Origin of the sequence: Streptomyces sp. NPDC006197 (assembly GCF_040613865.1) — a bacterium.
GTDB lineage: Bacteria > Actinomycetota > Actinomycetes > Streptomycetales > Streptomycetaceae > Streptomyces.
This window is the reverse complement of record NZ_JBEXSZ010000005.1, coordinates 1-112,475: the sequence shown is the minus strand read 5'-3', so window position 1 is coordinate 112,475 and position 112,475 is coordinate 1. Positions and strand designations below refer to the sequence as shown.

107 protein-coding genes, 1 tRNA gene and 2 pseudogenes (1 of these 110 running past the window's edge) are annotated in these 112,475 nt (G+C 72.0%); 48 read left to right on the top strand and 62 right to left on the bottom strand.

All coding sequences use genetic code 11. The annotated features are described in order from the left end of the window. Nucleotides 1-319, bottom strand: partial view of a MarR family transcriptional regulator gene (locus ABZ318_RS02850; protein WP_356900704.1) — the 5' portion only. It extends 185 nt beyond the left edge of the window; only the first 319 of its 504 coding nucleotides appear in the window; its start codon is at nt 317-319; its stop codon lies beyond the left edge, outside the window. A gap of 62 nt (nt 320-381) precedes the next feature. On the opposite strand from ABZ318_RS02850, the gene ABZ318_RS02845 reads away from it, so the two are divergent. Beyond that, nucleotides 382-1,281, top strand: a complete 900-nt coding sequence (locus ABZ318_RS02845) for an ABC transporter ATP-binding protein (protein ID WP_356900703.1) — start codon at nt 382-384, stop codon at nt 1,279-1,281. Then, complete coding sequence (locus ABZ318_RS02840; RefSeq protein WP_356900702.1) at nt 1,278-2,843, top strand: ABC transporter permease; 1,566 nt, start codon at nt 1,278-1,280, stop codon at nt 2,841-2,843. Before ABZ318_RS02845 ends, ABZ318_RS02840 begins: the two co-directional genes overlap by 4 nt. Nucleotides 2,844-2,846: 3 nt before the next feature. Here ABZ318_RS02840 and ABZ318_RS02835 read toward each other — a convergent pair whose 3' ends face one another. From ABZ318_RS02835 to ABZ318_RS02795, 9 genes are all read right to left on the bottom strand, one after another. Further along, nucleotides 2,847-4,043, bottom strand: a complete 1,197-nt coding sequence (locus ABZ318_RS02835; RefSeq protein ID WP_356900701.1) for a cytochrome P450 — start codon at nt 4,041-4,043, stop codon at nt 2,847-2,849. 120 nt (nt 4,044-4,163) lie between these two features. Further along, the gene (locus ABZ318_RS02830) at nt 4,164-4,823 is read right to left on the bottom strand and encodes a response regulator transcription factor (RefSeq protein WP_356900700.1); all 660 of its coding nucleotides are present in this window, start codon (nt 4,821-4,823) and stop codon (nt 4,164-4,166) included. Further along, on the bottom strand, nt 4,820-6,181 hold the full coding sequence (locus ABZ318_RS02825) for a histidine kinase (RefSeq protein ID WP_356900699.1): 1,362 nt from the start codon (nt 6,179-6,181) through the stop codon (nt 4,820-4,822). Before ABZ318_RS02825 ends, ABZ318_RS02830 begins: the two co-directional genes overlap by 4 nt. A gap of 85 nt (nt 6,182-6,266) precedes the next feature. Beyond that, nucleotides 6,267-8,507, bottom strand: a complete 2,241-nt coding sequence (locus ABZ318_RS02820; protein WP_356900698.1) for a VCBS repeat-containing protein — start codon at nt 8,505-8,507, stop codon at nt 6,267-6,269. Nucleotides 8,508-8,635: 128 nt separating this feature from the next. Further along, nucleotides 8,636-9,505 (bottom strand): alpha/beta hydrolase fold domain-containing protein, encoded by an 870-nt coding sequence (locus tag ABZ318_RS02815; protein ID WP_356900697.1) that lies wholly within the window; start codon nt 9,503-9,505, stop codon nt 8,636-8,638. Nucleotides 9,506-9,599: 94 nt separating this feature from the next. After that, nucleotides 9,600-10,790: a kynureninase gene (kynU, locus tag ABZ318_RS02810; RefSeq protein ID WP_356900696.1), complete on the bottom strand. Its 1,191-nt coding sequence runs from the start codon at nt 10,788-10,790 to the stop codon at nt 9,600-9,602. Further along, nucleotides 10,783-11,634, bottom strand: coding sequence for a tryptophan 2,3-dioxygenase (locus ABZ318_RS02805; protein WP_030690816.1), 852 nt, complete (start codon nt 11,632-11,634; stop codon nt 10,783-10,785). The genes kynU and ABZ318_RS02805 overlap by 8 nt, the downstream gene beginning before the upstream one ends. 119 nt (nt 11,635-11,753) lie before the next feature. Continuing rightward, a complete protein-coding gene (locus tag ABZ318_RS02800) occupies nt 11,754-12,566 on the bottom strand; it encodes a DUF3152 domain-containing protein (RefSeq protein ID WP_356900695.1) in 813 nt (270 codons plus the stop codon). Between the two features lie 213 nt (nt 12,567-12,779). Beyond that, nucleotides 12,780-12,959 carry a hypothetical protein gene (locus ABZ318_RS02795; RefSeq protein ID WP_356900694.1) on the bottom strand — a complete coding sequence of 60 codons (180 nt, stop codon included), beginning with the start codon at nt 12,957-12,959 and terminating at the stop codon, nt 12,780-12,782. 2 nt (nt 12,960-12,961) lie between these two features. Between ABZ318_RS02795 and ABZ318_RS02790 the strand changes: the two genes are divergently transcribed. Then, on the top strand, nt 12,962-13,381 hold the full coding sequence (locus ABZ318_RS02790) for a DUF3151 domain-containing protein (RefSeq protein WP_356900693.1): 420 nt from the start codon (nt 12,962-12,964) through the stop codon (nt 13,379-13,381). A gap of 78 nt (nt 13,382-13,459) precedes the next feature. Here ABZ318_RS02790 and ABZ318_RS02785 read toward each other — a convergent pair whose 3' ends face one another. The 11 genes from ABZ318_RS02785 to ABZ318_RS02735 all read right to left on the bottom strand — a co-directional run bounded on the left by ABZ318_RS02785 (nt 13,460) and on the right by ABZ318_RS02735 (nt 24,987). Further along, on the bottom strand, nt 13,460-14,917 hold the full coding sequence (locus ABZ318_RS02785) for an MFS transporter (protein ID WP_356900692.1): 1,458 nt from the start codon (nt 14,915-14,917) through the stop codon (nt 13,460-13,462). 84 nt (nt 14,918-15,001) lie between these two features. Continuing rightward, a complete protein-coding gene (locus tag ABZ318_RS02780) occupies nt 15,002-16,963 on the bottom strand; it encodes an Ig-like domain repeat protein (protein ID WP_356900691.1) in 1,962 nt (653 codons plus the stop codon). Nucleotides 16,964-17,093: 130 nt separating this feature from the next. Next, a complete protein-coding gene (locus ABZ318_RS02775) occupies nt 17,094-18,254 on the bottom strand; it encodes a MalY/PatB family protein (protein WP_356900690.1) in 1,161 nt (386 codons plus the stop codon). 72 nt (nt 18,255-18,326) lie between these two features. Continuing rightward, nucleotides 18,327-19,349 (bottom strand): class II fructose-bisphosphate aldolase, encoded by a 1,023-nt coding sequence (gene fbaA, locus ABZ318_RS02770; RefSeq protein WP_356900689.1) that lies wholly within the window; start codon nt 19,347-19,349, stop codon nt 18,327-18,329. A gap of 222 nt (nt 19,350-19,571) precedes the next feature. Further along, nucleotides 19,572-20,111, bottom strand: coding sequence for an orotate phosphoribosyltransferase (gene pyrE / locus ABZ318_RS02765; RefSeq protein ID WP_356900688.1), 540 nt, complete (start codon nt 20,109-20,111; stop codon nt 19,572-19,574). 33 nt (nt 20,112-20,144) lie between these two features. Beyond that, a complete protein-coding gene (locus ABZ318_RS02760; protein ID WP_356900712.1) occupies nt 20,145-20,930 on the bottom strand; it encodes an aldose 1-epimerase in 786 nt (261 codons plus the stop codon). Between the two features lie 61 nt (nt 20,931-20,991). Continuing rightward, the gene (locus tag ABZ318_RS02755) at nt 20,992-21,897 is read right to left on the bottom strand and encodes an SRPBCC family protein (protein WP_356900687.1); all 906 of its coding nucleotides are present in this window, start codon (nt 21,895-21,897) and stop codon (nt 20,992-20,994) included. A gap of 61 nt (nt 21,898-21,958) precedes the next feature. Next, nucleotides 21,959-23,641 (bottom strand): polyamine aminopropyltransferase, encoded by a 1,683-nt coding sequence (locus ABZ318_RS02750; RefSeq protein ID WP_356900686.1) that lies wholly within the window; start codon nt 23,639-23,641, stop codon nt 21,959-21,961. A 75-nt stretch (nt 23,642-23,716) separates the two neighbouring features. Next, nucleotides 23,717-24,235 carry a DUF2617 family protein gene (locus ABZ318_RS02745; RefSeq protein ID WP_356900685.1) on the bottom strand — a complete coding sequence of 173 codons (519 nt, stop codon included), beginning with the start codon at nt 24,233-24,235 and terminating at the stop codon, nt 23,717-23,719. 217 nt (nt 24,236-24,452) lie between these two features. Beyond that, entirely contained in the window at nt 24,453-24,686 is a 234-nt protein-coding gene (locus ABZ318_RS02740) for a hypothetical protein (protein ID WP_356900684.1), read from the bottom strand. A gap of 52 nt (nt 24,687-24,738) precedes the next feature. Then, nucleotides 24,739-24,987 carry a hypothetical protein gene (locus ABZ318_RS02735; RefSeq protein WP_356900683.1) on the bottom strand — a complete coding sequence of 83 codons (249 nt, stop codon included), beginning with the start codon at nt 24,985-24,987 and terminating at the stop codon, nt 24,739-24,741. 121 nt (nt 24,988-25,108) lie between these two features. Here ABZ318_RS02735 and ABZ318_RS02730 point away from each other — a divergent pair, with 121 nt between their 5' ends. Further along, entirely contained in the window at nt 25,109-26,311 is a 1,203-nt protein-coding gene (locus ABZ318_RS02730; protein WP_356900682.1) for a pyridoxal phosphate-dependent aminotransferase, read from the top strand. Nucleotides 26,312-26,383: 72 nt separating this feature from the next. On the opposite strand, the gene ABZ318_RS02725 is transcribed toward ABZ318_RS02730, so the two are convergent. Continuing rightward, nucleotides 26,384-26,920 (bottom strand): YbjN domain-containing protein, encoded by a 537-nt coding sequence (locus tag ABZ318_RS02725; RefSeq protein WP_030690804.1) that lies wholly within the window; start codon nt 26,918-26,920, stop codon nt 26,384-26,386. 117 nt (nt 26,921-27,037) lie between these two features. Here ABZ318_RS02725 and ABZ318_RS02720 point away from each other — a divergent pair, with 117 nt between their 5' ends. After that, nucleotides 27,038-27,466, top strand: coding sequence for a hypothetical protein (locus tag ABZ318_RS02720; protein ID WP_356900681.1), 429 nt, complete (start codon nt 27,038-27,040; stop codon nt 27,464-27,466). A 39-nt stretch (nt 27,467-27,505) separates the two neighbouring features. On the opposite strand, the gene clpB is transcribed toward ABZ318_RS02720, so the two are convergent. After that, a complete protein-coding gene (gene clpB, locus ABZ318_RS02715) occupies nt 27,506-30,097 on the bottom strand; it encodes an ATP-dependent chaperone ClpB (protein WP_356900679.1) in 2,592 nt (863 codons plus the stop codon). Between the two features lie 122 nt (nt 30,098-30,219). Here clpB and ABZ318_RS02710 point away from each other — a divergent pair, with 122 nt between their 5' ends. Then, nucleotides 30,220-30,624 (top strand): TIGR03618 family F420-dependent PPOX class oxidoreductase, encoded by a 405-nt coding sequence (locus ABZ318_RS02710; RefSeq protein ID WP_030690801.1) that lies wholly within the window; start codon nt 30,220-30,222, stop codon nt 30,622-30,624. Between the two features lie 107 nt (nt 30,625-30,731). Here the strand turns inward: ABZ318_RS02710 and ABZ318_RS02705 are convergent, their stop codons facing one another. Continuing rightward, nucleotides 30,732-31,049, bottom strand: coding sequence for a (2Fe-2S)-binding protein (locus ABZ318_RS02705; protein WP_041129982.1), 318 nt, complete (start codon nt 31,047-31,049; stop codon nt 30,732-30,734). An 8-nt stretch (nt 31,050-31,057) separates the two neighbouring features. Then, entirely contained in the window at nt 31,058-31,270 is a 213-nt protein-coding gene (locus ABZ318_RS02700; RefSeq protein ID WP_356900678.1) for a hypothetical protein, read from the bottom strand. Between the two features lie 132 nt (nt 31,271-31,402). Here ABZ318_RS02700 and ABZ318_RS02695 point away from each other — a divergent pair, with 132 nt between their 5' ends. After that, nucleotides 31,403-32,383 (top strand): helix-turn-helix transcriptional regulator, encoded by a 981-nt coding sequence (locus ABZ318_RS02695; protein ID WP_356900677.1) that lies wholly within the window; start codon nt 31,403-31,405, stop codon nt 32,381-32,383. A gap of 77 nt (nt 32,384-32,460) precedes the next feature. On the opposite strand, the gene ABZ318_RS02690 is transcribed toward ABZ318_RS02695, so the two are convergent. The 4 genes from ABZ318_RS02690 to dnaK are packed head-to-tail and all read right to left on the bottom strand — an operon-like array spanning nt 32,461 to nt 36,600. Then, on the bottom strand, nt 32,461-32,907 hold the full coding sequence (locus tag ABZ318_RS02690; protein WP_356900676.1) for a helix-turn-helix domain-containing protein: 447 nt from the start codon (nt 32,905-32,907) through the stop codon (nt 32,461-32,463). A 4-nt stretch (nt 32,908-32,911) separates the two neighbouring features. After that, entirely contained in the window at nt 32,912-34,099 is a 1,188-nt protein-coding gene (dnaJ, locus tag ABZ318_RS02685) for a molecular chaperone DnaJ (RefSeq protein WP_356900675.1), read from the bottom strand. A 33-nt stretch (nt 34,100-34,132) separates the two neighbouring features. After that, on the bottom strand, nt 34,133-34,759 hold the full coding sequence (gene grpE, locus ABZ318_RS02680) for a nucleotide exchange factor GrpE (protein WP_356900674.1): 627 nt from the start codon (nt 34,757-34,759) through the stop codon (nt 34,133-34,135). Next, nucleotides 34,759-36,600, bottom strand: a complete 1,842-nt coding sequence (dnaK, locus tag ABZ318_RS02675) for a molecular chaperone DnaK (protein ID WP_356900673.1) — start codon at nt 36,598-36,600, stop codon at nt 34,759-34,761. The genes grpE and dnaK overlap by 1 nt, the downstream gene beginning before the upstream one ends. Before the next feature lie 203 nt (nt 36,601-36,803). Here dnaK and ABZ318_RS02670 point away from each other — a divergent pair, with 203 nt between their 5' ends. The 3 genes from ABZ318_RS02670 to ABZ318_RS02660 all read left to right on the top strand — a co-directional run bounded on the left by ABZ318_RS02670 (nt 36,804) and on the right by ABZ318_RS02660 (nt 40,715). Continuing rightward, on the top strand, nt 36,804-37,304 hold the full coding sequence (locus ABZ318_RS02670) for a sugar transferase (RefSeq protein ID WP_356900672.1): 501 nt from the start codon (nt 36,804-36,806) through the stop codon (nt 37,302-37,304). 107 nt (nt 37,305-37,411) lie between these two features. Further along, the gene (locus tag ABZ318_RS02665) at nt 37,412-39,670 is read left to right on the top strand and encodes a (Fe-S)-binding protein (RefSeq protein ID WP_356900671.1); all 2,259 of its coding nucleotides are present in this window, start codon (nt 37,412-37,414) and stop codon (nt 39,668-39,670) included. Nucleotides 39,671-39,851: 181 nt separating this feature from the next. Then, entirely contained in the window at nt 39,852-40,715 is an 864-nt protein-coding gene (locus ABZ318_RS02660) for a Yip1 family protein (RefSeq protein ID WP_356900670.1), read from the top strand. A gap of 68 nt (nt 40,716-40,783) precedes the next feature. On the opposite strand, the gene ABZ318_RS02655 is transcribed toward ABZ318_RS02660, so the two are convergent. Beyond that, on the bottom strand, nt 40,784-41,281 hold the full coding sequence (locus tag ABZ318_RS02655; RefSeq protein WP_356900669.1) for a phosphoribosyltransferase: 498 nt from the start codon (nt 41,279-41,281) through the stop codon (nt 40,784-40,786). 13 nt (nt 41,282-41,294) lie between these two features. Further along, on the bottom strand, nt 41,295-41,870 hold the full coding sequence (dcd, locus tag ABZ318_RS02650) for a dCTP deaminase (protein ID WP_030690788.1): 576 nt from the start codon (nt 41,868-41,870) through the stop codon (nt 41,295-41,297). A gap of 406 nt (nt 41,871-42,276) precedes the next feature. Between dcd and ABZ318_RS02645 the strand changes: the two genes are divergently transcribed. Further along, nucleotides 42,277-42,347: transfer RNA gene (locus tag ABZ318_RS02645), tRNA-Gly, on the top strand. Between the two features lie 72 nt (nt 42,348-42,419). Here the strand turns inward: ABZ318_RS02645 and ABZ318_RS02640 are convergent. From ABZ318_RS02640 to ABZ318_RS02630, 3 genes are read right to left on the bottom strand one after another with little or no spacing between them, the layout of a single operon-like run. Next, a complete protein-coding gene (locus ABZ318_RS02640) occupies nt 42,420-42,590 on the bottom strand; it encodes a hypothetical protein (protein WP_356900668.1) in 171 nt (56 codons plus the stop codon). Nucleotides 42,591-42,618: 28 nt separating this feature from the next. After that, nucleotides 42,619-42,975: a PRC-barrel domain-containing protein gene (locus tag ABZ318_RS02635; RefSeq protein ID WP_356900667.1), complete on the bottom strand. Its 357-nt coding sequence runs from the start codon at nt 42,973-42,975 to the stop codon at nt 42,619-42,621. Further along, nucleotides 42,972-43,463, bottom strand: coding sequence for a DUF5994 family protein (locus tag ABZ318_RS02630; protein WP_356900666.1), 492 nt, complete (start codon nt 43,461-43,463; stop codon nt 42,972-42,974). The genes ABZ318_RS02635 and ABZ318_RS02630 overlap by 4 nt, the downstream gene beginning before the upstream one ends. A 306-nt stretch (nt 43,464-43,769) precedes the next feature. Here ABZ318_RS02630 and ABZ318_RS02625 point away from each other — a divergent pair, with 306 nt between their 5' ends. From ABZ318_RS02625 to ABZ318_RS02590, 8 genes and pseudogenes are all read left to right on the top strand, one after another. Continuing rightward, entirely contained in the window at nt 43,770-44,360 is a 591-nt protein-coding gene (locus ABZ318_RS02625) for a DUF5994 family protein (RefSeq protein ID WP_356900665.1), read from the top strand. A gap of 4 nt (nt 44,361-44,364) precedes the next feature. Next, nucleotides 44,365-44,574 carry a hypothetical protein gene (locus ABZ318_RS02620; RefSeq protein ID WP_356900664.1) on the top strand — a complete coding sequence of 70 codons (210 nt, stop codon included), beginning with the start codon at nt 44,365-44,367 and terminating at the stop codon, nt 44,572-44,574. Between the two features lie 114 nt (nt 44,575-44,688). Continuing rightward, nucleotides 44,689-44,955 (top strand): hypothetical protein, encoded by a 267-nt coding sequence (locus ABZ318_RS02615; protein ID WP_356900663.1) that lies wholly within the window; start codon nt 44,689-44,691, stop codon nt 44,953-44,955. A gap of 183 nt (nt 44,956-45,138) precedes the next feature. Then, nucleotides 45,139-46,338 carry a PP2C family protein-serine/threonine phosphatase gene (locus ABZ318_RS02610; protein WP_356900662.1) on the top strand — a complete coding sequence of 400 codons (1,200 nt, stop codon included), beginning with the start codon at nt 45,139-45,141 and terminating at the stop codon, nt 46,336-46,338. A gap of 474 nt (nt 46,339-46,812) precedes the next feature. Continuing rightward, nucleotides 46,813-47,013: a hypothetical protein gene (locus tag ABZ318_RS02605; protein ID WP_356900661.1), complete on the top strand. Its 201-nt coding sequence runs from the start codon at nt 46,813-46,815 to the stop codon at nt 47,011-47,013. 36 nt (nt 47,014-47,049) lie between these two features. Next, nucleotides 47,050-47,229, top strand: a pseudogene (locus tag ABZ318_RS02600) (hypothetical protein); the annotation flags it as partial. 71 nt (nt 47,230-47,300) lie between these two features. Continuing rightward, nucleotides 47,301-48,077: an alpha/beta hydrolase gene (locus ABZ318_RS02595; RefSeq protein ID WP_356900660.1), complete on the top strand. Its 777-nt coding sequence runs from the start codon at nt 47,301-47,303 to the stop codon at nt 48,075-48,077. A 4-nt stretch (nt 48,078-48,081) separates the two neighbouring features. Beyond that, nucleotides 48,082-48,246: pseudogene (locus ABZ318_RS02590) on the top strand (SpoIIE family protein phosphatase); the annotation flags it as partial. Between the two features lie 288 nt (nt 48,247-48,534). Here the strand turns inward: ABZ318_RS02590 and pcaB are convergent. The 6 genes from pcaB to ABZ318_RS02560 form a co-directional block, all read right to left on the bottom strand. Beyond that, complete coding sequence (gene pcaB / locus ABZ318_RS02585) at nt 48,535-49,977, bottom strand: 3-carboxy-cis,cis-muconate cycloisomerase (protein ID WP_356900659.1); 1,443 nt, start codon at nt 49,975-49,977, stop codon at nt 48,535-48,537. Further along, the gene (locus ABZ318_RS02580; RefSeq protein WP_356900658.1) at nt 49,974-51,986 is read right to left on the bottom strand and encodes an FAD/NAD(P)-binding protein; all 2,013 of its coding nucleotides are present in this window, start codon (nt 51,984-51,986) and stop codon (nt 49,974-49,976) included. The genes pcaB and ABZ318_RS02580 overlap by 4 nt, the downstream gene beginning before the upstream one ends. Nucleotides 51,987-52,419: 433 nt before the next feature. Next, nucleotides 52,420-53,229 (bottom strand): 4'-phosphopantetheinyl transferase superfamily protein, encoded by an 810-nt coding sequence (locus ABZ318_RS02575; RefSeq protein ID WP_356900657.1) that lies wholly within the window; start codon nt 53,227-53,229, stop codon nt 52,420-52,422. A gap of 137 nt (nt 53,230-53,366) precedes the next feature. After that, the gene (locus ABZ318_RS02570) at nt 53,367-55,190 is read right to left on the bottom strand and encodes an acyl-CoA dehydrogenase (RefSeq protein WP_356900655.1); all 1,824 of its coding nucleotides are present in this window, start codon (nt 55,188-55,190) and stop codon (nt 53,367-53,369) included. 26 nt (nt 55,191-55,216) lie between these two features. Then, nucleotides 55,217-56,170, bottom strand: a complete 954-nt coding sequence (locus tag ABZ318_RS02565; RefSeq protein ID WP_356900654.1) for an aromatase/cyclase — start codon at nt 56,168-56,170, stop codon at nt 55,217-55,219. A 410-nt stretch (nt 56,171-56,580) separates the two neighbouring features. Beyond that, nucleotides 56,581-57,390 (bottom strand): thioesterase domain-containing protein, encoded by an 810-nt coding sequence (locus ABZ318_RS02560; RefSeq protein WP_356900653.1) that lies wholly within the window; start codon nt 57,388-57,390, stop codon nt 56,581-56,583. Between the two features lie 255 nt (nt 57,391-57,645). On the opposite strand from ABZ318_RS02560, the gene ABZ318_RS02555 reads away from it, so the two are divergent. Then, nucleotides 57,646-57,771 carry a hypothetical protein gene (locus tag ABZ318_RS02555; protein ID WP_356900652.1) on the top strand — a complete coding sequence of 42 codons (126 nt, stop codon included), beginning with the start codon at nt 57,646-57,648 and terminating at the stop codon, nt 57,769-57,771. 6 nt (nt 57,772-57,777) lie between these two features. Here the strand turns inward: ABZ318_RS02555 and ABZ318_RS02550 are convergent, their stop codons facing one another. Next, nucleotides 57,778-58,662 (bottom strand): AfsR/SARP family transcriptional regulator, encoded by an 885-nt coding sequence (locus ABZ318_RS02550; protein ID WP_356900651.1) that lies wholly within the window; start codon nt 58,660-58,662, stop codon nt 57,778-57,780. 214 nt (nt 58,663-58,876) lie between these two features. Between ABZ318_RS02550 and ABZ318_RS02545 the strand changes: the two genes are divergently transcribed. The 16 genes from ABZ318_RS02545 to ABZ318_RS02470 all read left to right on the top strand — a co-directional run bounded on the left by ABZ318_RS02545 (nt 58,877) and on the right by ABZ318_RS02470 (nt 78,085). Beyond that, nucleotides 58,877-58,999 carry a hypothetical protein gene (locus ABZ318_RS02545; protein WP_356900650.1) on the top strand — a complete coding sequence of 41 codons (123 nt, stop codon included), beginning with the start codon at nt 58,877-58,879 and terminating at the stop codon, nt 58,997-58,999. Nucleotides 59,000-59,015: 16 nt separating this feature from the next. Further along, the gene (locus ABZ318_RS02540; protein ID WP_356900649.1) at nt 59,016-61,232 is read left to right on the top strand and encodes a TOMM precursor leader peptide-binding protein; all 2,217 of its coding nucleotides are present in this window, start codon (nt 59,016-59,018) and stop codon (nt 61,230-61,232) included. A 180-nt stretch (nt 61,233-61,412) separates the two neighbouring features. Continuing rightward, nucleotides 61,413-63,479 (top strand): histidine kinase, encoded by a 2,067-nt coding sequence (locus ABZ318_RS02535; RefSeq protein WP_356900648.1) that lies wholly within the window; start codon nt 61,413-61,415, stop codon nt 63,477-63,479. A 75-nt stretch (nt 63,480-63,554) separates the two neighbouring features. Further along, nucleotides 63,555-64,163, top strand: coding sequence for a response regulator transcription factor (locus ABZ318_RS02530; protein WP_356900711.1), 609 nt, complete (start codon nt 63,555-63,557; stop codon nt 64,161-64,163). A gap of 111 nt (nt 64,164-64,274) precedes the next feature. Continuing rightward, entirely contained in the window at nt 64,275-65,051 is a 777-nt protein-coding gene (locus tag ABZ318_RS02525; RefSeq protein WP_356900647.1) for an alpha/beta hydrolase, read from the top strand. A 74-nt stretch (nt 65,052-65,125) separates the two neighbouring features. Next, the gene (gene cysC / locus ABZ318_RS02520) at nt 65,126-65,704 is read left to right on the top strand and encodes an adenylyl-sulfate kinase (protein WP_356900710.1); all 579 of its coding nucleotides are present in this window, start codon (nt 65,126-65,128) and stop codon (nt 65,702-65,704) included. A 2-nt stretch (nt 65,705-65,706) separates the two neighbouring features. Continuing rightward, entirely contained in the window at nt 65,707-66,645 is a 939-nt protein-coding gene (gene cysD, locus ABZ318_RS02515) for a sulfate adenylyltransferase subunit CysD (protein WP_356900709.1), read from the top strand. Nucleotides 66,646-66,647: 2 nt separating this feature from the next. Continuing rightward, nucleotides 66,648-68,039 carry a GTP-binding protein gene (locus ABZ318_RS02510; RefSeq protein ID WP_356900646.1) on the top strand — a complete coding sequence of 464 codons (1,392 nt, stop codon included), beginning with the start codon at nt 66,648-66,650 and terminating at the stop codon, nt 68,037-68,039. After that, nucleotides 68,039-69,193 carry an ABC transporter substrate-binding protein gene (locus ABZ318_RS02505; RefSeq protein ID WP_356900645.1) on the top strand — a complete coding sequence of 385 codons (1,155 nt, stop codon included), beginning with the start codon at nt 68,039-68,041 and terminating at the stop codon, nt 69,191-69,193. The genes ABZ318_RS02510 and ABZ318_RS02505 overlap by 1 nt, the downstream gene beginning before the upstream one ends. Before the next feature lie 103 nt (nt 69,194-69,296). Beyond that, the gene (locus ABZ318_RS02500) at nt 69,297-70,097 is read left to right on the top strand and encodes an ABC transporter ATP-binding protein (protein WP_356900708.1); all 801 of its coding nucleotides are present in this window, start codon (nt 69,297-69,299) and stop codon (nt 70,095-70,097) included. Further along, nucleotides 70,081-70,971, top strand: coding sequence for an ABC transporter permease (locus ABZ318_RS02495; RefSeq protein WP_356900644.1), 891 nt, complete (start codon nt 70,081-70,083; stop codon nt 70,969-70,971). Before ABZ318_RS02500 ends, ABZ318_RS02495 begins: the two co-directional genes overlap by 17 nt. A gap of 423 nt (nt 70,972-71,394) precedes the next feature. Continuing rightward, nucleotides 71,395-71,721, top strand: a complete 327-nt coding sequence (locus ABZ318_RS02490) for a TcmI family type II polyketide cyclase (RefSeq protein WP_356900643.1) — start codon at nt 71,395-71,397, stop codon at nt 71,719-71,721. Then, nucleotides 71,718-72,989 carry a beta-ketoacyl-[acyl-carrier-protein] synthase family protein gene (locus ABZ318_RS02485; protein WP_356900642.1) on the top strand — a complete coding sequence of 424 codons (1,272 nt, stop codon included), beginning with the start codon at nt 71,718-71,720 and terminating at the stop codon, nt 72,987-72,989. Before ABZ318_RS02490 ends, ABZ318_RS02485 begins: the two co-directional genes overlap by 4 nt. Continuing rightward, nucleotides 72,986-74,209, top strand: a complete 1,224-nt coding sequence (locus ABZ318_RS02480) for a ketosynthase chain-length factor (protein WP_356900641.1) — start codon at nt 72,986-72,988, stop codon at nt 74,207-74,209. The genes ABZ318_RS02485 and ABZ318_RS02480 overlap by 4 nt, the downstream gene beginning before the upstream one ends. 20 nt (nt 74,210-74,229) lie before the next feature. Then, complete coding sequence (locus ABZ318_RS02475; protein WP_356900639.1) at nt 74,230-76,017, top strand: ABC transporter ATP-binding protein; 1,788 nt, start codon at nt 74,230-74,232, stop codon at nt 76,015-76,017. Nucleotides 76,018-76,144: 127 nt separating this feature from the next. After that, nucleotides 76,145-78,085 carry a multicopper oxidase domain-containing protein gene (locus ABZ318_RS02470; RefSeq protein WP_356900638.1) on the top strand — a complete coding sequence of 647 codons (1,941 nt, stop codon included), beginning with the start codon at nt 76,145-76,147 and terminating at the stop codon, nt 78,083-78,085. 69 nt (nt 78,086-78,154) lie between these two features. Here the strand turns inward: ABZ318_RS02470 and ABZ318_RS02465 are convergent, their stop codons facing one another. The 3 genes from ABZ318_RS02465 to ABZ318_RS02455 form a co-directional block, all read right to left on the bottom strand. Beyond that, on the bottom strand, nt 78,155-78,556 hold the full coding sequence (locus tag ABZ318_RS02465) for a GNAT family N-acetyltransferase (RefSeq protein ID WP_356900636.1): 402 nt from the start codon (nt 78,554-78,556) through the stop codon (nt 78,155-78,157). Beyond that, entirely contained in the window at nt 78,540-79,811 is a 1,272-nt protein-coding gene (gene purB / locus ABZ318_RS02460) for an adenylosuccinate lyase (protein ID WP_356900635.1), read from the bottom strand. Before purB ends, ABZ318_RS02465 begins: the two co-directional genes overlap by 17 nt. A gap of 67 nt (nt 79,812-79,878) precedes the next feature. Then, nucleotides 79,879-80,142, bottom strand: a complete 264-nt coding sequence (locus ABZ318_RS02455) for a hypothetical protein (protein ID WP_356900634.1) — start codon at nt 80,140-80,142, stop codon at nt 79,879-79,881. Between the two features lie 242 nt (nt 80,143-80,384). On the opposite strand from ABZ318_RS02455, the gene ABZ318_RS02450 reads away from it, so the two are divergent. Next, entirely contained in the window at nt 80,385-81,566 is a 1,182-nt protein-coding gene (locus ABZ318_RS02450) for a nucleotide disphospho-sugar-binding domain-containing protein (RefSeq protein WP_356900633.1), read from the top strand. A 191-nt stretch (nt 81,567-81,757) separates the two neighbouring features. On the opposite strand, the gene ABZ318_RS02445 is transcribed toward ABZ318_RS02450, so the two are convergent. Together ABZ318_RS02445 and rfbA are read right to left on the bottom strand one after the other, a co-directional pair. Beyond that, nucleotides 81,758-82,834 (bottom strand): nucleotide disphospho-sugar-binding domain-containing protein, encoded by a 1,077-nt coding sequence (locus ABZ318_RS02445; RefSeq protein WP_356900632.1) that lies wholly within the window; start codon nt 82,832-82,834, stop codon nt 81,758-81,760. 68 nt (nt 82,835-82,902) lie between these two features. Next, the gene (rfbA, locus tag ABZ318_RS02440; RefSeq protein WP_356900631.1) at nt 82,903-83,772 is read right to left on the bottom strand and encodes a glucose-1-phosphate thymidylyltransferase RfbA; all 870 of its coding nucleotides are present in this window, start codon (nt 83,770-83,772) and stop codon (nt 82,903-82,905) included. Nucleotides 83,773-83,972: 200 nt separating this feature from the next. Between rfbA and ABZ318_RS02435 the strand changes: the two genes are divergently transcribed. Next, the gene (locus tag ABZ318_RS02435; protein ID WP_356900630.1) at nt 83,973-84,971 is read left to right on the top strand and encodes a Gfo/Idh/MocA family oxidoreductase; all 999 of its coding nucleotides are present in this window, start codon (nt 83,973-83,975) and stop codon (nt 84,969-84,971) included. An 86-nt stretch (nt 84,972-85,057) separates the two neighbouring features. Here the strand turns inward: ABZ318_RS02435 and rfbC are convergent, their stop codons facing one another. The 3 genes from rfbC to ABZ318_RS02420 are packed head-to-tail and all read right to left on the bottom strand — an operon-like array spanning nt 85,058 to nt 86,817. After that, on the bottom strand, nt 85,058-85,663 hold the full coding sequence (gene rfbC, locus ABZ318_RS02430; protein ID WP_356900629.1) for a dTDP-4-dehydrorhamnose 3,5-epimerase: 606 nt from the start codon (nt 85,661-85,663) through the stop codon (nt 85,058-85,060). Nucleotides 85,664-85,683: 20 nt separating this feature from the next. After that, entirely contained in the window at nt 85,684-86,352 is a 669-nt protein-coding gene (locus ABZ318_RS02425; protein WP_356900628.1) for a sulfotransferase family protein, read from the bottom strand. An 18-nt stretch (nt 86,353-86,370) separates the two neighbouring features. After that, on the bottom strand, nt 86,371-86,817 hold the full coding sequence (locus ABZ318_RS02420; RefSeq protein ID WP_356900627.1) for a carboxymuconolactone decarboxylase family protein: 447 nt from the start codon (nt 86,815-86,817) through the stop codon (nt 86,371-86,373). Between the two features lie 170 nt (nt 86,818-86,987). Between ABZ318_RS02420 and ABZ318_RS02415 the strand changes: the two genes are divergently transcribed. The 5 genes from ABZ318_RS02415 to ABZ318_RS02395 are packed head-to-tail and all read left to right on the top strand — an operon-like array spanning nt 86,988 to nt 92,384. Next, nucleotides 86,988-88,403 carry an amidase family protein gene (locus ABZ318_RS02415; RefSeq protein WP_356900626.1) on the top strand — a complete coding sequence of 472 codons (1,416 nt, stop codon included), beginning with the start codon at nt 86,988-86,990 and terminating at the stop codon, nt 88,401-88,403. A 2-nt stretch (nt 88,404-88,405) separates the two neighbouring features. After that, a complete protein-coding gene (locus ABZ318_RS02410) occupies nt 88,406-88,588 on the top strand; it encodes a hypothetical protein (protein ID WP_356900624.1) in 183 nt (60 codons plus the stop codon). 2 nt (nt 88,589-88,590) lie between these two features. Beyond that, nucleotides 88,591-90,096 (top strand): glutamine synthetase family protein, encoded by a 1,506-nt coding sequence (locus ABZ318_RS02405; protein WP_356900623.1) that lies wholly within the window; start codon nt 88,591-88,593, stop codon nt 90,094-90,096. Nucleotides 90,097-90,156: 60 nt separating this feature from the next. Then, entirely contained in the window at nt 90,157-90,492 is a 336-nt protein-coding gene (locus tag ABZ318_RS02400) for a 4Fe-4S dicluster-binding protein (RefSeq protein ID WP_356900622.1), read from the top strand. After that, nucleotides 90,489-92,384 (top strand): hypothetical protein, encoded by a 1,896-nt coding sequence (locus ABZ318_RS02395; RefSeq protein WP_356900621.1) that lies wholly within the window; start codon nt 90,489-90,491, stop codon nt 92,382-92,384. Before ABZ318_RS02400 ends, ABZ318_RS02395 begins: the two co-directional genes overlap by 4 nt. Nucleotides 92,385-92,456: 72 nt before the next feature. Here the strand turns inward: ABZ318_RS02395 and ABZ318_RS02390 are convergent, their stop codons facing one another. From ABZ318_RS02390 to ABZ318_RS02365, 6 genes are all read right to left on the bottom strand, one after another. Further along, the gene (locus tag ABZ318_RS02390) at nt 92,457-93,215 is read right to left on the bottom strand and encodes an antibiotic biosynthesis monooxygenase (RefSeq protein ID WP_356900620.1); all 759 of its coding nucleotides are present in this window, start codon (nt 93,213-93,215) and stop codon (nt 92,457-92,459) included. A 74-nt stretch (nt 93,216-93,289) separates the two neighbouring features. After that, entirely contained in the window at nt 93,290-94,771 is a 1,482-nt protein-coding gene (locus ABZ318_RS02385; RefSeq protein ID WP_356900619.1) for an FAD-dependent monooxygenase, read from the bottom strand. After that, nucleotides 94,758-95,948, bottom strand: coding sequence for an FAD-dependent monooxygenase (locus ABZ318_RS02380; RefSeq protein WP_356900618.1), 1,191 nt, complete (start codon nt 95,946-95,948; stop codon nt 94,758-94,760). Before ABZ318_RS02380 ends, ABZ318_RS02385 begins: the two co-directional genes overlap by 14 nt. Beyond that, entirely contained in the window at nt 95,945-96,904 is a 960-nt protein-coding gene (locus ABZ318_RS02375; RefSeq protein ID WP_356900617.1) for an aromatase/cyclase, read from the bottom strand. Before ABZ318_RS02375 ends, ABZ318_RS02380 begins: the two co-directional genes overlap by 4 nt. Before the next feature lie 43 nt (nt 96,905-96,947). Then, nucleotides 96,948-98,429, bottom strand: coding sequence for an FAD-dependent monooxygenase (locus ABZ318_RS02370; RefSeq protein ID WP_356900616.1), 1,482 nt, complete (start codon nt 98,427-98,429; stop codon nt 96,948-96,950). Nucleotides 98,430-98,499: 70 nt separating this feature from the next. Next, on the bottom strand, nt 98,500-99,531 hold the full coding sequence (locus ABZ318_RS02365) for a methyltransferase (RefSeq protein WP_356900615.1): 1,032 nt from the start codon (nt 99,529-99,531) through the stop codon (nt 98,500-98,502). Between the two features lie 218 nt (nt 99,532-99,749). On the opposite strand from ABZ318_RS02365, the gene fabG reads away from it, so the two are divergent. Continuing rightward, entirely contained in the window at nt 99,750-100,535 is a 786-nt protein-coding gene (gene fabG, locus ABZ318_RS02360) for a 3-oxoacyl-ACP reductase FabG (RefSeq protein ID WP_356900614.1), read from the top strand. 40 nt (nt 100,536-100,575) lie between these two features. After that, a complete protein-coding gene (locus ABZ318_RS02355) occupies nt 100,576-101,193 on the top strand; it encodes a disulfide bond formation protein DsbA (RefSeq protein ID WP_356900613.1) in 618 nt (205 codons plus the stop codon). 8 nt (nt 101,194-101,201) lie between these two features. On the opposite strand, the gene ABZ318_RS02350 is transcribed toward ABZ318_RS02355, so the two are convergent. The 3 genes from ABZ318_RS02350 to ABZ318_RS02340 all read right to left on the bottom strand — a co-directional run bounded on the left by ABZ318_RS02350 (nt 101,202) and on the right by ABZ318_RS02340 (nt 103,205). Beyond that, nucleotides 101,202-102,080 carry an NmrA/HSCARG family protein gene (locus ABZ318_RS02350; RefSeq protein ID WP_356900612.1) on the bottom strand — a complete coding sequence of 293 codons (879 nt, stop codon included), beginning with the start codon at nt 102,078-102,080 and terminating at the stop codon, nt 101,202-101,204. Between the two features lie 90 nt (nt 102,081-102,170). Continuing rightward, entirely contained in the window at nt 102,171-102,446 is a 276-nt protein-coding gene (locus tag ABZ318_RS02345; protein ID WP_356900611.1) for a phosphopantetheine-binding protein, read from the bottom strand. A 30-nt stretch (nt 102,447-102,476) separates the two neighbouring features. Next, nucleotides 102,477-103,205 carry an SDR family oxidoreductase gene (locus tag ABZ318_RS02340; RefSeq protein ID WP_356900610.1) on the bottom strand — a complete coding sequence of 243 codons (729 nt, stop codon included), beginning with the start codon at nt 103,203-103,205 and terminating at the stop codon, nt 102,477-102,479. Between the two features lie 221 nt (nt 103,206-103,426). Between ABZ318_RS02340 and ABZ318_RS02335 the strand changes: the two genes are divergently transcribed. From ABZ318_RS02335 to hemG, 3 genes are all read left to right on the top strand, one after another. Then, nucleotides 103,427-104,893, top strand: a complete 1,467-nt coding sequence (locus ABZ318_RS02335) for an FAD-dependent monooxygenase (RefSeq protein ID WP_356900609.1) — start codon at nt 103,427-103,429, stop codon at nt 104,891-104,893. Nucleotides 104,894-104,934: 41 nt separating this feature from the next. After that, nucleotides 104,935-106,395: an FAD-dependent monooxygenase gene (locus tag ABZ318_RS02330; RefSeq protein ID WP_356900608.1), complete on the top strand. Its 1,461-nt coding sequence runs from the start codon at nt 104,935-104,937 to the stop codon at nt 106,393-106,395. 126 nt (nt 106,396-106,521) lie between these two features. Further along, nucleotides 106,522-108,006 carry a protoporphyrinogen oxidase gene (hemG, locus tag ABZ318_RS02325; RefSeq protein ID WP_356900607.1) on the top strand — a complete coding sequence of 495 codons (1,485 nt, stop codon included), beginning with the start codon at nt 106,522-106,524 and terminating at the stop codon, nt 108,004-108,006. A 122-nt stretch (nt 108,007-108,128) separates the two neighbouring features. On the opposite strand, the gene ABZ318_RS02320 is transcribed toward hemG, so the two are convergent. The 4 genes from ABZ318_RS02320 to ABZ318_RS02305 all read right to left on the bottom strand — a co-directional run. Then, nucleotides 108,129-109,880 (bottom strand): FAD-dependent monooxygenase, encoded by a 1,752-nt coding sequence (locus ABZ318_RS02320; protein WP_356900606.1) that lies wholly within the window; start codon nt 109,878-109,880, stop codon nt 108,129-108,131. 173 nt (nt 109,881-110,053) lie between these two features. Beyond that, nucleotides 110,054-110,515, bottom strand: a complete 462-nt coding sequence (locus tag ABZ318_RS02315) for a pyridoxamine 5'-phosphate oxidase family protein (RefSeq protein ID WP_356900605.1) — start codon at nt 110,513-110,515, stop codon at nt 110,054-110,056. Next, complete coding sequence (locus ABZ318_RS02310) at nt 110,512-111,645, bottom strand: GntG family PLP-dependent aldolase (RefSeq protein ID WP_356900604.1); 1,134 nt, start codon at nt 111,643-111,645, stop codon at nt 110,512-110,514. The genes ABZ318_RS02315 and ABZ318_RS02310 overlap by 4 nt, the downstream gene beginning before the upstream one ends. A 20-nt stretch (nt 111,646-111,665) precedes the next feature. Next, the coding region (locus ABZ318_RS02305) for an aldehyde dehydrogenase family protein (protein ID WP_356900603.1) at nt 111,666-112,475 on the bottom strand (810 nt) is incomplete at its 5' end.

Here is a 112,475-nt window from a genome sequence, read left to right as displayed (position 1 = left end):
TGAAGGTCTCGTACCAGAGCTCGTTGTGGAGGACGTACCGCTCGCGGCGGGTGCCGGGGTCGCGCTCCCGGCTGACCATGCTGACCTGGCCGAGGTAGCGGATCGCGCCGGAGACGGCGGCCGGGCTGATCCGCAGCTGTTCGGCCAGCTCCGCCGAGGTCATGGAGGCCGTCTCGGAGGCGAGGAGGGCCGCGAAGACGCGGCTCGCCATGCGCTGCATGCCCGCGGCGGTCATCTCGGCGGCGAAGCGCTCCACGAAGCGGGAGACCGCCTCGTCGTCGGCCCCGTCGGTCTTCGTCGTCATCTCGCTCTCACCCATCCTCTGACTTTATACGGTTCCTTAACTTCACAAATTTGTGAAACTACCGTACGTTCAGAAGCATGACGAAGGCAATCAGCGTCGTCGGACTCCACAAGTCCTTCGGGCGCACCCACGCCCTCGCCGGCCTCGACCTCACCGTCGAGGCCGGCGAGGTCCACGGCTTCCTCGGCCCCAACGGCGCCGGGAAGTCCACCACCATCCGGGTCCTCCTGGGCCTGCTGCGGCCCGACTCCGGCGCCGCCCGGCTCCTCGGCCGCGACCCCTGGCGCGACGCCGTCGAGCTCCACCGCCGGATCGCGTACGTCCCCGGCGACGTGACGCTCTGGCGCAACCTCTCCGGCGGCGAGGTCATCGACCTGTACGGCAGGCTGCGCGGGGGCGGCCGCCTCGACGAGGCCCGGCGGGCCGAGCTGATCGAGCGCTTCGAGCTCGACCCCACCAAGAAGGGCCGCACCTACTCCAAGGGCAACCGGCAGAAGGTCGCCCTGGTCGCCGCCTTCGCCGCCGACGTCGACCTGCTCGTCCTCGACGAGCCGACCAGCGGCCTCGACCCGCTGATGGAGGAGGTCTTCCAGAGCTGTGTCGAGGAGGCCCGCGACCGGGGCCGGACCGTCCTGCTGTCGAGCCACATCCTCAGCGAGGTCGAGGCGCTCTGCGACCGGATCAGCATCGTCCGCAAGGGCCGGACCGTCGAGTCGGGCTCGCTCGCGCAGCTGCGGCACCTGACCCGTACCAGCGTCACCGCCGAACTCGCCGGACCGCCCGACGGCCTCGCCCACCTCCCCGGCGTCCACGGGCTCGACGTGCAGGGAGGCCGCGTGAGGTTCCAGGTCGACACCGACAAGCTCGACGCCGCCCTCCGCTCCCTGACCGCCTCGGGCGTACGGAGCCTGACCTCCACCCCGCCCACCCTGGAGGAGCTCTTCCTCCGGCACTACACGGACGAGGTGGCGTCATGACCCTCGCCGGCACCGGCGTCCTCACCCGGCTCGCGCTCCGCCGCGACCGGCTGGTGCTCCCCGTCTGGGCGCTCGTCACCGGCGGCATGGTCGCGAGCGGCGCCGGCTCCCTCGGCGGGCTGTACTCCACGGCCGCCGAGCGGGCCGAACTCGCCGCCTCCATGACCGCCAACAGCTCGATGCGCGCCCTGTACGGACCGGTCTTCGGCGACTCCCTCGGCGGGCTCGTCGCCTGGCGCTTCGGCACCTTCGGCACGGTCCTCGCCGCCGTCGCGAGCCTGATCGTGGTGGTCCGGCACACCCGCGAGGAGGAGGAGACGGGCCGTCAGGAGATGCTGTCCGCCGGGGCGGTGGGCCGCCGGGCCCCGTTGACGGCGGCGCTCCTCGCCGCCCTCGTCCTCAACACGGCCGTCGCCCTCGTCGTCACCGCCGGCCTCGCCGGACAGGGCGCGGCCGGGGCCCTCGCGCTCGGTCTGGCGATCGGCGGCACCGGCATGGTCTTCGCGACCACGGCCGCGCTCGCCGCCCAGCTCACGGAGAGCGCCCGGCTCGCCAAGGGCCTGTCGGCCGCCGTCCTGGGCCTGGCGTTCGTCCTGCGGGCGGCCGGCGACTCCGGCACGGCGGACGGAGGCTCGGTCCTGACCTGGCTCTCGCCGATCGGCTGGGCCGAGCACGTCCGCGCCTTCGCCGACGAGCGCTGGTGGGTGCTGCTCCTGATCCTCGCCGCCGTCCTGGCGCAGACGGCGGCGGCGTACGCGCTGACCGCCCGCCGGGACGTCGGCGCAAGCTTCCTCCCGACCCGGCCGGGCCCGGCGGAGGGGCGGCTCGCGACGGCCGGGGCGCTCGCCTGGCGGCTCCAGCGCGGCACGCTCCTCGGCTGGTCCCTCGGCTTCCTGCTCGGCGGGCTCGTCTTCGGCGGGATGGTCGAGGGCGCGGCCGACATCGTCGGCGACAACGAACGGGCCCGGGAGATCTTCGAGCGGATGGGCGGCCAGAGCGCGCTGACCGACGCCTTCCTCGCCACCATGGTCTCCCTCCTCGGGATGCTCGCGGCGCTGTACGCGGTGGGGTCCGTGCTGCGGCCGCACGGGGAGGAGACCTCGGGCCGGGCCGAACCGCTCCTCGCGGGCTCCCTCGGCCGGCTCCGCTGGGCCGCCGGGCACCTGGTGATCGCCTTCGGCGGCTCGGCCCTGATCCTGGTCCTCGGCGGGCTCGGTCTGACCCTCGCGTACGGGCACGAGCCCGGCCCGATCCTGGGCGCCGCGCTCGTCCAGCTCCCGGGCGTCTGGACGCTCGCCGGGCTCGCGGTCCTGCTCTGGGGCGCCGCCCCGAAGGCCGCGACCGCCGCGTGGGGCGTGGCCGGCCTCTGCCTGGCCCTCGGCTGGATCGGCCCCGCCCTGGACCTGCCGCAGGCCGTCCTGGACCTCTCCCCCTTCGGGCACCTGCCGAGGCTGCCGGGCCCCGACATGGCCTGGACCCCGGTCCTGGTCCTGACGGCCCTGGCGGCGGCCCTGACGGCGACGGGCCTGGCGGGGCTGCGCCGCCGGGACATCAGCGGTTGAGCGTCACACCTCCACGAGCAGCTCCTCGAAGCCCCGGATGACGTACCCCGGCTTCCACACTGGTTCCGCCGCGAGCCTCAGCCCCGGCGCCTGCCTCAGCAACTCGCCGAAGACGGCGGTCAGTTCGAGGCGGGCGAGCGGGGCTCCGAGGCAGTAGTGGATGCCGGCGCCGAAGGTGATGTGCGGGTTGTCGGCCCGTTCGAGGTCGAGGACGTCGGCGGTGGGGCCGAAGCGGGCGGGGTCGCGGTTGGCGGAGCCGAAGAGGAGGGCGACCTCGGAGCCGCGCGGGAGGGTGACGCCGCCGAGCTCGATGTCGTCGAGGACCCAGCGCTCGAACATCTGGAGCGGGGTGTCGTAGCGCAGAAGTTCTTCCACAGCTGTGGACAACTTTTCGGGATGCGGCCGGACGCCCTCCCTGAGCAGCGTCCACCAGCCGTTGACCGTGGTGTTCACCGTGGCCTCGTGGCCCGCGTTGAGGAGCAGGACACAGGTGGAGATCATCTCCTGTTCCGTCAGCTCCTCCACCGCGATCAGGGACGAGATCAGGTCGTTTCCCGGACTCTTCCGCCGCCGCGCGATCAGCTCCCGCAGATAGTCCGAGAACTCCACCGAGGCCTCGACCGCCCGCCGGGCCGTCTCCTGCGAGGGATTCAGCTCGAACATCCCGCAGATCGCCGCCGACCAGGGCCGCAGCCGCCCCCGCTCCTCGTCCTCCGCGGGGATGCCGAGCATCTCGGCGATCACCGCGACCGGCAGCGGCTCGGCGACGGCGGACAGCAGATCGCCGCCGCCCGCCGCGACCAGGTCACCGACGAGACCGGCGGCGAGGCCCCGTACCGTCGGCGCCAGGTCCTCCACCGTCCTCGGCGTGAACGCCTTCGACACCAGCCGCCGGATCCGGGTGTGGTCGGCCGCCTCCAGGTCGAGCAGCCCGTGGTCGTTGAGCGTGTGGAACGGCTCGTGCGCGGCGTCCGGCGCCTCCCGGCCGAACTCCTCGTGCGTGAAGCGGTGCGTGTACGTCCGGCCCAGGCGCCGGTCCCGGAGAAGGGCCGACACGTCCTCGTGGTGCGGGATCAGCCACTGGCGGGTGGGGGCGTGCCAGTGCGCGCGGCCGGCGGCGCGCAGCTCGGCGTAGGCGGGATACGGGTCGGCGACGAACTCCGCCGACCAGGGGTCGTACACAGCGTCAACAGCGTCCATGTCCGGACGCTACCCCCGGACCGGGCACCGCTCCCCCGGACCGGCGCCTCACCCGGACCGGGCACCGCTCCCCTGGACCGGGCACCGCTCCCGTGCCGACGCCGTCCCCGGACCGGCGCCTCACCCGCCGGCCCGCACCAATCCCGCCTCGTACGCGAAGACCGCCGCCTGCGTGCGGTCGCGCAGGCCCAGCTTCACCAGGATGCGGCTGACGTGCGTCTTGATCGTCGACTCGGCGACGACGAGGTGATCGGCGATCTCGGCGTTCGACAGGCCCTGCGCGATGAGGACGAGGACCTCCGTCTCCCGCTCGGTCAGCTCCCCGATCTGCGCCGTCGCCGGCGGGCGCGGGGAGCCCGGCGCCTTCGCGAACTCGGTGATCAGCCGCTTGGTGACGGTCGGCGCGAGCAGCGCCTCGCCGGCCGCGACCACCCGGACGCCGTCCGCGAGCTGCCGGGCCGAGGCGTCCTTGAGGAGGAAGCCGGAGGCCCCGGCGCGCAGCGCCTGGTACACGTACTCGTCGAGGTCGAAGGTGGTCAGGACCAGCACCTTCGCGTCCGCGTCGGCGGCGACGATCTCCCGGGTGGCCTCGATGCCGTTCAGCTCGGGCATCCGGATGTCCATGAGGACCACGTCGGGCCGGAGGGCGGCGACCTGCGCGATCGCCTCCCGGCCGTTGACCGCCTCGCCGACGACCTCGATGTCCGGCATCGCGCCGAGCAGCACCGAGAAGCCCTCGCGGACCATCATCTGGTCGTCGACGATCAGTACGCGGATCACTGCACGGCCTCCTCGCGGCTCACGGGGACGAAGGCCGTCACCTCGTAGCCACCGTCGTCGGTCGCCTCGGCCGTCATCTCCCCGCCCAGCATCGTCACACGCTCCCGCATGCCGGTGATGCCGTGTCCGGCGCCCATCGAAGGGGGCGGGCGCAGCCCTCCGTCAGGGGTGGTGGCCGGGTGACGGGCGGGCTTGACGAGACCGCGCGCGGGCCCGTTGGCGATCCGCAGCCCCAGACCACCCAGGACGTAACTGACCTCGACCTTCGCCGCCGCGCCCGGTGCGTGCCGCAGCACGTTCGACAGGGCCTCCTGGACGATCCGGTACGCGGAGAGCTCCACGCCCTGCGGCAGCTCGCGCACCGCGCCGGTCACCGTCTTCGTCACGTCGAGCCCGGCCTCGCGGACGTTGCCGACGAGCGCGTCCAGGTCGCCGAGGGTCGGCTGCGGCGCGTCGGGAGCCTCGTAGTCCTCGGCCCGGACGACCCCGAGGATGCGGCGCAGCTCGGTCAGCGCGGCGACGGCGTTCTCCCGGATGGTGAGGAACGCCTGCTCCAGCTCCGGCGGCGGGTTCTCCACCCGGTACGGCGCGGCCTCCGCCTGGATGGCGACCACCGACATGTGGTGGGCGACGACGTCGTGCAGCTCCCGCGCGATGGTCGTCCGCTCCTCCAGGAGGGTCCGCTTCGAACGCTCCTGCGCGGTGACGGTCTGCTGGGCGGTGACCTCGCGGGTCGCCTGGCGGCGGACCTGGAAGACGGTGACGGTGAGCAGGGCGAGGGCCGCGACGAAGAGCAGCGGGACCGAGTCGGAGCTGCGCCCGACCCCGAGGAACATCTCGGCGAAGAGGCAGTAGCCCGCCGTCACCAGCCACATCCACGCGGCCGTACGGGGCCGGGAGCGGGCGGCGACGACGGCGAGGACCGCCAGATGGGCGGCGAGCGAGTTCGCCGCCCAGGGCCAGCCGCCCGCGTAACCGGCGAGGTATCCGACGAACGGGGCCGACGCCAGCGAGGCCCAGAAGGCGAGGACCGGCCGGACCAGGGTGAGCAGCACGATCGCGGCCGGCACGAGGCCGGTCACGAGCCCGATCGGGCCGAGGGCGCCGTGGAAGCGCTCCATCCCGATGATGAAGACGATCAGCGCCGTGAACGCGACGACGGCGTGCGGCAGCAGACCGGCGTACACCCGTATCCGCTGCGGCAGGAAGCGCGTCGGCCCGCTGTTCACGTCCATGCGCGGCAGCGGCCGGTAGGCGAAGGCGTCGTGGAGGAGTTCCTGGCGCAGCCCGCCGAGCGCCACCTGCACCAGGCGGAACTCGGGGCTGCGGCTCGTCTCGGAGGACTGTGTCTGGGTCACACCGAAACCGTACGGGGGGCGGGGAACCCGGTCGTCCCGCTGGATGCGGATCCTTCCGGGTCCCCCTTGAGGACTAGGGCAGGCCTCAGATCACGCTGTTGAACTTGGTGCCCTCGCCGGAGTACAGCGTCGTCCGCTGAAGGCTGAAGGGGGCGGTGACGACACCCGTCGAGCGGTAGAAGGCCGTGCCACCCGATCCGTACGCGATCAGGTCCGGGCGCCCGTCGTTGTCCAGGTCGCCGGCGCCGACGAGCTGGGAGAAGACGCCCCAGCCGCCGCCGATCCTCACGCGGGGGGCGAAGCCGCCGGCGCCGTTGCCCTGGTACAGCCAGAGGACGCCGTAGGTGTCCCGGGCGACCAGGTCGCCGGCGGCCGTGCCCGCGATGTTCCCGACGGCGGTGATGTTGTTGTAGACCTGCCAGCCGCCGCCGATCCGGACCCGCGGCGCGTACGGCTTCGCGTAGTTCCCGGTGCCCTTGTAGAACCACAGGACACCCGCGCTGTCCGTGCCCACCAGGTCGGGGCGGCCGTCGCCGTCGAGGTCCGAGCCGCCGGTGATCTTGTTGTAGGTCTGCCAGCCCGTGCCGACCTGCGTCCGGGGGGCGAACGTGCCGTCGCCCTTGGCGAGGTAGATCCACTGCGCGCCGGAGCCGTCGACCGCGATCAGGTCGCCGGGGGCGGCGCCGCCGATGTTGCCGACGGCCTCGATCTGCTTGTACACGCCCCAGCCCGCGCCGATGCGGGTGCGCCCGGCGACGTTGACCTGGCCGTTCACCGGACGGTCCCGCAGGTCGTCGCGCCACAGCACGCCGGAGGCGTCCCGGGCGAGGACGTCGGTGGAGCCGTTGTTCGTGTAGTCGTGCGGGTTGGGCGTCCGGCTGAGCTCCATACGCCGGGTGTCCCGGACGGTCTCTCCGATGGCATCGACCTGCGTGGCCTGCATCGCGACCGTGTACGCGCCGTTCGGTGCGTCGTCGGTGTCGGGTGCGTTGGGTCCGTAGACCTCGCCGGCCCAGTCGAAGGAGAAGCGGGAGGTGCCGTCCGTGACGGGTTCGAGGTGCTGGCGGAAGACCTTGCCCGTCGCGATGTGAGTGAGCGTCACGTCCATGGTGGCGTCGGGGCGCGACAGCGTCCACCCCAGCGCCACCTTGCCGCCGCTCTTGTCGAGGTTGACCGTCGTGGGGACGTGGGACCGCACGACGGCCAGGGGGGCGCCGAGCTCCATGTCCGCGATCTTGGTGACGGCCAGGTCACCGTTCTCCGCGTTCCCCAGCCGGAACAGGCCGCGGGTGCCGTCGGGGCGCTCGCCGCTGACCACTGACGTGTCGCCGCCCTCGGCCGCCAGACCGGTCGTACCGGAGCCGTTGGTGACGGGGCGGCTGTCGCCGGAGGCCAGGGAGTAGGCCCTGACGCCCGCCGCCGGGTTTCCGAGGATCAGCCAGTCGCCCGCGAGCGCGGTGAGGTCGGTCTCCGCGGAACTGAGGATCTTCGTGGTCCGCTTCGGGTCCTGGCCGCGCGAGACCGTCGTGAGGGTGATCGCGGTGCCCGCACGCTCGTACCAGCCCACGTACGACTCGGAGAACAGCAGGTGGCTGAAGTCGATGCCGCCCTCGGCGGCGCCGTACGTGAGAACGACGGACCCGGAGGCGATGTCGATGACGGACCGACCACCGGCCATCGGGTCGCTCTTGCTGGCCATGTGGCCGACAAGGACCTGCCCGTTCACGATCGGTGCGTCGCTCCAGAAGTGCTGGGCGTGGGCGGGCAGACCGGTCACCGGCTCGGTGTCGAGCGCGGCGCCGTTCCTGGTCACCACGAGCAGCTCCGCCTCGCCGTCGCCCTTCTGTACCTGCGCGAGGACGCTCGTCGGGCCGAGGACGGTCACGTAGGAGGCGTTCAGGGAGGAAAGGTCGATGGTCACGCTCGGGGCGGCCGGGTCGGCCATGTTCCGCAGGGTGACCGCCCGCATGTCGCGGGCGGACGGCGCGTCGCCGACGACGAGCACGTCGCCGCCGGCCGAGGCCCACCCGCCGCCGTCCGGCACCGCGACCGGCGTCGGCGCCCCGCCGTCGTACGGGGTCCAGAGCAGTGCCGAAGTGCTGCTACCGGACGCGAACCGGTCGTGCGTGAGGAAGCCTGAAGGCCCTGTGGCCAGGACCTGAGCGCCCGTCGGAAAGACGGGCAGAGTGCTGGTCTCGGCGGCCGCCTGGGCGGGTGCCGCGAAGACCGCCGGTGCCGTCGCCAGGGTGCCGGCACCGAGGGCCGTGACGGCGAGGACCGCCGTCACGGCCGAGGTGAGACGGGTACGGGTGGTGCGGAGCTGCAAGATGGAACCCCCACGAGGAAGATCGGGCACGGGAGCGTGTGCCCGATCAGACCCGCGAGGGGTTCGAAGGGTTGTACGGAAAATCAGGGGAATCTCAGATTCCAGGCCCGTCGCCCACCGCCCGCCGCTCACCACGCCAGCTGGGCGATCTCCTCCGCCACCACCGCGCACGCGTCCGCCGCCGGGTCGATCAGCGGGAAGTGGCCGATGCCCTCCAGGAGCGTCAGGCCGACCTCCTCGCCCGCCTTCGCCGCCGCCTCCGCGTACGCCTCGGCCACCGCGTACGGCACGACGACGTCCTCGCGGCCCTGGACGACGGTGGTCGCGATGCCGGTCGGGAGGAGGACGGACGGGTCCGCGAAGGCCGCGCGCCCCTCGTACGAGGACTCGCCGCCCAGCAGCTCCGTGACCGCTCCGCCGCACACCCCGAGTTCCACCGCCCGCCCGAAGTGGGAGATCGGGGCGAGGGCGACGACCCCGCGCAGCTCCGGCGGGGCGGGGAGCCGCCACGGGGAGCCGGCGGGCAGGACGTGCCGGGCGGCGGCCCACAGCGCGAGGTGGCCGCCCGCCGAGTGGCCGGTGAGGACGGTCCGCCGCGGGTCGGCCTGCGGGAGGTGCGCGGCGGCCAGGTCCGCCACGGCGTCGAGCGCCGCCGCCACGTCGTCGAAGGTCTCCGGCCAGCGCCCGGCGACCGGGGCCGTACCGCCCTGATGGGGGAGGCCGGGCCCGCGCCGGTACTCGACGCTGGCCACGGCGAAGCCCCGGCGGGCCAGGAAGTCCACGAAGGGGGTCAGGTGCTGCCGGTCGTACGGTGCCCGCCAGGCGCCGCCGTGCAGGGCGACGACGAGCGGGGCCGGGGCGCGCCCGTCGCGCGGGGCGTAGAAGTCGACCACCTGGTCCGGGTGGTCGCCGTACGCGGCGGTGGCGTCCGGGGTGACGGCCGGGTGCGAGAAGGCCGACGCCTCTTCGGCGGCATCGCGCGCGGCGGGGTCCGGCATGCTGTTCCAACCTCTCGTGTGCGGGGCCGAATCGGCCTGACCTGCGGGGACGGTACCAGCACCGGAACCCCCGCAGATCAGGCGATGATCCGACCTATCGAAGAACCTCCGCGAGGATCCTCGCCGCCCGCTCCGCGTCCGCGAAGCCCACGTACAGCGGGGTGAAACCGAACCGCAGGATGTCCGAGCGGCGCAGGTCGCCGACGACCCCCCGCTTGATCAGCTCCGCCATGACGGCGGGCGCGTCCGCGCAGCGCAGTGCCACCTGGCTGCCGCGCTCGGCGCCCGCCCCGGGGGTCACGGAGGTGACGCGGCCCTCGGGGACGTACGCCTCGACGCACTCCAGGAAGAAGTCCGTCAGCGCCAGCGACTTGGCCCGCACGTCCTCGATCGCGACGCCGTCCCAGACGTCGAGCGCCGCTTCGAGGGCCAGCATGGACAGGATGTCGGGCGTGCCGACCCGGCCCCGGAGCACGCCGGACGCCGCCTCGTAGCCGGGGGTCATGCCGAACGGGTCGGCGTGCGAGTTCCAGCCGGGCAGCGGCGAGTCGAAGGCGGCCTGGTGGCGCTCGGCGACGTACAGGTACGCGGGCGAACCGGGGCCGCCGTTCAGGTACTTGTAGGTGCAGCCGACGGCCAGGTCGACCCCGTGGGCGTCCAGGCCGACGGGCAGGGCGCCCGCGCTGTGGCACAGGTCCCAGACCGCGAGCGCGCCCGCCGCGTGGAGCGCGGCGGTGAGCCCGGGCAGGTCCTGGAGCCGGCCCATGCGGTAGTCGACGTGGTTGACGAGCGCGAGGGCCGTGCGGTCGCTCACCGCGGCCGCCATGTCGGCCGGGTCGCATGCCACGATCTCGCGACCCGTCAGCCGCGCCGCGGACTCGGCGATGTACCCGTCCGTGGGAAAGGTCGTCGCGTCGACGAGGATCTCGTCGCGGTCGTCGCCGTTCAGCCGGGTGGCCGCGACGACCGCCTTGAAGACGTTCACGCTCGTCGAGTCGCCGACCACGATCTGCCCCGGGGCGGCGCCGACGATCGGGGCGATCCGGTCGCCGATCCGCTCGGGCGCGGTCCACCAGCCGGACTCGTCCCAGGAGCGGATGCGCAGCTCGCCCCACTCGCGGGTGATGACGTCGGCCATGCGGGCCGGGACGTGCGCGGGCAGGGCGCCCAGCGAGTTGCCGTCCAGGTAGACGGTCTCCTCGTCGAGGGCGAACTTCGCGCGGTGCCCGGCGAGGCCGTCGGCGGCGTCGAGCGCCTTCGCTCGCTGGATGTAGGACTCAGACATGGCTGCGGGCCGTCCAGAGCTCGGGGAACACGTTCTTCTGGGCCCGCTTCTCCAGCCAGGCCACGCCCGCGGAGCCACCGGTGCCGGTCTTCGCGCCCATCGCGCGCCGGGTCGCCACCAGGTGGTCGTTGCGCCAGCGCCAGACCAGTTCGGCGACGTCGCTCAGGGCCTCGCCGAGCCGGACGAGCTCGCCGTTCTGGTCGGCGTCCGCGTAGATCCCGGCCCAGACCGCCTCGACCTCGGGCGAGGGCTCGTACCGCTGCGCCAGGTCACGGCCGAGGACCGACGCCGGCACGGGCAGGCCGCGCCGGGCGAGGAACCCGAGGACCTCGTCGTACAGGCTGGGCTCGTGCAGCGCCTTCTCCAGCTCGGCGTGGACGCGGGGCGCGCCCCGGTGCGGGACGAGCATGGAGGCGGACTTCTCGCCGAGCAGGAACTCCATCCGCCGGTACATGGCCGACTGGAAGCCGGAACCCTCGCCGAGCGCGGACCGGTAGGCGTTGAACTGGCCGGGGGTGAGCTGGGCGAGCGGCCGCCAGGAGTGGTTGAGGGCCTCCAGCTCGCGCACCGAGCGCTTGAGCGCGTCCATCGCGACGGGGACCCGGTCCTCGCGCAGGGCGCGGCTCGCGGTCTCCCACTCGTGGACGATCACCGTGAACCACAGCTCCATGACCTGGGTCGTGACCAGGAAGACCATCTCGCCGGGGTCGTCCGAGCGCAGGTGCTGGAGGTGGGTGAGGACGTCCGCCTGGACGTAGTCCTCGTACGGCGTCGTACCCGCGAAGTCGAGGTTCGGGTCGTCGACGACCGAGCCGGCTCCGGAGGCATCGGGGAAGGTGGACATTTCTGTCTCCTCGATACGGGCTACCGGGTAGCGGTCCGCTCCACCGCGCGCTCTGCTGGGCGCCACGGGAGCTCCGGTCCCCTCGGGAGGCGTGCTTCTTCGCGCGCGTCCCAAGCGCATCATGACACGATCGGGCCCGTGATGTAGATCCCCTCTTCGTCATACGGAAAAGCGTTCGATCGGCAGCCGTTCAGGCCCTTGATCTGCTGCATCATCGCGGGCGCGAGCCTGCCCGGCCCCGGGCAGCCCATGTGCGAGCGGATGCCGATCTCGTGCCCCACCTCGTGGTTGATGATCAGGTGCCGGTACTCCGCCGGCTCCCCCGCGAAGGTCGGCGAGCCGAGCATCCACCGCTTGAGGTTCACCACGACGCCGTCGGTGGTCTCGCAGTTCAGCTCGCCGTGGGTGTGGTAGCCCTGCCGCGCGCAGAGCGCGTCGGCGGTGTCCGGGGTGGCGATCCTGATGACGAAGTCGGCGTCCTCCGAGACCAGCTGGAACCGGCCCCGGCCGTGCGCGGCCCAGCTGCGCGGATGGGCCAGGATCCGCTGGATCTCCGCGGCCGTCTCGCGCGCCGAGAGCGCGATGCCGTCCTCGACCTGGACCCGGTAGCGGCGCAGGGTGCCGCCGTGGCCGACGGGCTCGCCCGAGGCCCGCGCGGCGGTGAAGGTGCCGGAGCCGGACTGCGGGACGGCGGTCCGCTTCGGCTTGGGCTTGGGCTTGGGCTTGGGCCTGGGTTTCTGTGTCTTCCCGGTCTTCCCGGTCTTCCCGGTCTTCCCGGGCGCCGGCTTCGGCGGCGGCTTCGGCTTCGCCGCCGGGGGCCGGGTGCTCGGGGCGGTCACCGGCGGTGCCACCGCCCCGGGGGCCGCCGTGCCGTCCGCCCCCCTGCCCTGGAAGTGCGCGAGCGCTGCCCCGGCACCGAGCGAGACCGCCACCAGGGCCAGGGCCGGAAGGGCGAGGCGGGGCCCCGGCCTGCGCTTCCTCCGCGTTCCCCGCCGTCCTGCGGGTAAGGCACGTTTTCCCACGACAGACTTCCCCCCGGGTCCTGCGGTTTCGGGGATCGTACCCGCCGACTCGAACGCCCTCGAACGGAACGGGCGGATCTGGCCCCCGGACCCGGGGGTTCCCGTCCGGTCGGTCCGCGCCGGTCAGTCCGCGATGCCGAAGCGGGCGTGCAGGCGCTTCAGCGGCGCCGGGGCCCACCAGTTGGCCCGCCCGGCCGGCCGCACCAGGACCCCGGTCTGACGACCCTGCGGACGGTCTCCCCGGTGCGCCCCGCGTCCTGTCCGTGACGCCTCGGGCGCGACCGCCCGGGTGGCAGACTGCACGCATGGACATTCACCAGAACCTGCTGGGCGGACCGAACCCGACCTACCTCCCGGAGAACGAGGAGGCGAACCGCCTGCTCGTCGAGGAGTCGAAGCCGCCGGTCGAGGTCGCCGCCGCTCACCCCACCTTCTCCCTGGCCTGGGCCCTGCTCGCCGACGAGGCGTGGGAGGCGGGCCGCGTGGTCGAGTCGTACGCCTACGCCCGCACCGGCTACCACCGGGGTCTCGACGCGCTGCGCCGCGCGGGCTGGAAGGGCCACGGCCCCATCCCCTGGGAGCACGGCGCCAACCGCGGCTTCCTGCGCTGCCTGGCCGCGCTCGCCCGTGCCGCGGAGGCGATCGGTGAGCAGGACGAGGCGGAGCGCTGCGGGCAGTTCCTGAAGGACAGCAGCGCCGAGGCGTACGCCGAGCTCTCGAAGTAACGGCGGCCGGGGGCGCGGGCCGGGGCCCGCCATCAGGCCGGGAAGCCGAAGGCCGGAACCCTCGCCCTCGCCCTCGGATCAGGGCGTCGTGCCCCGCCGCCCCGGGTCCAGGGGCGGGGCCTGCACCCCGCAGTGGACCCTGCACCCCGGGTGGCAGCCCGCCGACGCGGCCGGGGTCCGCATGGTCGTCCAGGCGAGGACCGCGCCCACCACCAGGACCCCCGCGCACATCGGCATTGCCCGCCGGAACGTCTCCCCGAACTCCTCCGCCGAGCGGTACGCCTCCGGGCCCATCCCGGCGAGCAGCGGCAGCGCGGCCACCGCGATCAGCCCGGCCGCGCGGGCGGCCGCGTTGTTGATGCCGCTCGCGAGGCCCGCCCTGGACACGTCCACCGAGGCGAGGACGGTCGCGGTCAGCGGGGCGACCAGGGCCGTCATGCCGAGCCCGAGGACGAGCAGCGCCGGCAGCACGTCCCGTACGTACGAGGCGTCCTCCCCGGCCCGCAGCATCAGCAGCATCCCGCCGGCGCACAGCAGCGGCCCCACCGTGAGCGGGATCCGGGGCCCGATCCTCTCCCCCAGCTCCCCGGACTTCGCCGACAGCAGCAGCATGAGCACGGTCGTCGGCAGCAGGGCCATACCGGCGCCGAGCGCCGAGTAGCCGGAGACCACCTGGAGCTGGAGGGCCACCAGGAAGAAGAAGCCGCCGAACGCCGCGTACACGCACAGGGTGACCAGATTGACCGCGGTGAACAGCCGCGACCGGAAGATCGACGGCGGCACCATCGCCCGCTCCCCGCGCCGCCGCTCCACCACCGTGAACCCGGCCCCCACCACCGCCCCGGCCGCCCCGGCCCACCAGGCCGCGCCGATCAGCGCGTACGTGACGAGGCCGAGCGCCACCGCGCCCAGGACCGCGCCGAGCACGTCGAAGCGGCCGTGCGCGGTCTCGTCCCGCGACTCCGGCACGTGCCGCAGGGCGACCGGCACGCAGACGGCGGCGAGCGGCACGTTCAGCAGGAACACCCACCGCCAGCCGGGTCCGTCCACCAGCCAGCCGCCCACGAACGGGCCGACCGCCGCGCCCACACCGCCGAAGCCCGACCAGAGCCCGACGGCCCGCGCCCGGTCGTCCTCGTGGAAGCTCGCCTGGATCAGGGCGAGGGAGCCGGGTGTGAGCAGCGCCCCGCCCACCCCCTGGAGGGCGCGGGCCGCGACCAGCACCCCGGCGTTCGGGGCGAGGCCGCAGAGCAGCGAGGCCGCCGCGAACCACACCACCCCGATCACGAAGACCCGGCGCCGCCCGAACCGGTCGCCGAGCGAGCCGCCGAGGAGGATCAGCCCGGCCAGGGTCAGCATGTAGGCGTTGACCGTCCACTGGAGGACGGCGAGGTCGGCGCCCAGGTCCTCGCCGATGTGCGGCAGGGCGACGTTGACGACGGTCGAGTCGAGCAGCGCCATCCCGGACCCGAGCACGGTCGTGAAGACGATCCAGCGTCCCGTCCCCGAGGTCATCCGCACGTCCCGCACGCCCATGCCTGCATGGTCCCGCGAACGCGGGAGCCCCGCCCACCGAAGTCGGCGGACGGGGCTCCTCGGTCACGGGGACCGGCGTGCGGGTCAGCGGGTGAAGTTGAAGTACTTCCACGCGCCGTAGTTCGTGCTGTTCACACGGTCTCCCGACAGCCCGTCCACGTACGCCGTGCGGATCCGGGCGCGGATACCGGCCGCCCCGTCGCCGTCGAAGGCGATGTACGCCATGCCGCCGCTGCTCAGCGGGACGTAGTCCTCGGCGCCGGTGCGCCAGGCGCCGGCGTACCAGACCTGGAGCTCGTACTTGGTCTTGCGGCCGGGGTACGGGTTGTTCCAGGCGGTGACCAGCGGGTCGGCGGTCTGGTGGTACGTCTGGTACCAGGTGGTGCCGATCTTCGTCCACTTGTAGTGCCGGGACAGGGTGGTCGTCAGGCCGGCCTTCGTGTTGACCGCCGAGGTGGCCGTGGACGCGCCCGAGCGGGTGTCACCGGCGAAGACGGCGGACACATAGGTGTCGCGGGTCATCTTGAGCGTCACCGACAGCTTGCCGGCCGAGTTGACCGTGCCGCGCTTGAGCAGCCGCTTCGGCTCGGGGCCGTACGGGTCGGCCCAGATCTCCACGACCCGGTTGCGGTACGTCCAGCCCAGCGCCGCCGTGTACGTCACGTTGGTGTTGTAGGCGACGGTGCGACCGTTCTGGTCGAGCTTCAGGTACGTCGGGAACGGCGTCACCTTGACGACGGCCGCGCCGTTGTTGTTGGCGCGCTTGGCGTCACCCGCGTACGCCACCCGGTACGTGACCTTCCCGGCCGCGGCCGGGGTGTCCGCGAACGAGAACGCGCCGTTCGTCCCGAGCTTCCGTGTCCCGAGCGCCTTGCCCTGCGGGTACTCGGCGTCGTACCGCGTCACCGTGAGGGGCGTGCCCGACGGCAGCGGCAGCGTGGAGGTGACCGTGCCGGAGACCGTGAGCGGCTTGTTGATGGTCGCGGTGGCCGGAGCCTTCACCGTCACGGTGGTGGTGTGGTACTTGGGCGTCGTGTAGATCTTGAGCTCGTACGCCGACCGGCCCGGGATCTGCACGGCGGCGAAGAGCCGGGTGCTGTCGGGCGCCCACGCCAGGTCGCCGTACACCAGCCAGGACTTCGTGTCCCGGACGCTCGCCGGCACCTTGGAACCGCCGGCGAAGACGAAGATGTCACCGGTGTCGTACGTGTCCCACGTGGCACCGGCCACGGTGCCGTCCGGGGCGATGGCGACACCCTCCGCGCTCGACGAGACCGGGAAGCTCTCCAGTTCGGAGAGGTCGGTCAGGCTGAGCCGGCTGAGCGAGGTGGTGCGGTCCGCCACGACGAGGCTCTTGCCGTCCGGGGCGATCTCCGGGTCCTTCACGAAGCCCTGGCGCTCGACGGACGCGCGGACGACCGGCGTGCCCGACGAGGTGTCGTACACGACGATCGGGCCCGAGCTGATGGTGCCGTCGGAGGCGACGAGCGTGTCCGGCGCCGCCGGGTCGGTGCGGAGCGTGGGCGGATTCGACCAGTCGGCCCCCGTCGTGAGGGCGAGGGACACGGTCGGCGTGGCCGTGGTCAGGTCGACGGAGCCGAGCTCCGAGTCCCAGTTCTCGCCGTAGCCGAACCAGAGGCGGCCGGCGGCGGCCTCGACGGTGGACGGCTTGGTGCCGGCGCCCGTCGGGTACTCGGTGGTGACGGCAAGCTGCGCCGTGTCGACGGCGACGATCTTGTCCGCGTTCTCCAGCGCCGCGTAGAGCGTGCCCGAGTCGGCGGAGAGGTCGAGGTCGCGGACGTAGGGCAGGTCGCCGATGCTCTTCACGAACGTGCCGGCGAAGTCGGTGACGACGATGCGGTTGTTGTACGTGTCGCTGAAGAACAGGCGCTGGTGGGCGCCGTCCACGACCATGTCGCTGATCGTGGAGACGTTCAGCGGGACGACCGAGTCCGCGGCGGCCGGAGCCGCCGTGCTCGTGACGATCGCCGCGGAACCAAAGAGGACCGCGAGCGACGTCGCGGTCGAGAGAGCGCGCTTGCGCACGATGAAGAGACCCCCCAGAAACATGGTCTCCGGCCCTCAGAGCGGGGCACGGTGCACGAAGACTAGAACACGTCTCCGACACCGCGCCTCCCGGTATCGGCATCCGGCAAGTGCGGCCCGGTGCCCCCGGTCAGCCGCGGCGCAGCCGCGCCGCCGCCCTGACCAGTGCGCCCACGCCCCGCTCGGCCTTGCTCCGGGGGCAGCCGACGTTCAGCCGGACGAAGCCGGGCGTGCCGTACACCCCGCCCGGCATGATCGCGACCTTCTCCACCGCCACCAGCTCCTCCTGGAGCCGGCTCTCCTCGATGCCGAGCGGCCGCAGGTCGATCCAGGCCAGGTAGCCGGCCTGCGGGGGCGTCCAGTCGACCTCCGGCAGCCCTTCCGCGAGGCGCTCCCGGACCATGTCCATCGTCCCCGCCACGTATCCGCGCAGCTCGTCCAGCCAGGCCGCGCCCCGCCGGTACGCGGCGATGTGCGCGGTCAGGGAGAGCACCGCGGGCGAGGCGAGCCCCTCGCCGGTCTCCATGCGCCGGATGAACGCCTCGCGCTCGTCGGGGTCGCCGACCATGCCGTACGAGCCGGAGAGCGCCGGAAAGTTGAAGGCCTTCGTGCCGGAGGTGATCAGGGCCCAGCGGCGGCCCCGTCCCGGCTCGGCGATCCGGGTCCAGGGGACGTGCCGGTGGCCCTCGGTCGTCAGGTCGGCGTGGATCTCGTCGCTGACGACGGCCGCGCCGTACCGCTCGGCCAGCCCGGCGAAGACGGTGAGCTCCTCCTCCGTCCACACCCGGCCGGTCGGGTTGTGCGGGGAGCAGAGCAGCAGCATCCGGCTGTCCGGCCGGGCGAGCTCCCGCTCCAGGGCCGCCGGGTCGTCGAGCGGGACGCCCCGCAGCTCGCGCCCGAGTCCGGTGACGGCCTTGCGGAAGCCGTCGTACGTGGGGGTGTGGACGACCACGCCGTCGCCGGGTTCCGTCCACATCCGGAGGAGCTGCGAGAGCTGGGAGAGCACGGAGGGCGCGTACACCAGCGTCCCGGGGTCGACCTCGGCGTCGTACCGGCTCGCGTACCAGTGGCGGATCGCCTCCCGGAACTCCCCGAGGCGCCAGTCGGTGTAGCCGAAGACCCCGTGGTCGACGCGCTCGCGCAGGGCCGCGAGGACCTCCGGCGGGGAGGCGAAGTCCATGTCGGAGATGGTGAAGGGCAGCAGATCGGGGACGCCGAAGCGGTCCGCGATCCCGTCCCACTGGACCGAAGCGGTCCCGTGCCGGTCTGTCTGCCGGTCGAAGTCGTACATCGGGCCCTCCCGTCGACGGACAACACGACGGGCCCGGCACCTCAGGAGGTACCGGGCCCGTCGGTCACAGGCTTACTTCAGCTTCGTGCCGGTCGAGCGCAGCGCGGCACACGCCTCGGTCACGCGGACGGCCATGCCGGCCTCGGCCAGCTTGCCCCAGGTGCGCGGGTCGTAGGTGGACTTCTTGCCGACCTCGCCGTCGACCTTCAGGACACCGTCGTAGTTGCGGAACATGTGGTCCACGACCGGGCGGGTGAAGGCGTACTGGGTGTCGGTGTCGAGGTTCATCTTCACGACGCCGTTCTCGAGGGCGGTGGCGATCTCCTCGGCCGTCGAGCCCGAGCCGCCGTGGAAGACGAAGTCGAACGGGTCGGCCTTGCCGAACTTCGCGGCGACGCCCGCCTGGAGGTCCTTGAGGAGCTCGGGGCGGAGGACGACGTTGCCCGGCTTGTAGACGCCGTGGACGTTGCCGAAGGACGCGGCGAGCAGGTAGCGGCCCTTCTCGCCCAGGCCGAGGGCCTCGGCGGTGCGGATGGCGTCGTCGACGGTGGTGTACAGCTCGTCGTTGATCTCGTGGCTGACGCCGTCCTCCTCGCCGCCGGTCGGGGTGATCTCGACCTCAAGGATGATCTTGGCGGCGGCGGCCTTCGCGAGCAGCTCCTGGCCGATGGCCAGGTTGTCGGCGAGGGTCTCGGCGGAGCCGTCCCACATGTGCGACTGGAACAGCGGGTTCAGACCCTTGGCGACGCGCTCGGCGGAGATGTCGAGCAGCGGACGGACGTAGCCGTCCAGCTTGTCCTTCGGGCAGTGGTCGGTGTGGAGGGCGACCGTGATGTCGTACTTCGCGGCGACGATGTGCGCGAACTCGGCCAGGGCGACGGCGCCGGTGACCATGTCCTTGTTGTACTGACCGCCCAGGAACTCGGCACCGCCGGTCGAGATCTGGATGATGCCGTCGCTCTCGGCCTCCGCGAAGCCGCGCAGCGCCGCGTGCAGGGTCTGGGACGAGGTCACGTTGATGGCCGGGTAGGCGAACTTGCCTGCCTTCGCCCGGTCGAGCATCTCGTTGTAGACCTCGGGGGTTGCGATGGGCATTCGTCCGCTCCTTGTGATGTGCGGGGTGTGTGCGTTGCTGTCCCTGACCTAGGGGCGACGTCATCGTCGCGGCCCATCTTTCCAGACTCTTGTGCGGGCTCCCACGGGCATGACATGCCGAGGGGCGGGGTGTTTCACGTGAAACACCCCGCCCCTCGGCAAAACACCAGGTCAGGACCGTTTTGCCAGGGGTCCAGGACCTAAGTCACGACTTCGCGGCGGTTACGCCAGGCCGAGATCCGCCAGCTGGTAGCCGGTGAGGTACGGCAGACCCGCCTCGGCGATGGCGCCGGCGGCTCCCCGGTCCACGATCGTCGCCACGGCGACGACCTCGCCGCCCGCCTCGCGGACGGCCTCGACCGCGGTCAGCGGCGAGCCGCCGGTGGTCGAGGTGTCCTCGACGACGAGGCAGCGACGGCCCTTGACGTCCGTGCCCTCGATACGGCGCTGCATGCCGTGCGCCTTCTGCGCCTTGCGCACGACGAAGGCGTCCAGGCGCCGGCCGCGCGCGGCGGAGGCGTGCAGCATCGAGGTCGCGACCGGGTCGGCGCCCAGGGTGAGCCCGCCGACGCAGTCGAAGTCCAGGTCGGCCGTGAGGTCGAGCATGACCTGGCCCACCATCGGCGCGGCCTCGCCGTCCAGCGTGATGCGACGCAGGTCGATGTAGTAGTCGGCTTCCAGACCCGAGGAGAGGGTCACCTTGCCGTGCACCACGGCCTTGTCCTTGATCTGCTGGAGCAGCTCAGCGCGTACGTCAGTCATGCTCAGCAGCTTAAGGGGCGTCTTTCGCGGCTTTCACAGCCGACGCCAGCTCCAGGTGCTCTCGACCTCCAGGGGGTCGATCGGGGTGACCAGGCGCGGATGGGTGTTGAGGCCGTTCGGCGGGCCGGACTGCGGCTCGACGCAGACCGCCTCCTCGGGCTCGTCGTAGATCACGACCCATTCGGCGCGGCTCGCGACCTTCAGCTCCAGCTCCTCCGGCCAGGTGAGGGTGACGTCGACGCCGTCGGGCATGCCGAAGCAGTCGTCCCAGGGACCGGGGAGGGGGTCGATGCGGCGGCCGGTCGGGAGGTGGTTCTCCCCGCGCTCCTCCTGCCAGGCGGGCGTGAAGTCGATCCGTACGTCCTGACCGCCCCGGCCCAGGTTGCGCAGGAACCAGGGGTGCCAGCCGGCCTGCGCCGGGAAGGAGGCGTCGTAGGTCTCGACGCCGAAGCGGAGGGTGAGGGAGTCCTCGGCCAGCTCGAAGACCTGGGTGACCCTGCCCTGGTACGGCCAGGGGTCGCCGAGCTCGCAGGTGAAGACGGCCTCGGTCGCGGAGGTCCGGGCGGTCTTCCAGGCGAGGTCGCGGACGGTGCCGTGGATGGCGTGCGGGGCGGCGTTGATCGGCAGCCGGTGCGTGGTGGCGCCGTCGCGGAAGCGGCCGTTCTCGGTCCGCCCGCACCAGGGCACCATCGGGAAGCTTCCGTACCGCTCGCCCTGGCGCAGCAGTTCGGTGCCGCCGATGCGCAGGCTCCCGATCCGGCAGCCGTGTTCGGGGTCGATGGTCAACTCGGCGTCGCCCGCCGTCAGTCGCGTCTGCATGCTCACCCTCCGAGCCTAGGGGGTGGCCGGGGGATCGGAGCCCAGCCCCGGTGGGCCCGTTTCAGCGGCGGCGGCGCAGCGCCCGGCCGACGACGACGGCCGAGGCGAGCGCGAGGGCCGCGGCCGGCGCGATCCAGCGCAGGGTGGCGCCGGCGCTCGTCGCCTCGGGGGCGGGGACGGGGGCGTACCGGCCGCGCGGCGGCGCGTGGTCGACCTCCTCGGCGGACCGCCCGATCATGGTCCGGCGGGCGTGGGCGGCCTCGGCGGCGGGCTGCGGGGAGGGGAACTCGATCGGGGTGTCGCCGAAGTCCTCGTCGAGGAGCGGGTCGAGGGAGGGGGGCGGCACCGGCGCGTCGAAGACGGGGCCCCGCCCGGGCGGCTCCTCCACCCCGTCGTCGACCCCGTCGTCGTCACTGGCCTCCTCCGAGGCCTCCTCCGGAGCCGCGTCCTGCTCCTCCGAAGCCCTTTCCGGAGCGGCGTCCCGGTCCTCCAAGGCCCCTTCCGGAGCCGCGTCCCGTTCCTTCGGCGCCCCGGAGGGCTCCTCCGCCAGCGCGGTCACCGCCTCCACGAACTTGTCGAGGAGCCTGGCGGCCGCCGTGGAGCGTGCCTCGTCCGTCGCGTCGGCGAGCCGACCTGCCGCCGTGAGGGCGCCGGTGAAGCTCAGGCTGGTCCCCTCGGCCACCGGGGTGAGGACGACGGTGAGGGACAGCTCGGCCGAGCCCTTGCCCCGCACCTCGGTGCCCTCCCCCTCGTAGGTGATGGCCCCGTCCCGCTCGACGACCTTGAGGGCGCCCCGGTAGGTGATGGTGCTGCCGCCGACCCGCACCTTCAGCCGGCCCGCGAGGGGTCCGGCCTCGTCGTCGGCGTCCCGCTGGAGACCGGGCACGCAGCGCACCACGCGGGCCGGGTCCGTGAGCGTCGCGCGCAGGGCTTCGGCCGGGACGGGAACGAACACCTCATGCTCCATGGAAGCCGAGCCTACTCAGGCGGGGGCGCGGCGTCGCCTGTTTGTCCCCGGGGGTCCTCCGTCAGGCCCCGTAGCGGGGGTGCACCAGGGTGGAGGGCGGCGGTGCGGCGCCCCGGGTCCGTTCGGCGCGGCGCGCGGCGGCCTCCAGCGTCCCGGTGCCGAGGGAGCGCAGCCGGGGCGCGCCGGGGGCGAGGCCGAGGGCGGGCGGCCGGTCGCCCCGTACGGCCAGGAGGAAGCCCCAGTCGCGCGGCCCCCGCCCCGTACGGTCGGCGCGGTCGGCGCGGTCGGGTCCGGCGGCGAAGCCGGGGGTGCGGCCGGCCGCGCTGAACGGGCTGGTCGCGAAGCCGGCGGCGCGCAGGGTGGCGTCGACGGTCCAGTAGGTGCGGGGCCGGTCGGTGGCCGATCCGGCGTGCACGGCGAACCGTCCGGTGGCGGTGAGCACCCGGGCCACCAGGCCGTAGAACTCCTCCGAGTAGAGCTTGGCGCTGGGGGTGATCCCCGGGTCGGGCAGGTCGGAGATCACCACGTCGTACCGTTCCTGCAGACGATCGGCGGCGCCCCTCAGCCAGTTGAACGCGTCCGCGTAGACCACATGGACGCGGGGGTCGCGGAAAGCCCGCGCGTTGAGCTTGGCGAGCGCCGGGTCCGTACGGGCGAGGCGGACGACCCCCGGGTCGAGCTCGACGACGGTGACGGAGCGGACCCCGGCGTAGCGCAGGGCCTCGCGGGCGGCCATCCCGTCGCCGCCGCCGACGATCAGCACGCGCGCGTGCGCGCCGTTCATCGCGGGGTGCACGAGCGCCTCGTGGTAGCGGTACTCGTCCCGGCCGGCCACCCGCAGCCGCCCGTCGAGGAACAGGTCGGGCGGCTCCTGGAGGCTCCCGGTCACCACGACCTCCTGGAGGTCGGTGTGGACGGCGACCCGCACCCGCTCCCCGTACACGGCGCGGCGCGCGGCCTGTTCGAAGTCGTCGACGAGGACGGTCGCGGTGGCGAGGACGGTCAGGACGCACAGGTTCACGGCCACGAGCAGGGCCCGGGACCGGCGGGTCAGGTCGCGGCGGAAGACCCAGAGGACGAGGCCGCCGCCCGCGACCGCGTTGACCGCGCCGGTGACGAGCGCGCCGGTGAGCTGGCCGAGCCAGGGCAGGAGCAGGAAGGGGAAGGCGAGGCCGCCGACGAGCGCGCCGACGTAGTCGGCGGCGAAGAGGTCGGCGACCGTCCCGGCCGCGTCGTCCTGCTCCCCGAGCGGGGCCTGCCGCCCGGCCCGCCCGGCGCGTTCTCCTCCCGCCCGCTGTATGAGCGACATCAGGAGCGGGATCTCGGCGCCGATGAGCACCCCGATGGCGAGCGAGAACGCCACCAGCACGTACCGCGATTCGCCCAGCCAGGCGAAGGCCGCGTACAGCACCATCGCCGAGCAGCCGCCGATCAGCGCGAGCCCGGCCTCTACCAGGCCGAAGCCGACGGCGGCGCGGCAGCGCAGCCGCTTGGCGAGGAGCGAGCCCACCCCCATCGCGAAGACCATCACGGAGAGCACGACGGAGGCCTGGGTGACCGAGTCGCCGATCAAGTAGGAGGCGAGGGCGACGAGTTCGAGCTCGTAGACCAGGCCGCAGGCGGCGCAGACGAAGACGACCGCGAGGACCGGGAACCGCACCGCCTCGCGCGGCGGCCGCACGGACCGCCGCACAGGCGGCCGGCGCACCCTCTTGGGTGGCATGGTCACGGTCGGCTCGATCATGCCCGTAACGCTACGTCACGACTGACGCACCTTTTGTCACCCACACGAGTGCACATGGGGCTCCGGGAGGGCGCATCAGAGTGTTGCGGGCATACGTGCGCCGAGACGGGTCCTGGTCACCACCAGCTGCCCCTCCTGCGGGTAGGCGTGCCAGGTGCGCCACCGCACCTGGCCCTCGTGACGCTGCGCCAGCATCGCCGTGAAGGCGTGCGGGGAGCCGGGGAAGGTCCCCGCGAGGCCGTTGGGGTGGTCGGCGACGAGCGCGAGCAGCTCCTGCGCACGGCCCGCGAAGGAGCCGTGCGTGAGCGTCTCGACGCGCGCCGCGAATTCGTACTCCCATTCGCCGACGCGCTTGGACACGCCGAGCGGAAGCGGGGTGCTGCTGCCCGGCATGCAGGCCACGGTCTCCGAGCAGTGGCGCCCCTCCTCCTCCAGGAGGACCTGATGGGAAGCGCCGAGCAGCCTCAACTGGAGCTTGGCGCCGGAGAGTTCGAGATCGAGCACGGCGAGCGCGGGCAGCGGCTCGCGCCCGAGGGCCCAGGCCAGGTCTGCCGCGCGCGTATCGGTGTAGGAGGTCTTCAGGGTGGTGAGCATGGGTCGGCTCCGCAAACACGGTTTGACGGGTGGGCCGGGGGCGCCCCGGAGAAGGGTTCTACGGGAGTGGGGAATCGCCGGCTCGGGTCCACACACGGTCCGAGGGCTGTCTCTGTCAGGAGCGAGAGAACCATGTGCGTCGGGCGACTCGCAGCGTTTTTACCCAACTTGCTGTGTTTTCCAACCCCTTCGGGGACCCAGCAGTTCACTTGTTCAATCAGCTGCCGCCGCAGCCTCCACCACCGCAACCGGACCCGCACGAGCTGCCGGAACCACAGGAGCTGCTCCCGCCGCAGCCGCCACCGCCACCGCCGTCGGCCCAGCTGCTGCCGCCCCTGCGCCGGCCGCCCCTGTGCCCGCCACGCCGCTGCTTTCCGCCGGCCGCCGCCCGGACGGCGACGACCGCCCCGAGCACGACCATCGCGATGACGACGAAGAGGATGAATCCCATCTGTACTACCCCCGTTCTTCTGTGCGAGGGGGATGCCCGTTCCGACACCCCGTCAAAGCCGACTTGAGCGAGTCCAGAGCTTCAGCTGCACGAGGAACTGGAGCAGGAGGACGACGAGCAGGAGGAACTCGAACACGAGGAGCTGGAGCACGAGGAGGAGGAGCAGGAGGACGACGAGGAGGAGGAGCACGAGGAGGAGGAAGAGGACGAGGAGGACGAGGTCGAGGACCCGGCCCACCAGCTGTCCCCGCCGCCACGGCCCGTGCGCGTCGTCCCGCCCGTCCCCCTCGCGACGGTCCACACCACGAACGCGATCACGGCCGCGATCCCGAGGATGAAGAATGCGATGTCCATGCCAGGGCGATCCCCGTCCCGGACGCCCCCCAAAGCGCACTTGAGCAAGTCCAGAGCTTGGCCCCAGGATGGCGGTCATGACACGACCGCTGCTCAATCGCCGCCTCGCCGAGTTCGGGACGACGATCTTCGCCGAGATGTCCGCGCTCGCCGCCAGGACCGGGTCGATCAACCTCGGTCAGGGCTTCCCCGACACCGACGGCCCGGAGGAGATCCGGGAGGCGGCGGTCCGCGCGCTGCGGGACGGCCGCGGCAACCAGTACCCGCCCGGCCCCGGCGTCCCCGAGCTGCGGTCGGCGATCGCCGACCACCAGCGGGAGCGGTACGGCCTCGCGTACGACCCTGACGCCGAGGTCCTCGTCACGGCGGGCGCCACCGAGGCGATCGCGGCGGCCCTGCTCGCCCTGGTCGAGCCGGGCGACGAGGTGATCGCCCTGGAGCCGTACTACGACTCGTACGCGGCCTGCATCGCGATGGCCGGCGGCACCAGGGTTCCCGTCACCCTCCGCCCCCACGAGGGCGACCGCGACGGAGCCACTGGTCGGCGCTTCGTCCTCGACCTCGACGAGCTGCGGGCCGCCGTCACCGACCGGACCCGGCTGATCCTGCTCAACACCCCGCACAACCCCACCGGCACGGTCCTCACCCGGGCCGAACTGACCGCCGTCGCCGAGCTGGCGGTCGAGCGGGACCTGCTGGTCGTCACGGACGAGGTGTACGAGCACCTGGTCTTCGACGGGGCCGAGCACCTGCCGATCGCGAGCCTGCCCGGCATGCGGGGGCGCACGGTCACCATCGGTTCGAGCGGCAAGACGTTCTCGTTCACGGGCTGGAAGGTCGGCTGGATCACCGCGAGCCCCGAACTGACCTCCGCCGTCCGCTCGGCCAAGCAGTTCCTCACGTACGTCTCCTCGGGCCCCTTCCAGTACGCGATCGCCGAGGCCCTCCGGCTCCCCGCCGCCTACTTCGACGGCCTGCGCGCCGATCTGCGCGCCAAGCGGGACCTGCTGAGTGAAGGGCTCGTGCAGGCGGGCTTCGAGGTCTACCGCCCGGCCGGCACCTACTTCGTCACCACCGACGTCCGCCCCCTCGGCGCCACCGACGGCTTCGCCTTCTGCCGCTCCCTCCCGGAGCGCGCGGGCGTCGTCGCCATCCCCAACGCGGTCTTCTACGACCACCGCGAGGAGGGCGCCCCCTTCGTCCGCTTCGCCTTCTGCAAGAAGACCGAGGTCCTGGAGGAGGCCGTCTCCCGCCTCAAGCGCCTCGCCTGAGGCGCCCCGGGACGCACGGGAGCCCGGCCCCCCTGAAGGGGCCGGGCTCCCGTGGCCGTGCGGCGGGGAGGCTCAGGCCTCCTCGTCGCCCTCGGCCTTGGCCTCCGGGGACTCCAGGCCGAACTGCTCGACGATCCACTTGTCGAACTCGATCGACGCGCGGACCCAGCTCACCGTGGAGGACACGAAGTGCTCCAGGGCGACGCCGGTGCCGATCAGCATCTGGGCCTCGCCGATGAGGCGGAGGGTGGCGGAGCCGTCCTCCTCCTCGTGCAGGTGGGTGTAGACCTTGGGCCACAGGGTGCGGCGGTTCCAGTCGTCGATCGCGTCGAGGATCTTCGCGCGGTCGTCGGCCGAGTGCGGGCGGTCGTAGAACGTCCGCACCGAGAAGACCTGCTGCTCGCCCTCGCCGCGGAACATGAAGTACGTGCGGAACTCCTCCCACGGCGCCGCGAGGTCACCCTCGTCGTCGACGACGTACTTGAGTTCCATCTGCTCGAGGAGCTGCTTGACGAGGTCCTGGTCGGGGACGACGGGGCCCGCCGGTCCTGCTGCCTGAGGCTGGGGCTGGCCCCCGAAATTCGGAATCGAGGACGGGTCGATGCTCACCGTGTATTTCCCTTCGTACGGATGCTCGCCATCCTCCCCCATGCCGGGCGGTACGTGGCAAGCCCCGCCGGTCCGGAAGAGGCAAGATCCGCTGCCGGCTGACATGATCTCGTGCCCATGGGGGACACGAAGAAGAAATCCCGGTGGTGGATCTGGCTCCTCGCGGGGCTCGTGGTGCTCTGCGGGCTGCCCGTCACGTTCCTGGCCTGGGGCGCCTACTCCCTCAGCGAGAGCAGCAGGACGCAGCCGGTGGACTGCGCCGAGGCGATGGAGTTCGCCCGCGGCAGGCTTCCGGCGGACGCCGAGGACGCCCGCTGCACCGGGACGCACTGGCAGGACTCGTACATCACGGTGGACTTCCGCATGCCGCGCGCCGGGGTCGCCGACTGGCTGAAAACCACCTATCCGGGTGGCGAACAGCTGCCTCCGTGCGACGCGGACCTGTGCCTGGAGGAGGACTACGACCAGGTGCTCTACGTCAGGGTGAAGGTGGTGTACGAGGACGGCGGCACCGCCCTCGTCCACCTCAGCTCCTTCGACCTGTAGCCCCGGTCCGAAGACGGGCCCCGGCCCCGCCGGGGACGGCTACTGCGCCGCCCCGACGATCAGGCCGTCCTCGAAGCGGTCCACCCGGACCGTGTCGCCGTCCACGACCTCGCCCGCCAGGATCTCCTTGGCGAGCCGGTCGCCGATCGCCGTCTGGATCAGGCGGCGCAGCGGCCGCGCGCCGTACGCGGGGTCGTTGCCCTCCTCGGCGAGCCACTCCAGGGCCTCCGGGGTGACCTCCAGGGCGAGGCGCCGGTCGGCGAGGCGCCTGGCGAGCCGGTCGATCTGGAGCTGCGCGATCCGCCCCAGCTCGGCCCGGTCGAGCGCGGAGAAGACGACCAGGTCGTCCAGCCGGTTGAGGAACTCGGGCTTGAAGCTCGCCCGCACGACCTCCAGGACCTGCTCCTTCTTCACGTCCTCGCTGGTCAGGGGCTCCACCAGGTACTGGCTGCCCAGGTTCGAGGTCAGGATCAGGATGGTGTTGCGGAAGTCCACCGTCCGGCCCTGCCCGTCGGTCAGGCGTCCGTCGTCCAGGACCTGGAGCAGGACGTCGAAGACCTCCGGGTGCGCCTTCTCCACCTCGTCGAGCAGGACCACGCTGTACGGGCGGCGGCGGACCGCCTCCGTGAGCTGGCCGCCCTCCTCGTAACCGACGTAGCCGGGGGGCGCGCCGACCAGACGGGCGACGGAGTGCTTCTCGCCGTACTCCGACATGTCGATGCGGACCATGGCCCGCTCGTCGTCGAAGAGGAAGTCGGCGAGCGCCTTCGCCAGCTCGGTCTTGCCGACGCCGGTCGGGCCGAGGAAGAGGAAGGAGCCGGTGGGCCGGTCGGGGTCGGCGATCCCGGCGCGGGTGCGGCGCACCGCGTCGGAGACGGCCTGGACGGCCTCGGACTGGCCGATCAGCCGCCTGCCGATCTCCTCCTCCATGCGGAGCAGCTTCTGCGTCTCGCCCTCCAGGAGGCGGCCGGCGGGGATGCCGGTCCAGGAGCCGACCACGTCCGCGATGTCGTCGGGGCCGACCTCGTCCTTGACCATGGTGTCCTTGGCCGCCTCCTGCTGGGCCTCCGCCTCGGTGGCGGCCTCCAGCTCACGCTCCAGGCCCGGGATCTCCCCGTACAGCAGCTTGGAGGCGGTGTCGAAGTCGCCGTCGCGCTGGGCGCGCTCGGCGCGGCCGCGGGTCTCGTCGAGGCGCTCCTTCAGCTCGCCGACCCGGTTGAGGGACTGCTTCTCCTTCTCCCAGCGGGCGGTGAGGCCGCGCAGCTCCTCCTCGCGGTCGGCGAGGTCGCGCCGCAGCTTCTCCAGGCGCTGCTTGCTCGCCGCGTCCGTCTCGTTCTTCAGGGCCAGCTCCTCCATGCGGAGCCGGTCCACGGAGCGCTGGAGCTCGTCGATCTCGACGGGCGAGGAGTCGATCTCCATGCGGAGCCGGGAGGCGGCCTCGTCGACGAGGTCGATGGCCTTGTCGGGGAGGAAGCGGGAGGTGATGTACCGGTCGGAGAGGGTCGCGGCGGCCACCAGGGCGGAGTCGTTGATCTGCACCTTGTGGTGGGCCTCGTACCGGCCCTTGAGGCCGCGGAGGATCGCGATGGTGTCCTCGACGGTCGGCTCGGCGACCAGGACCTGCTGGAAGCGGCGCTCCAGGGCGGGGTCCTTCTCGATCCGCTCGCGGTACTCGTCGAGGGTGGTCGCGCCGACCATGCGGAGCTCGCCGCGGGCCAGCATCGGCTTGAGCATGTTGCCGGCGTCCATGGCGGAGTCGCCGCCGGCGCCCGCGCCGACGACCGTGTGCAGCTCGTCGATGAAGGTGATGATCTGGCCGTCGCTCTCCTTGATCTCGGAGAGGACGGTCTTCAGGCGCTCCTCGAACTCGCCGCGGTACTTCGCGCCGGCGACCATCGCGCCGAGGTCGAGCGCGACGAGCCGCTTGTTCTTCAGGGACTCGGGGACGTCGCCCTTCACGATCCGCTGGGCGAGGCCCTCGACAACGGCGGTCTTGCCGACGCCGGGCTCGCCGATGAGGACGGGGTTGTTCTTGGTGCGGCGGGACAGCACCTGGACCACGCGCCGGATCTCGTGGTCGCGGCCGATGACCGGGTCCAGCTTGCCCTCGCGTGCGGCGGCGGTGAAGTCCGTGCCGAACTTCTCCAGCGCCTTGTACTGCCCCTCCGGGTCGGCTGTGGTCACCCGGCGTCCTCCCCTGCTCTTCTCGAAGGCGTCGAGCAGCGTCGATGCGCTCGCGCCCTGCCGGTCGAGGATCTCACCGGCCCGGCCGCCCTTGGCGGCGATCCCGATGAGCAGGTGCTCGGTCGAGAGGAAGTCGTCGCCGAGCTCCTTGGCGCGCTTGTCGGCGTCCGCGAGGACGGCGAGGAAGTCGCGGTTGGGCTGCGGGGGCGCGACCGTGGACCCCGTGACGCTCGGCAGACCGGCGAGGAGCCGCTCCGCGTCTCCGCGGACGACCGCCTGGTCGGCCCCGGCGGCGGCGAGCAGGTCGGTGATGTTCTCGTTGTCCTGACCGGTCAGCAGCGCGAGCAGCAGATGGGCCGGGGTCAGGTCGGCGTGTCCGTCGGACACGGCGCGGCTGCTCGCCGCGTTGATCGCGTCCCGGCTCCTGTGGGTCAGTTCGGCGTCCACGTGCGGTGCTCCTTCTGGGGTCTCGTGGGTCCTCTCCTTCTATGACCTCTCCAGAGTACACAAAGTTGAGTCGAGTCCGCTCAAGGTGTCGGAGGGAGCTCTCCCGCGGGTAGTTTCCGGGCATGGCCACAGACCCCAGGAACCCCTCCGACTCGTACCTGAGCTTCTGGCGCGAGTACCACATGTGCACCCTGACCACCCCGCGCCCGGACGGCACGCCGCACGTCGTCGCGGTCGGCGTCACGTACGACCCCGAGGGCGGGTACGCGCGCGTGATCACCAACAAGAACAGCCGGAAGGTCGCCAACGTCCTGGCGGCGGGCGCGGACGGCGCGCGGGTCGCGGTCTGCCAGGTCGACAAGGGGCGCTGGGCCACCCTGGAGGGCGTCGCCCGCATCCGCACGGAGGAGGAGGCCGTCGCGGACGCCGTCGCCCGCTACGCCGAGCGCTACGGCCGCACGCCGACCCCGAACCCGGACCGGGTCGTCATCGAGATCGCCCTCACCCGGGCGATGGGCCGCGCGTAACGCCGGCGGGTACGGAAAAGCACAGCGGCGCCATCGCGTTTCAGGTCCGCGATGGCGCCGCTGTGTGGGGGAAGTGCCGGAGCGATCTACAACGACGGGGGAATCGCTCAGGCACTGCGGGGGGTGGCGGTGATGGCCTCCGGTTCGATCAGCTGGTGGTCCCGCTGATCGAGGTTGACGAAGATCATGCCGTACCGGATGGCACAGCGGATGGGCTGCGGAGCGCCGCGGGGACGGCGCAGACAGCGGTACGCGCGGACGTCTTCGTCCTGCTCACGGGCGACGACGATCGGCTCTCCGAAGAGGGTGACCTTCAGCGAGTCGCCACGGTGGGGGATTGCCGTGGCGAGATCGACGAAGTGCCAGCCGGAGCGATAGGCCGAGGCCATCTCCCGGCGGAACCTGGGGTCATCGGGAACATTCATGTGCCCGACTAGCTCCAGCCGGGGTCCTGCTGGGGGGCCACGCTCCAGCCCGGGTCATCGACGAGCGTGGACCCGGTCAGGTGCCAACCCGGGTCGAGCTGAGCGGCCTGCACCTGCGCCGGCTCCGAGTGCCAGCCCGGGTCGAGGGCCACTCCCGCGCCCACTGTGGCGGCCGCGATGAAGGCGATTCCGGCCGCCGCGCGTATGAGCTTCTTCATCATCACCGAGCAACCTCACTTGAAGGCAACGTCTACTTCCAACCCCCGCGAGTAAGACGATGGCTCACTCTCTGCGCCTGCACCACCAAACCCAGGCATCATGTTCCTGAGATGCAGGAGCCTGGGGGTGTACATATGCGGAAACAAGCGGACGAAACAGGTCACCCTCATTCGCACGCCGAACTGTGCGAAGCGGGCTCCGAGCTGTACGCGGCCGCTCTGCGCACCGGACGAATACCCCGGTCAGAGGCGATCGAGGCACCCTGCCTCCTCGACCTGTCCCTGCTGCACCCCGACCCCGACGACGCGCAGTGGCTGCGTCCGGTTCCCCCCTCCGCGGCGCTCGCCCAGCTGCTCCAGCCGATCGAACGGGAGATACTCGACCGCCGGCGGCGCACCGTCGCCCTGTCGGACGCCTTCGAGCCGTTCATGGCGATCAGCGCCCACGACTCCCCCACCACCCACGCCATCACCGTCCTCGAGGGCATCGACCGCATCAACTCGACCCTCGACCGCGTCGTGGCCAACTGCCGCCGGGAACTCCTCACCGTCCAGCCGGGCGGCGGACGACCCGCCCAGGCCCTCAGCGAGGCCCTCGACCGCGTCTCCCCGCTCCTGGGACGCGGCATCAGCATGCGCACGCTCTACCAGCACACCGCGCGCCACACCGAGCTCACGCTGACCTATCTGGAGCACGTCGGCCCCGAGGTCCAGGTCCGCACCCTCGAAGAGATCATCGACCGGCTGATCATCGTCGACCGCGAGGTCGCCTTCATCCCGGCCCGCAGCGACCGCCAGGTCGCCCTGGAGCTGCGCCACCCCGGCCTGGTCGCCTACCTCGGCGGCGTCTTCGACCAGTTCTGGCAGCTGGCGGTGCCGATCCGGGAGGAGATCCCGTACGACATCAAGACCGACGGCATCGGCGGCGTCCAGCGCTCCATCGCCCGGCTCCTCGTCGAGGGGCACGTCGACGAGGCCATCGCCCGCCGGCTCGGGATGAACGTGCGGACCTGCCGGGCGCACATCGCCAAGCTCGCCGCCGCCCTGGGCAGCGGCAGCCGCGCGCAGCTCGGCTACCTGATCGCCCAGTCCGGCATCCTCGAACGGGCCCACTGACCGCCCCGGTCCCCTCGGACACGGCAGAGGCCCCCTCCACCCGCGTGGAGGGGGCCTCTGCCGTGACAGGGGAAGTGCTACTCGCCGCGCTGCTTGGGACGCCACACCACGAGGGCGCTCGCCTGCTGCACGTCGGTGTACGGGACCAGGTCCCGGCGGTACGAGGCGTGCACCTGGGCCTCGCGCTGGCGCAGCGTCGCCGCCGCGCCCTCGACCGCCGCCGACAGCTCGGACACCCGGGCCTGGAGCGCCGCGACCTGGTTCTCCAGTTCGATGATCCGCTTGATTCCGGCCAGGTTGATGCCCTCGTCCTGCGACAGCTGCTGCACCTGACGGAGCAGCTCGATGTCACGGGCCGAGTAGCGGCGGCCCCGCCCGGCCGTGCGGTCCGGCGAGACCAGGCCGAGGCGGTCGTACTGCCGCAGGGTCTGCGGGTGCAGCCCGGAGAGCTGGGCCGCCACCGAGATGACGTACACCGGCGACTCGTCGGTCAGTTCAAACGGATTGCGTCGGCGCCCTTCCACCGGGTCACGCTCCCTTCGCGGCCTGGAACAGCTCGGCCCGCGGGTCCTCGGAGGCGGTCGCCTCGCGGAAGGTCTCCAGGGCCTCTCGTGCCTTGTCGTCCAGCTCCTTCGGCACCGCCACCTCGACCGTCACCAGGAGGTCGCCGCGCGTGCCGTCCTTGCGGACCGCGCCCTTGCCCCGGGCGCGCATGGTCCGGCCGTTCGGCGTGCCCGCGGGCAGCTTGAGGGTGACCGCGGGGCCGCCGAGGGTCGGCACCTTGATCTCGCCGCCGAGCGCCGCCTCCGAGAAGGAGACCGGCACCGTGACGGTGAGGTTGTCGTCCTTGCGGCCGAAGACCGGGTGGTCGTCGACGTGCACGACGACGTACAGGTCGCCGTTCTGCCCGCCGCGCTCGCCCGGCGCGCCCTTGCCGCGCAGACGGATCTTCTGGTTGTCGCTGACGCCCGCCGGGATGCGGACCTGCATGGTGCGGGAGGACTTGGCCCGCCCGCTGCCCTTGCAGACCTCGCAGGGGTTCTCGGCGATGAGGCCGCGGCCCTTGCAGTCCACGCACGGGTCGGTGAGCGAGAAGCCGCCGCCGCTGCCGCGCGAGACCTGTCCGGTGCCGACGCAGGTCGGGCACACCCGGGGCGTGCCGTTCTTGTCGCCGGTGCCCGAGCACGCCGTGCACGGCTGCTGGCTGGACATCCGCAGCGGCACGGTCGCGCCCTCGATGGCCTCGGTGAAGCTGAGCGTCACCTCGGACTCGATGTCCTGGCCGCGCCGCGGCTGGGTGCGGCCGGCGCCCCCGCCGCGGTTGAACAGTCCACCGAAGACGTCGCCGATCCCGCCGCCGCCGAAGCCGCCCGCCCCGCCCTGGGCGCCTCCGAAGAGGTCGCCCAGGTCGAAGTTGAACGAACCTCCGGCGCCCGGGCCGCCGGCCCTGCCCCCCTGATTACCGAAGAGGGCGCCGTTCCCGAAGAGGGCGCGGGCGTCGTCGTACTCCTTGCGCTTCTTGGGGTCACCGAGGACGTCGTTCGCCTCGGAGATCTCCTTGAAGCGCGCCTCGGCGCTCGCGTCGTTCTTGTTGGCGTCCGGATGGTTCTCGCGGGCGAGCTTCCGGTACGCCTTCTTGATCTCGGCCTCGGTGGCGTCCTTGGGGACGCCGAGAACCTTGTAGTAGTCCTTCTCGACGAAGTCCTTCGTGCTCATCGACGTCCCTCCTCCCGCACGCGGGTACGGCTGTTACTCGCTGTCCTTCTCGGAGTCATCCGACTCCTCCGCCTTCGCCTGCGCGCCCGGCTGGGGCTCGGCGACGGCCACGCGGGCGGGCCGGATGGTCCGCTCGCCGATCCGATACCCGGGCTGCAGGATCGCCACGCAGGTCGTCTCGGTGACGTCCGGCGCGTACGAGTGCATCAGGGCCTCGTGGATCGTCGGGTCGAAGGGCTCGCCCTCCTTGCCGAACTGCTGCAGACCCATCTTGGCGACGACGGTCTCCAGCGATTCGGCCACCGACTTGAACCCGCCCACGAGCTCGCCGTGGTCCCGGGCCCGGCCGACGTCGTCGAGCACGGGCAGGAGCTCGGACAGGAGGCTCGCGACGGCGATCTCCTTGACCGTGACCCGGTCCCGCTCCACGCGGCGGCGGTAGTTCTGGTACTCGGCCTGGAGCCGCTGGAGGTCCGCGGTGCGCTCGGTGAGCGCCGTACGGGCCTGGTCCAGCTGCGCCAGCAGAGCCACGTCAGTGACGTCCCCGGCCGGGGCCGCCCCCTCCGCCTGGTCGGCGGAGTCGGCGGCCTCGGTCTCCTCGGGCGTGCCGTCGGAGGGGACGTCGGGCTTCTCCTCGAAGCCCGGGGTCTCCTCCGACATCAGGCAGCGCCACCCTTCGGCTTGTCCTCGTCGACGATCTCGGCGTCGACGACGTCGTCGTCCTGCGCCTGGGCCTGACCGGCGTCGCCGCCGGCGGCCTGAGCGGCCTGGGCGTCGGCGTACAGCGCCTGGCCGAGCTTCTGCGAGACGGCCGCGACCTTCTCGGTGGCGGTGCGGATCTCGGCGGTGTCCTCGCCCTTGAGCTTCTCCTTCAGCTCGACGAGCGCGGCCTCGACCTCGGCCTTGACGTCACCGGGGACCTTGTCCTCGTTGTCCTTGAGGAACTTCTCCGTCTGGTAGACGAGCTGCTCGCCCTGGTTGCGGGACTCGGCGGCCTCGCGGCGGCGGTGGTCCTCCTCCGCGTACTGCTCGGCCTCCTGGCGCATCCGGTCGACCTCGTCCTTCGGCAGCGAGGAGCCGCCGGTGACGGTCATCTTCTGCTCCTTGCCCGTGCCCAGGTCCTTCGCGGTCACGTGCATGATGCCGTTGGCGTCGATGTCGAAGGCGACCTCGATCTGCGGGACGCCACGCGGGGCCGGCGGCAGACCGGTCAGCTCGAACATGCCGAGCTTCTTGTTGTACGCCGCGATCTCGCGCTCGCCCTGGTAGACCTGGATCTGCACGGACGGCTGGTTGTCCTCGGCCGTCGTGAAGATCTCGGACCGCTTGGTCGGGATCGTGGTGTTGCGCTCGATGAGCTTGGTCATGATGCCGCCCTTGGTCTCGATGCCGAGGGACAGCGGGGTCACGTCGAGGAGCAGGACGTCCTTGACCTCACCCTTGAGGACACCGGCCTGGAGCGCGGCGCCGATGGCGACGACCTCGTCCGGGTTGACGCCCTTGTTGGCCTCCTGGCCGCCGGTCAGCTCCTTGACGAGCTCGGCGACGGCCGGCATGCGGGTCGAGCCACCGACGAGGACGACGTGGTCGATCTCGGAGAGCTGGATGCCCGCGTCCTTGATGACGTTGTGGAACGGCACCTTGCAGCGCTCGAGCAGGTCGGAGGTGAGCTGCTGGAACTGGGCGCGCGTGAGCTTCTCGTCCAGGTGCAGCGGGCCCTCGGCGGAGGCCGTGATGTAGGGCAGGTTGATCGTGGTCTCGGTCGAGGACGAGAGCTCGATCTTCGCCTTCTCGGCGGCCTCGCGCAGACGCTGGAGGGCCATCTTGTCCTTGGCCAGGTCCACGCCGTGACCGTTCTGGAACTGCGTCACCAGGTAGTCGACGACGCGCTGGTCCCAGTCGTCACCACCGAGGTGGTTGTCACCGTTGGTGGCCTTCACCTCGACGACGCCGTCGCCGATCTCCAGGAGGGACACGTCGAAGGTGCCGCCACCGAGGTCGAAGACGAGGATCGTCTGGTCGTCCTTGTCGAGGCCGTAGGCCAGGGCGGCCGCGGTCGGCTCGTTGACGATGCGCAGGACGTTGAGGCCCGCGATCTCACCGGCCTCCTTGGTGGCCTGGCGCTCGGAGTCGTTGAAGTACGCCGGGACGGTGATGACCGCGTCGACGACCTTCTCGCCCAGGTACGCCTCGGCGTCGCGCTTGAGCTTCTGCAGGATGAAGGCGCTCATCTGCTGCGGGTTGAAGGACTTGCCGTCGATGTCGATCTTCCAGTCGGTGCCCATGTGGCGCTTGACCGACCGGATGGTCCTGTCGACGTTGGTGACGGCCTGGCGCTTGGCCACCTCGCCGACGAGCACCTCGCCGTTCTTCGCGAAGGCGACGACGGACGGCGTGGTCCTGGCGCCCTCGGCGTTGGTGATGACGGTGGGCTCGCCGCCTTCCAGAACGCTGACGACGGAGTTAGTCGTGCCCAGGTCGATGCCGACCGCACGTGCCATTTCGATTCCTCCAGCTGACTGACTTGAGTGGAACTGACTCAAGGATGCACGAGGAACCGAACCACGTCAACAGACCTGAGTCGGGTCGACTCAACTCTTCATCGGCCGTGGCACTCAATCGGCGCGTCGCTCCCGCCCTTCGCCCCGATCCCCATGAGAGAGTCCGGACATATCCCAGGATTACCGCCGGAGGGTGGGACCGCATGACGGCGAAGCGCGTGATGACGGCGAAGCGCGCCTTCGACGTGGCGGGCGGGACGCTCCTGCTCCTCGCCCTCGCGCCGCTGGTCGTCGGCACCGCCCTGTCCGTGGCCCTCGGAGGCGGTACGGGCGGGCTGCTGCGCCGCCGGACCGTGGCGGGTCTCGGCGGGCGGCCCTTCACGATGCTGACCTTCCGCACGAAGAGCCCGCTGGCCGCGCTGCCGCTGCTGCTGCACGTCGTCACGGGCCGGATGTCGCTCGTGGGCCCGTGCCCGCTGGCCCCGACCCACCGGGAGTGCGCGGGCGAGGGCCGCCGCCGGCTCTCCGTGCGTCCGGGGCTCACCGGGCCGTGGCAGATCAGCGGCCGCTCGGACCTACCGTGGGAGGAGCGCGAACTGCTCGATCTCCACTATGTGGACCACCACTGGCTGGGGATGGATCTGCTGGTCCTTGCGCGTACGCTTCCAGCAGTCCGCAGACGTCGCACGGCAAGGCTTGCCTGAGCGACACATATCACCGCGAGCGCCGCTACAGCGCGGCGCCGTGACCGGGTAATCTCAGCAGGAACTCAATAAGTTACCGCTTAGTAGGCCCGCCCGAGGAGCCCGTCATGCAACTCGCCGCGATCATCGTGTCGATCGCCATCACGGTGGTGGCCGTCGCGCTGTTCGGCCGCGCCACCGTGCAGATCTACCGCTTCGTGCGGCTCGGTCAGCCGGTCCCCGCCGGCACGCGCACCGGTGACCCGAAGCAGCGCACCATCACGCTGGTCAAGGAATTCCTCGGCCACACGCGCATGAACCGCTGGGGCATCGTCGGCTTCGCGCACTGGTTCGTGGCGGTGGGCTTCTTCTCGCTGCTCCTCACCATCGTGAACGCCTTCGGCCAGCTCTTCCAGGCCGACTGGCTGATCCCGTTCATCGGTGACTGGCTGCCGTACGAGGTCTTCACCGAGTTCCTCGGCCTGATGACGGTCCTCGGCATCGTGACCCTCATCGTCATCCGCCAGCTGAGCAAGCCGACCAAGGCGGGCCGCAAGTCCCGCTTCGCCGGCTCCAAGACCGGCCAGGCGTACTTCGTCGAGGCCGTCATCCTGATCGTCGGCGTCTGCATCATGACGCTCCGCGCCCTCGAAGGCGTCCAGCACCACGTGACGGGCTGGGAGCCGGGCTTCTTCGCCTCGTACCCGCTGATCGCGCTGCTCGACGGCCTGGACATCAGCACGATCCAGTACCTCACCTACTTCTTCGCGTGCCTCAAGATCGTCACGTCCTTCACCTGGATGATCACGGTCTCGCTCAACACCAACATGGGCGTCGCCTGGCACCGCTTCCTCGGCTTCCCGAACATCTGGTTCAAGCGCAACGCCGACGGCTCCACCGCGCTCGGCGCGCTCCAGCCGATGACCACGGCCGGCAAGGAGATCGACTGGGAGGACCCGGCCGAGGACGCCGTCTTCGGCGTCTCCCAGGTCGAGCAGTTCTCCTGGAAGGGCATCCTCGACTTCTCCACCTGCACCGAGTGCGGCCGCTGCCAGTCGCAGTGCCCCGCCTGGAACACCGGCAAGCCGCTCTCCCCCAAGCTCCTCATCATGTCGCTGCGCGACCACGCGCACGCCAAGGCGCCGTACCTGCTCGCGGGCGGCGGCAAGGACATGGAGGGCAACGAGAAGGCCTCGGAGGAGGCCCTCAAGGACGTCCCGGCGTCGGCCCTGGCCGAGGCCGAGCGCCCGCTCATCGGCACCGCCGAGGAGAACGGCGTCATCGACCCCGACGTCCTGTGGTCCTGCACCACCTGCGGCGCCTGCGTCGAGCAGTGCCCGGTCGACATCGAGCACATCGACCACATCGTCGACATGCGCCGCTACCAGGTGATGATCGAGTCCGCGTTCCCGTCCGAGGCGGGCACGATGCTCAAGAACCTGGAGAAGAAGGGCAACCCCTGGGGCCTGGCGAAGAAGCAGCGCGTCGAGTGGACCAAGGAGGTCGACTTCGAGGTCCCGATCGTCGGCAAGGACGTCGAGGACCTCACCGAGGTCGACTACCTCTACTGGGTCGGCTGCGCCGGCGCCCTGGAGGACCGCGCCAAGAAGACCACCAAGGCCTTCGCCGAGCTGCTCCACATCGCGGGCGTCAAGTTCGCGATCATGGGCGGCGAGGAGAAGTGCACCGGTGACTCCCCGCGCCGTCTGGGCAACGAGCCGCTGTTCCAGCAGCTCGGCGCCGAGAACGTCGCCATGCTGAACATGGCGTTCGGCGAGGACGACGAGGACGAGTCGACGAAGAAGCCGAAGTCGGCCAAGAAGATCGTCTCCACCTGCCCGCACTGCTTCAACACCATCGCCAACGAGTACCCGCAGCTCGGCGGCGACTACGAGGTCATCCACCACACCCAGCTGCTCCAGCACCTCATCGACGAGGGCAAGCTGATCCCGGTGACCCCGGTCGAGGGCCTCATCACCTACCACGACCCCTGCTACCTGGGCCGGCACAACAAGGTCTACACGCCGCCGCGCGAGATCATGTCCGCCGTCCCCGGCCTGCGCCAGCAGGAGATGCACCGCCACAAGGAGCGCGGCTTCTGCTGCGGCGCCGGCGGCGCGCGGATGTGGATGGAGGAGCGGATCGGCAAGCGCATCAACAACGAGCGCGTCGACGAGGCCCTGTCCCTCAACCCGGACATCGTCTCCACCGCCTGCCCGTTCTGCCTCGTCATGCTGACCGACTCGGTCAACGGCAAGAAGAACGAGGGCAAGGCCAAGGAGTCCGTCACGGTCGTGGACGTCGCCCAGCTGCTCCTCGACTCGGTGAAGACCCCGGTCGAGCCGGAGGAGGAGCCGGCGGCCGAGGAGCCGGAGCCGGCCGTCTGAGGCTGAGAAACGAAAGGGCCGCCCCGCGTGACAACGCGGGGCGGCCCTTCGCGTACGGACGACGCCTCGGCGGCGCGGCCCGGCAGGAGGGCCACGTCACGTCCCCTAGGGGATGTCACAGCTCAGTGGCAAGGACGGGCCTGGGGCGCGATCCCACAGCGGAAGCGGGTACGTTCGACACGTGGCTGGATTCAGGAACGGACGCGGCCGGGACAACCGCCCCCCGCAACAACAACCGCAGCAGGCGCCGTACGGGTACAACGCGGCCCCGCCGCCCTACCCGCAGCAGCAGTGGCAGCAGCCGCCGCAGGGGCGGCAAGGGCAGCAGTACGGACAGCAGGGGCAGACCTACGGGGAGCCGGAGTACTTCGGCGACCCCCAGCACCACCACCAGCAGCAGCACGCGGCGGCGAACAACCCGGGCCACACCCAGATGTTCAGCGTCGACGACCCGTACGGCGACGCCGCGACGTACAACGCGGGCGCGGCCCCCGTACCGACGGGCCCCCGGCTCCCCTGGAAGCCGCTCCTGAGCGGCATCGTGCTCCGCCCGGCGGACACGTTCCTGCGGATGCGGGACCACGCCGTCTGGGGCCCGGCGCTGATCGTCACGTTCCTCTACGGGCTCCTCGCGATCTTCGGCTTCGACAAGGCCCGCGAAGAGGCGCTCAACGCGACGATCTCCAGCACGATCCCGTACGTCCTGATGACGGCCCTCGGCTTCGTGCTGGGCGGTCTGATCCTGGGCGCGGTCACCCACACCCTCGCGCGCCAGCTGGGCGGCGACGGCGCCTGGCAGCCGACCATCGGCCTCTCGATGCTGATCATGTCGATCACGGACGCGCCGCGCCTGGTCTTCGCGCTCTTCCTGGGCGGCGAGAACGGCCTGGTGCAGGTCCTCGGCTGGGCGACCTGGCTGGCCCTCGGCGCGCTCCTCACCGTGATGGTGAGCCGCTCCCACGACCTGCCGTGGCCGAAGGCGCTGGGCGCGTCGGCGATCCAGCTGGTGGCGCTGCTGAGCCTGATCAAGCTGGGCACGCTGTAACGCCGCCCCTCCGACGTACGAAAAGGCCCCCACCGAAGCCGGTGGGGGCCTTTCGCGCGTCCGCGGACTCAGGCGTCGAGGACCTGGCCCTCGCGCCTCACGACGGGCGGCTCGACCGACCAGGGGAAGTTGATCCACTCGTCGGTCTTCTTCCACACGTACTCGCACTTCACGAGGGAGTGGGACTTCTCGTAGATGACGGCGGAGCGGACCTCGGCGACGTGGTCGACGCAGAAGTCGTAGACGAGCTTGAGCGTCTTGCCGGTGTCGGCGACGTCGTCGGTGATGAGCACCTTCTTGTCGCTGAAGTCGATCGCGTTGGGCACGGGCGCCAGCATGACCGGCATCTCCAGCGTGGTCCCGACCCCGGTGTAGAACTCCACGTTCACGAGGTGGATGTTCTTGCAGTCCAGGGCGTAGGCCAGACCGCCGGCGACGAAGACGCCGCCGCGGGCGATGGAGAGCACCAGGTCGGGCTCGTAGCCGTCGTCGGCGATGGTCTGCGCCAGCTCGCGGACGGCGTTGCCGAAGCCCTCGTACGTCAGGTTCTCGCGTACTTCACTCATGACTGCGACCGCCTCACACCTGGGTCCGATGGAAGTTCATGTAGGAGCGGGAGGCCGTCGGCCCCCGCTGGCCCTGGTACCGCGAGCCGTACCGCTCGCTCCCGTACGGGAACTCGGCGGGCGAGCTCAGCCGGAACATGCACAGCTGGCCGATCTTCATCCCCGGCCAGAGCTTGATCGGCAGGGTGGCGAGGTTCGACAGCTCCAGGGTCACGTGCCCCGAGAAACCGGGGTCGATGAACCCGGCGGTCGAGTGCGTGACGAGCCCGAGCCGCCCCAGGGAGCTCTTCCCCTCCAGACGCGACGCGATGTCGTCCGGCAGGGTGATGACCTCGTAGGTCGAGGCGAGCACGAACTCGCCCGGATGCAGGATGAACGCCTCGTCGCCCTCCGGCTCGACCTCACGCGTCAGGTCGAGCTGCTCGACGGCGGGGTCGATGTGCGGGTAGCGGTGGTTCTCGAACACCCGGAAGAAGCGGTCAAGCCTCACGTCGATGCTCGAGGGCTGCACCATGGATTCGTCGTACGGGTCGATGCGCACCCGTCCGGCATCGATCTCGGCCCGGATGTCCTTGTCTGAGAGAAGCACGCCCCCACGATACGCAGAGGGCGCGGACCTGCCCCAATCGGCAGGCGCCCGCGCCCCGGCACCTCACGGCTCAGCGCCGCCCGACCTCCACCGGCACCGCATGCCGCAACCGCGCACACCGCGGACACCGGATGAGCCGCCCGGGCCCGATCCGCCCCGCACCGAGCTGCTGAAGCGGGAACGAGGCGGTACTGAACACATGCCCTTCGGCACAACGGACGACGGTGCGCTCCATCGAAGCCATCAAGTCCCTTCCCCTACACATGTGGTGGACGATCAGCCACATTAGGGGATGAAGGGGGTGCCCTCCACGCGGCACTCCGCACCGCCGGAGCCGGAAGCTTCGCCTCAAGTGGCACATGGGGTACAGTGTGCAACGATGCGGCACGGATCACCCGGCCGCTGCGCGGATGTAGTTTAATGGTAGAACATGAGCTTCCCAAGCTTATAGCGCGGGTTCGATTCCCGTCATCCGCTCTTGAACGAAGCCCCAGGTCAGCGACCTGGGGCTTCGTCGTTGTCCAGACCTCTTCCGGGTCGTCCCCGAAGTCACCGGAGCGGGTGGTGGCGGGCTGAGTGGCGGGTGCGCAGGGCCATGTAGAGGAGGTCTGCCACGAGTACCGCGATGCCGATGAAGAGGAGGAAGAGGAGTCCGTCGGCGACGGCGCCGATGAGGCCCAGAATGATCGCGACGATGATCAGGGCGAGGAAGAGTGTCATGGGGGCCGCCTCCCCGGCGGTCGGGGGCTCAGCGTCGGGCGAGTTGCCGTTCGCCGTTCGCACCGGGTTCGTAGACGAGGCCGTAGTGGCGGAAGACGGCTTCCTCGTCCTCGAAGGGCAGGACGTCGTCCGGGCCGATGGAGGGGCTCTGTTTCACCAGTTTCCTGTCGTGGGCGACCCGCACGTACCCCGGCCCCACCGTCGCTCCCTCCAGGGGGACGAACACCAGGCGGTGCCGGGTGGGCAGGCCGACACGGACCGTGACCATGGCCGGTTCGTCGGTGCTGGTGTCGACGTAGACGGATTCCAGTTCGCCGATCTTGTGGCCGCCGGGGTCCACCACGTCCTGGTTGCGCCACTCGCGGATGTCCGCTGTCTGGATCATGCCGCTCCTCCCTGCTCGGTCGTCGGTGCGGGAAGCGTGGCGACGAGGAACTCGGTGGCCTGCGTGATGTTGTCGGCGTGGACCGCGCGGGCCGTGGCCGTGCGGGCGGCATCGGCTTCCGTGTCCGGCGGCACCACCATCAGCGCGAAGTGGTCCTTGTCGCCACGGGTGATCAGGACGGTGTCGTCGCCGACGGGGAAGGAGTCGAGGTGGACGCCCCGGTCGTCGATGACCAGCCGGGTCGGAATCCCGTCCCACGCGGTGGCGTCCGGGCCGACCCGGATGATGGGTCCGAGGTGCTCGGACAGGACGGACACCAGCGCGGGAACCTCCTGCTCCACCTCGCGCGTGCGCGGCCACCCCGCCCCGTCGAGGACGCCCTGCCGGGAGTGCGTCGTCTCCAGCCGGAGCAGAGCCGTACCGGGGCGTACCACCTGGTGGATCTCATCCAGCGGGAGCAACGGGGGCGGGATGTCGGAGTCGGCCATGGTGGATCCGCTCGTCTGCGGGTGAGCTGCCGCGGCCCGCCACGGCCGCGCCTGAGGGGCGACCGGCCGCCGGCGGGGCGACTGTGCCGTCATCTCACGGTAACCCCGGCTCCCGCGGGTCCGCCCGGCGCCGCACGCTCGTTCGTACGGACTGGAAGTCGCTTCCCGTATCAGGCCGAAAACGGGCTGATCAGACGTACGCTGGAAGTACCGGAAGTACTTCGAGCACCAGCTTCCACGCAGGTGTCATTTCCGGGGAACACGAAAAACCGGGCTGCCGACGGGCAGCCCGGGGGCAGGTCCGCCATGACCACCACCCTCGACAGGGCAGCGAACCACGCCCTCACCCCAGGACTTCCGGCCCGCTTGTCGCTCACTCCGAAGACCACGCTCGCCGGTCGGCTCGACGGCGCCTGGTGGCCCCGTTCACGCGACCTGGCAGCCGAGCTGCCGGCGCTGGCCGCCGCCCTCGAAGGACGCTGGGGCCGCATCACCCGCGTCCTGGTGAACCCTGGCCACTGGCCCGTCGTCCCGCACAAGGTCGCCGTCACCGGCCGCGTGCTGCACGTGGGCTGGTTCACCGAGCAGGACCCGGACAAGATCATCCTGCTGTCCTACACGACCGGCCGCTGCGACCTGCTCGTGATTCCGCCCGAGACCCAACCCGCCTCCGCGACCCGGCTGATGACCGCCGCCGCCCTCCCCGGAAGCATCCTCTCCGCAGGTGGACTGATGTCCGACGAGGCCGCGACCGGCCGCCGTATGGGGGAGGCGCGGAGCAGCGAAGACGCCTGGGAGAACGACGGCGGGGCCGCCCCGGTGCCCCGGTCGCACCCGGCGGCGCACCCCGTCGTCGGCGCGCGGATGATTCCGCTGCCGGGACACACCGGGAGGTGAGGACATGGAGATCGTGATCACGCTCCTGGCAGGCGCCCTTCTGATCGTGCTCGGCACACGCCTGATCCACCGGCTGAACGCCCAGCACGACGCGCGCATAGCGGCCCGCCACTTCAGCGACCCCTACCCGTCCCTCAGCCGTCCCCCCGGCCACAGCCACCCCAGGACGCCCGAACGGATCGCCGATCACCGGCCTACGGGCACCTGGCCCTGACCTGCCTGACCCTCAGACCACTCCTCCGGCCGAAGGCCGCGGGTGGGGCACCCGACACCCGGGACAACCCACCCGCCGGCCTCTCGCTTTTTGTCCCGAACGGAGCACGCCGTCTTGCACCCCACCGAGAACGAACCACTGCCGCAGGCCGAACACGCCGAGATCCGTATCGTCTCCGCCACGCCCGAGGCCGCCCGTGCGGTCGCCGAAGTGATCCGCCGGTGCTTCGCCGGCGCGGAGCAGCGCAGCTACCCCGTGCCGGGCGGCGGCACACGGCTCCACCTCACCGTCGACACCGAGACCGCCGCCGGACCCGCCCGCACCTGGCTCGCCACCAGCAGACCTCCCACCGGCACCGGCCCTCACACCGAGGAGCCCTGACCGGCGCCACTCCGCGAGCGGCAGCGCTATGGCCATGTGTGGCGTGACCTGCCGCCGAGGAGCATCCTGGAGGCCACATCGCTGGTGCGGGCCGCTCCAGTACCCGGTCGCCGCACGGCCGCGGCACCCACCCCGTACGGCAGGACCGGGCGAGGTCATCGCCGCTCGGTTGGAGGCAACGGGATGACCGTCGGACGGCTCGGGAAACCCGATCGCTCGGAGAGCTTCGGGGAGGGGCTCCTGGGAACGATCCTGGACCTCGCGCACGAGCTGCCGCCCCACCGGGTCGGACTGGTCGTCGCCGAGACGGTGAGCCGGCTGGGGGGCAGGAGTCCGCAGATCCTGCTCCAGGACTACGGGCAACAGAGGCTGGTTCCCCTGCTCGCCGAAGGGCTGAGGGGCGGTGAGCCGCTGTCCATCGACGGTTCGGAGGCCGGCCGGTGTTTCCTCACGTCCCGCCCGGTCGAGCTGGCGCTGGCCGACGGAGTACGCGTCCACCTACCGCTGCTCGACGGCGGCGACCAGGCCGGCGTCCTGGCCGTCACCCTGGCCACGGTCGACGACGACGACCGCCGCATCCTGCGCAGGATCGCGGGACTGGTCGCCGACCTGCTGCAGACCAAGAACAACCACACCGACCTCTTCTTCCGCACCCGCCGCAGCCAGCCGATGAGCGTCGCCGCCGAGATCCAGTGGTCGCTGCTGCCGCCGCTGATCATGACCATGCCGCGCGTCGCCGTCGCCGGAGTCCTGGAGCCCGCCTACGACGTCGCCGGCGACAGCTTCGACTACGCCCTGAACGGCGACACCCTCCACCTCGCCGTGATCGACGCCATGGGCCACGGCCTGAACGCGGCGACCATGGCGACCGTCGCCATCGGCGCCTACCGGCACGCCCGCCGCATCAGTATCGAGCTGTCCGAGATCTACCTCTTCATGGACCGGGCCGTGGCCGAGCAGTTCGCCCCCGACCACTTCGTCACGGCGCAGATGATGCGGCTGGACACGATCACCGGCCGTCTCCAGTGGGTCAACGCCGGACACCCCGCCCCCGTCCTGATCCGGGAGCACCGTGTCATGGGCCGCCTGGACAGCCCCACCACCCTTCCCGTCGGCTTCGGCGGAGACCAGCCGCAGGTCAGCGAGGTGACGCTCGCGCCCGGGGACCGGATCCTCTGCTTCACCGACGGCCTGGTCGAGGAACACGAGAGCGGACAGGAGCAGTTCGGCGAGGACCAGCTGATCGACTGGGTGAACCAGCTGGAGAAGGCAGACCGAGGAGTCCGCGCGGTGGCACGGGACCTGTCCCATACGCTCAAGCGAGCACGCGGCGAAGCCACCTCGGACGACGCCACTCTCGTCCTGGTGGAGTGGCGCGGCTGATCTGCCGCCATGCCACAACGTGCCAGCAGAGGCGGTCAACAGCGGACGACAAAGGAGTCGAGCAGGCGGCGAAGAAGCGGCGTCAGGCTAACGTTTGCGCGGGTCAGAAGCGCTTCGCGGGCCCAAGTGCCGGGTGATTCCCAAGCTTGTGGCGCGGGTTCGATTCCCGTCATCCGCTCGTGAACGAAGGCCCTGGTCAGAGACCAGGGCCTTCTTCGTTGTCCAGACCCCCGACGCTACTCGATGTCGAGTGGCCGCCGTCCGGTCAGTCGCCCTTCACGCTGAGGCCGACGGGCGGGGTGCGGATCGCGTCCTCCTCGGCGTTGGAAGGATGGCCGGCCTTCCGGCGCTGCCCATGGGGAGGGGCGTCATCCCTCTGCCTCGCTTCGCAATCGACATGATGCGGGCTGTCGCTGTGCGTGTCAGCGTGATCCGAGAGGAATCCGTACCCCGTCATCAAGAGGAGTCGCCGTCATGGACGGTAGGCAGGACAAGCGTCAGGAACCGGGCAAGGGCCACGAGGCGCAGGAGCACCATCGCCCCGGAGACCCCGCGCGGCCCCGGCCGGGTAAGTCGTCCCGCGAGAAGGGACAGAAGCCCGGCCCGGAGGAGACCTCGCGCCGCCGCGAGGACGACCTGATGCGCGAAGAGGACCTGCACGACGAGGGGCTCTGACCAGCGCACGACTCGCCCACACGCCCAGCGCCCTGCCTGCGCGAACGCAAGACCTACCGCGAACAGGTGCTCCGGATCCTGTACGAAGCCGTCGAGGGCAACCGCCTCCTCGGCATCATCGGAGCGCAGCTGCGGCGCGACCTCCACGCGCCGGAACAGGATCCGGCCGCCGCCTGCACCTGCCTGGCGGGCGCAGGGCTGATCACCGTTGACTGGGATTACGCCGTTGGGGCGAAGCCTCCGGCCGGCGGATTCCGGGCCCGGCCCGACAGGGGAGACCCAACACCGTGGCAAACCGTGGAGCAGGAAACGTCATTCCGTACGAGGTACAGGGCAGCGGTCCGGAGCAGGTCATCGCACTCCACCACTGGCTGAGCGACAGATCGAGTTTCGGCCATCTGCGGCCGCACCTGGACGGAGGCGCGTTCAGCTACGCCTTCGTGGACTGCCGTGGGTACGGCGAGGCGATGGACACCCCCGGCACGTACACGATGGAGGAAATCGCGGCGGACGTCCTCGCCGTGGCCGACGACCTCGGCTGGGACACCTTCTCGGTCATCGGTCACTCCATGGGCGGCAAGGCGGCCCAGCAGTTGTTGCTGGACGCCCCCTCACGGATCCGCTCGATCATCGGCATCTCGCCCGTGCCCGCGTCCGGGTTCCCGCTCGAAGGGGAGATGTGGGAGCTGTTCGTCGGGGCCGTGGAGGATTCCGGCAACCGCAGGACGATCTTCGACGCCCTCACCGGCAGTCGGCACGACGACGCGTGGCTGGACGCCAGGGTGAACGGCTCGGAACGCTCCTCGCAGGCGGCCCTGCGCGCGTACCTCGAATCCTGGACGCGCGGCCCCGATATCCACGAGCTGGTCAAGGGAAACGCGACGCCAGTGCTTGTGGTGGCCGGTGCGAGCGACCCGGCGATGGGCCCCGACACCATGCGATCCACGTGGCTGCAGTGGTATCCGAACGCCGAGCTCGAGGTCTTCGACGACGCCGGTCACTTCGCCCCCGACGAAAGTCCGCAGGCCCTGGCGACGGCGGTCGAGAGGTTCCTCGGCCGCTAGATGGCTCCCCGTCGGCTTCGGCGGAGACCAGCCACAGGTCAGCGAGGTGACGCTCGCGCCCGGGGACCGGATCCTCTGCTTCACCGACGGCCTGGTCGAGGAACACGAGAGCGGCCAGGAGCAGTTCGGAGAGGACCAGCTGATCGACTGGGTGAACCAGCTGGAGAAGGCAGACGAAGGTGTCGGTGATTCCCAAGCTTGTAGCGCGGGTTCGATTCCCGTCATCCGCTCTTGAACGAAGCCCCAGGTCAGCGACCTGGGGCTTGTTTGTTGACAGACGAGTCTCGCTGCCCGGTGCTGACGACACCGAGGGGCTCACAGCGCAAACCTCACGCCGCCCGTCCCTGAACGACTGGCCGCGAAACCGGGATTGCCGTCCCGTACGGCCCGCAGATCGGGGAACCCCGGGTGGTTCAGCGGCGGGGCGGCCTGGTCGGTGGTCCGGTCGGGGCGGTGGTCATGCCGGGGCCTTTCCGGTGGTTCCGGGGGCCGACCGGAGGCCGGGGGCCGTCAGTGCCCGGTCGACCAGGGGGCCGGCCATGCCCGTGTAGTGGGCCGGATCGAGCAGCGCCGCGAGCGCCTCGGGGGACAGCACCCCCCGTACCTCGTCGAGTCCGGCCAGCACCGCGATCAGTGGCAGGCCGGTCCTGGCCGCCTCCAGCGACGCGCGGGTCAGCAGCTCCTTCGCGGCCGTCTTGCCCAGCCTCGGGGCGAGTACGGCGCAGACCCGCTCGGAGACGATCTGCCCGCCGGTGGCCTGCAGGTTGGCCGCCATCCGCTCGGGGTGCACCGTGAGCCCTCGGACCAGCTCCACCGCGGTGTGCGCGGCCCCGCCGGTCAGCCGCAGCGCCTCGCGCAGCGGCTGCCACTCGGCGTGCCAGACCCCGGCCGACCGCTCGTCCTCGTGCGGCAGGCACTGCACGAGGACGGCGGCCAGGGCCGGGACCTGGAGGGCGGCCGAACGGATCAGCGTCGACAGCACGGGGTTGCGCTTGTGCGGCATCGCCGAGGAGGCGCCCCGCCCGGCCACCGCCGGCTCGGTCACCTCCCCGGCCTCGGTACGGGTGAGCACGAGCACGTCGACGGCGATCTTCCCCAGCGCCCCCGCGGTGTGCGCGAGAGCCGCGCCGAGGTCGGAGACGGGCGTGCGCAGCGCGTGCCACGGCAGGACCGGTGCGGCCAGCCCCGTCTCGTCCGCGAAGGCGGCCACCAGCTCGGCCAGGACGGCCGCCGGGTCGGCCTCGTCGCCCGCGTACTGGAGGTAGCCCGCCAGGGTGCCGGCCGCGCCGCCCAGGGACACCGGCAGCCCGCCCCGCTCCAGCCGCTCCAGGCGCTCGGCGGACTCCAGGACCAGCTGGCGCCAGCCCGCCGCCTTCAGCCCGAAGGTGGTGGGCACGGCATGCAGGGCGAGAGTACGGCCCGCCATCACCGTGTCCCGGTGGTCGGCGGCCAGGGCCCCCAGGGTGTCGGCCACGGCCCTGAGGTCCGCGATGATCAGGCGCAGGGCACGGGTGGCCACCAGCATCGCGCCGGTGTCGAAGACGTCCTGGCTCGTGGAACCGCGGTGCACGTACTCGGCCGCCTCGGGCGAGCGGGCCGCGACGCGCGCGGTGAGCGCCTTGACCAGACCCACCACCGGGTTCGCGGTCTCCCGCGAGACGAGCGCCAGCTCCCGTACGTCGAAGTCCGCGGCCCGGGCCGCGGCGGTGACCGCGGCGGCCGCGGCGGCCGGGACGGTGCCGCACCGCGCCTGGGCGCGGGCCAGCGCGGCCTCCGCGTCGAGCATCGCCTGGACCCAGGCGGCATCGGCGACGGCGGCCTCGACGGGAGTGCCCGCCCGGACCGGGGACAGCAGCCCGGTGTCCGCTCCGGCGGAGCAGTGATCGGCGGCGGGGCTCACGCGGCCACCCCCCTGCCCGGCCGGGCCGTCGCCGGCCCGGCCTGCACCACCGGAGCCCGCACCGGCCGGGCCGCCCCGGCCGGCGGCTCCGCCAGCGCCAGCACCGCCACCGCGACGGCATCGGAATCCTCCAGCGTCACCGAACCCACGCCCGGCCGGATACCGGCCGCGGTCACCCAGTGCACGGACTCGGTGGGCACCCCGTACGCGAACCGCCTCGGATGCGGCACCCCCCGGGCATCGAGCAGACGGTACGGCCGCTCGGACACGGCCAGGCCACCGGTCTCGTACGACGAGCCGTCCACACCCGCGATGCGGTAGGGCCGCCCCTGCCCGGTACGCAGCAGCCCCTCCATCAGCGGATCGGCTGTACGCCGGACATCGATCTCCGGCAACCGGGCCTCGACCAGCACCGTGGCCCGCACCCGCAGACCGGCGACACCCGCGGAAGTACCGACGAAGGCCGGGCCCTCGGGGTCGTGCTCGTCGACGGCCACCCGCAGCCCCGGACCGGTCACGTCGAGGACCCCCGCATCGATCAACGCGGCCATCTCCTCGATACGGGAGGCCGGCGGACCGATGGACAGGTACGCATTGAGCGGCGTGTACCACCCATCCAACTCGTCACGGTGGGAATCGGCGTCGAGACCGCCGTGATCGATGGCCAGACGCAGCTCGTTGCGCAGATCCCGCAACAGGTCCAAAGCAGCCTTGAACGGCCCACTGACGTTGCCCTCACGGGACCTGCGCACATCCTCGTCCAGGTAACCACGCAGCCAGGCACGGAAGGCGGCCAGGTCCGGGAAAACGCGCTCACCGAACGGACGGACAACACTGTCCCAGTCCCACCACTCGTCCTCGGCGATACCGGCCGCGGCCAGCAGGTGCTCCTCGGCTGCGCCTTCTTCGGCCCGCAAGAACGCAGCCGAGAACGCGGCCACCTTGTCCGGCTCCGCGCGCCGCGCCAGCAGCGTCTCGTAGTAGACGGTGCGCACCTCCTTGGAGATGAGCGGCCACAGCTCGGCGCCGAAGCGGATCGGCTCGCCGCCGCTCACCCGCGCGCGCAGCTCCGCCACGAACCCGGTGGTCAGCAGCCGCGGATGGTAGCGGCCGTGCGCGCCCTTCTCGTTGTCGCCCCGCGCCTGGTACGGCACGCCGCGCCGGGAGCCCGCGTACAGCCGCGGCTCGCGGCCGGAGGGCCGGTACACCAGGCGGCCGTCGACGCGTTCGAACACCCCGCCGCGGGCGTGTGTGAACAGCGCCATGTAGTCGAAGAAGTTCAGGCCGAGCCCGCGCAGCAGCACGGTCTCGCCCGGGGCCACGGCCGACAGGTCCACGTCCGCCGGGTTGCTCGGCGCGATGTAGGTCAGCCCGTGCCGGGCCGCGTACTCGGCGTACTCCCGCTCCGTGCCGGTCGGCCGGACCTGGACGTGGCCCTGCGCGAGCACCACGGCGCCGAGGCCGGTCAGCCGGGTGCCGTCCTCCAGGAGCACGGTCTGTGCCCCGTCGGGGCCGGCGCCGGGGTCGGCGTCCTCGAGGGCGACGGCGCGCGAGGCGTGCACGCGGATGTCGGTGTGCGCGGCCGCGTTCGAGGTGACCTGCCCGAACACCCAGGTCAGGTAATGGCCGTACAGAGCTCGGGTGGGGTACGCGTCCGGGCCCAGGTCGCGGGCCTCGGCGAGGATCTCGTCGTCGTACGGCACGCCGGCGCCGGGCACGAGGGCGTCGGCGCCCAGCGTCCTGGCCCACTCGTAGAGGCTCGGGCCCTCCTCCAGCGGTCCTTCGGTGCTGACGCTGGCGTCCGTGTAGACGGTGACCTGTGAGGCGACGGTGTTCATCAGCAGGTGCCGGGACTGCGAGGGCCGCCAGACGCGGCCGGCGCCCGGCGGGTCCGGCTCCACGACGTGCACGGCGAGGCGGTCCCAGCGGGGGGACTTCCGCTCCTGCGCACAGAGCCGCTCCAGTACGGACAGCCCGCGCGGTCCGGCGCCCACAAGGCACACTTCCATCACTTTCCCAGCGGCTCCCCCCTCGGCTTCAGCCGAGGGGGGAGCCGCTTCCCCGACCCGTAGTCGCCTCTTCGCGCCCTGCAAGGGGCTGGTTCGGGCTGGACCGCAACTCTCGGGTCGGGAACCCGCCGCTTGAGAGGTGGGTGGAGTCACACGTCCGCTACTCACAAGGACACTCCGCTCAGGAGACGGGGGACGGCCGGACCTCGGCGCCGCGTCGGCGTCGCCGGTGTCGTGCCGGCGCGGCCTGCTCCCCGAGGGTCGTGGTGGTGTGGCGCAACGGTCGCTCCCGGCGCTCAACCAGGGCTCGGATCCGAGTGGAAGAGCGGTCCTGGGATGGTCATCGGCGACGGAGCCGAGCTCCCGCCGGGTCCAGCCGGAGACTTCCTCGGCTCGGCAGGGTGGACGGCCCGCGGGCGTGCGGCGCGCGGGGTCACTGCGTGTTCATGCTCATCACCGACAGGAACCCCTGGTCGAGCATGGTCCCGACGGACGTGTCGTCCGCGGTGCCCAGGCCGGCGTCGTGGCAGGCGATGCTCACCAGGTACCGGCCCATCACCTCGTGCGTGGCGAAGCCCCACTCGCCGCGGGTGGCGGCGCTGCCGTCCGGGGCGTGCAGCTTCAGGTCCCGCCCGAAGCCGAACTCCTTGAAGCCGAGCCGCAACCCCTGCCCCAGCGCCTTGGTGTACGCCTCCTTCAGCGTCCACAGCCGCACCGCGTGCGGCACCCGCTGCGCCTCCGGCAGCTCCGCGATCTCCGCCTCCTCGACGGCGGTCAGGATCTGCTGCTTCATCAGGTCCAGCCGGACGGTGCGCCCGGACGGCTCCACGTCCACCCCGATCCGGCCGGTGCGGCTCAGCCCCACGGCCATCAGGTCCCCGGTGTGCGACAGGCTCAGCTCGATCTGGTCGAAGCCGCGCAGGTACGGGCGCCCGCCGAGCCGGTAGGCCAGGTCCAGGTACTCCGGTTCGATCCCGAGGGCCGCCCCGGCCGTGCACTTGATGAGCAGCCGGGAGGCGGCGAAGCGGTAGCGGACGGTGGGGTCGGCGGTGCGGCGGTAGCGGTCCCAGTCCGCGCCCAGCAGCTCGCGCAGCCGGGGAGTGGTCAGGAGGCCCGGCAGCCATTCGGTCCACGTCGTGTAGACCACCGCGTTGCCGAGTTCCGCCAGGTCCTCCCGCACTCCGTGCCACGGCCCGTCCGGCCGCGGCACGTGCACCGGTACGGCACACGTCACCTGGTTCATCGTCACCTCCCTGCGATGTCGTGCCGGCCGCCCCGGCATCTCCTGCGTGGCAGGGCACGTCCGTCCGTGGTGCGGGACCCAGGTCGGCGGGCCGCGGCAGCGGCCCGCGCCTGCCGGGCCCTGCGTCCGAAGGTCCGTCAGCCCGCGAGCCGTGTCCCGTACAGGTCGAGGCTGCGCCGCTGCCTGCACCGGTCGAGCGCCTCGTCCAGTACCGCCTCGACGACCCCGTCGGGCAGGTCCGCCATCCGCACGCCCAGCCGGCGGCCGATACGGCTGAGGGCGAGCACCGCCCATGCCGGGTCCCCGAGGAACGCGTCGCCGTGCGCGGCCTGCGCCTCCCAGAGCCCTAGCACCGCGGCGGCCGAGAGCACCAGCGCGTAGCGGTCGGCCAGGGCGCAGGCCTGCGGGTCGAAGGCCCCGCTGAGCGCGGCGCAGCGGGCGCGCAGCACCCGCAGCTCCGCGACGAAGGCCTGGGCGAGCGCGGCCAGCCCGGCGTGCAGGGGCCCGTGTCCGGTGTGCCCCTCCAGCCGGCCCGCGACCCCGACGAGGGTGGCCGTCAGCAGGTCGTCCGTACTGGAGTGGGCCAGCCTCCGGTGGTCGAAGAGGGGCAGTGGCGCCCCGGGCGTGAAGAGCGCGGCCGGCGGTTCCGCGGTGCGGAACCAGGCCGTACGGGCCAGCGTTGGCAGCTGCGGCACGATCACCGCCTGGCAGAGGGCGGTGCCCGCGTGTCCGAGTCCGGCCACCGGCAGGTCGCGCACGAGCTTCTGGAAGCCCCCGTACAGCGGTCCGCGGTCGTAGCCACGCCCGCCGAGCACGGTGGCCAGTTCCTCCAGGTCCTCGCGCAGCAGGTCGGGCATCGTGTACTTCACGGCCGCGCCCAGGAGGTACGACTGCTCGGGCATGAGGCTCATCGCCCGCAGCCCGGTCACCGCCATGGCGTCGCAGGCCAGCAGGTCGGCGAAGACCCCGGCGAGCACCTTCTGCCGGCGGCGCGAGGGGCGGCCGTCGGGCCGGCTCTCGGTGGCCGCGCGCACCGCCAGCCGCAGCACGCTGTCGACGCCCGCCAGCACGGTGCCGGGGATCAGGCAATGGCTGGTCTGGAAGCTGCGCAGCGCCAGCGACACCCCGTCGCCGACGGCGCCGACCAGGGCGCCGTCCGGCAGGACCACGCCGTCGAGTTCGAGGCCGGAGAAGTGCGCCCCGCGCATACCGGGCATCTCCACCCGGCCCAGGCGGCGCACCTCGCCGGCGGCCGGCGCGTCGGGGCCGAGGATCAGCACGGAGTGGCTGCGGGGGCCGTCCCCGTGCGACGTACGGGCATACATGACGAAAGCGTCCGCACGGTGGGCGTTGATGACGGCGTCCTTGCGCCCGCCGACCAGCCAGCCACCGCCGGGGCGCGGCTCGGCGCCCATCTCGTTGCGCAGGATGGCGTTGGCGTGGGCGACTTCGCGGTGCGCGATCGTGACGCGGCCGCCACCGAGCAGGACGCGGGCCAGGGAGCGCCGCTGGTCCTCGTTCCCGGCGGTCCACACCGACGAGGCGGCGAACAGCGAGGTGATGCCGTAGCCGTAGCCGAGGGCGAGGTCGCGGCGGAACAGCGGGCGCAGGACGCGGGCCAGTTCCTCCAGGCCGGTGAGCCGGCCGCCGAGGTCGTGGGGGACGAACTCGGCGGCCAGCCCGGCCTCCGCGAGCAGCGCCTCGGTGGCCTCGGGCGTCTCGCGGGCCTCGTCGGCGCGCAGCAGCGCCAGGTGCCCGTGCGGGTTCTCGGGGTCGAACGGGTCCCCGAGTGCCGCTTCCAGCCGGGCGGCCCGCAGGGGCTCGGTGGCCCACAGCGGTTCGGCCCGCGACGGTTCGGCGGCCCGCGGCGGTTCGGCGGCTCGCGGCGGTTCGGCGGCCCGCGGCGCGGAGGAGGTGCTCCGTGCGGAGGAGGTGCCCCGCGCGGGAGAGGTGTCTCGCACGGGGGTTCGAGTCGTGTCGGCCGTGCTCACAGGACGTGGACCGAGCCGAGGGCGTACTGGGTGGCATACCGCAGTACGGACAGACAGGCCTGGCCGAGCGCGTCGCGCACGTGGTGACCGGCGGCGACGGCGCCGGTGCCCTCGCCGAGCACCTGCTCGATGTTCGCCTCGTCGAGCAGCACATAGTGGCGGGCCGTCAGGTTCACGCCCGTCTCGTCGGGCTCGATGGACCACTCGCCCGCGTGGGCGGTGAGCAGCGGCGAGCTGCGGGTCTGCTTGTAGACGATGCGCCGGGCGCCGGGGAAGCAGACGCGTATGGACTCGGTGCTGTGCGTGCCGCCGTCGACGGACAGGCTGCCCATGGACATCACCTGCACGCCCGGTTCCTCCTCGACCAGGTCGAGGAGGGTGACGTGGGGGAGTTCGGCCGGCCAGTCGGCGGCCCGGTAGAGGAAGTCGTAGATCGGCTCGGCGGGGGCGTTGACGTGGATGGTGTCCTCGAAGGACCACACGAGGTCGTCCAGCCGGGTCCAGCGCTCGGCGATCGCGGCCAGCCGGTCGAGCTGGATGCTGCTGTTGGCGGCCGTGACGTCCTCGACCCGGGCCACGTCGGCCGGGTTGTCGCCGGAGACGGTGAAGAAGTGCTCCAGGACCACGCGGGAGCGGTCTCCGAGCGGCTCCACGGTCCAGACTCCGCGCATGGACTCGGCGGGGGCCGCGGGCGGGTCCATGGTGAACTCCACCCGCAGCCGCTGCACGTCCAGGCGGCGGCTGGAGACCCAGGACTTGACGGTGTCGCCCACGGTGGCCCACATGCGCAGCCGCTCCCGTGTCCCGTCGAAGTCGAGCTGTTCGACGTGGACGCAGGGCGGGAAGAACAGCGGCCACCGTGTGGCGTCCGCGATCAGCCCGTACAGCACTCCGGCCGGGGCCGCCGCGACCACTTCGTGGACCGTGCGGTGCACCAGCGCACCCGACATCTTCCACACCCTTCTCGTTCGGTACTGCGGCCGGCTCGGACCACCGCGTGCGGGGCGGTGGCGCGCCGTGCCGGTGTCCCTCACGCCGGCACGTCCGTCCGCCGCGTTTCGGGGCTGTCGGCAGGCACCACCGGGATCCGCCCCGGTCGGCGGCCGTACCGACGACCCTGTCCGGAACGGCTCGCGGCCGACCCGAGCCCGGCTCGAACCCGGGCGGAGCGCGCCTCGACCGGCCGGCCGGCCGGCGCGCTCCCGGGGCTCCGGGCACCCGTACGAGCGGGCCGCGCCGCGGGCGTCGAAGAGGGTGCCGCCGCGTGTCGCCGTGCGCCCGGAGGTGAGCGGCGCCCAGAAGTCGCCGGTGCCGAGGGCGCCGGGGGCCACCACGCCCACACCGGTGACGACGACCCGCCTCACCGCGCACCGTCGGCGGTACGGGTCCCGGCCGACCCGGCGGCCGGCGTACGGGACACGTGCTCCCGGCAGGCCTCGCCGATCAGGGCGGGCAGCGCGTCGTCCCCCGCGAAGAAGTGGCCCCCGACCAGGGTGCGCACGGTGATGGGCCCGGTGGTCCACTGCCGCCATTCCCGGAGCGCGGACGGGACGGCCAGCGGGTCGTCGCTGCCGGCGAAGACGAGCAGGGGCACGCTCACGGGTCCTCCGGTGGCGGGGTCAAGGGCCGCCCGCCGCAGGGCCTTGGCCAGCCGCAGGTCGTCGCGCAGCACGGGCAGGACGGAGCGGCGCCACAGCCCCCCGGGGTCGGCGGCGGCCCCCTTCGGCAGCGAGCCGAGTTCGCCGAGGAGCGGGAGCAGCTGCTCGTCGGGGGCCTCCGCCGCGCTCATCAGGGCGGCCGTGGCGTGCGGCGGCAGGCAGGCGCCCACCGCGAGGAACAGGGGCGGGGGTGCCCCCTCGTCGGCCAGTGCCCGGGTCAGCGTGTAGGCGACCAGCGCGCCCAGGCTGTGCCCGTACAGCGCGTACGGGCCGGAGCGCGCCGTCTCGAGGAGCGGTCCGAGCAGGTCGCCGAGGAGCCCCGCGCGGTCGGTGACGCGCGGTTCGCGCCGTCGGCCGTCCCGGCCGGGCAGCGGCAGGGCCGCCACGTCCACCGCGGGACCGGCCGCCACCGGCCAGCGGCGGTAGCTGGACACGCCCGCGCCCGCGTGGGCGAGGCAGTGGAGCCGTACCCGCTGCTCCACCACCCCGTCGACCGCCGTCAGGGAAGCCATCCGTCGCCCTCCTCCGGGAAGCTGTGCCGGCGCGTGAGCCGTGCGGCGCACCGGCCGCCGCCCGAGTCTCGCCGCCGCGGCTGGAGCGGGACTCGACTCGCGCCGGAGCCGCGTACGGTGCGAGTGCCCGCGCTCCGCACGGCGCCCGGGTTCACGCCGTGTACAGGTCGAACGCCGAGGTGCGGAGCCGGTCGAGGGCCGCGCGCAGGCAGGCGGAGGCGCGCCCGTCCTCGCTCTCACGGTCGCCGCCGGACCATGCCGTACGTGCTCGCCGCCGTCCTCGCCTGCCCCCCGCTCCATGTCCCCCTGGGTGTGCTGATGCCCGGCCTCGGCACGCCGGCCCTGGGCGGAACGTTCCTCTCCGCCCGCAGGGCCGCCTGAGCGGCCTCAGGAGGCCCGCGCGAGACGGTGCGCCGCGAACTCCTCCGGGGACCAGGACACGGACCAGACGTCCAGGGCCGGGTCGCCGGAGAGGATCGCCGCCTGGAGGTTCTGGAGGCGCGGGCAGGGCTCGACGCCCAGCTCGTGGTTGAGGACGGACCTGAGCCGGCGGAAGGCCTCCAGGGAGCGGCCGACGCGGCCCGCCCGGTAGAGGGCGATCATCAGGTACGCGCAGAGGTTCTCGTGCATCGCGTTCCGCGCGACCACCCGGGTCAGTTCGCCGAGCAGGTCGGCGTGGCGGCCGAGGGCCAGGTCGGACTCGATGCGCCGCTCCAGGGCGCCGAGCCGGCTCTCCTCCAGGGAGACGGCCTCGATTTCCAGGACGCTGCCCTTGCGGACATCCACGAGCGCGGGGCCACGCCAGAGCTGGAGCGCCTGACGGAGTTCCTCGGAGGCGCGGCGGTGGTCGCCGGCCTCGGAGGCGGCGCGCCCGGCCCGTACCCGGTTCTCGAAGACGGAGACGTCCGTCGTGCAGGCGTCCGCTTCCAGGAGATAGCCGCTGTGACGGGTGCTCAGGATCTGCCGCACGCCGGGGCGATCGGCATCGGCGGCCGCCAGCGCGTTGCGCAGCTGGAGGACGTAGGTCTGCAGGGTGGTGGCGTGACTGCGCGGGGGGCGGTCCCCCCACAGCTCCTCGATCAGCGTCGGCACCGTGACGATCCGGCCCGCGTTGAGCGCGAGCAGGGCGAGGACCTGGCGCTGCTTGGGCGCGCTGGCCGCCACCGGCGCCCCGTCGAGGTGCACGGACAGTGAGCCGAGCAGCCCGACGCTCAGCTGTCCGGACTGCTGCCCGGTGTTGACGGGGTCGTACCTCTTGGGGCCTTCGGACATTTCCATTCCTCCAGGCATCGCACCTATCGATCTCGGTCTACGAGCATGCCGAGAGGGGCGGAACTTGCCCACTGAGCTGCGCATCTCTCCGATGTGAAAAATTCACCCGGCGAACGTGAATCGGGGCATGGCGGCCCGCGCGGCCCAAGTTGGAGAGTTGGGTCACACCGCGGCGCCGACAACCGCGGCAACGGACGAGAGAGGCAACGGACCCATGCAGATCACCCCCAGCGCCGACGACCTGATCATCGAGAACCTGGACGGCACCACCGGCGCCACCGGCGACCCCACCGGATGGTGCGCCATCCTGACTCCGGTCGCGGTCGCGGCTCAGTAGAGAGCGGGCCCGCGCCATGCGTGTGGACACACGACCGATCGGATTCCGGCGCCACCTGCGGGCCGAGATCGTCCCGGGCGAGGCCGTCTACCTCGTCTCGCCCCGGGGGACGACCGCCCTCTCCGGCAACGCCATCCAGAAGGTGGCCCCGCTGCTCGACGGGTCGCTGACCCTGCCCGAGCTGCGCGAGGCCACGGAGTTCCCCGCGGAGCAGCTGGACGGCATGCTCGACCGGCTCACCGCCGCGGGTCTGGTCGGTTTCCACACGGGCCCCCAGGACGCCGCCGCCGGCGCGTACTGGGATCTGGCGGGGGTCGGCGGTCCGGCGGACGCCGAGGTGTCCGTCGTGGCGCTCGGCGGTGCCGACGCGGCGGCGGCCGAGCGTGCCTGCCGCGCGGCGGGGCTGACCTGTGGCCCGGACGCGCCCTTCACCCTGGTCGTGTGCGACGACTATCTGGATCCGGCGCTGGCCGAGTTCAACGCGGCGCGGCTCGCGGACGGCAGGCCCTGGCTGCCGGCGAAGCCGTACGGGGCACAGCTCTGGGTCGGTCCGGTGTTCCGGCCGGGTACGGCGGGCGCCTGCTGGTCCTGTCTGGCGGTACGGCTCCGCTCCCACCGGCGCGGTGAGTCGCACGTGCGGCGTGCGCTGGGGCTCGCGGGCCCGGTGCGGGTGCCGGAGGCCTCGCTGGCGGCCACGCGGGAACTGGGGTTGCAGACGGCGGCCCTGGAGGCGGCGAAGTGGCTGGCGGGGCTGCGCGAGGAGCGCCAGGGCATGTTGTGGACGCTGGACACGCTGACGCTCGCGGCCGGTCACCATCCGGTGGCGGCGCGGCCACAGTGCCCGGACTGCGGGGACACGGGGATGGTCGCGGAGCGGACGCGACGGCCGGTGGTGCCGGTGTCCCGGCCGAAGGGCGCGGCCGGGGGGAGCGGTCACCGGGCGCTCTCGGCGGAGCAGATGTGGGAGCGGTTCGGGCGGCTGGCCGATCCGGTCACCGGGATCACGGAGCGGGTCGTGCGGGACCCGCAGGCCCCTTCGTTCCTGCACTGCTACCGGTCAGGGCCGAATCTGGCGCTGCCGGAGGGCGACCTGTCCGCGCTCCGCGCGGGGCTGCGGATGCAGAGCGGCGGCAAGGGGCGGACGGACGTGGAGGCGCGGGTCAGCGCGCTGTGCGAGGCGGTCGAGCGGTACAGCGCGACGCGCTTCGGCGACGAGGAGACCGTGCGCGGGAGCTATCGCGAGCTGGCGGGCCGGGCCGTGCACCCGGGTGACTGCATGCTGTTCGACGAGCGGCAGTACGCGGACCGCGAGCGGTGGAACGCCTCGGGCATCCCCTTCGAGTACGTGCCGGAGCGGTTCGACGAGGAAGCGGAGATCGAGTGGACGCCGGTGTGGTCGCTCACCGGTGAGGAGCAGCGGCTGCTGCCCTCGGCGCAGGTGTACTTCGGCGGTCCCTCGGTGGCCTCGGTCGTGGCCGACTCGAACGGCAACGCCGCGGGCGGCTCCGTGGAGGACGCGATCCTCCAGGGCTTCCTGGAGCTGGTGGAGCGCGACGCGGTGGCGCTGTGGTGGTACAACCGCACCCGGCACGCCGCGGTGGACCTGACGGCGTTCGGCGATCCGTGGGTGGCGGCGCTGCCCGAGCGCTTCCGGGAGCTGGGCCGTTCGATCTGGGTCCTGGACCTCACGGCCGACCTGGGGATCCCGGTGATGGCCGCGGTGTCGCGCCGGACCGAGGGGCCGGCGGAGGACATCATGCTGGGCTTCGGGGCGCACCTCGATCCGGCGGTCGCGCTGAGCCGGGCGGTCACGGAGCTGGGACAGATGCTGCCCTCGCTGCCGTCGGGGACGCGGGGGTACGCGCCGGGTCTTCCGGCCCATCTGCTCGACTGGCTGCGCGGGGCGACGGTCGCGGACCAGCCGTACCTGCTGCCCGATCCGGAGCTGCCGACGCGGACGCCGGAATCGTACGGGTACGTGCCGCGCTCCGATCTCCGGGACGATCTGGAGCATCTGGTCGGTCTGGCCCGGAGCCACGGTCTCGAGGTGCTGGTCCTGGACCAGACGCGGCCCGATCTGGAGCTGCCGGTGGTGAAGGTGGTCGTGCCGGGGCTGCGGCACTTCTGGGCGAGGTTCGCGCCGGGGCGGCTGTTCGACGTGCCGGTGCGGCTCGGGAGGCTTTCCGCGCCGACGCGTTACGAGGATCTGAACCCGATACCACTCTTTCTTTAACTTCCCCATGAATCAGTTCAATTGACGATTGTTCCTGGCCAACGCGTCTAAAAATTGGGGGTTGCGCCCACGACAACGTGATGCCTCGCCTGTAAGATCATCCGCGGTATTTCGGGGGGATGCCCAGGCGCTCGCCTGTGCTTCTCAGTCACCGCAGGTATGGCTAGGAGGCACACGCCCATGCTCGACACATCCCGGGACGAAAGACGGGACGACGAGTCCGACCCCCAGGCCCCGCGCATGGCCCTGCTCATCACCCTGGGCGTGCTCGGCGGTCACACCCTCGTGACCGTCCTGAACGTCCTCGGGGAGGAGCCCGGAGCCGCGCGGCTCGCACTGCTCGCGGTCAGTCTGGCGGCGCTGCTCCCGCTGCAGTTCGCCTGTTCCACCCGGCGCCCGCACACCTGGCCCGTACGCGTCCGCGCCCTCACGCTCTCCGCGCAGGCCGTGGTCACCTACCTGCCGCTCGTCTGGCTCGGCATGCCCTGGGGCGCGATGACCGGGCTGCTCGGCGGATCGGTTCTCCTCGTCGTGTCCGGCCGGCTCCGCTGGCCGCTCTTCGCGCTCGTCACCGGCGTCATCGTGCCGATCGTCGTCACGATCGCGGGGGCGGGCGTCGCGCTCTACAGCCTCGGCGTCACGCTCCTCTTCAGCCTCATCATCTACGGGGTCAGCTCGCTCTCCGGCCTGGTCGCCGAACTCCGCGAGACCCGGCGCGAACTCGCCGGGATGGCCGTCGTCCAGGAACGGCTCCGGGTCGCGGGCGACCTCCACGACCTTCTCGGCTACAGCCTCTCGGCGATCGCCCTGAAGAGCGAACTCGGCCACCGGCTGATCCCGTCGGCGCCCGACCGCGCCCGCTCCGAGGTCGCCGGGGTGCTCGGCATCGCCGGTGAGGCCCTGGCCGACGTGACCCTGGTCGCGACCGGCTACCGCGACATGTCGCTCGCCGCCGAGGCCGAGTCCGCCCGCTCCGTCCTCGCCGACGCCGGAATCGAGACCGTCACCGAGCTGGACTGCGGCCCGCTGCCGAAGGAGCTGGACACCGTCCTCGCCATCGTGCTGCGCGAGGCCGTCACCAACGCGCTCCGGCACAGCAAGGCCGAGCACTGCGCGATCACCGCCGTCCGCGAGGGCGGGACGGTGACGCTGCGGATCCGCAACGACGGCGCGGGGGAGACCGGCCGGGACACCATCGGCGGGGGCGGCAGCGGCCTCGGCAACCTGAAGACCCGGGTGAACGGCGTCGGCGGCGACCTCACCGGACGGCCCACGGACGACGGCTGGTTCGAGGTCCTCGCCCACGTGCCGGTGGAGCCGGCGAAGGGCCCTGAGGCCGACACGGAAACCGACGGGGCCGCCGCCGTGGACCGTACGGACGGGGCCGGCGCCGAGGAGCACGAGCCCGCCGCCCTGCACTGGGCGATCCGGATGGCCCGCGGCATGCTCATCGCCGTCCTCGTCGGCTACACCGTCATCGTCGTCATCAACGCCGCCGGCGGCGCGGGATCCGGCCTCGAACTGCTCGGCTTCCTCGGCTGCTTCGCCGTCGTCGTCGCGCTCCAGCTCCTCCACTCGCTACGCCGCCCGCGCACCTGGCCGGCCCGCACCCGCGCGCTCACCCTCGCACTCCAGGCCATCGCCACGTACGCGCCGCTCCTTTGGCTCGGCGCCCCCTGGGGCTCGATGGCCGGATTCTTCGCCGGCTCGCTCCTCATCACCACCGTCGGCACCCTGCGGCTCTGGCTGTACGGAGCGGCCATCGGCGTCGTCGCGCCCCTGGCGGCCGCGGCCGGAACTCCGCTGTACGACGTCGTCTACCTTACGGATTCCTCGCTCGTCGCGGGACTCGTCGTCTACGGATTCACGGCGCTGTACCGACTGGTGATCGCCCTCCACGAGGCCCGTGGCGCGCTCGCTCGGCTGGCCGTCGACCGGGAGCGGCTGCTCGTGGAACGCGAGCTCCACGAGGTGCTCGGATCCAGCCTCTCCACGATCACCATGAAATGCGCGCTCGTCCACCGGCTGCTGCCTGACGCCCCGGAGCCCGCCCGGGACGAGCTGACCACCGTGCTCGACCTCTCCCGCCGGGCCCTCGCGGACGTACGGCTCGTGGCGCGCGGATACCGTGCCCTGCCCGGCGCGGGGGAGACGCCTGAACATCGGCGGCCTCATGATGTGGACCTCGATACTTTCCTGACGGAGGACCGGCCCTTCACACTGCAGCAGGAGGACGCCGCGATCTGATAATTCATGGGCATTCGGGACCGTGAATGCCCTTTCTCATCGGCAGAAGTCAAAGGGGGACAAGTGGGGGATCGGCTGCTCAGAATTCTCCTGGCCGAGGACATGCACATGGTGCGGGGAGCGCTGGTCGCGCTGCTCCAACTGGAACCGGACCTGGAAGTCGTCGGCGTGGTGGACAGAGGGGACCTGATCGTCCCCACCGCCCTGTCCTGTCGGCCCGACGTGGCGATCATGGACGTCGACCTGCCCGGGATGGACGGCCTCACCGCGGCCGAGGCGTTGCACGACAAGTTGCCGGAGTGCCGCACGCTGATCATGACCGGGCTCGGACGCCCCGGTCTGCTGCGTCGCGCGATGTCCGCGAAGGTGTCGGGGTTCCTGCTGAAGGACTCCCCGGCCGAAGGACTCGCGCAGGCGGTCCGGGAGGTCGCGGCAGGCCGGCGCGTGATCAACCCGCAGTTAGTGATGAGCGCTTGGGACATCGGTGAGAACCCGCTGTCCAAACGCGAGACCGAGGTGCTGCGCATGGCCGCGCAGGGCGACGAGCCACGGGAGATCGCAGCGAAGCTGCACCTGTCCCTCGGCACGGTGCGCAACTACCTGACGACCACGGTGATGAAGCTCAACGCGCGTAACCGGATCGATGCCGTCCGGATCGCCACCGAGGCCGGCTGGCTCTCCTGACCAGCGCGGGAGCACCCGCGACCGGTCCTCGACCGGCCGTCCACCGGCGCGCTCCAGGATGCCGACATTCGACGAGGTGAGAGCACCTCCGTGCGGCATGAGGAGTGCGTGATGCGCAAGGTCGTTTCCCGGGACGGCACGACGATCGCCTACGAGAAGTCGGGTGACGGCCCGCCGATCGTGCTGCTGAACGGCTCGTTCCGTGATCACACGATCTTCGACGCCCTCGTCCCCGAGCTGGCGCCGCACTGCACCACGTACGTGTACGACCGCCGCGGGCGCGGCGAGAGCGGCGACGCGCCCGAGTACGCCGTCGAGCGCGAGGTCGAGGACCTCGCCGCGGTGATCGAGGCCGCCGGTGGCGAGGCCGTGGTGTTCGCCGGTTCCTCGGGCGCCAATCTGGCGCTCGAGGCGGCGTTCGCCGGCCTGCCGATCACCAAGCTGGCGCTGCACGAGCCGTTCTACCGGGTCGACGGCTTCCCGAAGCCCCCGTGGAACGTGGCGAAGACGACGCGCGTGCTGCTCTCGGAGGACCGGCGCCACGAGGCCGTCGAGTACTTCCTCGGCTCTTTCCTGGGCCTCACGCCCGACAACGTCGCCGAGTGGCGCCGCGGCCCGATCTGGGCGATGAACGAGACGAACGCCCACACCCTCCTGTACGACATCGCCGTCTGCGGCGACTACGAGGTGCCGGTCGAGCGGCTTGCCGCGTACAGGACGGAGACCCTGGTCCTCAACAGCAGCGGGACCAGTGAGTGGCTGCGTGCCGCCGCGCGGGCCACCGCCGACGCCCTCCCGAACGGGCGCGGCCTCGAACTGCCGGGCTCCTGGCACCGGATCGACATGGACGTCCTCGGCCGCACCCTCGCCGAGTTCGTCACCGCCTGAGCGGACCGACACCACCGAAGTCGACTCACGTGCAGGAGAGCATCACCGTGACCACTGCTCCCACCCTCGCCGCCGTGGGCGCCCCGGCCCCCGGGGTCACCGCGGCGGCCCTCCCCCGGCCGCGCGGCGCCACCGTGTGGCTGACCGGGCTGCCCAGCGCGGGAAAGACCACCCTCGCCCGTGCCCTCGCCGAGCGGCTGCGCGCCGAGGGGCGCCCGGTCGAGGTGCTCGACGGTGACGAGGTCCGCGCCCATCTGTCGGCGGGGCTCGGGTTCAGCCGGGAGGACCGGCACACCAACGTGACCCGGATCGGCTTCGTGGCGGAGCGGCTCGCCGCGCACGGCGTCACCGTCCTCGCGCCGGTCATCGCCCCGTACGCCGCCTCCCGGGCCGCCGTGCGGGAGCGCCACGCCGGGCGCGACACGGCGTTCCTCGAGATCCATGTGGACACGCCCGTCGAGGTCTGCTCGGCGCGCGACGTGAAGGGTCTGTACGCGCGGCAGACCGCCGGGGAGATCACCGGTCTGACCGGTGTGGACGACCCGTACGAGATCCCGGCCGACCCCGAGCTGCGCATCAGGACCCAGGGCCGGTCCGTGGCCGGGTGTGTGGCCGAGCTGCACGCCTTCCTGACCGAGAGGGGCCTCCTGTGAGCATGCCGACCGCGACCCGCGGCCCGATCGACGCCCCGGAGAACCCTTACGCGCTGTCGCACCTGGACGCCCTGGAAGCGGAGTCCGTCCACATCTTCCGCGAGGTGGCGGGCGAGTTCGAGCGGCCGGTGATCCTCTTCTCCGGCGGCAAGGACTCCATCGTCATGCTGCACCTGGCGCTGAAGGCCTTCGCCCCCGCGCCGATCCCCTTCACGCTCCTGCACGTCGACACCGGGCACAACTTCCCCGAGGTCATCGCCTACCGCGACCGGGTCGTCGCCCGGCACGGGCTGCGGCTGCACGTGGCCTCCGTGCAGGAGTACATCGACGCCGGCAAGCTCCGCGAGCGCCCCGACGGCACCCGCAACCCGCTGCAGACCGTCCCGCTGACCGAGGCGATCCAGCAGCACCGCTTCGACGCCGTCTTCGGCGGTGGCCGCCGCGACGAGGAGAAGGCCCGCGCCAAGGAGCGCGTCTTCTCGCTGCGCGACGAGTTCTCCCAGTGGGACCCGCGCCGCCAGCGCCCCGAACTGTGGGCCCTCTACAACGGCCGGCACGCCCCCGGCGAGCACGTCCGCGTCTTCCCGCTCTCCAACTGGACCGAGCTGGACGTCTGGCAGTACATCCAGCGCGAGAAGATCGAGCTCCCCGAGATCTACTACGCCCACGAACGCGAGGTGTTCGCCCGCGACGGCATGTGGCTGACCGCCGGCGAGTGGGGCGGCCCGAAGGAGTCCGAGACCGTGGAGAAGCGGCTCGTCCGCTACCGCACCGTCGGTGACATGTCCTGCACCGGCGCCGTCGACTCCGCCGCCGCCGTCGACGCGGACGTCATCGCCGAGATCGCCGCCTCCCGGCTCACCGAGCGCGGGGCCACCCGCGCCGACGACAAGCTGTCCGAGGCCGCCATGGAAGACCGCAAGCGCGAGGGGTACTTCTAGCCATGACCACCGCACAGGAAGCCACCGCCACGCGGCACGACGCGGCACCCGAGCACACGGCATCCGAGCTGGGCCCCGCCGCCTCGCTGCTGCGCCTGGCCACCGCGGGCTCCGTCGACGACGGCAAGTCCACCCTGGTCGGCCGGCTCCTCCACGACTCCAAGTCGGTCCTCGCCGACCAGCTGGAAGCCGTCGAGCACGCCTCCCGCAACCGCGGCCAGGACACCCCGGACCTCGCCCTCCTCACGGACGGGCTGCGCGCCGAGCGCGAGCAGGGCATCACCATCGACGTCGCGTACCGCTACTTCGCCACGCCCCGCCGCCGGTTCATCCTCGCCGACACCCCGGGCCATGTGCAGTACACGCGGAACATGGTCACCGGCGCCTCGACGGCCGATCTCGCGGTCGTCCTCGTCGACGCCCGCAACGGCGTCGTCGAGCAGACCCGCCGGCACGCCGCCGTCGCCGCCCTGCTCCGGGTCCCGCACGTGGTCCTGGCCGTGAACAAGATGGACCTGGTCGGCTACGCGGAGTCCGTCTTCGCCGCCATCGCCGAGGAGTTCACGTCGTACGCCACCGAGCTCGGCGTCCGGGACGTCGTGGCGATCCCGCTCTCCGCGCTCGCCGGGGACAACGTCGTCGAGCCCTCCGCGCACATGGACTGGTACGGCGGCCCGACGCTGCTCGAACACCTGGAGACCGTCCCGGTCGGCAGCGACCCGAGCGGCGAGCCGGCCCGCTTCCCCGTCCAGTACGTGATCCGGCCGCAGACCGCCGAGCACCCCGACTACCGCGGCTACGCAGGCCAGTTGGCCTCCGGCGTGCTGGCCGTCGGGGACCCGGTGACCGTGCTGCCCTCCGGCCGCACCACCACCGTCGCCGGGATCGACGCCTTCGGAAAGCCGGTCGACCTCGCCTGGGCCCCGCAGTCGGTCACCGTACGGCTCGTCGACGACATCGACGTCTCGCGCGGCGACCTGATCGCCGCCGCCGGTCTGGCGCCCGTTCCGACGCGGGACGTGGAGGCCGGCCTCTGCCACCTCGACGAGCGTGCGCTGCGCGTCGGCGCCAAGGTACTGCTCAAGCACACCACCCGGACCGTGCGCGCCGTGGTCCGGGAGCTGACGTACCGGATCGACATCGGCACGCTCGAACAGCGGTCCGGTGACCATGAGTTGCACGTCAACGACATCGGTCGGGTGGTGCTGCGCACGGCGGAGCCGCTGGCACTGGACACGTACGCCGACAACCGCGGGACCGGGTCCTTCCTGCTGATCGACCCCGCCGACGGTACGACGCTCGCGGCCGGCATGGCGGGCGAGCCCTTCGGGTCCGCGCGCACCGGGTCCGCCCGCACCGCCGGGTCGGCGGCGGACGACGGGGCCTGGGTCTGATGGCGCCGCACCCGGAGCCGGGGACCCCGCGCCGCGCGCCCGGCGGGTCGACCCGGCGGGCGGCCCTGCGGGGCGGGGCGGCGCTGACCGCCACCGGGCTCCTCGCCTCCTGCGGCTACGGCTCCCGGGCCGCCGACCGGGCCGGTGCCGACCCGGTGGCCGTCACCGCGGGTACGACCTCCCGGCTCTCCGCCGACACCGTACGCGTCGGCCACTTCGCGAACCTGACGCACGGCACCGCGCTCGTCGGGCTGCGCCGGGGCCTGTTCCAGAAGGAGCTGGGTGACACCCGGCTCAGGACGCAGGTCTTCAACGCCGGTCCCACCGCCATCGAGGCCCTCAACGCCGGGGCTCTCGACCTCGCCTGGATCGGCCCCTCCCCCGCGATCAACAGCTGGGTGCGGTCGGGCGGTACGTCTCTGCGGATCGTCGCCGGTGCGGCCTCCGGCGGCGTCCGGCTCGTGGTGAACCCGGCGCGGATCAGGACCGCCGCCGACCTCCGGGGCACCCGGATCGCGTCCCCGCAGCTCGGCAACACCCAGGACGTCGCCCTCCTCACTTATCTCGCGGAGCAGGGGTACGAGGTGGACCCCGCCACCGGCGCCGGCGAGGTCTCCGTCGTCCGCACCGACAACAAGACCCTCCTGGGCGCCTACCGTTCGGGCTCCGTCGACGGTGCCTGGGTGCCCGAGCCGGCCGCCGCCCAGCTGGTCGCGCTCGGCGCGAAGGTCCTCCTCGACGAGCGGTCCCGCTGGCCCGGCGGCGCGTTCGTCATCACCCACCTCGTCGTCGCACAGCCCTTCCTGGCCGCGCACCCGGATGTCGTCGAGGCCGTGCTGCGCGGCTCGGTGGCCACCAACGCGGCCATCGCCGCGGCTCCGGAGCGGGCGCGGGCCGACGCCGCCGCGTACGCCGAACGGCTCACCGGCGGCCGGCTCGAACCCGCCGTCCTCGACCGGGCCTGGCGCGGCATCGTCTTCCTCGACGACCCGCTGGCCGCCACTCTGCGCACCCAGGCCGACCACGCGGTCGCCGCGGGCCTCCTGAAGGAGGCCGACCTCAGCGGTATCTACGACCTGCGCCCGCTGAACCGGGTACTCGCGGCGGCCGGGCGGCCCCCCGTGCCGGACGCCGGACTCGGCGTCGCCGCCTGACGCCGTACGGCCGCCCCGCCGACGCCGTACCCCGAACGCCGCGCGGCCGCACTCCGTCCGTCCTCCCCGACCACTCCCTCAGGAGGTGCCCGTGACCACGGCACTGACCCCCCAGAAGGACACCCGCCGTGTCGGGGCCGCCGCCCCGGCGCCGCCCCCCGCCGTGCGGCTCGCGCGGGTCTCCAAGTCCTTCGGGCGCCCCGGCGCGGACGCGCCCGTGCTCGACGGCATCGACCTGGACGTCGCCCCGGGCGAGTTCGTCACGCTGCTCGGCGCCTCGGGCTGCGGCAAGTCCACGCTGCTGAACCTGGTGGCGGGGCTCGACACGCCCGACTCCGGGACCATCGAGGTGCCCGGGCCCCGGCCGGCCCTGATGTTCCAGGACCACGCGCTGTTCCCGTGGCTGACCGCCGGCGGCAACGTCGAGCTGGCGCTGCGTCTGGCCGGGGTCCCGCGCGAGCGGCGCCGGGCCGAGGCCGAGCGGCTCCTCGGCCTCGTCCGGCTCGGCGGCGCCCACGGCAAGCGGGTGCACGAGCTCTCCGGCGGCATGCGCCAGCGCGTCGCCCTGGCCCGCGCCCTCGCCCAGGGCGCGCGCGTGCTCCTGATGGACGAGCCGTTCGCGGCGCTGGATGCCATCACCCGGGACGTCCTGCACGACGAGCTGACCCGGATCTGGGCCGAGCGCGGGCTCACCGTCCTGTTCGTCACGCACAACGTGAGCGAGGCCGTCCGGCTCGGCGGGCGCGTCGTGCTCCTGTCGTCGCGGCCCGGCCGGATCGCCCGTGAGTGGAACGTCGACCTGCCGCAGCCGCGCCGCGCCGAGTCCGCCGGGGTCGCGGCGCTGTCCTCCGAGATCACCGAGCACCTGCGTGGGGAGATCCGCCGCCATGTCGTCCAGCATTGACCTCCGCCCGCGCACCGACGAGTCCGCCGGGGTCGGGGCCGGGCTCGACGCGTTGGAGACCGTGCCCACGGAGCGCGCCCCGCTCGGCCGGGTGCTGCGGCAGAAGGCGCTGCCGCCGCTCCTCGGCGTCGCCCTGGTGCTCGGCGCCTGGCAGCTCGCCCACAGCCTGCACCTGACGACCCCCGACAAGCTGCCGCCCCCGGCCGACGTGTGGGTCGCGCTCACCGACCTCTGGTACGAGGGCACGCTGTTCTCGATCATCTGGACCAGCCTGTGGCGCGGACTCTCGGGCTTCCTGCTCGCCGTCGCGATCGGCACCCCGATCGGTCTGCTCGTCGCCCGGGTCCGTCCCGTACGGGCCGCCGTCGGCCCCGTCCTCGCCGGGCTCCAGTCGCTGCCGTCGGTCGCCTGGGTGCCGGCCGCCGTGATCTGGCTCGGCATCGACGACTCGGCGATGTACGCGGTGATCCTGCTCGGCGCGGTGCCGTCGATCGCCAACGGGCTGATCTCCGGGATCGACCAGGTCCCGCCGCTCTTCCTGCAGGCCGGCCGGACGCTCGGCGCGACCGGGCCGCGCGGCGTCCGGCACGTCCTGCTGCCGGCCGCCCTGCCCGGCTATCTGGCCGGGCTCAAGCAGGGCTGGGCGTTCTCCTGGCGCTCCCTGATGGCCGCCGAGCTGATCGCCTCCTCGCCCGAACTCGGGCTCGGCCTCGGGCGCTATCTGGAGAACCAGCGGGAGTTCTCCGACATGGCCGGCGTGCTCCTCGGGATCATCCTGATACTCGTCGTCGGTGTCGCCGTCGACCTCCTGTGCTTCGCCCCGCTGGAGCGCCGGGTGCTGCGGTCCCGGGGGCTGCTCGTCGCCTCGCGCTGACCGCGCCAGCGCCCACCCCAGGGGCGGTTCCCGGCACCACCGGGAACCGCCCCTTTGCCGTGCCCCCGAATCCCGTCGGGTACCGAACGCTCCAGCGGAGTTCGACAGGTCCCCGACCCCGGCTCGAGAGAGGTCGCCCAAGGTGGGCACCGGGTGGTTCCCGGCGAATGGAGATTGACATGGGCTCAAGGCTCAGGTCCGCCATGCAATCCATGTGGAAGGACTTCGGCAAGGGCCTGATGTGGATGGGTTTTGCGTGGACCGGAATGTATCCGCCTCTGGAATGGCAGGGCCTCTGGCCCCCACCTCACTCCGCCGACCAGCCCTGTCTGCCGCCGTTGTCGGAAGAGGAGCTCGCCACATGGTCGGCACTGGTCAAGCAACTGAGATAGAGGCGCAGCACACCCCCGAGGAGGCGGTCGAATGCACAGCAATCTGATAGTGGCCCGAATGGACTCCCGCTCGAGTGACGAGGTGGCGCGGCTCTTCGGCGCTTTCGACGAGACCGACATGCCGAACCGCATGGGGACGCGGCGACGTCAGCTCTTCATGTTCAACGGTCTGTACTTCCATCTCCAGGACTTCGACGGCGAGAACGGCGGAGAGCTGATCGAGGAGGCGAAGACCGACCCGCGGTTCGTCCGGATCAGCCAGGACCTGAAGCCCTTCATCGAGGCCTACGACCCGGCGACCTGGCGCTCCCCCGCGGACGCGATGGCGAAGCGTTTCTACCACTGGGAGTCTCAGTGACCGGCAGGCGTGTGGTCATCACCGGGGTCGGCGTGGCCGCCCCGGGCGGAATCGGGACCAAGAACTTCTGGAGCCTGCTGAGCGAGGGCCGAACGGCGACGCGGGGGATCACCCTCTTCGATCCCGCGCCGTTCCGCTCCCGTGTCGCGGCCGAGATCGACTTCGACCCGGAGGAGCACGGGCTCGGCCCGCAAGAGATCCGGCGCACCGACAGGGCGGCGCAGTTCGCGCTGGTCACGGCGCGCGAGGCGATGGCGGACAGCGGGCTCGACGTGGGCGCGCACGCGCCGCACCGGATCGGTGTGGCGGTCGGCAGCGCCGTCGGCGCGACGATGGGGCTCGACGAGGAGTACCGGGTCGTCAGCGACGGCGGCCGGCTGGACCTGGTCGACCACGAGTACGCCGTCCCGCACCTCTACAACTACTTCGTGCCCAGCTCGTTCGCGGCCGAGGTGGCCTGGGCGGTCGGCGCCGAGGGGCCCTCGACGGTGGTCTCCACCGGCTGTACGTCAGGCATCGACTCGGTCGGCTACGCGGCCGAGCTGATCCGCGACGGCTCCGCCGACGTGATGATCACCGGCGCCTCGGACGCGCCGATCTCGCCGATCTCGGTGGCATGCTTCGACGCGATCAAGGCCACGACCTCGCGCAACGACGACGCCGAGCACGCCTCCCGGCCCTTCGACCTGACCCGCAACGGATTCGTCCTCGGCGAGGGCGCGGCGATGTTCGTCCTGGAGGAGCTGGAGTCGGCCCGCCGGCGCGGCGCCCACATCTACGCCGAGATCGCCGGCTACGCCAGCCGCTGCAACGCCTTCCACATGACCGGGCTGCGCCCCGACGGCCGGGAGATGGCCGAGGCCATCTCCTCCGCGCTGAACGAGGCGAGGCTCGCCCCGGAGGCCGTGGACTACGTCAACGCCCACGGCTCGGGCACGAAGCAGAACGACCGGCACGAGACCAGCGCCTTCAAGCGCAGCCTCGGCGAGCACGCCTACCGGACCCCCGTGAGCTCGATCAAGTCGATGGTCGGCCACTCGCTCGGCGCGATCGGCTCGATCGAGATCGCCGCCTCCGTCCTGGCCATGGAGAACAACGTGGTGCCCCCTACTGCGAACCTGCACACGCCCGACCCCGAGTGCGATCTCGACTACGTGCCGCTGACCGCGCGCGACTGGCGCACCGACACGGTGCTGACGGTCGGCAGCGGATTCGGCGGTTTCCAGAGCGCGATGGTTCTCGCCCGACCGGACAGGACGACGGCATGAGCTCCACCAAGGTCGTGGTGACCGGCATCGGTGTCGTGTCGCCCAACGGTTTCGGCCTGACGGAGTACTGGGAAGCGACGCGCGCGTCGAAGAGCGGCATCGGCCGCATCGAGCGCTTCGATCCGGAGCAGTACCCCTCGAAGCTCGCCGGCCAGATCGACGGCTTCGTCGTCAAGGAGCACCTGCCGAGCCGGCTCGTGCCGCAGACGGACCGTATGACGCAGCTCGCGCTCGTCGGCGCCGAGCACGCCCTGGCGGACGCCGGGGTGAGCGTGGAGGAGGCCGACGAGTACGGCATGGGCGTGATGACCGCCAGCTCCTCGGGCGGCTTCGAGTTCGGTCAGGACCAGCTGCAGAACCTGTGGAGCAAGGGCAGCCAGTACGTCTCCGCGTACCAGTCCTTCGCCTGGTTCTACGCGGTGAACACCGGCCAGATCTCCATCCGGCACGGGCTGCGCGGCCCCAGCGGTGTGGTCGTCAGCGACCAGGCCGGCGGTCTGGACGCGCTGGCGCACGCGCGCCGTCTGGTCCGCAAGGGCAGCGATCTGATCCTGTCGGGCGGCGTCGACGCGGCGATCTGCCCGTGGGGCTGGGTGGCCCAGCTGACCACCGGGAAGATGAGCACGGAGGAGCGGCCCGACCGCGCCTATCTGCCCTTCGACGCGGACGCCTCCGGGTACGTGCCCGGCGAGGGCGGCGCGCTGCTGATCCTGGAGGACGCCGAGGCGGCCCGCCGGCGCGGGGTGACCGAGGTGTACGGGGAGATCTGCGGCTACGGCTCGACCTTCGACCCGGCTCCGGACAGCGGCCGTGAGCCGACGCTGCGGAAGGCGATCGAGATCGCGCTCGCGGACGCGGGCCTGGAGGCCGGCGACATCGACGTGGTCTTCGCGGACGCGTCCGGTGTGCCGGAGCTCGACCGGATCGAGGCGACGGCGCTCACCGAGGTCTTCGGGCCGCGGGGGGTTCCCGTCACCGCGCCGAAGACGATGACGGGTCGGCTGGGTTCGGGCGCGGCGCCGCTGGACGTCGCGACCGCGCTGCTCGCCATGCGCGACGGGGTGATCCCGCCGACGGCGAACGTCACGCTCTCGCCCGACTACGACCTCGACCTGGTCACCGTGCTCCGGGACACCCCGGTGTCCACGGCGCTCGTCCTCGCCCGTGGCCACGGCGGCTTCAACTCCGCCGTCGTCCTGCGCTCCGTCGACTGGAACTGACCGAAGAGAAGGAGACCAGGGTGGGCACCACCGGGTCGGCAAGCGTTCGTCCCCCCGTACAGAAGCGTCGCATCGTCAGGCTGTTCCGCCCCTACCGGAGGAGTCTGCTGTTCGTGGCGCTCCTGGTCGCGGGCTCGTCCCTGGTCTCCCTCGTGAACCCGTTCCTGATCCGGGAGATCATGGACACGGCGCTGCCGCAGGGGCGGACGGGGCTGCTGTCGGCCCTCGCGCTCGGCATGATCGTGGTGTCGGTCGCGACGAGTTCGTTCAACGTGTGGCAGACCCATGCATCGGCGAAGGTCGGCCAGTCGGTCATGCACGACCTGCGGACGGCCGTCTACTCGCACCTCCAGCGGATGTCGCTGGCGTTCTTCACCCGGACGCGGACGGGCGAGGTGCAGTCGCGCATCGCCCACGACATCGGCGGGATGCAGGTCACGGTGACGACGACCGCGACCGCGCTGGTGGCGGACCTGACGATCGTCGTCGCGACGACGTCCGCGATGCTGCTGATCGACTGGCGGCTGACGCTGGCCTCGCTGCTGATGCTGCCGGGGTTCGTGTGGGTGAGCCGGCGCGTCGGGGACGAGCGCCGGGTCATCACCCGGGACCGGCAGAAGCAGTTCGCCGAGCTGTCGGCGAACGTGCAGGAGTCGCTGTCGGTCAGTGGGATCATGCTGGGCCACACGATGGGCCGGGCGCGTTCGCTCACGGACACGTTCGCGGAGCAGTCGCGCAAGCTGACCGCGATCGAGGTGCGGGCGAGCACGTCGGGGCTCTGGTACCAGTCGACGATCTGGGTCGTCATGGCGTCGATGCCGGCGGTCATCTACTGGGTGGCGGGGCTGACGGCGGGCGGCGGGCACATGGCCGTCTCGATCGGCTCGCTCGTCGCCTTCACCACGCTCCAGCAGGCCCTGTTCCGTCCGGCGCAGCGGCTCCTGACGATCGGGATCGAGATCCAGAGCTCGCTGGAGCTGTTCGCCCGCATCTTCGAGTACCTGGACCTGCCGGTGGACGTCGTCGAGCCGGAGCACCCGGTGGAGCCGGGGGAGGTGCGCGGTGAGGTGTGTCTGCGCGGGGTGGGCTTCGCATACGCGGGGGCGGAGCGGCCCACGCTGGACCAGGTGGACGTGACGGTGCCGGCCGGGCGAAGTCTGGCGATCGTCGGGGAGACCGGTTCGGGCAAGACGACGCTGAGCTATCTGATCCCGCGCCTGTACGACCCGACGTCGGGTGTCGTGACGATCGACGGGATCGACGTGCGGGATCTGTCCTTCGAGACGCTGGCGGCGACGGTGGGCGTGGTCTCCCAGGAGACGTACCTGTTCCATGCCACGGTCGCCGAGAACCTGCGCTTCGCGAAGCCGGACGCGACCGACGAGGAGCTGGTGGCGGCGGCGCGGATCGCGCACATCCACGACTATCTGATGTCGCTGCCCGACGGGTACGGCACGGTGGTCGGCGAGCGCGGCTACCGGTTCTCGGGCGGGGAGAAGCAGCGGCTCGCGATCGCCCGCGCGATCCTGCGGGACCCGCCGGTCCTGGTCCTCGACGAGGCCACGAGCGCGCTGGACACGCGGACGGAGAGGGCCGTGCAGGCGGCCATCGACGCGGCGAGCGCGGGCCGGACGACGATCACGGTGGCCCACCGGCTCTCGACGGTCCGGAACGCGGACGAGATCGTGGTCCTGGAGCGGGGCCGGGTCGCGGAGCGGGGCACGCACGAGGAGCTGCTTGCCCTGGGCGGGCACTATGCGACGCTCGTGAAACGGGACTCGCAGGAGCCGGCCGTCGCCGCTGCCTGATCCGCTCCCCCGTTCCCCACTCCCGTACGACGGTACCGCCGGCGCTCCCGCCGGCGGTACCGTCGCTTCCGTTTCGGTGGAGCGGAAGTCAGGCCTCCCTCGATCGGGGGTCCCTACCGTCGGCCGAATGGAACCTACATATGACAGCAATTCGGATGTGAAGTGGTTCGACCGCCGCGACCTTCTCCGCGCCGGTACGGTCACCGGCATCGGGCTCGCCGCCGCGGCCTTCCCGCTCCTCAGCAGATCGCCCGCCTCGGCCGCCCCGCCCGCGCCCGGCGGCCCCGAGCCCTCGGCGCCCGAGCTGAAACTCACCAAGTTCAAGGACCCGCTGCGGATACCGCCCGTGCTCCGGCCCCGCGACCGGGGCGACCACGACGAGCTGACCGTGCGCCTGGTCACCGCCGACGTCACGCTGCACTCGGAGCTGCCGCCGGTGCCGATGTGGACGTACGAGGGTGTCTACCCGGGTCCGACGATCGCCGCGACCGCCGGCCGGCCGCTCCGGATCACCTGGGAGAACCGGCTGACCGGGAACATCCCCGTCAAGGCCGTCGACTTCGGCCAGCCCCAGGGCCCCTCCCCCGACCCGCTCTCCAACTACCCCGGCACAGACGGCTGCCAGGAGGTCGCGGGCGTCGCCGATCTGCCGCCCTGGGTCGCGGTGCACCTCCACGGCATGCTCACCGGCGGCGGTAACGACGGCTGGATGGAGAACCTGATCGGCCCCGGGGACGTCCAGCTCAGCGCGTACCCGAACAACCAGGCCGCGACGACGCTCTGGTACCACGACCACGCCCACCACGTGAGCCGCTTCAACGTCTACGCCGGGCTCGTCGGCCTCTTCACCTCGCGCACCGAGGAGGAGCCGGCGCTCGGCCTGCCCGAGGGCCGGCAGGACGTGCCGCTCGTCCTCAGCGACCGGAACTTCGACACGGACGCCTCCGGCGCGCTGGTCGGCCGCTCGGTGCACAAGGTGGGGATGGTCGGCGCGCAGCGGCTGATGCGCGCGCACGCCGCCCCGTACACCCTGGTCAACGGGGTGGTCTGGCCGTATCTGGAGGTGAAGCCGCGCTGGTACCGCTTCCGGATCGTCAACGCTGCGAACTCCCGCATGTACCGGCTGATGCTGCTCGCGGACGGGGTACCCGTGCCGGGCGCGCTGCGGGTGATCGGCACCGACCAGGGGCTCCTCGACCGGCCGGCCCCGGTCGACGGCGCGCTGAACCTCTCCCCCGGCGAACGGGCCGAGGTCCTGGTCGACTTCACCGCCTTCCGCGGCCGGACACTGAAGCTGGTCAACACCCTCCAGGGGATCACGCCCGGCGCCTCGGACCGGAACAACGACCTCCTCGAACCCGACGTGATGCAGTTCCGCGTCGCCGACGGCCGGCCGGACACCGCCTACGCCCCGCCGGCCCTCCTCTCGACCACCTTCAAGCGGGTCGGGCACGCGGACCTGCCGCACGAGCACGCGCCCCGCTGGGTCCTCATCGTCGGGCCCGGCTCCTCGAACGTGCCCGAGATGTGGGAGTGCGAGGAGGTCGACCCGGCCGGCCTCACCTTCCCGACGACCGGCATCGTGCAGGTCCAGGACGCCCAGGGGAAGCTGCGGACACTGCGCAGGACGGCGTACGCGTACGACGAGGGGCGCGCGTTCACCATCGCGCACGGCAGCACGGAGATCTGGAACTACCTCAACCTCACCGGCGCCCCGCACCCCATGCACATGCATCTGGGCCACTTCCAGGTGCTCTCGCGCGAGCACTACGACCCGACCGGCTTCGACCGGGCGACCCGGGGCACGAGCCGTCCGGTGACCTTCAAGGCGACGGCCACGCTCGACGCGCACGAGACGGGCGAGAAGGACGTCATCCGGGTGGGGACCGCCGGGCAGATCGTCCCCGGACCCAACGGCACCCCGGGCGAACTGGTCAGCGTCGCCGTCCGGTTCCCGGTCGTCGGCCGGGGCGTCCACCACTGCCACATGTTGGAGCACGAGCAGCACATGATGCGCCCGCTGGTGGTGAGCCCGGCCGCGCATCTGCACGCCGGCGGCCACCACTGACCGGGCGGCGGAAACACGAAGTGCCCGCGCCGCCGGGGGACGGACGGCGCGGGCACTCGCGTCTACCGCTCAGGGGTTCAGGACCCAGGCGGAGTTGTGGGCGGCGAAGCCGATGTGCGGGTAGTACTCGGTCGCGGCCGGCGCCGACAGCAGCACGATCTTGGCCTGCGGCGCCTCCTTGCGGGTGGCGTCGATCAGCTCGCGGCCGATGCCGGAGCGCTGGTGGGCGCGGACCACGGCGATGTCGGAGAGGTACGTGACGTACGCGAAGTCCGAGACGCTGCGGGCGATGCCGACGAGTTCGCCGTCGACCCGGGCCGTGACGACCAGGTTGGCGTTGCGGACCATCGCGGCCATGCGCTCGGTCTCGTCGATGGGCCGGCGCTCGCCGAGGCCGGACTCGCGGTAGACCCTCAGTACCTCGTCGAGGTCGAGGTCGGGACCGTTCTCCCGCTCAATGATCCAGCTCACGAAGGCGCTCCAATCGCTTGTAGATGACGTCGTGGTGTACCAGGAAACGCTCGGGCCCCAGGGAATCGGTCCGTACGCCCTCGGTCCTGAGCAGCGTGAAGAAGTCCTCCCCGTTCGCGGCGTCCTGGATCATCCGGTAGGTCCGCTCGCGCTCGTGCCCGCTCTCCAGCAGGTCGGCGAGGACCGCCGAGCTGTAGGCGAGCCCGCCCGTGTGGTCGATCGCGGCGCGCATCCGGTCGGGGTGCACGTCGAGGTCCCGGATGAGTTCGGTGGCCGAGGTCACCTGGTAGTGGGCGACCGTGAAGGCGTCCGGCAGGACGACCCGTTCGACGGAGGAGTGGGACAGGTCACGCTCGTGCCAGAGCGCCACGTTCTCCAGCATCGTCCCCGCGTAGCCGCGCAGCAGCCGGGCGAGGCCGGTGAGCCGCTCGCTGGTCGTCGGGTTCCGCTTGTGCGGCATGGCGCTCGACCCCTGGTACGCGGCCGTGCGGGGCTCCTCGACCTCGCGGACCTCGCTGCGGGAGAGCAGCCGGACCTCGACGGCGATCTGCTCGACGCAGGCGCCGAGCGTGGCGATCGCCTGCACGAGCTGGGCGTGCCGGTCACGGGCCACGACCTGGCTCGGCGCCGGCTCCACACCGAGGCCGAGGGTCTCGCAGACGTGCTTCTCGACGAAGGGGTCGATCAGCGCGTACGTGCCGACGGAGCCGGAGATCGTGCCGACGGCGACCTGCTCGCGGGCCTCCTCCAGCCTCCGCACCGAACGGTCGATCGCAAAGGCGAACCCTGCCAGCTTGTGGCCGAAGGTGGTGGGTTCGGCGTGCATGCCGTGGGTGCGGCCGATGCACGCCGTGTCCCAGTGCGCGACGGCCTTCTCGACCAGCGCCGCGCGCAGCCCGCGCGCGGCGCCGGTCAGCACGTCGCAGGCGCGGGCGAGGGTGTGCCCGAGGGCGGTGTCCACGAGGTCGTAGCTCGTCATGCCGAGGTGCACCCAGCGGGCGGAGTCGTCCGGCATGTCCTCGCAGAAAGCCGCGAGGAAAGAGAGGATCTCGTGGTCGCGCTCGCGCTCCAGCTCCGCGACGCGCGCCGCCGACGGCACCCGGGCGCTCCGGATGTTCGCGAGGGCGGCCTCGGGAACCCTGCCGAGCAGCACCTGCGCCTCGGAGGCCAGGACCTCCACCTCGGCCCAGGTGGTGTAGCGGGCCTGGTCGGACCAGAGTTCCGCCATCTCGGGCAGTGAATAGCGGGCTATCACAAGCGTCCTACCTCCTCGGGGATGGGCCGCCGGCGCCCCGCCGGGCGCCACGGCACGGCAGCGGTTCTCAGGCGACCTTGCGGACGATCTCCACGGAACGGCCGTCCAGCAGGGTGCGGATGCCGGCGTCGCCGCCGACGATGTCCATGTCCATGTCGTGCAGACGGCCGAGGACCTCCTGGATGACCTTGTCGGTCTGCGTCTCCGCGGTGCCCTCCCAGACGAGGTCGGGGAAGACGGTCAGGTGCACCTTGTCGTTGCCCTGCGTGAAGATGTTGACTTCCATGATGTCCCGGAGAGCCATACGGGCGTTGTAGATGAGGTTGTTCATAAGAGCCACCGTCTTTCGATGTCCGCTGTGTGCTGATGGCTGATTCCGCCGCACGACATGTTGCCACGACGGAAGGGCCGGTGAACCGGGCGCGATGTTCAGCGCGTTCAACTGCACGTAATCCTCATTCGAACACGGCTCCGCGAATTCACGGCGATTGACAGAAAAACTGCGCGCTGTGGAATATCGAAGCTGTTCTCACATGCGTCAGGCCGCGACTCACGAAAAGCATCCGGAGTGCCATGAAAATCCTGTTCGTCACCACAGGCAGCCAGGCCACCTACTACGCCGCCGCCCCTCTGGCGACGGCCGCGCGGAACGCGGGGCACCAGGTCATGCTGGCCGCCCACGAGCCGTGGGTGGAGACGGCTGAAGCCATCGGACTTCCCACGTTCTGCTTCACCGTCGACCCGATCCGCCACTTCATGCGGATAACGAACCCGGGCCGCGGCCTGCGGTTCCCCCGTGAGCTCGGGGACGAGGAGATGTTCGGCCAGGGCCGCGGCTTCGCCCGGATGGGCCTCGCCGGCGTCGAGTCCCTGCTCGAGCTCGCCAAGGACTGGACCCCCGACGTGGTCGTGGGCAGCTCGCAGAGCTACGCGGCGATGCTGCTCGCCGCCCACCTCAAGGTCCCGTACGTCCGTCACATCGAGTACCTGGGCATCCCGCTCACGGGCATCGACCCGGGCGCCGAGGCCGAGCTCCGCCCCGAGATGGAGCGCCTGGGCGTGGACGGGCTGCTCAAGCCCGACCTGCTCCTCGACTCCACCCCGCCGTCGCTGCGCCCGGCGCACGACCCGGACGCACAGTCGCTGCGCTGGATCCCCAGCAACCCGCAGCGTCGCCTGGAGCGGTGGATGTACACCCGCCCCGAGGGCCGTCGCCGTGTCCTGATCACCTCGGGCTTCCGCAGCCTGATGTTCCGCGACCCGGGCTGGTCCATGCCGCTGCTGGTCAGCGAGCTGAACAAGCAGAACGCCGAGGTCCTGATCGCCGCGTCCCCGGGTGCGGCCGAGCGCTTCGGCGCGGACCTGGGCGACGCCCGCGTCGGCTGGATCCCCATGGACGTGGCCGCGGCCACCTGTGACCTGGCCGTCCACCACGGTGGCGCGACCACGGCCACGACGCTGATGGCCAACGGCGTGCCGCAGCTGATCATCCCGGAGAACCCGCCGGAGTTCCCGCCGAACTACCACCGCGAGGCCATCGCCAAGGCCATCAGCGACTTCGGCGCCGGCAAGACCCTGTGGCCGGTGGCCCAGGCCCCGGACAAGGCGCCCGGCGAGACCATCGCCGCCGCCTGCCGTGAGCTCCTGGAGGAGCCGAGCTACACCGAGCGGACGCAGTTCCTGGCCAAGGAGATCTCCACGCTCCCGACGCCGCAGGACATCGTCCCCAAGCTGGAGGCCCTGCTCCACCGCTAGTACGCCCGGCGGGCACGCCCTCCCGGACAACGCGCATCGCCCTGAGACCTCGGTCTCGGGGCGATGCGCGTTGTCGTGTGCCGTGTGTCGTACGGGGGCGGGGGTACGAGCACGAGGGCCGGGTCACCGGTCGCGCGGGAACGCCGAAGGCCGGCCGGTGGGGAACCGGCCGGCCTTCGGGGCGGGGGGGGTCAGGGAGCGACGAGGGCTTCCAGCTCGCGGAGGACCTCACCGGGCGTCGGCAGCGTGGCGGCCTCGGCGGCCAGCGCCCGGGTCCGCGCCGCGTACGCGGGGTCGGCGAGGATCTCCCGGCAACCGGCGGCGATCACCTCGTCGGGGTCGCGGCCCTCCTCCGGGCGGTGCTTGTCGACCACGATGGCCGCCCCGGCGGAGGCGATGGCCTCGGCGACGGCCTTGCCGTAGCCGTTGTCGGGGATGATCAGCTGCGGCACGCCCGAGTTCACCAGCGTCATCGCGGTGGTGGCGCCGCCGTGGTGGACGGCCAGGTCGCAGGTGGGGGCGACCACGTCGAGCGGGATCCAGCCGATGCGTACGTCGCCGAGCTCCGCGCCGAAGCGCTCGGCGGCCTCGGGGAGCGCGGCGATGAGCACCTCGGCGCCCGTCCCGGTCAGCTCGTCGACCAGCTTCCGCAGCGAGCTGCCGGGGGTGTCGAGCATGAGGTTGCGGGTGCCGGCAGTGATGAGGACGCGTGGGCGGCCCTCGGGCCGGGTGTACATCCAGGGCTCGACGCGCCGCTGGCTGACCCGCGGGACCCAGCGCATCGCGCGGGCGGCGGGGGCGCCCTCGGGCCGGATCGGCGGCGGGCAGAGGTCGATGAAGAGGTCGGGCTCGGGGAGCTCGGTCAGCCCCAGGCGCTCCAGCTCCGGCTGGAGTTCGGCGACGGCGGCGCGGTCGCGGCGGGCCATCGGCGCGATGTGCCAGATGTGCCGGACGTACGGGACCTTGAGGCGGGCGGCGAGGACGCGCGGCACATGGGAGAGGCCGCCGACGACGAGGTCCGGGGTCCAGGTCTCGGTGAGCTCCAGGAGGGCGTCGAGGCGGGCGGTGGCCGTCAGGGACTCCTGGCCGTAGCGCATGCGTTCGGGGGTGATGCAGACCGCGGGGAGTCCGACGGAGGCCGCGGCGGCCATGAGCGGCTCGTCGGCGGCGAGCATGATCTGGTGCCCGGCGTTCCGGGCGGCGGCGGCGAGCGGGGCGACGCCGAAGACGGCCGCCTGGCTCCCGCCGACGGTGAACAGGATCTTCATGACGAGGGGCTTCTTCCGGTGAGTGGGTGTGTGCCTTGGTTCCGCGCCGTGCGGCGCGGTGTGCGGACTCAGCCGGCCTGGGCCATCTCCATGATGTACCGGCCGTAGGCCGAGTTCACGAGACGGCTGCCGAGGCGGTAGCAGGCGTCGCGGTCGATGAAGCCCATGCGCCAGGCGATCTCCTCCAGACAGGCGATGCGCACGCCCTGGCGGTGCTCCAGGACCTGGACGTAGTCGCCCGCCTCCATGAGGGCGTCGTGGGTCCCGGTGTCGAGCCAGACGAAACCGCGGCCGAGAGGGATGAGCTGGGCCTCGCCGCGCTCCAGGTAGACCCGGTTGAGGTCGGTGATCTCCAGCTCGCCGCGCTCGGAGGGCTTCAGCTCGCGGGCATAGTCGACGACCTTGTTGTCATAGAGGTAGAGCCCGGTGATGGCCATGTTCGTCTTCGGCTTGGCGGGCTTCTCCTCCAGGGCGATCAGGCGGCCCTGGTCGTCGAGCGTGCCGACGCCGTAGCGCTCGGGGTCGCGGACCGGGTAGCCGAAGAGGACGCAGCCCTTGATGTCCTGGCCGGCGCGCTGGAGCATGGGACCGAACTCGTAGCCGTGGAAGATGTTGTCGCCGAGGACGAGGGCGACGGAGTCGTCGCCGATGTGGTCGGCGGAGACCAGGAAGGCGTCGGCGAGACCGCGGGGCTTGTCCTGCTCCGCGTAGGTCAGGTTGATGCCGAGCCAGGAGCCGTCGCCGAGGAGCCGGCGGAACATCTCCTTGTCCTCGGGGGTCGTGATGATCTCGATGTCGCGGATCCCGGCCAGCATCAGCGCCGACAGCGGGTAATAAATCATCGGCTTGTCGTAAACCGGGAGCATCTGCTTCGAGACACCCAGCGTGATCGGATGGAGCCTCGTACCATTGCCGCCGGCCAGGATGATGCCCTTCACCGTCGCGCCTCCTCCGTGTATTTCATGTCAATGTGAGCGGATGCCCGCACTTTATAGCGGGAGATCGAGCGGTCGAAAGTCGCGTTCGAGGGCGTACCGGCCGTGATATCGGCGGGTGTTGACAAACAAAGCGCCACTTATCCACTCTGGCCTCATCCCGATTCAGGCATGCGAATTCCTCTTGTCCTTTAGGTGGACCTGTGAACATCGAAGATCTGACACCCGACCAGGAATCCGAGCGGAGGGCCGGTATCGGCATCATCGGGTGTGCCGACATCGCCGTGCGCCGGGCGATCCCCGCGATTCGGAGGTCTCCGTTCGACCTCGTGGCGGTCGCGAGCCGTTCTCTGGCGAAGGCCGAGTCCGTCGCCGCCGACACGGGCTGCGCGGCCGTCGAGGGGTACGAGGCCCTTCTCGAGATGCCGGGCGTCGACGCCGTGTACGTACCTCTGCCGAACAGCGAGCACGCCGAGTGGGCGCGCCGGGCACTGGAGGCCGGCAAGCACGTCCTCATCGAGAAGCCGGCGGTGCCGAGCGCCGGGACCGCCCGGGCGCTCGTCGAGCTCGCCGAGGAGCGCGGGCTGCTCATCATGGAGAACTTCGCGTTCCTCCGGCACCCTCAGCACGACCGGGCACAGGCCCTGCTCGCCGAGGGCGCGATCGGTGAACTCCGCTCCTTCCAGGGCGCGTTCGGCATCCCGCCGACCGACCCGAACAGCATCAAGTACCAGGCGGAGCTCGGCGGCGGCGCCCTGTGGGAAGTAGGCTGCTATCCGGTGCGCGCGGCCCAGGAGTACCTGGGCGAGTCGACCGAAGTCCTGGGCGCCGCCCTGGAGTTCGACGCGAAGCTGGGCGTGGACGTGTCCGGTGTGGCGCTGCTGCGCAACGGCTCCGGTGTGACCGCGCACTGTTCCTTCGGCCTCTCGCACAGCTACCGCTCGACGTACGACCTCTGGGGCAGCGAGGGGCGGCTGACCCTCGAGTGGGCCTTTACGCCCTCGCGCGACGCCCGTCCCGTGCTGCGCCTTGAGCAGCGGGACCGGGAGACGCGGATCATCGTGCCGGCCTCGGACCAGTTCCTCGGTGTCTTCAGCGCCTTCCACGCGGCGATCCGGGACGCCTCGGTGCGTCCGGCGCACCACCGCGAGCTGGTGCGGCAGGCCGATCTGATGGCCAGGATCCGCGCCCACGCCGGCTGAGGCCGGCCTCGTGCCGGAACGCGAAGAACGGCAGCCGGTGTCCTCGGACACCGGCTGCCGTTCTCGTGTGCGCGCACCCGCGGAGGTCAGCCGTTCTGGAGGACTCCGAAGGGACGCGGCAGGCACTGCTCGTACGTGGGCAGGAGGCCCATCGCGGCCGCCTCGGCGAGGGTGGGCGCCACTGCGTCCTTGTCCGAGCGGATCGGCGGTTCCTTCAGGTCCCACGGCAGGCCGATCTCCGGGTCGAGCGCGTCGACGTCGATCATCGTGCCGGGCACGTACTCCTGCGAGCAGAGGTAGCTCATGCAGGTGTCGTCGGTCAGGGCCAGGAAGGCGTGGCCGATGCCGTCGGGCAGGTACACGGCCGTACCCGTCTCCGGGCTCTGGTACGTGACGTCGTACTGCCCGAACGTCGGGGAACCGACCCGGAGGTCGACCGCGATGTCGAGCGCGCTGCCCCGTACACAGGTCACGAACTTCGCCTGACCGGGCGGGACCTTGGTGCCGTGGATTCCCCGCAGGGTGTTCTTCTTGGACACCGAATAATTGACCTGGCGGACCGAGAAGTCCCAGCCGCTCTTGGCCAGGATCTCGCTGGCACGTACCGATTCGAAGAAATATCCCCGCCGGTCGCTCAGCGGTTCCGGCTCGACGCGGTAGGCGCCCGGGACGGTCATCTCCGTGATCAACACAGAATTAGCTCCTCGCTGACTCAGCCGGCCGCGACCGGGGCGGCCGCCGGGACGCCGGCCGCCTGGGCGATCCGCTGCCGCATGGCGGCGGAGTCGTTGGCGTGCGGGAACTCCTCGTCGGGGACGTCGACCCCGAGGAAGGCGCACAGCGGCTCCCAGCCCTGCCGCACGTCGTAGACGAGGACGTTGTCGGCGCCGAGGGCGCGCACGACGTCCTCGTTGTGCCGGTGGTACGCCGCGACGGCGTGGTCCTTGTCCTCGAAGCGGCCCTCGAAGATGCCGTCCCAGACCATGGTGCTGACGACGCGGAGCAGCCGCTCCTGGCGGGAGCCGGGCTCCGGCGGGTGCTCCTTGCTGCGCAGGACGAACTGGTAGAGCGTGTCGTACGTGCTCCGGTACCAGCCCTCGGCGTCCCGGACGGTGACGATCACCTTGGCCTCGGGAAAGGCCTCAGCGAGCTGCCGGTAGTAGACCGTGCAGGGACCGTCGACCGCGGAGGAATATCCGGCGAACACCGCCCGCCAGTCGGGGTCCTCCCCGTCGCAGACGATCCTCTCCCACTGCTCCAGGCGGTCGTCGTCGCCCACGATGTCGAACATGTGGAAGGAGGGCCCCAGACCCAGCCGGTCCAGGGCCACCTTCAGCGAGGTCGTGCCGGTTCTGCCCAGACCGGCGTTGATGAGCTTCACGGGTGCGCATCCCCTTCGTCAGCGCCAGGCCGCGGGGGCCTGGTTGGAGGCGATGTTGACCCGGTTCCACATGTTGACCAGGCCGACGTGCATGAGGAGGGCGCCGAGCTGTTCGTCGTTGAAGTACCTGGCGCACTCCTCCCACACCTCGTCGGAGGCCATGTCCTGCGGGTCCGCCATGAGGGTGACAGCCTCGGCCATGGCGAGGGCGGCGCGCTCGGCGTCCGAGAAGACGGTCTCGGTGCGCCAGGTGGCGACGAGCGGAAGGCGGTCGTCGGCACCGTTCGCCAGGCCGGCCCGGTCCACGAGGGTCCAGTCGCGGCCGTTGATCTCGCTCACGCGCAGGCGGATCAGGTCGAGGGTCGCCTGCGGGATGCCGACCTTGCCGATGACCTCGGACAGGTCGAGCAGGGGCTGCAGGGCACCGGGAACGACCAGGGAAGGGTTGTCCATCCGTGGAGTCATCGGGTCTTCTCCTGTGCGATATGTATGGGGGAATTACCTGGGAAACATGCTGCTCCGGCCGCTTTCACATTCGCAAGCAATCCCGTTCAACTGCGGATGGGAGGCAGATGTAACGCCCGCTTGCGATACGTAAGTTGCGAGTAATTCGGGCGATGACTTGTAGTGGTCTCGTGTCAGAGTCCACGACGACGAAGAGTAGGCAGCCGGTCTGCCGCGGCATTCACGAAACACGGAAATTTCTTCTCGACGGTCACTCCACGGTCACCGGTCACGTCCTCGACGTGCTCGGTGCGATCCGTGCGACGGACCCGGAGCTGGGCGCGTACGTCGAGGTCGCCGAGGACCGCGCGCTGCGCGAGGCCGAGGCGGCCGACCGGCTGCTCGCCGCCCTCGGCCCGGCCGCCTTCCGCGACCGGCCGCTGCTCGGCGTCACCGTGTCGGTGAAGGACCTCGTCCAGACCGAGTCCCTCGCGACCCGGCGCGGATCGCTGCTGCCGAACCGCCGCGAGCCGGACGACGCGCCGGCCGTTGCGCGGCTGCGCGCGGCGGGCGCGATCGTCGTGGGCAAGACGACCACGTCCGAGTACGGCTGGAGCGCGAGCACGGTCAGCCGGGTCTCCTCCCCCACCCGCAATCCCTGGGCGCTCGACCGGACCGCCGGCGGGTCCAGCGGCGGGGCGGCGGCGGCCGTGGCGGCGGGTCTGTGCACCGCCTCGCTCGGCACCGACGGCGCCGGCTCGGTCCGCATCCCCGCCGCCTTCTGCGGTGTGGTCGGCTTCAAGCCCTCGTACGGGCACGTGCCGTACGTCCCGCCGTGCCCGGAGCGGCTGTCCCATGTAGGGCCGCTGGCTCGGAGCGTGGCGGACGTCGCCGCGCTCATGGAGGTCCTCGCGGGTCCCGACGCTCGCGACCCGGACTCGGCCGGGGTGCCCTCGGTGCCCGGGCGGGCGGCGGGGCCGCTGCGGATCGGCTGGATCGAGTTCCCCGGTACGTCGGCTCCGGTACGTGACGTCACGGAGGGCGTGCTGCCGGTCCTCACCGCGCTCGGCCACCGGGTCGAACGGGTCGAGGTGCCGTTCCCCGACCCGTACGACGCGCTCGTGGACATCCTGGCCGCCGCCGAAGCGCACGGCACCGCTCCCGAGGACGAGGCCTGGTGCGACCAGGGCCGACTCGCGGTCGTGCGGTACGGGCGCTCGCTCGGCGCCGCCGCGGTGGCGCGCGCCGAGGGCGTCCGGCTCGCGCTGCGGGCCCGGCTCGCCGCGGTGATGGACTCCTACGACCTCCTGGTGATGGCGACCGTGCCGATCGAGCCGTTCGCGGCCGAGGCGATCGCCCCGCCGTGGGCAGCCGACCCGGCCGAGCTGCGCTGGCTGTCCTGGTCGCCCGCCTCCTACCCCTTCAACCTCACCGGTCAGCCCGCCCTGTCGCTGCCCGTCGGCCTCACGCCGGCCGGGCTGCCGGTCGGGCTCCAACTCGTGGGCCGCGTCGGTGACGACGGCCTCGTGCTCCAGGCCGCCGAGCTCGTCGAGTCGGCTCTCGGACTCTCCCTGACTCCCCCCGGCTTCCCGACGGAAGGAAAATGATCATGGTCTCCCGGTCGTGGTTCCCGAACGGCGAAGAGAGCGGCACCAGACGTCCCTCGTACGCCGCCGAGCGCACGGGCGGCCGGGCCGGCGACGCCGACTTCGCGCTCTCGGCCGCCGGACTCTTCGAGGCGGTCCTCGGCCTCGCCCTGGCACACCCCCACCTCTCCACGGAAGGAAAGTGAACATGGTCTCCAGGTCGTGGGCCACGCTCGGCGAGGACAGCGGCGTCGGACGCCCCTCCTTCGTCGCCGAGTTCGGGCTCTGGGACGAACGCCAGATCGCGGCGGCCGAGCAGGTCGAGCTCCAGCTGGCCGAGGTCGACCTCGTCCGGGTCGCGTTCTGCGACCCGCACGGGCTCGCCCGCTCCAAGACGGTCCCGGCCGACGTGTTCCGCTCGGTGCTCCGCAACGGCATGGACTTCAGCGCCGGGCCGTTCCTCTTCGACACCGGCCACGCCGTCGCCGTCGACTTCCTCTCGGACGCCGGCATCGGTGTCGGCGAACTCCTGGGCGCGGGCGACTTCGTGCTCGTCCCCGACCCCCGTACGTTCCAGGTGCTGCCCCGGGACAACGGCGCACGCACCGCCTGGGTGCTCGGCGACGAGTACCTCCGCGACGGCACCCCGCACCCCCTCTCCGCGCGCAACGTGCTGCGCCGGGTCCTCGCCGAGTACGCCCGCCACGACCTGTCGCCGGTCATCGGCCTGGAGGTCGAGTGGTACCTGACCCGGCTGACCGGCGGCCCCGTCGGCAACGAGGGCAACGGCTTCGGCGTCCAGGGACCGGCCCCCGAGGTGGTGGCCGTCAACCCCGGCTACCAGTTCAACCTCGACAGCGCCTACGACTCCGTCGCCGACATCGCCGACCCCCTCGCCGCGATGCTGATGCGCCTCGGCCTGCCGCTGCGCTCCTTCGAGCACGAGTCGGGCCCCGGCCAGCTGGAGACCACCTTCAACCCGATGCGGGCGCTCGACGCCGCCGACGCGATGCTGCTGCTCCGGACCCAGCTCAAGCAGGAGTGCCGGCGCCTCGGCCACCACGCGTCCTTCATGACGCTGCCGCGCCTGGAGAGCTTCGACGCCAGCGGCTGGCACCTCCACCAGTCCGTCAGCAGCACCAAGACGCAGCGGAACCTCTTCGCCGAGGGCGACGGCCTCCAGGACGCCATCTCCGCCGACGGCCGGGCGTATGTCGAGGGACTGCTCTCCCGCGCCCGGGAGTTCTGTCTGCTCTCCGTGCCGACCGTCAACGGATACCGGCGGCTCTCGCCCGAGTTCACGCTCGCGCCCACCACTGTCGACTGGCAGTTCGAGAACCGCAGCGCCATGGTCCGGGTGCTCAGCGGCGGCAGCGCCACCCATGTCGAGAACCGCATCGGGGAGCCCTGCGCCAACCCGTACCTCCTCATCGCCGCCCAGCTGCACGCGGGCCTCGAAGGGCTGCTCGCCGGGCTCCCGGCCGCCCTCGCCCCGCGCCCCCAGCTGCCCCGGTCGCTGCGCGAGGCGCTCGACGCCTTCCGCGCCAGCGAGAGCGCCGAGCGGCTGCTCGGCGCCCCGCTCAAGGCCTGCCTGGCCAAGCTGAAGGAGAGCGAGGCCGACCGGTTCGACGCCTGGTCCGCCACCGCCCCGCCCGAGGCCCTCGCCGGCGTCGTCACCGAATGGGAGCACCGCGAGTACTTCGGTGCCTTCTGAACCGCTGTTCCCCCACCCGCACCCGGGTGCCCCGTCAGAGAGGAAGAGGGTGACCACACCATGCCGAAGGTGAAAGAGACTCCGTCCGGAGCCACCACCGCTCGCGCCGAGCGGATCGCCGAGCGCTCCCGCGACGAGAACTGGAAGAAGCCCCCGCGTCGCATCGAGACGTCGGAGTGCATCACGTGCGACACGTGCCTGCGCAGCTGCCCACCCGAGTTCGGGGCGGTCTTCGACGACGGACTCAACGTCGTGATCGTGCCCGAGCTCTGCTCCGGCTGCCCGAAGTGCGTGATGGTCTGCCCCGTCGACTGCATCTACGTCGACGAGGACTGGACGGCCACCGAGGCCCGCATGTGGGAGCACATCGAACTGACCGCCGGAGGAACCGCATGACCATCCCCACCGAGCCGGACCGGACGCTCGACCGGCGGGCCGCGATGGCCAAGGCCCGGCAGAGCCGCCGCCCGAGCAGGCTCGGCAGCGCCGCCGGCGCCACCCGGGCCACCGAGGAGCCCGGCCGCCCGACCGAGAAGGACGCCGGGTTCCCGGCGCTGCTCCGGCAGACCTGGCAGCAGGCGGTCGACGCCCCCGACCTCGGCACGGCCGTCGACACGCTCCTCACGCTCGCCGGGCACGTCCCGGCCGACATCCAGCTGCGGGCGCTGCCCGTGGAGGCGGAGGCCGCGCTCAAGGTACTGGTCGGCCGGAACTGGCGGAAGGACGACCGGGCCACCGACCGGCCCGAGGGTGCGAGCACCGCGTTCCTCGGCGAGCTCGGCCTCGACCGTAGCGGCCGCATCCTGGTCCGGGTCCCGTCGAAGGGCCCGCTGAGCGGCGAGGCCGAGCTGGTCGACGGGGTCCTGCGGGTGCCGTGGTCCGCCGAGGACCTCGCCGACTACCAGGTCGAGCTGGCCCTCGCCGCCGACCGCTGGTACGCCTCCGTACGCGACTGCCGCAACTGGCTGCTCGCGGCTGGTGCCGAGGGCCGGCGCGAGGTCCTGGAGCAGCTGACGGAGGCGGCGCTGCGGACGGCGCCGTTCGTCCTGTACGCCGGCGAGCGGCGGTACACGAACTTCCGCGACCAGAACAACCTCACCGGCAAGACGCTGCGCCCGGGGCACCCCGACTGCGTGCTGAGCAGCCTGCGCACGATCCCGCTGGAGCTGTGGGCGGACAGCGACGTCCTGTTCGTCGTCTGTCTGACGCTGCTCGTGCGCTCGGCCGGGTACGCCCGGATCGAGGAGGCCAACGGGACGCAGCTGACGCTCGACCACGTGGCGCTTCTCCTGGAGCGCACGCGCACCGCATACAACACCGCAGCGCCCGAGCTGCCCGCGGTGCCGCCCCCGGCCGCACACAGCGTCCTCGCCCTCGGCGAGCTGGCCGACGCGCTGGCCGCCCGCCGCCGTGAGCTGAGGGGCTCCTCGGTGCAGCTCTACCGGGAGATCTACGGACCGCTGATGCACAAGATCGAGCGGGTCGCGGGTCCCGTGAAGGACGACGCGGCGCGCCTGGAGGCCGCGCTGTGCGCCCGGCTGAGCGAGCGGCTGCCGGTCTCCGGCGCCACGTTCGCGGAGCTGTCCGCCGCCCTGGAGGGCTCCCCCGGCTGGCTGGCGGAGCCGCACGGCGACTTCGGCTCCGGTCTGGAGTCGCTGGTGTACGAGACGGTGGCGGCCGCCACGGCCGTCTTCGACGCGGACTTCGCGATGAGCCGCGGCATGCGGTCGCTGCCGGCGCTGATCGAGGCACTGCGCGCGGAGGCGTACCCGACGATCGCCGAGTGGGAGATCCCGCACTTCTTCTGCTGCGTGGTGCCCTCGGAAGAGTCGAAGCGGTTCTTCGACGGCTCGGCGTCCCGGCTGGCCGACACCGCGTGGGCGATCTCCTCACGGATGCAGTACAACTCCTGGCACTTCCTGGTCGCCAACCTGCCGAAGGTGCCCGAGATCGCGGCGCGCGACCACTTCGTGCCGCCGGCGATCCCGGACCTCGCGTACTACTCCGACCAGCACCACAACGGGCACCTCGCGGCCCGGGTGCGGTTCACCGTCCGCAGCCCGCAGGCGGTGGAGGTCCTCGGTCGGCGCTTCGACGGCTTCATGGACCTCCGGCTGCTGCGCTGCGAGGGGCTCCCCTTCGACGAGCAGGACCTGCTGGCCGCCGACCGTACGTCCGCCTTCATCGCGGGGGCCACGAGCCTGGCGGCGGCGCTGGTCGCCGGCGGCACGGACATCGAGGTCACCGCCTTCGACTCGCGGTGGCACTGGGCCACGATCGCCGAGTGACGCGGCGCGAACACCACGTAGGGCCCCCGGCTTTCGCCGGGGGCCCTACGTGGTGGGGGGCGGTCCGGAGGATCAGACCGCGGCGGCGGCCTCGGCCACCGGCTGCTCGGCGGAGCGGGTGTGGACCGCGCGGTAGCCGTTCCAGTCGACGCTGGTGGTCAAGGCGTACCGCTTCTCCTGGTAGGCGTCACGGGCTCGGATCCACTGGGCCTCGGGCTGGTTGCGGAAGGAGTCGTAGAACACCTTGCCGTCCCACTGCGAGTAGACGACGACGAAGTCGTTGTCGGTGCCGACGGTGGCCAGGGTGCCCTCGCCGCCGTCCAGGTTGCGGGAGCGGATGCCGCGCAGGATGCTCTGCGAGCGGTAGCCGGGGACGTCCACCAGCCACTCGTGGGCGGCACCGAGGGTGTCGACCAGGGCGCCCTGCTGGTTCGGCTTCACACCGAGGATCTCGATGACCGTGTAGTCGTCGCGCTCGGGCGAGACCTCGGTGACATCGCCGTACTCGGGGTGGCGCTGGCTCAGCTCCACCTCGGTCTGCATCAGGCGGACGTAGGTGGTGATCTCACGGAAGACCGGCACCGTGTGGTGCTTGAACTCGGAGTCGTTGTAACGGGACTCCAGGTCGTCCATGCCGCGCCACTGGATGAAGTTGGCGGTGCCCGGGTTCTGCTGGCCGCGGTGGACGGTGCTGGAGATCCAGCCCGGGTAGGCGGCGACGTCCACGATCTTCTTCATCTCGTCGACGAGGGTGTCGACGCGGTCGCGGGAGTCGGTCTTGAAGAGGTTGAGGACGGTCAGGTGGCCGGCCTCGGGGTTGATGAACGGCATTGCTGCTCCTTGGACATGAGGTGTACGGAAGAGAGGACGGCGCCCCGCGGACGGTGCGAGGCGCCGGATGTCGCTCAGTTCTGGCCGGCGGCGCCGAACCAGCGGTTCAGCGCGTCCGCGAGGCCCTCGGCTCCGGACTGGCCGGCGGCGATCCAGGCGGTGTAGCCGTCAGGGCGGACGAGGACGGCGTCCACCTCGGCGAGCGGGCCCTCGGGGCGCGCCTTGGCGGTGACGACGTCGACGCGGTCGGCCCACGGCGCGGCGGTCCCGGTGACGGCGGAGTCCCCGGCCAGGTCGAGCAGGACCGGGCGCCCGGCGTGCAGGGCCTTGTAGGCGGTCGTCTCGCCGTGCTCACCCGTGAAGGCGAAGTCCGGCAGACGGCGGCCGAGCAGGGGGTGCTCGCCGGCCCCGGCGTCGTACGTGATGTCGAAGCCGGTGACGAGGCCGACGAGGTGCTTGCGGACGTCCTCGTGGGCGAGGAGCTCGGCGAAGACGGCGCGCATCGGGTCCATCTCGGGGCCGCCGAGGTACAGGCTGCGCTGGGCGAGCGTGTTGGCGATGATGCGGGCGGCGACCGGGCGGCGCTCGGTGTCGTACGTGTCGAGCAGACCCTCGGGGGCGTGGCCCTTGAGGGTGGCGGCGAGCTTCCAGCCGAGGTTGACGGCGTCGCCGAGGCCGGCGCTGATGCCCTGGGCGCCGATCGGCATGTGGATGTGCGCCGAGTCGCCGGCGAGGAAGACACGGCCCTTGCGGTAGGCGGCGGCCTGGCGGCTGGAGTCGGTGAAGTAGCTGAGCCAGACGGCGTTGCCACCGGAGATGTCGTCGCCGGTGACCCGCTTGAAGGAGTCGGCGACCTCCTGGAAGGTCGGCGGCTCGGAGGTCGGGCGGACGCCTGCGCCGCGCTCGAAGCAGACGACGCGCGTGGTGTTGGGGCCGACCGGGAGGACGACGACCATGCCGGCGTCGCCCAGCTCGCCGGTGGGGCGCAGCCGCACCTGGACGTCGGTGACGTCGGCCATCAGCATCTCGATGGTGGCCTCGGTGCCGGGGAAGTCGATGCCGGACAGCTTGCGAACGATGCTGCGGGAGCCGTCGGCGCCGACCAGGTAGCGGGCGCGGAGGGTGCGCGGGCCCTCGGGGGTGTCGGCGGTGACCTCGACGCCCTCGGCGTCGTCGGCGAGGCCGGTGACCTCCCAGCCGCGGCGGATCTCGGCGCCGAGGCCGGTGGCCCACTTGGTGAGGTTGGCCTCGGTGAAGGCCTGCGGGACGCCGCGTACCCCGAAGTTGCCGCCGGGCAGGATGGTGTAGTCGAGCGGCATGCCGCCGAAGTGGCCGATCGGGATGACGCCCATCTCGCCGAAGGACTCCAGGAGGCCGCGCTGGCCGAACTCCTCCATGGTGCGGGCGGAGAAGCCGAGGGCGCGCGACTGGCGCATCGGCTGGGCGAGCCGCTCGAGGACGAGGGCCTCGATGCCGGCGAGGCGGAGTTCACCGGCGAGCATGAGTCCGGTGGGGCCGGCCCCCACGATGATCACGTCGGTGTCAAAGTCCTGCACTGTCGTTCCTGCCTTCCATGGGTGTCTTTTCTGCCGGAAGCCGGTCGTCGAGGTTGCTCGCCACCGAGGTCAGATGGGCGCGGACCTCGGCGAGGCCGATCAGCTCGGAGAGGACCGCGCGCAGAGGTTCGATCTCCGGCCCGTCGAGCATCAGTCGTTCCTGGGCCGCGACGTGGTCGAGGACCCGGGCGGCGGCGGGGTGCCGGGTCTCGTGGTAGCTGTCGAGGAGTCCGGGCGCAGCCGTGCCGCGTACGGTCTCGGCGAGTTTCGGGCCCAGGTCGACCGCGTCCTGGAGTCCTGTGTTGAGGGCCTGGCCGCCGACCGGCGGGTGCCAGTGGGCGGCGTCGCCGGCCAGGAGGACCCGGCCGCGCCGGTAGCTGTCGGCCTGTCCCTTGGCGTTGTCGAAGGCGTCGAGCCAGAGCGGGGTGCCGCCGGAGATGTCCTCTCCGGTGACGTGCCGCCAGGCGTCGACGACCTCGGTGAAGCGGGGCGGGCCGGTGCGGGTGGGCACGGTCCCGCCGAAGGCGTGGACCATGATCCGGGTGACGCCTTCGCGGGTGTTGGCCACGGCGAAGCCGTCGGTGAGCCGCTCGAAGCGCCGGTCGCGGACGGTGAGTCCGCGGATGTCGGCGCGGAGCAGCTCCTTGGTGGCCGGGGTGGCGGTCACCGGGATGCCGGCGAGCCGGCGGACGGCGCTGTGGGCTCCGTCGCAGCCGACCACGTACGCCGCGCGGAGCTCCAGCGGCCCTTCGGGGCCCTGGATCCGGCAGAGGACGTGGTCCGACTGCTCGGTGAGTCCGGTCAGTTCGTGGGAGCGGAGCGTCTCGACACCCAGTTCCGCGGCGCGGGCGCCGAGGGCGGCCTCGGTGCGGTACTGGGGGACCTTCCAGTTCCCGGCGTACGGGCTGTCCACCGGGGTCAGCGCGAAGCCGAGGCCGCCGAAGTGCGTACGGGGTTCGTGCGCGGCCTCGGCGAGGAGGGCTTCGAAGCCTCGCTCGTGGAGCAGTTCGGCGGTCCGCGTGGAGAGCTGGCTGGCGCGCGACTCGGTCATCGGCCGGGCCAGCTTCTCCACCTGGACCACCGGGACCCGGGCTCGTCCCAGCTCGCAGGCGAGCAGGAGCCCGACGGGGCCCGCGCCGACGATGACGACCGGCACGTCCGCCCGGGTCGGGGTCACGACTCCGCGCCCCCGGCTGCGAGGGCCTCGGCGTGGGCCTTGGCGAGGCCGAGTGTGGCGAGGCTGTTGGTGCTGAGCGCGCTCTGGACGAACGCGGCGGCGGTCTCGACCGTGGCGTCGGCGCCGAGGACCTTGGTGACGTTCTCGGTTCTGATCCGCACGGTGTGGCGGGAGGTGACGGCGACGCCGCCGCCGTCGCGCTCCTCGATGAGCCAGCGGCCGGTGTGCAGGGTCATGAGGGCGGGCAGGACGATCTGCTTGTAGACGATCGTCGTGGCCGGGGTGCAGACGCGGACGGAGCGGGTCGTGTGGGTGCTGCCGTCCTTGGCGCGGGTGTCCATCTCCAGGATCTGGAGGCCGGGCTCGTCCTCGTCCAGCTGGACGCGGCCGACGTGCGGCAGGCGCTCCTGCCAGAGCTGGGCCTCGTTGAGGAAGTCGTAGACGTCCTTGCCCTGGCCGTCGACGTGGACGGTGTCCTCGAAGGTGATGAGCTGGTCGGGGCCGGTGGCCTCGGCGCTCGCCTTGAGGGCCTGAAGCTCGGAGCCGCTGTTGCGGTCGACGGCCTGCTGGATCCACTCCAGGTCGGCGGGGTCGTCGGTGGCGGCGTGGAAGTCGTGCAGGAGGCGGACCCGGGAGGTGGCCTCGGTGAGGGGCTCGACCACCCAGGCGCCGCCCATGCCGCCGACGGGGTGCTGCGAACGTTCCTGACGGAACGTCACGCTGAGCTTCTCGGCGTCGTGTTCGCGCCGGGAGGTCCAGGTCTTGGCGGTGCCGTTGGCGGTCGCCCAGAGCCGGATCAGCTCGGAGTCGCCCGTGCGCTCGACGACCTCGGCGTGGACGGTGGGCGGGAAGGTCTCGGGCCAGCGGGTGACGTCGGCGACCAGCGCGTACACCAGTTCGGCGGGGGCGTCGACGTCGATCGTGTGCTCGGTGCGGTGGATCTCGTGTTCGGTCACGTGTGTGTCTCCTCAGAAGTAGCGGGGCGGCCCGTGGCCTGCCTCAGGCAGCCGTGGCCTCGCCGAACCAGCGCTGCAGCGCGGCCTCCAGGCCGCCTCCGGCCGGCGCGGTCCAGGCGATGTAGCCGTCCGGACGGACGAGCACCGACTCGGTCGCGGCCCCGCCCTCCTCCGGTCCGGCAGGGAAGGTCCGGACGTGGACCACGTCGACCCGGTCGGACCAGCCGGCGGCCGTCGCGGCCGTGGCGCCGGTCGCGTCCGCCGTGATCAGGACGCCGCGGGCCGGGTGCAGCAGCCGGGCGATCCGGTCGGTGCCGCCGTCGGCGAGCTCCAGCTCACGGTCGGCCATCCGGCCGCCGAGCAGCGGGTGGTCGGCACCCTCGGCGCCGTCGCCGACCTCGTACACGATGTCGAAGCCGCTGACCATGCCGGACATGTGCCGGGCCGCCGCCGGGATCGCGAGGAGCTCGGCCATGACGGTCCGCAGCGGCTGCACCGAGCTGCCGGTGAGGTTGAGCATGCCCTGGGCGAGCGTGCCCCGCAGGAGGCGGGCGCCGACCGGGTGCCGCTCGGAGTGGTACGTGTCGAGGAGCCCCTCCGGGGCGCGGCCCGCGACCGTCGCCGCCAGCTTCCAGCCGAGGTTGTAGGCGTCCTGCACGCCGACGCTGAGGCCCTGGCCGCCGGCCGGCAGGTGGATGTGCGCGGCGTCGCCGGCGAGCAGCACCCGGCCGCGCCGGTACTCGGTGGCCTGGCGGGTGGCGTCGGTGAAGCTGCTCACCCAGCGCGCCTCGCCGTGGTGGATGGAGTCGCCGGTCAGCCGCTGCCAGGCGTCCGCGACCTGCGCGAAGGTGACCTCGTTGCGGTCCGGCGGGGTGCCGTTCTCGCAGACGATGATCCGGGTGTAGCCCTCCTCCAGCGGCGCGGCCATGACCATGCCGTCGGGGAAGAGTTCGCCGATCATGCGGGGCTTGATGTCGGCGCCCTTGACGTCCGCGAGGTACATCTCGCGGGTGGCGTCGGAGCCGGCGAACTCGAAGCCCGCCAGACGCCGGACGGTACTCCTGCCGCCGTCGCAGCCCACCAGGTAGCGGGCGGTGTGCTCCTCGGCCCCCTCCGGGCCGTTCACGGTCACGGTCACGCCGTCGGCGTTCTCGGCCAGACCGGTGAACTCGTAGCCGCGGCGCAGGACCGCACCGAGCTCGACGGCCCGGCCCTCCAGCATCTCCTCGATCTTGTACTGGGGTGCGCCGCGGACGCCGAAGTGCGAGCCCTCCAGGATCCCGTAGTCGATCGGGATGCCACCGAAGTGGCCCTGGCGGGTGATCTCGATGTTCTCCAGGCGTCCGAGGATGCCGCGCTGCTCGAACATCTCGGTGGCGCGGGCGGTGAAGCCGATGCCTCGCGACTCCCAGCTCCGCTCGGCCCGCTGCTCGAAGACGACGACATCGGCGCCGCCGAGGCGGAGCTCGGCCGCGAGCGTCAGCCCCGCGGGCCCTGCTCCGATAACTATGACATCGGTATTCATGACTTCCTGTCCTGAGCCTCGGCCTCTGCGATGGGAGGGGGAATCGGCGTCACGCCTGGGCGGATCGGCCTCAGACGGTCGGGACGGCCTCGATGATGGAGATCGGCGCGGAGGTGGGGACGGCGCGGGTGAGGGTGAAGCCGGCCTTCGCGAACAGTTCGCGGTACTCGTTGAGCGTGCGCTCCTGGGCGCCCAGCATCAGCATCAGCCAGAGGTCGATGGCCTGGCCGAGGTGGTGTTCGTTGCCCTCCGGGAGGAGGTACTCCATGACGAGCAGCTTGCCCTCGGGGCCCATCGCCTCACGGGCGTTCTTCAGCGCCGTGATCGCGTCTTCCTCGGAGAAGTCGTGAATGATGTGCTTGAAGAGGTACGCGTCGCCGCCCGAGGGCAGCTTGTCGAGGTAGCCGCCGTGCTCGATGGTGAAGCGGTCCGCGACGCCGGCGGCCTCGAAGTACGCCTGGGAGTCGACGGTCGCGACCTCGGAGTCGTACAGGACGCCCTTGACGTTCGGCGCCTTCTGGAGGATGCCCGCGAGCAGGTTGCCGCGGCCGGCGACGACGTCGACGACGGTGTTGAACTGCGAGAAGTCGTACGCCTCCACGAGCGGGGCCGTCTCGGACTCGGAGAGGCCGCCGAACGCGTGGAAGAAGACCTGCGCGTACTCGGGGTTGGCGTGGAAGAAGTCCAGGGCGCCCATGCCGCGCAGCTTGGGCAGGTTCGGCTCGCCGGTCTCGACGGCCGTGAAGAGGTGACCCCACTCCTCGTGCAGGAAGGGGTGGCTCATGAGCACGGCGAAGCCGCGCATGGTGTCCGGGGCGTCCTCGCGGAGCTTGTCGGAGAGCGCGGTGTTCTCGAAGGAGCCGTCCTCGCGGACCGCGAAGACGCCGTGGCCGGCGAGGGCGCGCAGCACGCGGCGGGTCGACTTGGCATCGGCGCCGACGCGCTTGGCGATCTCCTCGACCGCGAGCGGGCCGTCGGCGAGGACGTCCGCGACGCCGAGCTTGGCCGCGACGGAAAGGGCCTGGGTGATGACCGCACCCTGGATGAGATTGAGCAGCGCGTAGGAATCGGACTGGTCGCGAACCTCGGGCGTTGCGGACATGACTTTCCTTTCGAAGCGCCTTTTTCGTGGATTCCTGGACGATAGGTCGGCACTTCTCGGGCCCGCAACCATGGTTTTTTGAATGTGTTGACTTGAACGTTCAACCGGAGAATCCAGGCGGTTGAACACCGCTACCTCCACCCCGTCTCGACCGGGAATCCGGCCTTCCTTGTCAGGTTGTCCCGGCATCACATACACCCCGAGAAGGAGCAGACGGAATGGCGGACAAGGGACAGCAGGTAGCGCTGGTCACCGGCGGCACCAGCGGCATCGGCCTGGCCGTCGCCGAGAACTTCGCGCGCCAGGGCCACAGCGTCTTCATCTGCTCGCGGAACGCCGAGAAGGTCACCGAGACGGTCGGCAAGCTGCGCGCGGAGGGCTACGAGGTCGACGGCGCGGCCGCCGACGTCAGCAAGCCGGAGGACGTCACCGGTCTCGTCGAGGCGGCTGTCGCGCGCTACGGCAGCATCGACATCCTGGTCAACAACGCGGGCCGCAGCGGCGGCGGTGTGACCGCGGAGATCACCGACGAGCTCTGGTACGACGTGATCAACACCAACCTCACCAGCGTCTTCCTGGTGACCCGCGCCGTCCTCACCATCGGCGGCATGCGCGAGAAGCAGAGCGGCCGGGTCATCAACATCGCCTCCACCGCCGGCAAGCAGGGCGTCGTCCTCGGCGCCCCGTACTCGGCCTCCAAGCACGGTGTCGTCGGCTTCACCAAGGCCCTCGGCAACGAGCTCGCCCCCACCGGCATCACGGTCAACGCCGTCTGCCCGGGGTACGTCGAGACGCCGATGGCCCAGCGCGTCCGCCAGGGCTACGCCGCCGCGTACGACACCTCCGAGGACACCATCCTGGAGAAGTTCCAGGCCAAGATCCCGCTCGGCCGCTACTCCACGCCGGAGGAGGTCGCGGGTCTCGTCGGCTACCTGGCCTCGGACACCGCCGCCTCCATCACCTCGCAGGCGCTCAACGTCTGCGGCGGACTCGGCAACTTCTGATCACACCCGCCGAGACGGCAGAGACATCGAGGAGGCCGACGTGCCGCACACCACCCCGACCCCGGTGGACTTCTGGTTCGACCCGACCTGTCCCTGGGCCTGGCTGACCTCCCGCTGGGTCCTGGAGGTCGCGGCGCACCGGCCCCTCGATGTGCGCTGGCGCATCATGAGCCTGACGGTCCTCAACGAGGGCCGGACCGACCTGGACGAGCGCTGGCACCGCGACCTGGCGCTGCGCATGGAACCCGTACGGGTCTGCGCCGCCGCCGAGGAGCGGTACGGCTCCGGGATCCTCGGCCGGCTCTACACCGAGCTCGGCACCCGCTTCCACCTGGCCAAGGCGCCCAAGGAGCGGGGCACCTACGCGGCGGCGCTGGCCGCCGCGGGCCTCGATCCCGGCCTGGCCGAGGCGGCCGGGTCCGAGGCGTTCGACGGCGCGGTGCGCGCCTCGCACGACGAGGGCATCGGACGGGTCGGCACCGATGTGGGCACCCCTGTCCTCGCGATCGGCGACGTGGCGTTCTTCGGTCCCGTGGTGACTCCCACCCCGCGGGGCGAGGACGCGGTACGGCTTTGGGACGGCGTCCTCGCCGTGGCCGGGACCGACGGTTTCTTCGAGCTCAAGCGGACCCGCACCCGCGGTCCGCTCTTCACCTGAGGGCCCGGTCAGTGGTGTGCCCCGACCGTCGGAGGCGTCCAGTTCTCGGCCAGCCAGCTCTCCAGGGAGACCAGGTCGGGCCGCTTGCCGCGCAGCGTCGGCAGGTCGGCCCGATAGCCGTCCCGCTCGAACCAGTCGAACATGTTGGCGAGGTCCTCGCGGGCCGCGCGCAGCGGTTCGATGGGCAGCTGCTGGAAGCGGGTCGGGACTCCGGAGACCGCCTCGAAGGCCGCGGCCATCTGCGGGCCGGTCAGGTCGTCGCCGGCGATCTCCACCGTCCTGCCGAGCCAGCCCTCCGGGTCCTCGAAGGCGTCCGCGGCGAAGACACCGATGTCGCTCGTCGCGATGAGCTGCACGGAGGTCTCCGGGTCCAGCCACATGGCGAGGACCAGTCCGTCCTGGACCCGGCGCGGGGCGATGTCCAGCAGGATGTCGTGGAACATGACCGGACGCAGCACCGTCAGCGGCAGGTCCAGCGACTTCAGGTACTCCTCGATCCGCAGCTTGCTCTCGAAGTGCGGGACCCGCGTGTCCCGGTCCGCGCCGCCGACCGAGCTGTAGACGAAGTGCTTCACCCCGGCCCGTACGGCCGCGTCGGCCACCGCCCTGCCCTGGCGCTCCTCCGCCTCGCAGCCGCCGGGGCCGCGGAAGGTCTGGACGCTGAACACACCGTGAACGCCGTCCATCGCCGCCACCAGCGAAGCCTCGTCGTCGAGGTCGCCGCGGACGAGCACGGCACCCGCCTCCTCGAGGGCCTTGGCCTCTTCCTTGGCCGGGTCGCGGACGAGCGCCCGCACCGCGTGGCCGCGGCGGAGCAGTTCGCGGGCCACCGCCCCGCCCTGCCGGCCGGTACCACCCAGCACCATGATCGTCTCTTCAACCGCCACTGCCTGTCTCCATGTCTGTGGTCCGCCGGTTGCTCGCCCGGCGTGACATCGGGTCGTGCTCGCCGTAAGGGTCGTACGGGTGGTGCGGGATCAGGCCGCCGACAGCACCTTCAGCTGGAGCAGCGAGTTGACGAAGTCGACCAGCTGCCGCGCGGTGTTGATGTCGCCGAGCTCGTCCTCGCACAGCTCGATGCCGAAGTCCCGCTCCAGCTGGCTGTACGTCTCCAGGAGCGCGAGCGAGTCGTAGTCCAGGTCCTCGAAGGTGCGGTCCGGCGCCTCCACGAGCGAGAGCGCGTCCTCGGCCTCGCCGGCGCACTGGAGCATGATGGTCTGGAGGTCACCGATCGTGATCTGCTGCAAGGCCATGCCTCTTTCTGTGTGGATGGGCGTTCCGCGCTACCACGGAACGGGGCCTTCGTCCGCCAGGCAGGCGCCCGACGGGCCGGTCTCGTCCAGGAGGGCGAGCCGGACCGCGATCCCGGCGCCCTCGGTGGGCGTCCGGTGGCCGCGGTGGTGGTTGATGTCGGTGGCCACCACTCCGGGGAGGGCGGCGTTGACCTTGATCGGGGTGTCGCGCAGCGCCTTGGCGTAGGCGACGGTGACGGCGTTGAGCGCGGTCTTCGAGGACTGGTAGGCGATCATGTCGAGGCCGGCCAGCGGGGAGTCCGGGTTCGCGTTGAGCGTCAGCGAGCCGACGTGGCTCGACAGGTTGACGATCCGGCCGGCCGGGGAGCGGCGCAGCAGCGGCAGCATCGCCCCGGTGACGGTGACCACGCCGAAGACGTTGGTCTCGTAGACCTCGCGGAGGTCGGCGGCGGTCGCCTCGGGGGCCGTGCCGGTGAAGCGGCCGGCGATGCCGGCGTTGTTCACCAGGACGTCCAGGCGCCCGTGGCGCCGCTCGATCGTGGCGGCGGCCTCGGCCACGGAGGCCGGGTCGGTCACGTCGATGACCACCGCCTCCGCGGTGATGCCGTCGGCGGCGAGGGCGTCCGCGGCCTGCTTGCCGAGGACCTCGTCGCGGGCCCCGACGAGCACGACGGTCCCCCGCTCACCGAGCTGCCGCGCGACGGCGAAGCCGATGCCCTTGTTGGCGCCCGTGATGAGGGCAATCTTCTCGACCGGCACGTCTCTGCCTCTCTCCCTTTTCTCGGGGACCGAATTGCTCATGCAGTGAAGGTAGTAAGCGGCAAATCCCGGGAGCACCTCCGACATTGCCATCGGGTCCAGCGTTCAACCCGTTCCATATCGGCGTTCAAGCAGGTGCATTCCACAGTCGAACGCCATTCCCTCGCGCGCGCGTATTCCTTCATTGCGACCGAACAGGCCGCTGGGTAGCTTCCTCTCACATGAAAAACACTGACGTCATCGTCGTCGGAGCCGGCCCGGTCGGCCTCATGCTGGCCGGAGAACTGCGCCTCGGCGGAGTGGACGTGGCCGTCTACGACAGAGAGCCCGCCCCTTCCGGAGAGTCCCGCGCCCTCGGGTTCAACCGCCGCGCCGCCGAATCGCTCGGACAGCGAGGGGTGCTCGACCGGCTCGGCGCCTTCCGCTGGGGCCCGATGGGCCACTTCGGCGGGGTCCGTTTCGACCTCGGCATGCTCGACGAGGACCACAGCGGAGTCCTCGGCCTCTCCCAGGCACGCACCGAGGAGGCGCTCGCCGGCTGGTTGGCCGAACTCGGCGTGCCGGTCCTGCGCGGGCGCGAGGTGACCGGGCTCCGGGAGACCGAGGACGCCGTCGTCGTCTCGTACGACAGCCCCGAGGGTCCGGGCGAGGAGTCCGCCGCGTACGTCGTCGGCTGTGACGGCGCGGGCAGCACCGTCCGGCGGCTCGCCGGCATCGCGGCCCCCGGCTGGGCGGCCACCCGCGGCATGTACACCGCCGAGATCACCGGGGTCGCCCTGCGTCCACGGCCGATCGGCGAGCGCCTCCCCGGCGGCTCCATGGTCGTGTGCACCCCGGTCGGCGAGGGCCGCTTCCGGGTCGTCGTCCACGACCTCGCGCTGCCCGCGAACCCGGACACGGAGACGCTGACCTTCACGGAGGTCGCGGACGCCTGGCAGCGGCTGACCGGCGAGTCCATCCACGACGCCGAGCCGCAGTGGCTGTGGGCCACCGGCAACTCCGCCGCCCTGGCCGAGGAGTTCCGGCGCGGCCGCATCCTCCTGGCGGGCGACGCCGCTCACGAGATCCCGCCGCTGGCGGCCTGGGGCCTGAGCGCCGGCATCCAGGACGCGGCGAACCTCGGCTGGAAGCTGGCCGCCACGGTCAGAGGCTGGGCGCCCGAGGGGCTCCTGGACACGTACGACGCCGAACGCCGCCCGGTGGGCCGGGAGTTGATCCGCAACGCCCGCGCCGCCGGGAAGATCTACCTCGGCGAGGAGGCCATGGACCCGGTCCGCGAGGTCATGGGCGAGCTGCTCACCCACAAAGACGCGGCGGAGCAGGTCGCGGGGATCGTCAGCGGTCTCGGTGTCCGCTACGAGCTCGGCAAGGGCGAGCACCCGCTGCTCGGCCTGCGGATGCCGCCCGCACGCGAACTCACCCTCACCGACGGCACCGTGACCCGTGTCGCCGACCTCCTGCACACCGGACACGGCCTCCTCATCACCACCGACCCGGCCCTCGCCCGCCTCACCGAGGGACTCGAAGACCGCCTCGACCTCGTCACCGGCACCTGGAACCAGGCGTACGAGCCCGGCCTCGACGCCGTCCTCGTCCGCCCCGACGGCCACGTCGCCTGGACCTCCCCCGGCACCGTCGACGAGCTCACCGACACCATCGCCCGCTGGTTCGGCACCGCCCAGCGGTGACCGCCCCCCTGCGGAACCCAGGAACCGACAAGGAGACACGCATGTCCAGGGACGTCATAGTTGTCGGAGCGGGCCCGGTCGGCCTGATGCTGGCGGGCGAACTCACGCTCGGCGGCGCGGACGTGGTCGTCTACGAACGTCTGGCGGCCCCCGCGCGCGAGTCGCGCGGCGCCAGCTTCACCAAGCGCACCGCCGAATGCTTCGACCAGCGCGGACTGCTCGGCGGCCTCGGCCCGACCGAGCCCGCCGACGCGCACTTCGGCGGGGTGCCGATCGACCTCGACCCGCTGGCCGAGGACCACTACGGGCACCGGGGCGTGCCGCAGTTCCGCACCGAGCGGATGCTGGGGGAGTGGGTGACCGGGCTCGGTGTGGAGATCCGGCGCGGCCACGAGGTGACCGCCGTCGAGGAGACCGACGGGGCCGTGCGCGTCTCCGCGACCGGCCCGGACGGCCCGGTCGAGGAGACCGCCGCGTATCTCGTCGGCTGCGACGGCGGGCGCAGCTCGGTCCGCAAGCTGGCCGGGATCGACTTCCCCGGCACCGAGGGCCGGCGCGGCTTCCTCACCGCCGACGTCACGGGCATCGAGACCCGCAAGCGGCGCATCGGCGAGAACCTGCCGGGCGGCAGCATGATCATGGCGATGGACCTGGAGAACGGCGTCACCCGCGTCGTCGTCCACGAGGCCGGCACGGCGCCGCGCGACCGCGCCTCCCTCACGTACACCGATCTGGCGGACGCCTGGCAGCGGCTCACCGGCGAGTCCCTGCACCACGGGGAGTGCCGCTGGCTCAGCTGCTTCACCGACACCTCGCGGTCCGCCGCCACCTACCGGCGCGGCCGGGTGCTCCTGGCGGGCGACTCCGCGCACGTCCAGCCGCCGGCCATGGCGCAGGGGCTGAGCGTGGGCGTGCAGGACGCCGTCAACCTCGGCTGGAAGCTGGCCGCGACGGTCAAGGGCTGGGCTCCGGAGGGGCTGCTCGACACGTACAACGCCGAACGGCAGCCGGTCGGCGCGCAGTTGGCACGCAACGCACGAGCCGCGATCGAACTGCGGCTCACCGGCGAGGACATGGACCCGGTCCGCGAGATCATGGGCGAGCTGGTGCGCCACGAGGGCGCCGCCGAGCACCTGGCGGGGATGCTGAGCAACCTCGGTGTCCGCTACGAGCTCGGCAAGGGCGAGCACCCGCTGCTCGGCCTGCGGATGCCGCCCGCACGCGAACTCACCCTCACCGACGGCACCGTGACCCGTGTCGCCGACCTCCTGCACACCGGACACGGCCTCCTCATCACCACCGACCCGGCCCTCGCCCGCCTCACCGAGGGACTCGAAGACCGCCTCGACCTCGTCACCGGCACCTGGAACCAGGCGTACGAGCCCGGCCTCGACGCCGTCCTCGTCCGCCCCGACGGCCACGTCGCCTGGACCTCCCCCGGCACCGTCGACGAGCTCACCGACACCATCGCCCGCTGGTTCGGCACCGCCCAGCGGCAGTAGGGCGGGGGTCCAGCCGGTCTCGACCGGGGTTCGGGGAGCCCCGTCGAGACTGCCGACACATCCGCCCCGGCGCCGATCGCGGCGCCGGGGCGGCTACGACACCGTAACCATGAAGGAGCTGGTGGAATGGCTGGCAGCGAACGGGATCAGGCGACCGGCACGCCGCACGTGGTCGTCGTCGGAGGAGGCATCGCGGGCCTCTCGGCGGCGTTCCATCTGCGGAACGAGCCGGTGCGGGTCACGGTCCTGGAGGGGTCGGACCGGCTCGGCGGCAAGCTGAAGGTCTCCGAGGTGGCGGGCGTCCTCGTCGACGAGGGCGCGGAGTCGCTGTACGCCAACCGCCGCAAGACCACCGGCCTGATCAAGGACGCCGGGCTCGGCGAGCGGATCATGTCGGCCGGGGTGACCGCCTCCGCGATCTGGTCCAGGGGCGAGATCCGGCACCAGCCGAACCGTCAGTTCATGGGCGTGCCCTGTGACATGGACGACCTGGCCCGGTCCGGCGTCCTGTCCGAGGAGGGGGTCGAGCGCGCCCGGCAGGACCTGTTCCTGCCCTCCTTCGACCGGGACGGGGACATGTCGGTCGCCGACTACGTCGGGGGCCGCTTCGGCAAGGAGGTCGTGGACCGCCTCGTCGAGCCCTTCCTCGCGGGCGTGTTCTCCGGCCGCGCCGAGGAGCTGTCCTTCGAGGCGACGCTGACGCCGCTGGCGAAGGCCTCCCGGCGCCAGGCCTCCCTCGCGGACGCGGCGGGCGCCCTGGTGCCGGTCCTCGCCCCGGGTGAGAAGCCGCCGCCGGTGAGCGTGGCGACCCTCGAGGGCGGCTTCGGCTCGCTGCCCGAGGCCGTCGTGCGGGAGACGCTCGCCGCGGCCCCCGGCACCGTCTTCCGTACCGACGCCCCGGTCCGCGAGCTGGCGCGCTCCGCCGACGGCTGGCGGATCACGGTCGGCGCGGCCGGGGCGCCGGAGCTGATCGAGGCCGACGCGGTCGTCATCGCCACCCCGGCGGGACCGGCGAGCAGCCTGCTCGCCGGCGTCCCGCTGGTCGGCGCAGCCGTCGCCGCCCTGGACGAGGTGCGGTACGCGAGCGTGGCCGTGGTCACCCTTGCGTACCCGAAATCGGCCTTCCCCGGCGGCGGGCTCTCCGGCCGCGGCTACTCGGCGTACCGGGTGCCGGCGGTGGAGGGGAAGCTGGTCAAGGAGGTCACCTTCACCACGGTGAAGTGGCCGCACCTGGCCGGCGAGGTGGAGATCGTCCGCTGCTTCCTGGGCCGCTTCGGCGAGGACCGGGTGCTGGGTCGGGACGACGCCTCGCTCGTCGCGGTGGCGGCGGCGGAGCTCGCCGAGGCAACCGGCGTGACCGGCGTCCCGGTCGAGTCCCGGGTGAGCCGCTGGCAGGACGCCCTGCCGCAGTACACCGTGGGCCACCTGGACCGGGTGAAGCGCATCCGGGATTCCGTGGCGACCCAGCCGGGTCTCGCGGTGTGCGGTGCGCTGTACGACGGCGTGGGCGTGGGTGTCTGCATGGCCACCGCGCGCAAGGCCGCCGACGAGGTGCTGTCCTGGCTGGCGAAGAAGGGCGACGCGGCCCGGCCGGTCGCGGCAGCCGTCTGAGGAAGTCCGCCCGGAACGAGCTCTCGTTCCGGGCTTCTTCATGCCCGGAGACCCGTACGCATGACGAAAGTGTCCGTACCCCTCGGGGTACGGACACTTTCGTCATGCGTACGGGCTGGGCATCAGCGGTCCAGGACGGCCGCGAACACCTCCGCCAGGACCTGCTCCGCGTCCTCGACGCCGTCCGTGCCGCGCCAGGCCACGTGCTGGTCGGGGCGGATCAGGAGCGCGCCGGCCTCGCCGATCCCGCGCACGGCCGCCCAGCCACCGTCCACGTCCTCGTACGCGCCGCCCGCGCCGACCCGAACCGTGGTGACGGGCACCGAGAACTTCTCGGCCGCCCGAGCCGCCGCCTCGGCCCACGCGTCGCCCTCGGCGCCCGTGATCAGCGTGAAGCCGCCGGTGCCGGTGAGGTCGAGGGTGGAGAGGCGCTCGCCGTCCTTGGCGAGCCAGGCGTGCGGCAGCCGGTGGCCGGGGCGGGAGGTGGGCGTGTGCTCGTTGCGCATCGGGACGCGGACCGGCGGCTCGCTGCCGTCGGGGACGATCGCGCCCGCCTCGTAACCGAAGCCGACCTCCATGTCGAGCGACTGGCAGCCGCCGCGGTGGGTGTGGAAGATCTCCAGGGCACGCGCCCTGGTGGTGTCGCCGAGCCAGGACGGGTCGAAGTACGCCGCCAGACGCTGGCCGCGGCGGCCCGCCGGGATGTTGTGGCCGGCGCCGATGGCATCGATGACGGCCTGGTGGTGCTGGGCGGCGGAGACGGCCCAGTCGACGTTCTGGCGGCCGATCGGCCGGCGCTCGGCCTCGTACGTGTCGATGAAGCTCTCCGGCGCCTGGCCGCTGAGGATGGCCGCCAGCTTCCAGGCGAGGTTGTGCGCGTCCTGGATACCGGTGTTGAGGCCGAGGCCGACGGCCGGCGGCTGCTTGTGGGCGGCGTCGCCGGCGATGAGGACCCGGCCCACGCGGTAGCGGTCGGCGAGGATCGCGTCCACGATCCAGTCGGTGACCTTGTGGACGGTGATCTCCAGGTCCGGGATGCGGAGCAGCTCCCGGATGCGCGGGATGACGGTCTCGGCGTCCCAGCGTCCGGGCGGGCCCGGGGCGAAGTGGAGGCCCCACTGCTCGCACTTCTTGCCCCAGCTCGGTCCCATCTCGATGAGGTTGCTGGAGAGGTCCGGGTCCTCCGGGCTGAGGAAGTGGGTGATGAGCGTGCCCTCCTCCCACCACTCGGACAGGTCGGCGGAGAAGTACGCGGTCGTGGTGTTGACCAGTCCGGGCGGGCCCTCCATGCGGATGCCGACCTTCGGGCCGACGAACTTCCCGCCGTCGGCGCCGATGAGGTACTTGGCCTTGACCGTGGTGGTCTCGCCGGTCTCGACGTTCCGCAGCTCGGCGAGGACGTGGTCGCCCTCGTCGGAGAAGGTGGTGACCTCGTGGCCGAAGAGGACGCGGCCCGGATTGCGCTCCTCCGCGTGGCGCTTGAGGATCGGCTCCAGCCACATCTGCGGCAGCTTGGCCGGCAGGACCGGGCCGACCGCCGCGTACGTCTCCGTCAGCTCACCGCCGCCGAAGGCGTCCATCTCGTGGATGAGGCGCCGGTCCATCGGACCGTCGCCCGCGAGCGTGGTCATCCAGCGCACCTTGCCGAACAGCTCCAGCGGCGCGGCCTCGGCGAGGACGTCGTCCGCCATCCCGTGCTGACGGAAGATCTCCATCGTGCGCTGGTTGAGGTAGTGGGCCTTCGGAATCCTCGACGTGTCCGAATGGCGCTCCACCAGCAGGTGATCGACGCCCTGGTCGGAGAGGAAGACGGAGGCGGACAGACCGCATCCGCCGCCGCCGACGATCAGGACCGGAACCTCGATTGCTGCCATGTTCGCCCTTCCAGAAATGACGGATGCCTTGCCCACGCAGCCTGGCAAGGCGCTCTGCAGCTCCGGTCAAGAACGGCTGGACTCCGCCTCCGCGCGGCCGGTCAGGAGGGTGACACGGCCCGCGGGGACGGAGTCGTCGGGGGGCGCGGGGGACGCCGCGGCCGGGGCGTGTCTCAGCCGAGCCAGGCACCGTCGCGCATCAGGCCGCGGCCGGCCAGCTCGTTCGCCTCGCGCCAGGCCTGCACGCGCCGCGGGCGGATGCGGAAGTACTGGTACGGCTCCTTCAGTTCGCGCGGGTCGAAGCCGGTCTTCGCCGCGAAGGCGTCGCCCGTCTCCTGCCCGAGCTCCTCCGTGTCGACCGGCTCCGCCACGCCGTCGACGATGACCACGTCGCGGGTCGGGCCGATGCCGATCCGTACCCGGCCGTCGGCGAGCATGTTGCGCCCGGTGACCGAGGCGCGCGGGGTCGACACGAGGATCGCGGAGCCGTCCCACAGGAACGAGAGCGGAATGAGGTGGACCCCGCCGCCGTCCGCGCCCGCCGTCGACATCCACAGGTCGACGTCGTTCTCCAGGCGCGTACGGGTGTCCTTGAGCCGCCCCTCCAGCGTCCGGGGTGCCGCCACGTCCGTCATGCTTCCTCCATCACTGTCGGGAAGTCTCCCCGGCCGGGGAGTTCTTCGCTCCTGGGGGTCTTTCGGTCCTGGGGGTCTCGCCGGTACGAGGGCACGGCGGCCGCCACGGCCGCCGATGCCCCCACGGCCTCGCGCACACCGGTCATGTCGTGTGCGCGGTGCGTCACGAAACGCACATGTCCGTTCGGGAGGGGCATGACGCGCACACCGTGTGCGGCGAGGCCCGCCACGCAGGCGTCCGGGCCGAGACCCGGGATCCGTGCCATCACCATGTTCGTCGGGTGCGCCGGACTCAGCACCTCGACACCGGGTACGGCCCGGAGTCCGGCGGCGAGCGCGGCCGCCGTCGCGTGGTCGGCGGCCAGCTCCGGCAGCCGCCCGAGGGCGACGAGCGCGGGCGCCGCGACCACCCCTGCCTGGTGCAGGGAGCCGCCGAGCCCGGTGCGCAGCTCGCGGGCGCGCGCGACGTACGCGCGACCGCCGCCGAGAAGTGCGCCGACGGGTGCGCCGAGGGCCTTGGACACCGAGAAGGCAACGCTGTGGGCGGGTGCGGCGAGCGCCGCGGGCGGGACGCCGAAGGCGACGGCCGCGTGGGCGAGCCGGGCCCCGTCGAGGTGGAAGTGGGCGCCGTACCGGTGAGCGAGGTCGGCGACGGACCGGGTCGCAGCCTCGTCCAGGGCGTTGCCGGAGCGCATCATGCTCGTGTTCTCCAGGCAGACCACGGTGGGACGGCCGGCTCCCGCGGCGAGCAGCGCCTCCAGGCGGTCGGGGTCGGGGAGCCCGTCCGCGTCCTGTTCGACCGTGACGGGGGTGAGGCCGCCGAACCGCCGCAGCCCGTCGGCCTCCAGGAACCCCATGTGGCTGTCGGCCCCGACGATCACCCGGATCCCCGCCAGGTCGGGGAAGGCCGCGAGGGGCGCCAGGAGGTTGGCCATGGTGCCGGTGGGCACGAACAATGCGGCCTCGGTGCCGAGGAGTTCGGCGGTACGGGCTTCGAGCTCGGCGACCGTCGGGTCGTCGCCGTACACGTCGTCACCGACCTCGGCCAGGGCACTCGCCGCACGCATCCGCTCGTCCGGGACGGTCCGGGTGTCGCTGCGGAAGTCCAGCCGGGGATCCGGTACGGGCACGGGAGCGCCGGTCACCACGGCTACCGCCCCGGCCGGTGGGCGACCCAGACGGCGCGCGGCCTGGTATAGCCCTCCACCGCGTGGAGGCCCAGTTCGCGTCCGTATCCGGACTGGCCGAAGCCGCCGACGCTGACCGTCTCCTCGGTGTCGCCCCAGGTGTTGATCCACACCATGCCGGCGCGCAGGGCCCGCGCGAACCGCTCGACCCGCCCGGAGTCGGAGGTCCAGACGGAGGCCGACAGGCCGTACGCGGAGTCGTGGGCGAGCGCCAGGGCCTCGGCCTCGGTGTCGAAGGCGACGGCGGACAGGACGGGCGCGAAGATCTCCTCGCGCCAGGCCCGGGAGTCGGCCGGCACCTCGTCCAGGACGACCGGGTGGACGTAGAACCCGCCGTCGAGGTCGTGGCGTACGGAGATGGCACCGGGCGGCAGGACGACCCGCGCGCCGCGCGCCGCGGCCTCCGCCACGACCGTGGCCGTGCGGTCGACGGCGGCACGGCTGATCAACGGACCGAGGTCGGTGGCCGGGTCCTCGGGACGGCCGACGCGCAGCTCCGCGGCGAGGGCGGCGACGCGGGCGACGAACTCGGCGCGTACGGCCCGGTCGACGATCAGCCTGGTTCCGGCCACGCACATCTGGCCGGTGTTGCCGGTGAAAGCCGTGACGACGGCACGCGCGGCGGCGTCGAGGTCGGCGTCGCGGAAGACGACGACGGGGCTCTTGCCGCCGAGTTCGAGGGAGACCGGCTTGAGGCCGTCGGCGCAGCGGCGCGCGACCTCGCGGCCCGCGGCCGTGGAGCCGGTGAAGGTGACCGTGCCGACGGCCGGGTG

What these genes read in the sequence shown, in the direction of transcription:
- ABZ318_RS02345 (WP_356900611.1), bottom strand. Translation starts at nt 102,446, where the DNA reads ATGGCCTTGCAGCAGATCACGATCGGTGACCTCCAGACCATCATGCTC.
- ABZ318_RS02835 (WP_356900701.1), bottom strand. Translation starts at nt 4,043, where the DNA reads ATGGACGCTGTTGACGCTGTGTACGACCCCTGGTCGGCGGAGTTCGTC.
- fabG (WP_356900614.1), top strand. Translation starts at nt 99,750, where the DNA reads ATGGCGGACAAGGGACAGCAGGTAGCGCTGGTCACCGGCGGCACCAGC.
- ABZ318_RS02330 (WP_356900608.1), top strand. Translation starts at nt 104,935, where the DNA reads ATGTCCAGGGACGTCATAGTTGTCGGAGCGGGCCCGGTCGGCCTGATG.
- ABZ318_RS02505 (WP_356900645.1), top strand. Translation starts at nt 68,039, where the DNA reads ATGGCGCCGCACCCGGAGCCGGGGACCCCGCGCCGCGCGCCCGGCGGG.
- kynU (WP_356900696.1), bottom strand. Translation starts at nt 10,790, where the DNA reads ATGTCTGAGTCCTACATCCAGCGAGCGAAGGCGCTCGACGCCGCCGAC.
- ABZ318_RS02455 (WP_356900634.1), bottom strand. Translation starts at nt 80,142, where the DNA reads ATGAACAACCTCATCTACAACGCCCGTATGGCTCTCCGGGACATCATG.
- ABZ318_RS02655 (WP_356900669.1), bottom strand. Translation starts at nt 41,281, where the DNA reads ATGAGTGAAGTACGCGAGAACCTGACGTACGAGGGCTTCGGCAACGCC.
- ABZ318_RS02510 (WP_356900646.1), top strand. Translation starts at nt 66,648, where the DNA reads ATGACCACCGCACAGGAAGCCACCGCCACGCGGCACGACGCGGCACCC.
- hemG (WP_356900607.1), top strand. Translation starts at nt 106,522, where the DNA reads ATGGCTGGCAGCGAACGGGATCAGGCGACCGGCACGCCGCACGTGGTC.
- ABZ318_RS02755 (WP_356900687.1), bottom strand. Translation starts at nt 21,897, where the DNA reads ATGGAGCATGAGGTGTTCGTTCCCGTCCCGGCCGAAGCCCTGCGCGCG.
- ABZ318_RS02745 (WP_356900685.1), bottom strand. Translation starts at nt 24,235, where the DNA reads ATGCTCACCACCCTGAAGACCTCCTACACCGATACGCGCGCGGCAGAC.
- ABZ318_RS02730 (WP_356900682.1), top strand. Translation starts at nt 25,109, where the DNA reads ATGGCGGTCATGACACGACCGCTGCTCAATCGCCGCCTCGCCGAGTTC.
- pyrE (WP_356900688.1), bottom strand. Translation starts at nt 20,111, where the DNA reads ATGACTGACGTACGCGCTGAGCTGCTCCAGCAGATCAAGGACAAGGCC.
- ABZ318_RS02805 (WP_030690816.1), bottom strand. Translation starts at nt 11,634, where the DNA reads ATGTCCACCTTCCCCGATGCCTCCGGAGCCGGCTCGGTCGTCGACGAC.
- ABZ318_RS02315 (WP_356900605.1), bottom strand. Translation starts at nt 110,515, where the DNA reads ATGACGGACGTGGCGGCACCCCGGACGCTGGAGGGGCGGCTCAAGGAC.
- ABZ318_RS02620 (WP_356900664.1), top strand. Translation starts at nt 44,365, where the DNA reads ATGGAGATCGTGATCACGCTCCTGGCAGGCGCCCTTCTGATCGTGCTC.
- fbaA (WP_356900689.1), bottom strand. Translation starts at nt 19,349, where the DNA reads ATGCCCATCGCAACCCCCGAGGTCTACAACGAGATGCTCGACCGGGCG.
- ABZ318_RS02495 (WP_356900644.1), top strand. Translation starts at nt 70,081, where the DNA reads ATGTCGTCCAGCATTGACCTCCGCCCGCGCACCGACGAGTCCGCCGGG.
- ABZ318_RS02560 (WP_356900653.1), bottom strand. Translation starts at nt 57,390, where the DNA reads ATGGCTTCCCTGACGGCGGTCGACGGGGTGGTGGAGCAGCGGGTACGG.
- ABZ318_RS02750 (WP_356900686.1), bottom strand. Translation starts at nt 23,641, where the DNA reads ATGATCGAGCCGACCGTGACCATGCCACCCAAGAGGGTGCGCCGGCCG.
- ABZ318_RS02335 (WP_356900609.1), top strand. Translation starts at nt 103,427, where the DNA reads ATGAAAAACACTGACGTCATCGTCGTCGGAGCCGGCCCGGTCGGCCTC.
- ABZ318_RS02695 (WP_356900677.1), top strand. Translation starts at nt 31,403, where the DNA reads ATGCGGAAACAAGCGGACGAAACAGGTCACCCTCATTCGCACGCCGAA.
- ABZ318_RS02635 (WP_356900667.1), bottom strand. Translation starts at nt 42,975, where the DNA reads ATGATCCAGACAGCGGACATCCGCGAGTGGCGCAACCAGGACGTGGTG.
- ABZ318_RS02840 (WP_356900702.1), top strand. Translation starts at nt 1,278, where the DNA reads ATGACCCTCGCCGGCACCGGCGTCCTCACCCGGCTCGCGCTCCGCCGC.
- ABZ318_RS02445 (WP_356900632.1), bottom strand. Translation starts at nt 82,834, where the DNA reads ATGAAGATCCTGTTCACCGTCGGCGGGAGCCAGGCGGCCGTCTTCGGC.
- ABZ318_RS02610 (WP_356900662.1), top strand. Translation starts at nt 45,139, where the DNA reads ATGACCGTCGGACGGCTCGGGAAACCCGATCGCTCGGAGAGCTTCGGG.
- ABZ318_RS02720 (WP_356900681.1), top strand. Translation starts at nt 27,038, where the DNA reads ATGGGGGACACGAAGAAGAAATCCCGGTGGTGGATCTGGCTCCTCGCG.
- ABZ318_RS02630 (WP_356900666.1), bottom strand. Translation starts at nt 43,463, where the DNA reads ATGGCCGACTCCGACATCCCGCCCCCGTTGCTCCCGCTGGATGAGATC.
- cysD (WP_356900709.1), top strand. Translation starts at nt 65,707, where the DNA reads ATGCCGACCGCGACCCGCGGCCCGATCGACGCCCCGGAGAACCCTTAC.
- ABZ318_RS02420 (WP_356900627.1), bottom strand. Translation starts at nt 86,817, where the DNA reads ATGACTCCACGGATGGACAACCCTTCCCTGGTCGTTCCCGGTGCCCTG.
- ABZ318_RS02640 (WP_356900668.1), bottom strand. Translation starts at nt 42,590, where the DNA reads ATGACACTCTTCCTCGCCCTGATCATCGTCGCGATCATTCTGGGCCTC.
- dnaK (WP_356900673.1), bottom strand. Translation starts at nt 36,600, where the DNA reads ATGGCACGTGCGGTCGGCATCGACCTGGGCACGACTAACTCCGTCGTC.
- ABZ318_RS02525 (WP_356900647.1), top strand. Translation starts at nt 64,275, where the DNA reads ATGCGCAAGGTCGTTTCCCGGGACGGCACGACGATCGCCTACGAGAAG.
- ABZ318_RS02480 (WP_356900641.1), top strand. Translation starts at nt 72,986, where the DNA reads ATGAGCTCCACCAAGGTCGTGGTGACCGGCATCGGTGTCGTGTCGCCC.
- ABZ318_RS02575 (WP_356900657.1), bottom strand. Translation starts at nt 53,229, where the DNA reads ATGAACCAGGTGACGTGTGCCGTACCGGTGCACGTGCCGCGGCCGGAC.
- ABZ318_RS02790 (WP_356900693.1), top strand. Translation starts at nt 12,962, where the DNA reads ATGGACATTCACCAGAACCTGCTGGGCGGACCGAACCCGACCTACCTC.
- ABZ318_RS02400 (WP_356900622.1), top strand. Translation starts at nt 90,157, where the DNA reads ATGCCGAAGGTGAAAGAGACTCCGTCCGGAGCCACCACCGCTCGCGCC.
- dnaJ (WP_356900675.1), bottom strand. Translation starts at nt 34,099, where the DNA reads ATGAGCACGAAGGACTTCGTCGAGAAGGACTACTACAAGGTTCTCGGC.
- ABZ318_RS02410 (WP_356900624.1), top strand. Translation starts at nt 88,406, where the DNA reads ATGGTCTCCCGGTCGTGGTTCCCGAACGGCGAAGAGAGCGGCACCAGA.
- ABZ318_RS02665 (WP_356900671.1), top strand. Translation starts at nt 37,412, where the DNA reads ATGCAACTCGCCGCGATCATCGTGTCGATCGCCATCACGGTGGTGGCC.
- ABZ318_RS02815 (WP_356900697.1), bottom strand. Translation starts at nt 9,505, where the DNA reads ATGCCGGACCCCGCCGCGCGCGATGCCGCCGAAGAGGCGTCGGCCTTC.
- ABZ318_RS02545 (WP_356900650.1), top strand. Translation starts at nt 58,877, where the DNA reads ATGCAGATCACCCCCAGCGCCGACGACCTGATCATCGAGAACCTGGAC.
- ABZ318_RS02710 (WP_030690801.1), top strand. Translation starts at nt 30,220, where the DNA reads ATGGCCACAGACCCCAGGAACCCCTCCGACTCGTACCTGAGCTTCTGG.
- ABZ318_RS02550 (WP_356900651.1), bottom strand. Translation starts at nt 58,662, where the DNA reads ATGTCCGAAGGCCCCAAGAGGTACGACCCCGTCAACACCGGGCAGCAG.
- ABZ318_RS02565 (WP_356900654.1), bottom strand. Translation starts at nt 56,170, where the DNA reads ATGTCGGGTGCGCTGGTGCACCGCACGGTCCACGAAGTGGTCGCGGCG.
- ABZ318_RS02365 (WP_356900615.1), bottom strand. Translation starts at nt 99,531, where the DNA reads ATGTCCGCAACGCCCGAGGTTCGCGACCAGTCCGATTCCTACGCGCTG.
- ABZ318_RS02740 (WP_356900684.1), bottom strand. Translation starts at nt 24,686, where the DNA reads ATGGGATTCATCCTCTTCGTCGTCATCGCGATGGTCGTGCTCGGGGCG.
- ABZ318_RS02370 (WP_356900616.1), bottom strand. Translation starts at nt 98,429, where the DNA reads ATGAATACCGATGTCATAGTTATCGGAGCAGGGCCCGCGGGGCTGACG.
- ABZ318_RS02405 (WP_356900623.1), top strand. Translation starts at nt 88,591, where the DNA reads ATGGTCTCCAGGTCGTGGGCCACGCTCGGCGAGGACAGCGGCGTCGGA.
- ABZ318_RS02320 (WP_356900606.1), bottom strand. Translation starts at nt 109,880, where the DNA reads ATGGCAGCAATCGAGGTTCCGGTCCTGATCGTCGGCGGCGGCGGATGC.
- grpE (WP_356900674.1), bottom strand. Translation starts at nt 34,759, where the DNA reads ATGTCGGAGGAGACCCCGGGCTTCGAGGAGAAGCCCGACGTCCCCTCC.
- ABZ318_RS02625 (WP_356900665.1), top strand. Translation starts at nt 43,770, where the DNA reads ATGACCACCACCCTCGACAGGGCAGCGAACCACGCCCTCACCCCAGGA.
- ABZ318_RS02605 (WP_356900661.1), top strand. Translation starts at nt 46,813, where the DNA reads ATGGACGGTAGGCAGGACAAGCGTCAGGAACCGGGCAAGGGCCACGAG.
- ABZ318_RS02470 (WP_356900638.1), top strand. Translation starts at nt 76,145, where the DNA reads ATGGAACCTACATATGACAGCAATTCGGATGTGAAGTGGTTCGACCGC.
- ABZ318_RS02390 (WP_356900620.1), bottom strand. Translation starts at nt 93,215, where the DNA reads ATGCCGTTCATCAACCCCGAGGCCGGCCACCTGACCGTCCTCAACCTC.
- ABZ318_RS02775 (WP_356900690.1), bottom strand. Translation starts at nt 18,254, where the DNA reads ATGTACGACTTCGACCGGCAGACAGACCGGCACGGGACCGCTTCGGTC.
- ABZ318_RS02540 (WP_356900649.1), top strand. Translation starts at nt 59,016, where the DNA reads ATGCGTGTGGACACACGACCGATCGGATTCCGGCGCCACCTGCGGGCC.
- ABZ318_RS02670 (WP_356900672.1), top strand. Translation starts at nt 36,804, where the DNA reads ATGACGGCGAAGCGCGTGATGACGGCGAAGCGCGCCTTCGACGTGGCG.
- ABZ318_RS02705 (WP_041129982.1), bottom strand. Translation starts at nt 31,049, where the DNA reads ATGAATGTTCCCGATGACCCCAGGTTCCGCCGGGAGATGGCCTCGGCC.
- ABZ318_RS02580 (WP_356900658.1), bottom strand. Translation starts at nt 51,986, where the DNA reads ATGGAAGTGTGCCTTGTGGGCGCCGGACCGCGCGGGCTGTCCGTACTG.
- ABZ318_RS02490 (WP_356900643.1), top strand. Translation starts at nt 71,395, where the DNA reads ATGCACAGCAATCTGATAGTGGCCCGAATGGACTCCCGCTCGAGTGAC.
- ABZ318_RS02845 (WP_356900703.1), top strand. Translation starts at nt 382, where the DNA reads ATGACGAAGGCAATCAGCGTCGTCGGACTCCACAAGTCCTTCGGGCGC.
- ABZ318_RS02700 (WP_356900678.1), bottom strand. Translation starts at nt 31,270, where the DNA reads ATGATGAAGAAGCTCATACGCGCGGCGGCCGGAATCGCCTTCATCGCG.
- ABZ318_RS02535 (WP_356900648.1), top strand. Translation starts at nt 61,413, where the DNA reads ATGCTCGACACATCCCGGGACGAAAGACGGGACGACGAGTCCGACCCC.
- ABZ318_RS02450 (WP_356900633.1), top strand. Translation starts at nt 80,385, where the DNA reads ATGAAAATCCTGTTCGTCACCACAGGCAGCCAGGCCACCTACTACGCC.
- ABZ318_RS02395 (WP_356900621.1), top strand. Translation starts at nt 90,489, where the DNA reads ATGACCATCCCCACCGAGCCGGACCGGACGCTCGACCGGCGGGCCGCG.
- ABZ318_RS02555 (WP_356900652.1), top strand. Translation starts at nt 57,646, where the DNA reads ATGCCGTACGTGCTCGCCGCCGTCCTCGCCTGCCCCCCGCTCCATGTC.
- ABZ318_RS02760 (WP_356900712.1), bottom strand. Translation starts at nt 20,930, where the DNA reads ATGCAGACGCGACTGACGGCGGGCGACGCCGAGTTGACCATCGACCCC.
- ABZ318_RS02785 (WP_356900692.1), bottom strand. Translation starts at nt 14,917, where the DNA reads ATGGGCGTGCGGGACGTGCGGATGACCTCGGGGACGGGACGCTGGATC.